Here is a 115343-nt window from a genome sequence, read left to right as displayed (position 1 = left end):
CTTCTATATGATGTTTATGAGAAATATTGCACGTAAAAATCAAAACGGTTTGGTATAAGGACGGAACGTAATGGTTAACGAACATAAAGAACGGGTGAAAACAAAGGAAAACCAGGATTCAAGACGAAATAAAATATAGTACTAAATGAAAACAGTAGTAAACAAACGGAAAGCGAGGAGTTGAATCATGGATGAAAACATAAAACATGAATTTGAGAAATCAAAATCAACTGATAAACAAGAGCAATATGAGGCGTATCAGCATCTTCTAGCAGCAACCGAACAAAAAGTGGATTGGGCTTATGACATTTGGGACCAGCTAATAGAAGATTTATCAGATAAAGATAATCATCAGCGGGCAAGAGCTGCTCAATACCTGGCGAATTTAGCTAAAAGTGACCCGGAAAATAGAATGTTGCGTGATTTTTCAAAACTATGGAAGGTGACAAAAGATGAAAAATTCGTAACAGCTAGACATAGCCTAAAATCAATTTGGAAGGTAGGATTAGCTGGCCCAGAACAAAAAGAGCTCGTTATGCACTATATGGTCGATCGCTTCCAAACTTGCACCGTTGAAAAAAACTATACCCTCATTCGCTCAGATATAATCCAGAATTTGAAATATTTATATGATTATTTGCAAGAAGAAAGCATTAAAGAAACAGCGCTTATGTTAATTGAGAATGTAGAGGAAACCAAATATCAGAAAAAGTATAGGTCGATATGGAAGTAACCTTAAAGGGGGGAAGAAATGAACGATAAACGAAATGAGCAGTTGATAAAAGAGTATGTAGAAATTGAAGGGCATAGATTTGGTATGTTTATTGAGTCAACGGATGAGGCAAATCCGGTTCTCTTGTTTTTGCATGGTGGGCCTGGTTTTCCGCAGTATGCCATGATTAAGCAGTCAGGCCTTGATTGGGCAGAGGACTTCACCGTTTGTTACTGGGAACAAAGAGGAACGGGGATGTCTTACAATGCAAAGACGCAAGGAGAGCGTTAGTTGCTGACACGGTAGAAATAACCACGTATTTAAATAAATACGGAGGAGGTGTTATGCAGACAGGCTATTCTCAGTGGCAAGGAATGAAGGAGATCTTAACGTGTAAGGCGTATTCAGGGAAAGAACGATTGAACGTGCCAAAGGGGATTTTTGCAACGTATGATGCCTTGAGTGAAACAATGGCAAAAGTGGATGCTGTGCGTTGGGCTCCCCGTTTTGAAATACCTGTCTTCATTATGCAGGGTGTATATGATTATCAAACAAGCTACAACGAAGCAAAGCGCTTTTATGAGAAAATTGAAGCTGTGGAGAAAAGGTTTTATACATTTGATCATTGTGCTCATTCTCCGTTTATAGAAGAGAAAGAGCAATTCATCCATATTTTAAAAAACGAAGTGCTGAGCGTGTAATAACAAATGAAGGAGTGGCTCAAGAGGATTAGGCGGTCCATGTGTTTGGAGGGTGTGCTTTCATCTAGTCTTTGGAAGGTACTATCAGTTGAGCCATTACTTTTATGGAAACAAAGGGGGCTGTCCAAAAAGGGCAGCCCGTTTTTCATGTGCAGGATTGAAAATGGTTTTATGTAGATAATTTACGAAGATTTGACAAACGGAAAGAAAAATCATACATTTTTATCGTTAACCTATTTATTTATTTGGTTTACAATAAAAGAGGCTATAGAAGGGAGCGGGGGGATCGCAGTGCCACTGGAGGAAGATTTCTTGGGTAATGATTGAATGAAAGCAATTTTAAAACAGATGGGGGATATAGGGATATGAACCACTGGATGGAACTTACGAAACGCGTGTTACATAACGAAGAACTAACGAGAGCAGAGGCGCTGTCTATATTGGAATGTCCAGATGACGATGTGTTAATGCTTGTACATGCTGCGTTTCAAATAAGAAAGCAGCACTACGGAAAAAAAGTAAAGCTGAATATGATCATGAATGCGAAGTCTGGCCTATGTCCGGAAAACTGCGGCTATTGTGCTCAGTCTTCGATTGCTGAAGCGCCGATTGATTCTTATAGAATGGTCAACAAAGAGACTCTCCTTGAAGGGGCAAAGCAAGCTAATGATTTAAATATAGGCACATACTGTATTGTTGCTAGCGGCAGGGGCCCTTCAACTAAAGAAGTTGACCAAGTTGTTGAAGCAGTAGAAGAAATCAAAGACACGTATGGGTTGAAAGTTTGTGCCTGTCTTGGTCTGTTAAAGCCTGAGCAGGCGGAACGGCTAAAAGAAGCAGGGGTAGACCGGTACAATCATAATGTTAATACGTCCAGAAGCCACCATTCAAACATTACAACGTCACACACGTATGATGACAGAGTCAACACGATAGGTGCAGCAAAAGAATCAGGCATGTCTCCGTGTTCAGGTGTCATTGTAGGTATGAAAGAAACAAAGCAAGATGTTATTGATATGGCCTACAGTTTGAAAGCCCTGGATGCAGATTCAATCCCAATCAATTTCTTGCATGCCATTGACGGTACACCACTTGAAGGGGTAAACGAGTTGGATCCGCTCTATTGTTTGAAAGTGCTGGCCTTGTTTCGTTACATCAACCCAACCAAAGAAATTCGTATCGCAGGCGGCCGGGAAATGAATCTCGGTTCTTTACAACCATTAGGATTGTATGTAGCCAATTCAATTTTTGTAGGAGATTACTTAACGACAGCCGGACAAGAAGATACAGCAGATCATAGAATGTTAGCCGATTTAGGGTTTGAAGTAGAGACGGTCGAAGAAATGAAGGCAAGTTTAGCAGAAGAAAAATAACTGAAAATCGTTTCGGCTGAGATTGCATTTTAGAAAGCATAGAAGCTGTCTTATCAGAGGTTTGGAATTTGGTAAGACAGCCTTTTACCATGATTGGGAGGGGATAAGATGATAAGAGATGCTCATACAGAAGAACCTTTATTCTAATTAGGAAAGGTCCCTTCTCCTTTGTATGAAAAACTGCGAGCGCACATCCTGTTTCTAAGGCCACATTATTAAAATATCCAGGCTGGTATGTCACCGGATATAACGAAGCACTGGCCATTTAAAAGATACAAAGTTTCAAAATCGCAGCACGCTCCCGCAAGCTACCAAAAGATATCAGACGCTGGGAAACGTCCAAAATGATCTGACATTGTAGGCGTGCCGGAAGAGGATAGGGAGAATGTTCATTTTTGTCTGGGCTCAACCCTGGCTCGAGTAGAAGCGCAAATTGCTATCCAAGTTCTGCTCCAATGAACATCAAACCTTGAGCTTGCTGCAGATGCTCTCAATTGGAAGGATCTCGTTGGTTTCAGGTCCTTACAAGACTTGCCAATCACTTTTACATAATCGGGAAGCGGGGATTTGTTTCCATCACGATGGATAAAAGTTAACTATGTGAGCTGCCCCCGTAACAACTGCCCGTCTTTTGGCAATGCCCCAAAAACCTGCTGCCCGATGGATACAATTAATCAAGGCAGAGGCGTCGTAGCCTCTGCTTTTTATGAGGCTGTCGCTTCACTCTTCACAACAGGTTACTTTGCAAAGAATGGGTTGGTGATCAATTCGAAACACCATTTATTAAATTTGTTTGTATATACTATAAGCAACGATATCGCTTTTATGGCATACTCGACGTAACTAGAGATGTGAGGAGAGAGTAGAGTGGCTAATATTTATTGTCCGTTATGCGGAAATGAAAATAAATGTCAGGCTCGGACTGTAGAGTATGGTCAATGCTGGTGTAACAGAGTAGAGTTTCCACGGGGGATTTTTGAACTCGTTCCTGCAGAGAGTAAAAACAAGCATTGCATTTGTGAAAAGTGCGTGGAGGCTTACAAGAAAAACAACGTCTGAGTTTTACAAGGAAGAGGCGTTCAAGTTGATTGTTAACAAAAAAGCGTCTCAACATGTTAACTGTTTTACATAATATAGAGGGCAGATTTCTCTTGCAGTTGGTATGTCTTGTATAATGTGAATTTCCCTGCAAGCAAAAAGGAGGGAGAAGATGTCTCCAAAAACCTTCCATCCATGAGTAGTGGATAACGAGGTCGTGTACGACTTCCACGATGACAGATGGATAAAAAATATCAAGCAAATTAGACCTGCGCAAAAAGAAGTTATGCTGACGTTTGATGACGGTCCTAGCCGGAAGCTCCATCCGCTATTAGATGTTTTGAAAGAAAAAGAAGTTCCTGCGGTATTCTTCTGGCAGTCAAGGTTGTTATATAAACAAAGGCCTTGGAAACGAGTGATTCAGGAAGGGCATGTGATCGCCTCTCATGCTCATAACCATAAGAATTTAACAACATTACCGAAAAGTGAACAGTATAAGCAGATTAAAACGAGTGTAGATAAAATACGAAAAATTACAGGCGACAATGTTCACTATTTCAGACCGCCTTATGGTCAATATAATGAAGAAACAATGGATATTTTAAAAGAGTTAGGTTTACTCCCTGTGATGTGGCAAATCGCAGCCTGCGACTGGGAAAATAAGCACACCCCTGAGAGGATTGTTGCTAACGTGGTGGGCCATTGCAGACCCGGTTCTATAATCCTCCTCCATGAATTAGAACAAACGTTGACAGTACTTCCACAACTCATTGACACCATTCGAAGAGAAGGCTTTGAATTTGCTTTATTTTAGTATGACCTGTCGCCAAGATATTACGAGCCTGGGGTCAGGACTACATACAATCCGCTTTTAGCAATGAGTGAAGTATATTACTATTTGAATAACTAATTCCCTCTAAAGGTGGCATGTTGAATGAATTCACAACTCCCTATTCATATATCAGGCACAGATGCTTTAAATAGCATCGGAGAAAATATTATTATCGCTGATAACGAATTTAGTGTGATCTGGATGAATGAGAAAGCAATTGAAATAATGAACGCTATTGCCCCGTTGTATGGTCTCACCCAGGCGGAGGATATGATTGGTTTAAATATGGATGACTTCCATACAAAGCCTGAGCGCCAGCGCCAGTTGATGGGCAATCTAGAAGACGGCCATCGAGCGAGAATTAATATTCGAGGCCAATTTTATGCTGATATTGTAATCACTCCTATAAAAAATGCGAATCAGGACGAGCAATTTGAAGGATATATGGTTATGCTGATGGATGTCACCTCGCAGGCAGAAGAAGAACAGAAACGGGAGAAATTAATCGAAGAATTGTCGGTGCCAATACTAAAAATCTGGGAGAAAACGATAGCTTTACCATTAATCGGTGAATTAGATGCGGCCAGGGGAGAAACCGTTATAGCAACCGTGCTGGAGGAATGTGCGTCAAACGGCATCGAATATGCCATCATCAGCTTAAACGGTATAGATCGTTTCGACGAGAGTGTTCGCTATAACCTTCAAAAGTTGTATGATTGTCTGCAATTAATAGGGGTTGAGTGCATTATAGTAGGTATCAAACCACAGCTTGCCCTGACCATACAGGAGTTAAAAAATACTCTTACATTCAGCGACTCCCATGCTGGTCTAAGATATATAATAGAACAACAAGAAAAGAAACAGTCAACATTCATATAAGAGCCAGTGCTATTTGCTAAAATACATGGGTGCTAGGCCATGCCCTTTGTGTTTAAAGGACGCACTATTTCTATTCGTTCACGGTGGAATTACGTATAAAAGTAGAAAAAGCCGATTGTTTTCATTAAACAATTGGCTTTTAATCGTGGGAGGATTCCTTTTTCATTGCTAATGTATTCATACACTAACTAAGCCTTGTTCAGTTAAAGAAGGTTCAACTCCAACAGTTATATAACGTAACTAATACGTTAATCATATATTGAAAAACAAGGAGTGACCGGTATGTTGAGAAGACATGAATTGGGCGCGCTGATTTTACGACTTGTGCTAGGTTTTACCTTTTTCCTTCATGGATTAGATAAATTCACAGGAGGAATTGACCAGACCGTTGCTCATTTTGATAGTTTAGGCATCCCTGGTTTCTTAGGGTACGTGGTAGCGCTTATTGAGTTAATTGGTGGAATAGCGATGATCGCAGGAATTGGGACACGTGCCGTAGCTGTTTTATTTGCTTTTATAATGGTGGGGGCTATACTCATTGCAAAGCTTCCTGAAGGTTTCTTAGGTGGGTATGAATTAGATGTAGTCTTATTGGCAATGTCTGTTTATTTTATTATTGCTAATCGCTCCATACTTGCGATCGATAATATATTCTTCGATAAGTAGAAACATAAGGGCTGGTCGCGCAGAACCGTGGTAGAGAATATAAAAAGCAGGAGCTATGCAAACGCTCCTGCTTTTTTATTAAATAGACATTCGGTTAATTTTGCCGATTATTGCGTTCCAACACTTTTAAACCAGTTCCCATATCTGAGGCAAGAATGTAGTTGCGGTCAACAAACACACCCCAAATATCTGATTCTTCTGGTACATATTGTCCGACTTGTTCAGGAGAAGCTGGGTTAGTGATGTCTACGGCGCGAACCCCGCCAGCATAGTGAGAAAGATAAAGGGTGTTGCCGCGGACTTTAGGATCGTGAACTGTATTGGCGAAGGTGGTTCCATCTTCAATATTGTCAACCAATTCTGTTTTAAATTCGCTTAACAGAGCTGGGCTGGAAGGGTCTTTAATATCAAAAATGCGTGTGTAGCCGTAGCCTTCCTCATATCCATCCACGGTGGGGTTACTAACCTCTCGTGTTTCAATTAAGACATTGCCTCCCCGCGCTAGAGCGGCAGAGTGAGCGGCTCCTTGCTGGTCAGATGCAAAGTCAGTGCGCCCCAAATACTCAGGGTTGTCTGGGTTGGAAATATCAAGAATGACTGTACCTAAATCCCAAAATGAGAGAAATGCTTTAGTGCCGTTTTGATTCGTAATGGCACTATGAGCAAAAACCGGACGTTCATTACCATCAGGAGCATTCCAATTATAACCGTTAAATTCTTCTTCAACTTCATCTAATTCACGAGGATCAAATTCATAGATCGTTTCAGGATTGCTAGGATCAGAGACATCCACCAATTGGAAATCCTTAGATTCCCCTTCTGTAAAGAAATCAGCATAAGGGTTAGCAGTGAGCACTAAGGGGCGATTCCCCTGGGTTGTTAAATACAATTCATGGGTGCCGTTCGTCCGTTTATCCACTTCCCAAAAGCCTAACCGTTCTGGGTCTTCTGGTGTAGTCACATCATAGAGCAAGAACCCTCCTTTACTATCAGGGTTATCCCGATCTGTTTGCTGAACGCTTACGACCGCTAAGTCCCCTCTAAAGTCAGGAGTGTTTACCGTTTTGACAATAACTTTTTCCTGCCATGTGCCGGGAATTTCGTCAGCAAATTGAGCAACTTTTTCTGGATTGGATGGATCTTGTAAATCAAACACATGGACCCCGCCATTTGCATTGTTACCTGCAGAAACATGGGTGCCGGTGTATGCATAACCTTGATGAGCGTAAACATCTGCCATGGTTATGTCATAGCCATCTTCATGAGGCTCAAGCTCCTTTGCAGCCGCTTCGTGGAGGAATTTCATATTTTTGTCGCCTTCTATTACTTCACCTTGAAAATCAATATCTCCATAGTCGTCTTCCCACTTGTCCAAATCGCCGCCCAGCCAATCGTGGGCCTCGCTCGTGGAGGCAAAACTAGAAAGCATTAAACCAACTGTTAATCCTCCAGCGACCGCACTAGTGACAATAGTCTTTTTCTTCATCTACTCACCCTTTCATATATTTGGATCTATAGTAAACGTAACAAAAACGAGGAAAGAGAAGGATTGGCCAATCTACCTAAAATTTCGCCCCTCTAAATAGGTGTAAGGGAGAAAGTAGTAATGGCAGGGGGCAGAAGAAAAAGCGGAATAAACAAAGAAAAGCGATTGTTTCTGTTTAAAGAGGAGTGAAAAACATAATAAAATACAGCCGTTTGCAATGGGATAATCGATGTAGCTCCACCTGCATGAGTATTAAAGGTAGACAATCTTTGACAAATGTTCTCATGATTTACTTTGTATTAAAAAGTGATTTGCTTTCTAATACACATTCTAATAATAGAAGAAACCGATATATACTCACTCTAAAGGCCCATCATAGATGCTCTTAAACTACAATGGTGTGACTCTTAGCCCGGGCCTTAACTCTATTGAGGTCAACCATAACAAAGGCTCAGCATCCAAATTAACGTTTGAGAATCTATTGAGTTGGCAATTACAACAAATAGCACCATAAGACTCTCTTAAGAAAGGTGGTTCAACTGTGAGTGTAGTAAAAGAGTATATGACACCTAAAGTAAGAGAAGCTAGTTCGTCTGATGATTTGGCAACGTTGGCCAAGCACATGAGAGATGAAGATGTAGGTTTTGTCCCGGTGGCAGAAGATGATAAATATGTAGGCGTGGTAACCGATCGCGATATTGTGGTAAAAGGCTTGGCAAAAGGGAGTTCTGACCAAGTGAAAGCTTCTGACATTATGACGAGGAAGGTCATCACTGGAACGACAAACATGGAAGTCGAAGAAGCAGCCCGCCTGATGCAGGAGCATCAGATCAAACGACTCTTAGTAGTAGAAAATAGTACGGTAGAAGGCGTTGTTACACTCGGTGACTTAGGGTATGAAGGTGCCACCGAAGTAGCAGCAAATGTTGTGCGCGAAGTATCAAAAGGTGCTGCAAATAACTAAATGCAAACTGAAATGAAGAATAAAAAAGGTGCGCTCGTTGAAAACGTTCAACAGCGTACCTTATTTTAAATTATCAACATTCGCCTTTACCAGATTCATTTTTTAGCAAGAAGAGCAGGTGCTGTATTTAAGAGGCATGTTCGGGTGGTTTTTCGATCGGGACATATTTACGCCGCAGTTCTGCCTCTATCCCTTTTTTCTTAGCTTTCTTCACCAGTATGTTGAAAAGAAAATTTTGCAGCAGGAGAGGCATTTTCGTGAGTTTAGTATCTTGCATGTCTAGAATTAAAGCAGATTTCAAAAGGCTTTTTGGCGCCCCTTTTTTGTTTGATTCACCATCTGCAATAATTCCGTATAGCATGCGCATAGAATCTTCGAATTCGTGGGGAGGGGTAATCTTCACATGAAAGCTAACTGGCTGATTGACGGAAGCGTTCTTAAACTGGTGATGCACCGTTTTTGGTACGGTCCTTGTTCCGCCTGCCTCTAAAATGATTAATTCATCTCCTACGATTAACTCAAGTTCTCCTTCGATCACTTCAAATGCTTCTTCGAACGCTAAATGGTAATGCTTGAGAGGTCCATCACCTCCAGGTGGCAGGTCTACTTTAATCAATAAGTATTCACCATTTGTCTCTGCTGTAGTTTCTAAAAAGGTAATCACTTCACCAGTTAAAGCGTGGGTAATTGAACGATCCATTCATTTTCCTCCCTATACAAAGTTAGCGATACTATACTGAATTTTCAGAAAAAAACAGTGCGCTTGCAATGTATATATGTATTAGTATATATGCCAAAAAAACTGAGAAGAAAACTTAAACTTTTTCTACCTCTTCGCCTATTAAAGGATGAGATATTAGGGGAGGATCATTCTCGCTATAAAACGGGAGATACAATAATGAACTGAAATGTTTGGGTTCCCGTTCATTGCTGTCTTGTTTCGGGGTATGTTACGCTTTGTCTTTACTGCTAAACCATGTTAAGGAGAACAATGGATGAAATTACTTACGTCTTTGCTGACAGCTGTATACTTTGTTTGTTTCAGCGCTTACTTTTTACTTAATATGTATGAACGGTTTGCTCCATTTGGTTCGGATCCTGCAGCTGGTCTGGTTGGAAGCTTTATGGTCGGTGGCTTTTTCGTCCTACTACCAGTTGCTTCGCTGGTGTTCTTGTTTGTTTTCTTGAGGAATTTCAAGCGTTGGCACGTCCAAAAACTGTTGGTATCGGGACTCATTTCGTGGTTTATCTTCTATGGACTTCATTTTTTAGGAGTTCCTGTTACGGATTTTATGGGAATTCAGCTACTTGTAACTATACTTACTTTTATTCTGTTACTTCGCCATAAAGGGAATGATTATGGTAAGGGTGTTGTGCTCGGGTTTACTTTAGGGTATAGCGTGACGGTGTTACTTCCTTTTGCACTTGGAAGTACTCACTGGTATGAAACGGTTTTGTATGCTGGAATTATTGGTCTACCTTTAGGTGAGTCTATACCATCTCTTCTTTTTCTAATCACTGCAAGTGCAGTTGGTGGCGTAGTGGAGAAAAAAGTATCCGATAGAGAAGAGAAGCACATACGATAAGCTTTGCCACAGTTGTCGAACGTGGTTCCGGAAAACTATAAGTGGGAGATTGAAAACAGCCATCTCTTGTTGGTACATGGCTGTTTTTTTATGAAATTAATCCTCTATCTGAAGGAACCGGCGGGACTGGTCGTTCAACTTGATAGGACTTACAAGAGGAATGATCGAAGGGAAGGTTACTGTGAGAGTATTACTCGCTTTATGTACAACGCTAATAATAGGGTGGTGTGGTTTTTTCGCGACCATATCAATTTTTGATCGAATTTTCTTTCAAGAACCTGGCCAAGTTAATGGGCTTATTCATTTACTAGGTATCCTGGCGTTGTCGCCAGTCATTTTTATCGTCTTATTTGTTACTTTTTATTTAAAATGGAACGATTGGAACATTAAAGCACTATTATTCGTTACTATCGGGGTAATTTGGTTTAGTAATTTGATAGATTTACTAATAGACGGAGCACTTAATAAGCACGAAATCCAAATATTATTGATCATTGCCGGCTGCATTTTACTAAAATTCACTCCTGCGCCCCCGTATAAAAATGGCGCTGTAGCAGGTGCTATTACTGGTTTCTTTCTATTTTACAGTTTTGTCTTTTTAAATAGTTATTTTAATAATCTGCTCACCAACAGGTTGGCGCCAATTACGGTTTTGACTGATTTAGACGAGTCCATGCGATGGGTGTTTTTACTCGTTGTAGCTTTAATGTCATGTATGGGCGTACTAGTACAAAGACAGCGCCTAAAAAAATAGATGATGATTCTCATAATTAGCTGAATAACTCTTTAAAGTTATTCTCTATATCAAACACGCTAGAATCCACTTATTGGGTATCTTTTGTATGCAGCTCCCCCCTCAGAGCTTGGAAAAGGAAATTGCATCGTTCTTCTCTCTTCCTCATCTTCAGGCTACCAAATTCCGGGAATGAATGCTCCCTCGTCATTGACCCGTTTGACGTGTTCCTTGTAGGAGGCTTGGTTTTCTATGTTCATGAAGGGTATGTCTTTCGCTTCTGATCCAACGAATAAAACAGGAAGTGTGCAGTAGAACAGGATATCGTTAAAAGGAAAGTAGATACTGAAAATAAAAGCCTCTGCTTTTTTACTGCGTGAGCCTATGAAAAGATGTGCCGGCATAGGTGAATTGAAAGTCTCAGCATAGCAGTATAAAATGAAGGGAGCGCTTTGATTTGAGGAAAGAAAACCTCTTACATACAGAAGTGAAATCGAATAGGAAAGGTTGTTGCTAAGCATGGTTTATGGAGCAATTGAAGCAGGTGGTACAAAGTTTGTATGTAGTGTCGCCAATCCTGATACGTTTGACATAATGGATAGCGTTACAATCCCGACAACAACACCACCTGAAACAATGAAAGAAGTATTTGCGTTTTTTGATCAGTTTTCACTGCGATCCATTGGAATTGGCTCGTTTGGTCCAATAGACGTGAATACATCTTCCGATACGTATGGTTACATTACCTCGACCCCAAAACCGAATTGGGGGAATTATCCGCTGCGCCAGGATGTGGCAGAACGTTATAACGTGCCGGTGGCCTGGACGACTGATGTAAACGCTGCTGCTTATGGTGAGTATCATAAAGGAAGCGGCAAAGGTCTGAACAGCTGCCTGTATTTAACGGTAGGTACAGGTGTTGGCGGCGGAGCGATTATTGACGGCCGCATATTAGAAGGGCATGGTCATCCTGAGATGGGTCATATTATGGTACAGAAACATCCAGATGATAAGTACGAAGGGGCGTGCCCTTATCACAGCAACTGTTTAGAAGGGTTGGCAGCGGGGCCGGCAATCGAAGCGAGATACGGAGCTAAAGCTCAAACATTGGCTGACAAGGAAGAGGTATGGCGTTTAGAAGCCCATTATTTAGCCCAGGCCCTCGTAAGCTATACACTGGTTTTACGACCAGAACGGATTATTTTAGGGGGAGGCGTGATGCAGCAACCTCATCTTCTGCCTCTAATTCATGAAGAATTCAAAACCTTCATGGGAGGCTATGTTCCGACTGATGATTTAGAATCATATATTGTAACACCTGGATTAGAAGGACGTTCTGGCATTGTAGGCTGTTTATTGCTTGCGAAAGAGGCCGAGGCCGAATCACACTAAAAAATATACAAAACTAAGCATGGCAAACAAACTCATTAGTGCTCTAAAAAACAGCTTCGGTATTTTATCCGGAGCTGTTTTTTAAATGGGGGGCTGTAAATATCTAAGGACACATTGGTTAGAAAAATAAGAAACGAGGAGGTCATATAACGTTTCTCATAAAGATTTTATCAAGTGATATAATGGAAGCAACTATCGTCCAAGGGAAAGAAGTGGCTCTCATTTCTGTTGGCTAAATGTATACTTTCGCAATCAAAAGCACGTGCAGCCAAGAATAAGCTCGGAAACAAAGGGGAGAAGGTAAAATGAGTCAGCCGATGGATCGATTATCGTTTGCAAATGCCCATAGCAGCGAAGTAGGTTATGAAGTGAAACATTGGATGGAGACGCCTTATATTTTAATGGTCGACAATCGGCAGCTGAGCCATGTGCTGGAAATGTTAACTCTCAGCAAGGGACAAGATCTGATTGTTATTTCTCGTGATCATGAAGTGGAAGGGCTTATCACCCAAGAAAAAGTTAATGAACTGTTGCAAAGTGGCTTCGCGTTGGATCAAAAGGTTGAAGATCGTTGGATCGAAGCGACAACCGTTAGTTTTCCAGATGACTCTGTACTAGATTTACCTACTCAGCAAAAGACACTCCCTGTGGTTAATTATGATCATAAGCTGGTTGGCACCGTAAACTCCGCACAAATTCTGGACGCTTATAAAGCATTCAGTTCATCTAGCAAGCATAATGCAGAAATATTGAGTGTGGTGCTTGAAACTGCTTATGAAGGCGTGGCAGTTGTGGATGCAGACGCTAACATTCAAAAGATGAATGAAGCTTATCGAAATTTTTTAGGGATAAAGCCAGATGAAGATGTAAATGGAAGAAGCGTTACTGAAGTAATCGAAAACACCCAACTACATAAAACCGTCGAAACTGGTATTCCTGAACGGGGAAAAACGCAGATTATCCAAGGCCAAAAGATGATTGTCCACCGCATTCCAATCTGGAAAGATAATCACGTCATAGGTGCCATTGGGATGCTCATTTTCGAAGGTGTAACTGATCTATACCGCATTTTAGAAAACGCGACACAAATTCAAACAGCTGCATCTCCCGCCAAAGAAATAGTAGCAAGCGGTCAAAACCGAAAGAAATATACCTTTGAAAATATGATCGGTGAAAGCAGTGCGTTGCAGGTAAGTAAAAGTAAAGCGAGGAAAGCTGCACAAACAAAAGCAACTGTATTGATTACGGGGGAAAGTGGCACAGGTAAAGAAATGTTTGCTCAATCCATTCACAACATGAGTAAAAGAGAAGAAGCGTCTTTTGTAAGCATCAATTGCGCTGCAATTCCAGAACAGTTATTGGAAGCGGAATTATTTGGATATGAAGAAGGTGCCTTTACAGGAGCCAAAAAAGGCGGTCAGCCGGGAAAGTTTGAAATCGCAAACGGCGGTACACTCTTTTTAGATGAGATTGGCGATATGCCTTTGCAAATGCAAACGAAGATGTTAAGGGTGTTAGAAGAAGAAGAGGTTGTACGAGTGGGAGGCAGCCACTTTATTCCCCTTGATGTGCGTATTATTGCTGCTACTAATCAAGATTTAGCAGAAAAAATTAAGAGTGGCGAGTTTAGGGAGGACCTTTATTATAGGTTGCATGTCATCCGTATTCAAATTCCCCCACTGCGAAATCGAAAAGCAGATATTCCAGATTTAATTGAATACCATGTGCAGACGGCCGCGAAAAAGCACCAGGTAAGCCCGAAACTATTGGAAAAGAAGGCAATGTCTGCTCTTATGAGCTATGAGTGGCCTGGTAATATTCGCGAATTGGTAAATGTAGTCGAACAATTACTCACGCTAGTAGACACAGACAAAATCAGACACCAAGATTTGCCGGATTATTTGCAAGCGCATGAAAACAGCATAGAGGCCGGCACAAATCTCCCTCCGATAAAAAAAGAACGAGGAGAACATGAAAAAGCAGTAATTGAAGCAGCTTTAGCAGAAGCTGAGGGGAATAAAACGAAAGCAGCCAAACAATTAGGGATTCACCGCACCACCTTATATAAGAAAATAAAAGAATACCAGCTTCAGCTATACTGTATATAAAAATCTACATATGTTGCACGCATGTGTAGATTTTTATATACACTCTTTTTGGGCAATAGCTTCAGCGGCAACAAACAAGAGATTACTAATATAAATTTTTACACGTATGCTCATCACCTCTACGTTGCTTCGGTTCAGTGGTTTGCGGGGGCATCGAACAGAGGATTAAAAACTAAATACGTGGCTATTGCTCCTTTTGTAGAATTGGCACACTATTTGCAATCATATAGTGTGACGAAGAAAAAGGAGGTTTTATATGTGCCCTGCTCACAAGTCAATTTGCCTAGGAGTATTAATTATGGACAAGGTAGTTTTAAAACAGTAGGCGAAGAAGTAAAGAAAGTAGGAAATAAAGCACTCATCATAAGTGACCAAGTCATGTACGATTTAGGATTGGTTAAAGAGTGCCATAGTTACCTTGAGGAAAAGGGAGTCACGTATTTTGATTATTTAGGGGTTCGTTCAGAACCAACTGACCATTATGTACATGAAGCGTTAGAACTCATACAAACAAATAAGTGTGACGTTATTATAGCTTTAGGCGGTGGAAGTTGTATTGATACGGCAAAAGCTGTCGCTGTATTAGCTACAAATGGTGGAGAAATTAGTGATTATGTTCAAGACAAGACAACAGCTACAGACAATCCACTTCCGCTGGTAGCCATTCCTACGACAGCAGGGACAGGATCTGAGGCTACAGATGTAACCGTTATCACCAATACAAAAACAGACGTTAAAATGATGATTAAACAGCAGGCTTTTATGCCGGAGATAGCCATTGTTGACCCGTATTTAACGATTACTTCTCCGAAAAGCACAACTGCTGCTACAGGGGTAGATGCGCTGACTCATGCGTTAGAAGCTTACATTTCAAAGAAAGCGCATGCATTTACGGATGACCTTGCTTTATCAGCGATTAAACGAATTACCGAACATATTTTAGAAGCGTACCAAAACGGTGAAAATGTAGAAGCTCGCGATGAAATGATTTATGCTTCAATGCAGGCGGGCATGGCCTTTTCTAACTCTTCTGTTTGTTTGGTGCACGGTATGTCTCGTCCGATTGGAGCTTTATTTCATGTTCCGCATGGAATTTCAAATGCGATGCTGCTTCCGGCTGTATTGGAATATTCCAAGGTGGAGTGCCGGGAGCGTTTAGCCGAAATAGGGTTGTATTTATTCCCTGAATTGAAAAGGCTTACAGAACTAGAACTCTCAGAAAAGGTAGTCCATACCGTTCTCTCTCTGTGCAAACAATTAGATATCCCTAATTTAAAAGACTGGGGAGTAGGTGAAGAAGAGTTTAACACTGCTTTAGATAAAATGGCAGATGATGCACTTGAAAGCGGAAGCCCTGCAAATAACCCGAAAGTACCCACTAAAGAAGAAATTATATCTCTCTATGAAACAGCTTTTGGTTACGAATATGCACACGTGTAATAAGGTGACGAAATGCTAAAGAATGGAGAGGTACCATGTTAAGTTTTATCGGGTTATTTGCTTCATTGGCCTTGCTAATTATACTTGTTATGAGAGGCATTAATATCATCATAGCCGCATTACTCTCTTCTATCCTTCTGGCCTTCACCGGTGAAATTCATTTAAACACTGCTTTATCTGTTTATTATATGGAAGGGTTTACAGGCTATTTTGCTGAATGGTTTTTGATCTTTTTACTAGGAGCTATTTTCGGTAAGGTCATGCAGGATACGAACTCAGCTGAATCTATCGCTGAAACAGTACGGCGGACGATGGGCCCGCAATGGGCAGTGTTTGCTGTAGTTGGTGCCTGTGCGATTATGACGTATGGTGGAGTTAGTCTATTTGTAGTCGGGTTTACAGTATATCCGATAGCCGTGTCGTTGTTCCGGATTGCTAACTACCCGCATCGTTTTATTCCGGCAGCTTTAGTATTTGGGTCGATTTCATTTACGATGACCTCGCCAGGTTCACCAGAAATTCAAAACTTGATACCTGCTGAGCATTTTCAAACCACACCGACAGCAGGCGGGTTTGTAGGAGTATTTACTGGCTTATTCATTATGACGGTTGGCGGTCTTTGGTTAAGACACCTAGTGCGAAAAGCAGTCGCACAAGGAGAGACGTTTGAAGTGCCACCTTCTAGTCCATTTTATACCCAAGAAAAATCAGTTGAAATTGCAGCAGCTGCTGATGGCTATGCTGATAAAAAGTTGCCCAAACCTATATTTGCGATCCTTCCTCTAGTTATTGTCATCGGGGTATTAAATGTTCTTTCATTCTATATGCCTACAAAAACAGCAGCATTAGTCGCATTAGTGATGGGAATTGTAGCTACATGGGTATTTAACCTAAAGTTTGTTACTGAATACTGGAATTCACTAGCTGCCGGTGCGCAAAACTCTCTCGTAGCGATTGCCAACACATGTGCTGTAGTAGGGTTTGGTAGTGTAGCGGCCCAGGTATCCTCTTTTCAAACATTCATTGATGTACTGGTCAACTTGGATGGTCCTCCTTTATTAGGGTTAGCTATTGCTGTTACAGTAATTTGTGGGTTAACAGGATCAGCTTCAGGTGGACTAGGTATTGCTTTACCGATCTTAGCTCCTATTTATTTAGCAAAAGGCCTTGATCCTGGTGCGATGCATCGGATTTCAGCCTTAGCTTCTGGCGGCTTGGATTCACTGCCTCACAATGGCTATGTAGTGACAACGGTGAGAGCGATTTGTGGGGAAACTCATAGAAATGCATATAAGCCTATCTTTCTTGTAAGCGTTATCGTGCCAATGGTTGCTATGTTGATAGCTGTAATTCTTTACTCACTCTTATAACGAGTTGATAAGAATCTTTCTCCACGGATTTTTGGTTTATAATTGAAAGTAGAAAATAATCTGAAAGGGAGTATGATTTATGACAGTAGCACGAAAAGAAACGAATCTGAAAAATTTCATTAATGGAGAATGGGTAGAATCAAAAGCAGAAAACTATCAAAGTGTGCCAAACCCAGCGACAGGTGAAGAAATCGCTAGAGTGCCGATTTCTACAAAAGAAGACGTGGACCAGGCCGTAAACACGGCAAGACAAGCCTATCAATCTTGGAAAAAGACGCCTGTACCGAAGCGTGCTCGTATTTTGTTCAAGTACCACCAGCTATTGATGGATCACTACGAAGAATTGGCTGAATTGATTACCCTTGAAAATGGCAAGACTTATGACGATGCGTATGGCGAAGTACAGCGGGGCATTGAATGTGTAGAATTCGCTTCTGGAGCGCCAAATTTAATGAAAGGCGAAATACTCCCTGACATTGCCACAAACATTGAATCAGGCATGTATCGTTATCCAGTAGGGGTAGTTGGAGGAATTACGCCGTTTAACTTCCCAATGATGGTGCCATGCTGGATGTTCCCGCTCGCTATTGCTTGTGGAAACACCTTCGTGTTAAAACCATCAGAACAAACACCGCTACTCGCGGAAAAACTTGTCGAGCTCTTTATGGAAGCCGGCTTACCGGAAGGTGTGCTTAACATTGTCCACGGAGCTCACGATGTCGTAAACGGCTTACTTGAGCACGAAGAAGTGGATGCAATTTCTTTTGTCGGCTCGCAGCCAGTAGCTGAGCATGTTTATAAGACGGGTGCCGACCATGGGAAGCGTGTTCAAGCGTTAGCCGGGGCTAAAAATCACTCCATCGTTCTTGGCGATTGCGATATGGATAAAACAATTGATGGAATTATCGGTGGAGCCTTCGGCAGCGCCGGTCAACGTTGCATGGCGACTTCTGTAGTCGTTGTTACTGAAGATATTGCTGATGAAGTGATTGAGAATTTGAAGCAGGCAGCAGATAAGCTGACCCTGGGTGAAGGGATTAATTCGAACGTAACGCTTGGTCCTGTCATCCGTGACACTCACTTACAAAAAGTTCACAAAGCCATTGATGAAGCAGAACAAGAAGGAGCTAAGCTAGTGCGCGACGGGCGCCTGGATGTTCAAGAAAACCTCCCGCCAGGATTCTACCTCGGTGCAACGATCTTTGATGAAGTGACAACAGATATGAATGTATGGGAAAAAGAAATCTTTGCGCCTGTCCTTTCAATTGTGAGAGTGAAAGATTTAACCGAAGCCATTGAAGTGACCAACCAATCTGAATTTGGTAATGGCTCTGTTCTTTATACTTCTAGCGGTAACGCAGTCCGCCAGTTCCGTGAAGATATTGAAGTTGGCATGCTAGGTGTAAACGTTAATGTGCCAGCCCCAATGGCCTTCTTCCCATTCTCCGGCTGGAAAAAGTCATTCTACGGTGACCTTCACGCCAACGGCCAGGATGGGGTTAATTTCTATACCCGCCGCAAAATGGTTACTTCACGCTGGTCGTAAAAAATGAAGTATTTCACCCCTGGTGTTTTCTAGCACCAGGGGTAACTTATGCAGCTAGGATTTTTCATTTCTTCCTTGCAGTAGAGCGCACGAATTGTCGGGGAAGGTGGAGCTCTGCTTGCTATAATCTTAAGTGAAAGGAGGTTAGGTGATGGATGTGTTAAAACGGATGAATGAGGCCCTCCGCTATATTGAGGAGCACATAACCGCAGAGATTGATTATAAGGAAGCTGCCAGGCAAGCGTACTGTTCAGAGTATCACTTCAAGCGACTTTTTTCCCTGCTGGCTGGTATTCCGCTGTCAGAATACGTACGGCGCAGACGGTTGACACTGGCAGCCTTTGATTTACAAGAACAAAATGTAAGAGTAATTGATGTGGCCATGAAGTATGGGTATCATTCACCGGATGCATTTACACGGGCTTTTCAAAACATGCACGGAGTAACGCCAACCGAAGGGCGGAATGAAGAAGGTACCTTAAAAGCATATCCACGCCTTACCTTCCAATTGACCATTAAGGGAGGAACAGAAATGAATTATCGTATTGTGCAGAAGGAAGCGTTTCACGTTGCAGGTGTAAAGCATCAATTAAAGATGATAAATGGTGAGCTGTCTCCGAGTTATGATGAAATTGTAAACGCCATTGCAGATGAGACATATGCTGAAATGGAACAGTTGTCATCTGGAGAACCCGCAGGCATTGTTCATGTCACGGCTGATTATTCGGAACAAAAGGATGGCAATGCTACCTTGGAGCAGTATATTGGAGCGGTGACCACTGCTCAGCAGGCAGAAGGCTACTCAGTTCTTCATGTTCCTGCTTTTACTTGGGCTGTTTTTACAGTGGAAGGATCTTGGGAAGTGGTGGAATCGAATTGGGAAAGAATTTATAGCGAGTGGCTGCCAACAGCAACATATGAGTTGGCAGAAGGACCAGAACTATTAGCGAGTGTGGATAACGCCAGCGAGATTTGGATCCCGGTAGTTAAAAAATAAAATCGGGGCAATATGTGGGGCTGTCCCAAAAGGGCAGCCCCCTATTCTAGACCTCATATGAAAACTGGGTGATTCGGTTGCGCTACTCCTGTATCGCAAATACAGGAGGGAAAACGCGTGACACCGCACTACGTCCTCGTCACTGCACAAGCGGAAGGCAAGACTGCGCAATTGAAGCACCTCGCTGTCCCCAGTGCTATACTGTAGTGGGGGGGGAGGTACTTATTAGTTGACTTTTTTTCTATTTCTTTTTATACTTAGCAACTGATAGTATGTATAGCAACTAAATGTGGAGGATTTTAATGGATTTGCGGCTAGAAGATTACATTAGTATTTTTCTGCACGAAACAGATTTAATGCTCACGAGTTTTATTAAAGAAAAGCTCGCTCCGTATAACCTGGCGCCTGAACAAAATTTAATTATGATGATTCTTTGGGAACAGGATGGCTATACGCAAAATGAAATTGCTGCACGCTTAAAGAAAGACAAAACAAACATTGCCCGAATGGCAGCGAGTTTAGCTGACAAAGGGTTTCTTGAGCGTGTACCAGATGACTTAGATCGTCGTTCACTCCGTCTTTATTTAACAGAAGAAGGAAGTGAATTAGGTGAAAAAGTTACTCCTATAGCCGAGGAATTTCATCATGCTGTCGTACAAGGCATCAGTGAAGAAGAGCTGCAAATGGTCAGGACTGTATTGAAAAAAATGCAGCAAAATGTTTCTAAGTAGATGCTAGGAACCTATTTAGTTCCAATAGTTGCTATAACAACTAAATGTATAAAATTACCAGGAGGTATATATTTATGGCAAAAGTATTATTTATCAAAGCAAACTCTCGACCGGATGATCAGGCAGTAAGCTTGCAAATGTATAATTCGTTTAAGGCGGAGTATGAAAAAACGCATCCGAACGATGAGATTGAAGAATTAGATCTTTTTGAAGAAAATTTGCCTTATTACAGCGTGGATAAAATTAATGGCATGTTTAAAAAAGCCAAAGACCTTGAGTTAACAAGCGAAGAGCAGGAAGCAGCTGATTTGGTGACAGGTTATTTGAATCAATTCTTAGAAGCCGATAAAGTCGTTCTTGCTTTCCCACTTTGGAACTTTAGCGTTCCAGCCGTGCTTCACACGTATTTTGATTACTTGTGCCAAGCTGGTACTACGTTCCGTTATACCGAAGAAGGACCAGTTGGACTGCTTAACGACAAGAAGGTTGTCCTTCTCAATGCCCGCGGCGGGATTTACTCAGAAGGAGCAGCAGCATCAATGGAAATGGCAGTTAATTACGTGGAAACAATCCTCGGATTCTTGGGGATCGAAGAGCGTTCCAGCGTTATCATCGAAGGCCATAACCAGTTCCCAGGAAAAGCTGAAGAAATTGTTCAAGATGGATTGCAAGAAGCAACCAAAGTAGCTGCTAACTTCTAACGACATCATATGAACTAGAACCTGTCCTCTCTATTGAAACTGGTGGAGGACAGGTTTTTTTATTTAAACAAGAATGTATAAATAGTTGAAGGAAACGGTTTACGTGCAACGAAGGCTCAGCCTATGCCGTAGGCTTGGCTTTACCACGTTTTCTTTATGTTATGCTCTGTTATAGAGATGGTTGATGTATAATGCGCTTTCCGCCTATGCTGGCCACTTATATGCCTCCTGACTTAGCTGTAGGGTGGGCGGTCCACCTACTTCCGCCGAAGTCGAGTAGCTGCTTGCGCTACGTTTTTTACCTTTCCACAATAAACTGTAACTGAGCGATGTTATAAAATAATTTAATTCCACCTATTATGAATTTTGATGGCGCCTGTGTGCATAGTTATATACTTTCGCCATGTAGGTTTCTATAATTAAAGTACTAGTATTATAATAAGAGGCGTATGTACTCGTTAACAGAAAGGGGAGGTGAAGAAAAAGCATGAGAAATAAAACAGCAGCTATGTTAAATCTTCCCCATAATTATAAGTGGCTCCACTTAAAAAAAGACCTTAATGCAGGTTTAATCATATTTATTATGCTTGTACCTCAAGGTATGGCTTATGCGATGCTGGCGGGTCTTCCTCCTGTGATGGGTCTGTATGCTTCCACCATCCCTCTTATCATCTATGCTTTATTTGCGTCTTCTAGGCACCTTGCTGTCGGGCCGGTGGCAATGGCTTCCATTTTAATCTATTCCGGAGTGTCCGTTTACGCTGAGCCCACGACCTCGGAATATATCACCCTGGTCTTGCTTCTCACGCTTATGGTGGGGATGATCCAGTTGCTTTTGGGTCTTATGAATGCAGGGGTCTTTATAAAATTTATTTCTCAAAATGTCATTCACGGTTTTACGTCTGCTGTAGCGATTATTATTGGCCTAAGCCAGCTAGGTAATTTACTCGGCATTGAACTAACGAGTCAAACCTATATTCACCAAATCATGATTGACCTTGTTCAAAATCTCTCAGCCATAAATGGGCCTACCCTCCTTATCGGTCTGGCAAGCCTTGCGTTATTAATCGGGATAAAAAAGCTTGATAGTCGTTTACCAGCTCCTTTACTCGTTGTGGCGGGAAGCATACTTGTCGTCTTTCTTTTTCAGTTGGACCAAGTTGGTGTAAATATTGTCGGAGAGGTTCCGCTGGGCCTTCCAGCATTTTCGCTCCCATCTATTGATGTAGCCACCGTGCAAATGTTAATTCCAACCGCCGTAACCATTGCCTTAATTGCAATGATGGAGGCAACAGCGATTACAAGGACACTGGCCGGTCAAAATAATGAGGCAATCGATGCGAATAAAGAGTTAAGGGCGTTAGGTTTTTCGAATATTGTAGGTTCTATGTTTTCTGCTTACGCAGTGACGGGCAGTTTTTCACGGAGTGCGGTGAACTATCAGGCCGGAGCGGTTTCACAAATCTCCATGCTTGTGGCAGGAAGCTCAGTTATTCTTACCTTGCTCTTTTTCACTTCCTTTTTTTATTACTTGCCGCAAGCTGCGTTGGCTGCCATTATAATGACCGCTGTATACGGACTCATTAATGTTTCGTCATTAACTTATGCCTTTAAAGTGAAGCCAATGGACGGCTGGGTCTGGCTGATTACCTTTTCTGCCACTTTAATCATAGGGATTCAATGGGGACTGTTAATTGGAATTGCTGTGTCGATGCTTTTGTTATTAAAACGAAGCGCCAAACCAAATATTGTGAAATTGGGGTACGATCCGAACAGTAAAAGTTATCGGGATCTCAAGCGAGTTCCTCAAGCAGAAGCGGTACCAGGGACCGTAATTATACGAATTGATGCAAGTATTCATTTTTCCAATGTAAACTACTGCGAAAAAATCGTAGCGGAAAAAATTAATGAAGAGTTATCTCGAGAAGATAAGCCACGTTTAATTATATTGGATATGACTGGCGTTAATGATATTGATACGATGGGAATAGAAGCTCTTGAACGTCTAGTGTTAAACTATGAAGTAGATGACAATTATGCAATTTGGCTGGTGAATATCAAAGGACCGGTTCGAGATATGCTGCTGCAAGCTGGCTGGGGTCAAAAATATCCTCATGTCGGCCGTTATCTTACACTTGATCAATTAGTAAGAAGTGAAAGGCCTCAACACCATCGTGCTGATAAACAAGAACTGATCCAAAATAAGGGAGAGTATATGATTTAAGGGGTTCCGATAAAAGAAGAAAGCTAGGAATGGAGAACGGCAGGTGGGTAACCAACTCCTCAAACGAAGCGAGCTGTGATGGTTTATCTCCCATCACAGCTCGATTGTAAGCATTTGGTAATGAGGTTTAGAAGGATTTAACCCAGTAAGCTGCTTCATTTTCAGAAGGAGAAGGAGGAAACGGGTCGCCTTCATTCAAGTTTATAGTCGTGTTGTCGTTGCTGGAATTGCCGTTGACCAGCTTATCTACTTTATACGTTCCTTTTGTGGAGCTTTTTCACCTGTTTTATCTTGGTTGTTTGCCCCCGTAACAAACCTCTATTACAATAAGAAGTAGTAGTTTTTTTATAAAAGGGTCTTAGTTTATAAGACTCTTTTATTTTTTTGTCTAAAACGATTACCGGTTGTTGTTTGAAGAATTTCGTCCGCCTTTTTCCCCGATTTTTTCATAATGTTCCTCTCCATATTTCTCACTAGTGGTGTTGCCGCCTTTTTGACCGATGTCTTGGAAGTGCTTTTGGCTGTACTCATTACTAGTAGTTTCGCCACCCTTTTGACCGATGTTCTCAAAGTGTTCCTGGTTATACTTCCGACTAGTCTTCTCTCCACCTTTTTGTCCTGCTTCTTCTCTTGTCATGGTTCTGTTCTGCCTGTTGGTAGCCATTCATAATACCTCCTTTTTATTGTGTTACATAAAAACCATTCCACCAGTTGGAAAAGAGTTAAACACTTAAGATTTTTTGTAATTTAGACGTAAATTATATTCTCCAACTAAATACGGGAGCGGTTATTTAGAAAATGTACTGGTAAGACCCGATTTCTATTAACTGGCTGTCCGAAGAACCTTTGTGAAATGATATATCACGAGAAGATCCTCTATCTATTACGCACTATTTATACTAAAAATAAACCAAATTTCCTGCTCTATTTTTCTTATTTTAAAAAACATGGATTAAGCAAAAGGCGTGAGGGAATTAAGAATACTGATTCTATCAACAACAGAAAATAGAAGGAGGCTTCATTATGAATATATTATTAACGTCTGGCGCCAGGAGAATAGATTTTGTTCAATTCTTTCAAGAAGCCTTAAATACAGTCGGCACCGAAGGGAAAGTGATTGTTGCTGACCCAGACCATAACGCTCCTTCCCTTCAGGTTGGGGATGTGAACTATGTCATTCCCCATCAAACAGATGAACGTTATATGGATGCTATATATGAAATTTGTAAAAAAGAGAGGGTCAATTGCCTCGTTCCATTAAACGATTGGGAAGTTCCAACGATTTCTGATCATAAAACAAAGCTGGAAGCGTTGGGGATCACAGTCTTCGCTCCTGACCCGGAGGTGGTTCACAATGTAAGAGACAAAGGGATGTACCATGACTTGTTAGGCTCCTTTGATGTTATTGCTCCGCACTCCTACTTGACGGTGAAAGATGCAGCTTATGCTATAGAGATAGGAGAAGTGGAGTTCCCGTTAATCGTCAAACCCCGCAATGGCTCTGCCTCCATAGGCATTGAGATTGTATATAGCGTGGACGCTATGGAATTTGCTTTTAACCAAGCTGTGCAGACTATTCAAGAAACACCACTATCAAATGCAACTCACAAGAAACCGGAAGAGAACGTTATTATTCAAGAAGTAGTAGAAGGTGAAAAATTCAGCCTCGATATATTTAATGACTTAGATGGTCGTTTTCTCGCTTCCTTTAGCCGAAAACAACTGGATATGAGAGGAGGAGATGTGGATCGCTGCCTTACTGTCCACCATCCAGAGTTAATGGATATCGGTCGGAAAATAGGAGAAAACCTGGGGCATATAGGCTATATCAATACGGACGTGTTTTATGATGGCAAGACGTACTATGTAATTGATATTAACCCACGCTTTGGCGGAGGCTATTCTTTTTCTCATAAAGCTGGAGCGAACGTCCCTGCTGCCATCATTGCCATGGCACTTGGCCGTGAATTAAAAGACGAATGGTTTACGACAAACGCTGAGACAGAACTCGCTCGTTATGATGAAGTAATCAGTATTGATGAAACGAAAGAAAAGTACGCGTTTGCGCAAAAGGAAGGATAACGTAGGATCAAGCGTTAAATGATATTTTAGGAGGGTAAGAATGCGTAATCCTATCCCTTTGTTAGAAGAATTAATCAAGATTGATAGCTCAACAAAAGAAGGTGCGAATGAAGCAATTGCTTATTGTGAAGAGTGGCTAGAAGAACAAGGACTTACTACAAAAAAGTTAGAAAACAACGGCTATCACATGCTTGTCAGTGAACTGGGCAAAGGGGAGCCTACGGTCATATTAAATGGGCATGTTGATGTGATTGAAGCGGAAGAAAAACAATTTGAACCTTCGACGAAAGAAGGAAAGATGTATGGGCGCGGCTCGATTGATATGAAGGCAGGCGTCGCCTCGATGATGGAGACGATGGTTGAATTAAAAGACAGCGACCTCGATTTCACCGTCATGCTTCAATTGGTGCCTGATGAAGAAACAGGCGGCAATAACGGCACTAAATATTTAACGGAACAAGGGTATTTAGGCGACTTTATTATTTGCGGCGAACCGACAAACTTCGGGATCGCGATCCAATCGAAAGGTGTATTGCAGCTGGACTTTGAGATGGAGGGAAAACCTGCCCACGGCAGCCGTCCATGGGAAGGGCAGAATGCGATCAAAAAGGCATATGATCTGTATGATAGTATTCTTAAGCTTCCGTTTGCCCAGGAAAAAGCACCGCCAATGTATGATAAACCGTCTATTAATCTAGCAAAAATTAAAGGTGGTACCGTCTATAACAAGGTCCCTGAAACGTGCAAGATGTCTATAGATATCCGTTATCTACCGGAACAATCGCCTGATGATATCTTGGCTCAAATTAAAGAAAGAACAGAAGGCACGGTTCATGTTCATAATGTAAGTGATCCCGTCACGACGGACGCAGACAATCCGTTTGTTAAAATCCTGGAAGAGGCTCTATTAAATAAAACGGACCTGGAAAAAGCCAATATTTACGGACAGCACGGGTCGAACGATGGCAAATACTTTGGTGAATATGGAGGTGCTGCGATTGAGTTTGGCCCGGTAGGCGTAGATTGGCATGGCCATAACGAATTGGTCTATGTGGAATCGGTGAAAGAATACCAGGCAGTGCTAGTCGATTTCTTATATTCATGTGCTGAAAAGAAAGGCCGGATATTAGTATAAGTGCCTGTCCCCCGCTGCGGTGAAGTGACAAAGCAGCGGGAGCAGGCTTTTTTTATCCAGGTTTAGCCATACATAAGAAAGGAAAAAGAAAGGTAGGTAGCTACTGTCTGTTCAATTAACTACTATATACAACAATATAAAATGGGAATAGCAGGGGATATAGGTTCATAGAAAACTGCTATAAAATAAAGAAAAGCATAGAATGAGCAGGAATTCGGCGTTGATCCGCAAGAATCCGCGAGGGAGGGGGAAGAACATGACAAGGAAAGAAACATTGCCGTTGCAGATGGAGTGTACGTTCCTTTTTCAATCAAACCCGGATATGGCAGAGAACATTGAAGGCCTGGAAGCATTGCTTGGCCGAACAAAAGAAGAAATTCTGCCTGTGTTGGAAGCATTGGTACAGCAGGACATTATTCAAAAAACAAAAGAGGAAGCTTCGACACTATTTCGTTACAAAGAGCCAGTGATCACCAAAACTCTCGATATTACAAGCGAGGTTGATTAGCTATGAGTCACTTTAGCGAGCAAACCGTTAACGTAGTGAAAGCCTATGCTTCATTTCTCAAGCTGAGCCTGGTCGTGACGGACAGAAACGGCAGGTGGCTCCTCACAGAAAAGGGAGACAGCCCGCTCAGCCATATTTTATTTGAAAAGCAGCAGACGGATATCCAAAAAAATATGGAAGAAATTCTGCAAGGGAAATGGAAAAGCAAGCAGCCCATATATTACGATATCAAACCAGGCATCCAAGTGCTCATCGCCCCTGTTCTCGTAAAGGGAGAAGCTGAGTTGTTTATTTGGGCCGGCGTAATGACAGATCAGGAAAACAGATCCTTAGTAGAAGAACAGCTGATGTTTTCTTACGGGTATGATATCAACTGGAAAGAACTGCTTCAGCAAACGTTAGACACGGACAGCGCGCGCGAGCAGGGGATGAAGGAGAGCCTTGCTAACCTGGCCCATTTCATAACTTTAGACCTATCGGAAGAAGAAACCAACACCGCTGTGAAAAAACAAGCTCATTTGCTAGGAGAGGCTTCACAAATAAAAAAAAACTAGATGAAGGCACGCTTCAGGGGTTTATGGACCATCTGCCCGAATTTGATTTTTTTGGGATGGCGGAAACGAAAAATGAAGATGAATTAGAAATCACGCATTTTATAAGCAAAGAGGATTGTGACCTTCAAGGCCTGACATTCAGCCCGGGGGAAGGCCTGCTTGGGCGCGTTTTTTTAAGCGGGGAAGCTGAACGATGGGAGCAGCTGGATAAAGATCCCCGCGCTTCTTTTTTTAAGCGCTGTGCTATATATCCTAAAACGCTCTTCTGTTTTCCTGTCCAAATCCACGGAGAAGTCACATCACTACTGTTTGGCGGGAGTTTCACCCATGAAGAGATGTCCGAGGAAATTATAGAAACAGGAAGGGCTCTTACTGCTATTCTTGAAAATAATTTCTGGGCTCAAGCCTTAGAGAAAAAAAACAACCAACAAGTACAGCGCCTCACTTCGTTGGTGGAGGTCTCCAAGTTTATGGTGAACGCTCCTGATAGGAAGAGGCTGCTGTATATATTAGTGGATATTAGCTTGAATGTCCTAGAGGGGCGATTTTCTTGTGTTTTATATAAAAATAAGACTGATAATATAGCCCAGCTCCTATCGCGGGGAGAGATGAACGGAAAAGGTGAAGAATACGCCAAAGAAGTAGTCGAGCGTCATTTTTCTACCTTGTCAGAAGAAGAGGACTTCACATTACGAGAGCCCCGCCTGACCCAAACAACTTGGGGCGCTTCTGTATTAGAATGCCCGTTGTTCTGCCGTGAAGAATTATTTGGGGTGCTTTGTGTTGGTGCTGATTCCCTGAACAGTGACCAATTAAAAGAGCATAAAGCTTTTTTCCATACACTCTCCATTCTTGGCGGTGTTGTGCTTAACTTAAATGAGGAAGATCAAGGAAGTCACGAAGAAGCACAGGTGGAAGGGCTGCACTTAGCCATGAGAGAATTTGATCCGGATTTATTTTTACAAGCCAAGCATGCTGCCGAACTGGCGAAAAAATTCACCACAAAACAAGACTTGCCGCAAAAACAGGCACAAACGGTGGCCGATGCAAGTTCGCTATTTGGCTATTCGGCAGAATTCTTATCTGAAACCCTTTTAAGCAGCCGGGTTCCTGCTGTTCTTAAAGAAGCTAATGAATTAATGAAAGGGCGGCAAGCTTTAAATAAATATACAGAAGCAGATATAGTTGCACTTATTGTTACGTATATAAAGCAAGAAGAAGACCTTACGTCTCTTCAATCGTTACAGGCTGTAGACGAAGAAGTATACAAACAATTTGTCACATTTATTAAAGAAGCTAACACGGTCGAACAGAAGTTTAGCTTTGCTGCAGAAAGCAGAGCAGACCAAGAAGCTCGGCCCGCTGTACAGACGGTTAAAGAAAAAATCAAACTTTCTCCGCGCGAGGAAGAAGTGCTTGAATTAGTTATTCGGGGATTAAACAACCGCGATATCGCCCAGGAATTATATATTAGTGACCATACCGTCAAAAATCACGTCACGAAAATCTATCAAAAACTAGGCGTTTCTGATCGGGCGAATGCCATCTCTAAGGTGTATCAATTAAAATATGAAACTATTCAATCGTAAGAACTCCTTGCCAATTGTGCAGGGAGTTTTTTTTGATGCTTTCAGCCCTTTTCGAATCTCCTTTTATATACCAATAGACAAAATTATACATGAAAGGTTTTTAATTCAAAAATTGTAGGCTGTTCTTTATATGATGGGTAGTAGAACAGTCACCTTTTAGGGCAAACTGATTAAATTTGGCGTGTAAGGGGAAACACCCATACTACCTCACCTTCTGTTATAAGCAGGAGGGAATAGGAACGCGTTCCTATAGGAGTGAAAAAGTAAATAATAGGAGCGCTGAGGGATATTCACTTTCTGCCGCACCGCTTATACTAAGCATTGTAAGTTAGCTCGCAAAGAGAACACGCCAAACACACAAGGCTGGGAGGTGCTTAGAAATTCATTTAATCAACCTTGATACGAGACAAGTGGTCGCCTGGAAGGTAGAAGAAGCTTACACGTTTAGAAAGAGACTAAAAGGCTTAATGTTTACGAAACAATTGCCAGAACGTTCCGCACTTCATATATCTCCTTGTCCCTCTATTCACACGTTCTTTATGAATTATGCTATCGATGTATTATATCTTAATGACCAGAACGAAATTGTAGGTGCGGAGGAACACTTGCGCCCGGGCAAGATTGGTCAAAGAGTTTCAGGTGCCCGCTCTGTCATCGAATTACCTGCTGGTACAATTAACAGCTTAAGCTTGGAAACCGGACAGTCCTTAGCCTTTGTCAGTGAGATAAATCAGTCAAGCGAGATTCAAAATAAAACTAGTATTTCTTAAAGGAGAGAATGATATGTTAGATAAATTTAAAGGATTGTTGTTAGAAGAAGAAGGACAAGGGATGACCGAGTACGGTTTGATTCTTGGGTTGATTGCAGTTGGAGTTATTGCTGTACTGGTTACTTTAGGAGATGAAATTGTAGAAGTTTTCAATGACCTCCTAGGGACAATGGAAGAAGATATGCCTGGTGGAGAAGGCTAAATCAACTAAACAATAACTTTTAAGGACCCTATTCTATATAGGGTCTTTTTCAAAACTCCAGGTGTGTACAAGTTAAAGGAAAGGAATGGCCCGCTGTGTTTATTGATATCGTATTACTACTGCTTTTGGCTATTTGTGTAGTTACAGACGTTAGAAACCGCAAAATATACAATAAAGTCGTCTATCCCGGCCTTCTCTTCGCTTTTATTTTTCATACTATACAGGCCGGTTGGGAAGGCATTTCTCATTCGTTCCTTGGCTTTTTATTAGGTTTCGGCCTGCTCTTGATTCCTTACTTAATGGGAGGGATGGGAGCCGGCGATGTGAAGCTGTTGGCAATGGTAGGAGCCTTTAAAGGCGCGGCTTTTGTTTTTTACACCTTTATTTATATGGCGATTATCGGCGCGGTGATCGCACTCGCTATTATTCTATTCCGCCGCGGCTTTTTAAAATCTCTTATTTATAAGTTTTCAAGCATGAAATCCGGCGTAAAGTATTCAGCCGGACTTTCAAAACAATCGCTCTCTGCTACGTATCCGTACGGGGTAGCGATTGCCGGAGGCGCGATGATTAGTTTGTTTGCTGAAGGGGTATGGTTTCTATGATAAAAAAAGAAGACGGCCAATCACTCGTGGAATTTGCCCTTGTGTTGCCATTAATCCTCATTATGCTCGTGGGGGTTGTGGATTTTGGCCGGGTTCTCTACGCTCATTTGCAATTAGAGCTTATTACCCAGGAAGCCGTAAGAATGGGAAGTTTCGGTCATGATGACGCTTCCATTCAAGATTTTATGATGGAAGAATTTCATGCAGGTGAATCTTCCAGTCTATCAGTCAGCATCAGTCCGGAAAATCGGAGGCCCGGCGATTACATGACTGTAGAAGTAGCCTATCCTGCCAGCCTGTTTTCAGTTTTTGGCGATTATTCAATTGATTATACCGTCCAGACAAGTTCAACGATTCGGGTGGAGTGAAACGATGAAAATAAGAAAAATAAATAAAGGTCAAAACGGCAACGCCATCATTATGATGGCTTTCGGGCTAGCTGTGGCTGTAGCTTTTTTTGGTTTGGTTGTCGATGGGGGACATTTGTATATGACACAAAGCCATCTGCAAAAAACGGCCAATGCTTCCGCGCTTTCAGGCGCCCAGGAACTGATGCATTCAGAGGAAGCGGTTCATGAAATTGTTGATGACGTGTTAGAAGCACACAATGAACGGGAAAGCCTGCGCGGAACCGTCTTGGAACAGGAAGAATCGTTGACGGTAGATCTTGCCCGTCCCGTGCCGGTCTTCTTTGCTTCATTGTTTGGCATAGAAACGGTAACCTTAAGCGCGGATGCAACAGTAGAGTTAAGCGCGATTGGAGAAGCAACAGGGGCTGTGCCTTTTGGCATCGATGAATCGACTACCCTAACCTTTGGCGAAACTTATGACTTGAAGGTAGATTCGGGAGATGCGGAAGGAGGGAACTTTGGAATTCTCGCGCTGGACGGTCCTGGCGCAAGAACCTATGAAGAAACATTAAGGTACGGGTTCGAGGAGTCCTTGCAGGTAGGTGATGTGGTTCCTACCCAGACAGGTAACATTGTCGGACCAACAGAAAGAGGGGTAGACCATCGAATTGATGCTTGTCCGGATGGCACGATTTATGACAGGGACTGTGAGCGCATCGTGACAGTGCTTGTTTATAGGCCAATCGGAGATGCGAGTAATTTCCGGGAGGTAGAAATCACGGGCTTTGCTTACTTCTATCTCGAGGAACCTTTGGACAGAAGAAATGAAACCGTGCGGGGGACCTTCATTCAACGGGTGGGCTCTGGAACGGCAAGCGATGAAAGTGCTGACCGCGGGGCTTACACGGCGCGACTAACGGAGTAGGGAGAGGGATGGACATGAGACCAAGGAAACTAGTGTTATTTGCTGTCGCAGCAGGACTTATCACAACTGTTATCTTTTTATTGTTTATCAATCAATTGGGACCTGACGAAGAAGTAGATACAGAAATTACCGAAGAAATGGCGGAAGTGCTTATTGCAGCGGCACCGATCAATGAAAATGAAGAGATTACGGAAGAATCGCTTCAAGTAACAGAGGTACCTGAAGACCAGCTTCCTCCCAACGCTGTGCAGCATCAAGACATGGTAAGAGACAGTTTTGCCACAGGACCGATAGAAGAAGGGGAAGTTATAGTAGCTCATCGTATTCAGTCTGACGAAGATCCAGGAGCGGGTGTTACTGAACGACTGGAGCCGGGAATGCGTGCTATGTCCATAGAGGTAGATTACGTAAGCTCGGTTTCCAACTTGATTGAACCAGGAGATTATGTAGATGTAATGGTAAGCAGGCAATCGGAAGCAGACAGCAATGAATTAACGAGTGAGCTGCTCGTACAGGAAGTTCGGGTATTGTCGGTTGGGCAGCGGACGGCCGCACAAGTAGAGGAGGCCCAGGTGGAGAACGGAGGAGAAGAAGGGGGTGAAACGCCAACTGAAGACTACCAGGCGGTAACACTGGAATTGAGTGTAGAGGATACGGTGGCTGTCGTAAATGGCAGTGAAACAGGAACACTTCAGCTCTCTTTACATAGTACAAGAACGCCCGAGGAGGATGAAGATACCGCCGCAGATCCAGAACAAGCGGAAGGTCTGGCTGAAGAACCAATCCAGGAAAGTGCAGTGATGACCCCGGAAGCGCCAGGCACAGAGGAAGAAGACATCGAGGTCATTGGAGAGGAAGCTGACAATGAAGACGGTACGGCTGAACCTGCCGCGGGCGAAGTAGAAGCGGAACTGGAAGCTGAGTTAGAAGCCGAGATGGAAGCTATGCTGGAAGAATTTGAAGCAGCAATGCAAACAGAAATCGAGCCGTTGTATTTTACGCCTTATACGTATGCAGCTAATATTCGCGAAGCACCTAGTTTAAGTGCCAATGTCCAAGAAGTGGTAGAGGGCGGTAGTAATTTGTTGTATACCGAAGAGGTGGAATGGGATGAGGATGATCGTTCCTGGGTGCGGGTAGAATTTGGCGATGGCCATCGAGGCTGGATCAGCAGCCGTATCCTGCAGATAGGAAGGAATTAGAGAAAGGAGGAGAAATCGTGGCCACTCGTGAAGAAGCAGTTTCTCACACAACTGAAAAGCCTGCGGGGACAACCATTGCAATATGTAGTGCTACCGGAGGGAATGGCCGAACGATGATTACGGTTAATCTATCCTCCTTGTTAGCTGAGAGAGGTTATAAAGTAACTGCTGTAGACGGAGATTTGCAATTTGGCGACATAAGTTTGGCGCTGGACCTGCAGCCGTCTTATACCATTAAAGACGCGGTGAACAACCAAGGAAGCGAGAGCATTCTCAATTTTTGCAGTGAGCATGAGAGCGGTCTTCGCCTTTTAGCCGCTCCAACGCGGCCGGAAGAAGCTGATTTAGTCACAGAAGAGCACTTGGACTCCATCCTATCTTCTCTGCAGTCAGAAAACGACTACGTTGTTATAGATACAACGGCCGGCTTAAATGACCGAAGCCTGCCCGTTCTTGAAAAAGCCGATTACATTCTAGTGGTAACTACTGGCAGCATGGCCGCTTTGAAAAATGCTAATTTAATGTTGCAAATTTTAGATACGTTGGAGCTGAAAAGCAGAGCCAGTGTCATTGTTAATCGCTCCACTGCCGAAGGAAACCTGAGTGCGGAAGACTTGATAGATCTTTTAAAGATTGAGCGGCTGTATTATCTGCCCGAGGATCGCAAAAATGTCTCTTACGCGTTTAATACGGGCAGAGTGCTGACGACCATTTTGCCAAATCTGGAAGTATCCAAAGCGATCATAGCAATGGTCGATCAGTTATTTCTAGAACGTCAAGAGGGTCATCAACGTGAGTCTAACCGGTTCTTGCAAAATGTGATGAGCCGCATGAAAAACGTAAGGAGGTCATCGTCTTGAGTTTATTAGATAGAATGCAGGCCAAGAATCGTCCTCCCGAAAAAAGCCGCCCCCCGGCTGACAACAAGGGAAGCGAAAGCGCCCAGGAAGAAAAACCGAAGGAGGAACGCGCCTACACTCCTCCCAAGACTAGAAAAAAACGGACGGAGAGAATGGAAGTCGCCAAACCATCACAAGAGCATGCGGAATTAAAAAATTTGGTCTTTAAACATATTTTAAAAGAAAGAAAAGACGATGATATTGACGATATTATTCCGGAACTAAACGATATCGTTTCTGAAGTCATTGCTGAAAATGAAGACTTGCCTCCTTTGCGTAACCGCGATGTGTTAATTGAAGAAATTTCCAATGACTTAACAGGCTATGGGCCGATTAATCCGCTGCTTATGGATGAGGAAGTGTCCGAAGTAATGGTAAACGGTCCGAACCAAGTGTACGCGGAACGAAAAGGGAAACTCATGCTGACGGACGTGACGTTCCGCGACAATGAACATGTGATGCAAGTGCTAGAGAAGATCGTGGCGCCTCTCGGCCGCCGAATTGACGAAAGCAATCCAATGGTTGACGCGCGTTTAAGTGACGGCTCGCGGGTGAACGCGATTATTCCACCGTTAGCGCTCGGCGGACCCACCATTACCATTCGGAAATTTTCGAAAGATCCGTTTACAATAAACGATTTAATCCGGTTCGGCACGCTCACAAATGAAATGGCGGCCTTTATTGAAGCATGCGTCCAGGCAAAGCTTAATGTTTTCGTGAGCGGTGGGACCGGATCGGGGAAAACGACTACGCTGAACGTATTGTCTTCGTTTATTTCCAATGAAGACCGAATTGTTACGATTGAAGACGCTGCTGAACTGCAGATGGGGCAAGAACATGTGGTTTCCTTGGAAACACGTCCTCCAAACATTGAAGGAAAGGGAGCCATCACCATCCGGGACCTTGTCCGGAATTCGCTGCGGATGCGCCCTGACCGCATTGTTATCGGCGAGGTCCGGAGCGGGGAAGCGCTGGATATGCTCCAGGCTATGAATACAGGGCATGACGGCTCGCTAGCGACGGGGCACGCCAACAGCCCGCGCGATATGCTGTCCCGGCTGGAAACGATGGTGTTAATGGCGGGCATGGAATTGCCAATCAGAGCGATTCGCGAGCAAATTGCCGGGGCTTTGGATGTTATTATTCAGCAATCAAGGCTGAGGGACGGTTCGCGCCGGATCACTAACATTACAGAGGTGCAGGGATTGGAAGGAGACGTTATTGTCTTGCAGGATATCTTTACGTTCCAGCAGTTTGACGTAGACAGTGATGGAACCATTATCGGGAAATTAGTGCCGACCGGGGTGCGGCCCAAGTTTTATGAACGGATGGAAAACGAAGGCATTACGCTCTCTCCTTCTATTTTCACTGAACAGGAGTTCGATGAATAATGACCGTGTTGCTGGTTGTGTCGATATTCGTCACTTGTTTTTTCGTTCTTCTAGCCATTAGTGCCGTCACAAGCTCAAACCGTAGGCCGGAAGAGGAACAAGGCATTGAAGAAGAAGAGATAAACGAAAAAGCCAAAGAGAGACAGCCTCTTAAGCTCGGAATTAAAGACCGCTTAAAAGACGCCAATGAAAAGTTAAAGCTGCTTTTGGTGCGAAAAGGCAAAGCCAATGAAAAGAATTTGCGCTTAGAAAGAAGCTTAAGCCTGGCGGGACTTCCTTTAAAAGCGGAAGAATTCAAGGTGTTTCAAGTCTTTGCATTTCTTATTATTGGGGGGATTGTTTATCTCATATTGGATATGGTGGCTATTGCTCTTATTGCCGGCCTGGCCGGATACATGGCGCCGAGAGTTTGGCTTAAACAAAAGCAGGCTAAACGGTTAAAAGAGTTCAACGAAATGCTTCCGGATATGCTTGTCACCATCTCGGGTTCTTTGCGCGCCGGCTTCAGTTTCCCCCAGTCCTTGCAGATGGTCGCTGAAGAATCATACTCTCCCGTTAAAGAAGAAGTCGCGCAAGTATTAAAAGAGATGCAGTATGGAAGCAGCTTGGAAGAAGCATTAAACGCCTGGAAAGAGCGGCTGCCAAGCGGGGATTTGGAGTTGTTGGTAGAAGCTCTCCTTATTCAACGGCAAGTAGGCGGAAACCTTGCATTTTTACTTGATAAAATTGTGGAGACGACAAGAGAGCGTGAAAAGATCGACAATCAAGTAAAAACCTTAACCGCCCAGGGGAGGCTGTCAGGTATAATTATCAGCCTGCTTCCATTCGGCTTGGGCATTATCATCTACATGATTAACCCAGAGTATATGATGACGTTATTTACGCATCCTATTGGTCAATTTATGCTCGGGATGGCGCTTGTGAGCGGGGTCATAGGGATGGTGCTCGTGCGGAAAATTACGCAGATTGAGGTGTGACTATGGTTGTTTTGTCGGTAAGTTTCTTTATTTTTATGACGCTTCTCTTTTACGCCTTATTTGTCTACCGCTTCGAACGTTCCTATATCATTCAAAGAAGGCTGAAAACTTATTTTTTGCAGCCCAGCCCTGTCACAGAAGAGTTACCTGAAGAAAATGTTCCCTTTTTTCAGCGGGTCATCCTGCCGTATTGGACCAATCTCAAAAGGAAATACCAGCGCCAGTTAAACCGGGGCAGAACGTCTGAGCTTGAAATGAAGTTACTGCAGGCCGGCCAGCCATTTGGATGGGGACCGGTGGAGTTCCGTATTTTTCAATCGGTTCTGCTCGTTACTCTCCCTGTAGGAACGGCCGGTTTTCTTCTCCTCCTCGGCGTGGCGGTGACCCAAGTGGTGTTCTTCACTTTGGGCGCTGTGGTGGCCGCTGTTTTTTTCCCGCGCTATTATTTGAAAATGAAATCAAAAAAGAGAAACGAGCAAGCGCTGAAAGAACTGCCGGACACACTGGATTTATTAACGATTAGCTTGGAAGCGGGCCTTGGCTTTGATGCCGCCTTGAATAAAGTGGTCTCCAGCAAACAGGGCGTCCTTTCCGATGAATTCCGTCTGTGCTTAGAAGAACTGCGCTTGGGACGAACGAGAAAAGAGGCGCTTAACGGATTGAAAGAGCGGCTCACTTTCAATGAACTGCACGCTTTTGTATACAACGTCATTCAAGCAGAAAAGCTAGGGATTGGGATGGTAAGCGTCCTCAAAATACAATCCGAAGACGTTCGAGAGAATCGAAGACAACGAGCAGAGGAAGCTGCAATGAAAGCACCGATCAAAATGTTATTCCCGCTCATCCTTTTTATTTTTCCAACCTTATTTATTATTGTGCTGGGCCCCGCCCTGTTGCAATTCATGGAAGCTTTTTAAAGGGAGCTGTAGAAGTGCGGACATGTATGCGTGTACCTGTTACTGGGACACGTTTTTTGTAATGGGGAGCAAAGCTTGTACTTCCAGCTTAAAACGAAAAATTTAGGCGAGTATTTTACAGCGCTAACACACACATTAAAGAGTAAAAGGAATGTAAATGGTCATTATCTTTTGTAGCACGCTATGAAGGAGTAAACAATATGGCAAGCGGTATGAAGAAGAAATACTTCCCCCGAAATATCTTCTTTTCACTTTTGATCATTGCAAATGGCTTAACTGTGCTCTTTGGCGTGATATATGTGTTAACTAATGCTTCGCAAGGGCTCTGGAATGTTTATGGAGCGCTTCTCTTATTAACCTTAGTTGGGAATATAATCGCCACCTTATGGCGAAGTCCATGGAGAAGCCTAGATTATACATATCTACTCTTCATTAGCATAGCTTTGATTGCTGTGCCACTTTTAAATAGAGCAGCAGCTGCAGACGTAGCAAATGTTGCTTCACGCAGCAACATTTCAATCCTCTTGCTGTTCTTCCTGTTTGTTTTTGGCGGAGTGCTTGCAGGATTAAAACGGCGGGGGTTTTCCTTAAGCACAGCTGGAAACTCTTTCAATAAAAAAGTACAAAGCCGGAGTAGGAGAAAGTTTAAATTAGTACTGACCGTTTTTCTCACGCTGGTTTTATTGATCGGAGTGTATTTAGGCCTTCACTTGTTGATCGGAAGAAGCCGCAGCTTTGTGGAGTTGTTCCTCCCTCCTTATGCTTTGTTTTTTAGTATGCTATTTTTAGTTATTACCGTGCTTATTTTAAATATCTATGCCCACTTGAAAACATCTGTATTTAATGTCGTTGTGGCTACGATTGGGCTTATTACAGCACTCATGTTATCTATTCCCTTGCTTAGTACGCCATTTATAGTCCAGTCTGCTGAAGCTAAATACCAAGAGGCATTTCAAGAAGAAGCCGGGCAGATCATACCTTCCGAGCAGCAACAGTACGTTTCCAACACCCCGTTTTTATTTCCGGACTACTTTTTTGGTATAAACTCAGGTGAATATCAGCTGGTAGAGGATGTTTTGTATTATGAAGGGGAGAATGGGGTGGACCAAGGGATTAAACTTCATTTTGATGCATATTTGCCGCCGGCTGGCCAAGAAGATCTGCCTGGAGACCGCTCTGTATTAATTCGCATTCACGGTGGGGGCTGGACCACTGGTGATAAAGGCTCTATGAATAACGCTCAAATGAACAAATATTTCGCCAGCCAGGGGTATGTTGTTTTTGACGTCCAATACGGATTGAGTAATGAAAAAAAGTTGATTGAGTACACGAAAGTGCCTGAAAACATAGTGGGCGGTTTTACAATTGATGATATGGTTCGCCACATCGGTCTTTTTACAGATTATTTAGCGGAACATAACAGCGACTATGGAGCAAATTTAGATTCTGTATTTATTTCTGGAGGATCTGCGGGCGGTCAATTAACAAATGCTGTAGGTTTAGGATTAGCCTCCAAAGATTTTGATGAATTTAACACGAACCTCAACGTAAAAGGGATTATTCCTTTGTATCCAGCAAATGGGTTAGGAGACATCGTAGAAATCGAAGGGAAGAAGGAATTATTGGACCCGGATTTTTTAGTGACAGAAGATAGTCCGCCTGCGTTAATATTTCAAGGTACTCATGATGGCATTGTGCCGAGAAGTGTTGCAGCAGCCTTTGATCAAGCCTATAAGGAAAAAGACAACACGAACTCAGCTTTATTAATGATGCCCTTTGCCGGCCATAGCAGCAACTCTTATTTCCCCGGCTATTACAGCCAAGTGTTTGTGTATTACATGGAACGCTTTATGTACCAATTTAAGTAGCGAGCAGCGTAGGGGCAGAGCAATAAAGAAGGCTGTTCTTTATTGCTTTGTTCTGTTTTGAATAGATTAAATGGTGCTAGTTCTCATGTGAACAACTCCTATGACACCTTACCTGGAAAAACTTTTGCATAAAGAAGACAAGGTAGTATAATATTCAATATAAGAGAGGTCGGACCATCAGCTCCCATTAAAATTCTGAATTTTTAAAATGGTTAAGTGGATTGCTTCTTGGTAAAAGCAGCAAAATGCTAGTTGTGGGAGGGGAAAGCACGTATGAAACAGCAAAAGGCAGAGGTCGGTTTGCAGGGAGTAACGTTGTATGAAGCAAAACATCCTGAACATCATGTTATTGATAACCATCACCATTCAACTCATCAAATTATATACGTTCTTGAAGGCAATGGTTCCTGTACATTAGATGGTATTCCTTATGATATGAAGCAGGACAACATTGTGTTAATTGCCCCTTATTCTAATCATTCTATTACTTCCTTTTCAAAAATGACGAATCTTGTGCTCGAATTTAATGAACAAACGGTAGAACAGACTGTGCAAGAACAGTTGTTAAAAGTAGTTTTTCAACAATCGAAAGTGGCCAGTCTAAGTTTAGTTGACAGTAAAGAATTGCGTCAGCTATTACGAAAGATGCTTTATGAACAGGCATATGGAGATGCGGTTAAAGATTTGGCTTTGAACTTGTTTCTTGCCCAAATCTTATTTGTGCTCTATCGGTGCAGACAAACGGTGCAAGTTACTGATACAAATACACTTCGTGTAAGTTGGCTGCGAAATTATATTGATACTCATTATTATGAAATTGAAACGTCAACGGACCTCGCTAATAAAATTGGCATGAGCACCAGGTACATTCACAGTATTTTTAAAGAGTATTATGAAGTGACGCCTATGCAGTATTTAACTGAAGTTCGTTTGAATCTTGTGAAAAGAATGCTGCTTGAAAGTAATAAAGATGTTGCTTCTATTTGTTTTGAAGTGGGATTTGAATCGGTCTCTACCTTTTATCGCGTGTTCAAAAAGCATGTCGGCATGCCGCCTAGTCATTATCGTTCTCTTTATAAACAGGACCAATTAGAGCATTTCACAGAAACATAATCAAAATCAAAATTTATCCTGAGGCCAGTTTTCAAGAGTCCGGTTTTCTCCTTTATGCATATGGGGGAGCCGGGCTCATTTTTTTAGGGCAGCTGAAAACACCGCGGCGATGAGATAGATAAAAAAGGATTTCAGAAGAATCCGAATTTTTATTCCGATATTGAGATTACCATGCATGATTTAATAAGACGGCTCACTCTTTTTTTTCTATGATATAAGTGAAACAACAGACGAGAAAGGGGATTCATTTATGGCAGAGCACAAGATAGGCATTATCATGAACGGTGTCACTGGGCGAATGGGGAGTAATCAACATCTAGCCAGGTCGATTGCAGCCATCAGAGAACAAGGTGGTGTGGACCTGGGTAATGGCGAGTTCATCATGCCAGATCCGATATTGGTGGGGCGTAACGAAGAAAAATTAAAAAAACTGGCAGAAGATCATCGGATCGAACGGTGGAGCACCGATTTGGAAAGCTGTTTGGCAGATTCTTATAATCAAATCTATTTTGACTCGCAGACAACAGTCCGTCGTGCTGAAAGTATTCAGCAGGCCATTCAAGCAGGAAAGCATATTTATTGCGAAAAGCCGACAGCCACTACGATGGAAGAATCGCTTGAATTGGCAAACCAAGCAAAGGATGCAGGCATCAAAAACGGAGTCGTTCAGGACAAATTGTTCCTTCCTGGCTTGTTAAAATTAAAACGTGTCATTGATTCCGGGTTTTTAGGCGAGATTTTATCGGTGCGGATGGAATTTGGCTACTGGGTATTTGAAGGAGATTGGCAAGAGGGACAGCGCCCATCTTGGAATTACCGTAAAGAAGATGGGGGAGGCATCATTGTCGATATGTTCCCGCATTGGCGCTATGTCTTGGATAATTTGTTTGGCGAAGTACAATCAGTGTCTTGTCTTGGCGTGACGCACATAGAAGAGCGTGTTGATGAAAATGGAAGAGCTTATAAATGTACAGCCGATGATGCGGCATACGCTACTTTTGAACTTGACGGTGGTATTATCGTTCAGGCTAATTCCTCATGGGCAGTGCGAGTAAATCGGGATGATCTATTGACCATTCAAGTAGATGGGAAAGAAGGAAGTGCAGTGGCGGGCTTAAGAGATTGTAAAGTGCAGCACCGGGTGAACACACCAAAACCTGTCTGGAATCCAGATATTGAGAATCCTTTCAATTTTGAAGAACAGTGGGATGAGGTCCCAGCTAACCAATTGTTTGATAACGCTTTCAAGATCCAATGGGAAATGTTCTTAAAGCATATCCATCAAGATGATGAGTTTCCATGGGACCTGCTAGAAGGAGCAAAAGGAACTCAGTTGTCCGACCTTGGATTAAAGTCGTGGGAAGAACGATGCGCAGTCGAAGTGCCAAAACTTCATACTTAAGGAGGGATTCACAGATGGCTCAAATGATAACGCTGCCGCTCGAAGGCGGGAAGCTTGAAACGTATACCCTAAACGATACTGCCCCTATTAAGGCTCAAAAAACTTCAGGATTTCAACGCCGCACGGCTTTTTCAGCAGCGCATGTCGTCGCTGACCCTTTTGTAAATTCAGACCCATTAAGCAATGCCCAGATTGATTGGGATCAAACACTGGCTTACCGCCACCATTTATGGTCACTTGGCCTTGGTGTTGCTGAAGCCATGGACACTGCCCAACGCGGCATGGGGCTCAGCTGGGATCAAGCGCAGGAGTTAATTACCCGTTCGGTTGCAGAAGCGAACTCGGTAGGCGGCCGAATAGCCTGCGGCACTGGCACTGATCAGTTGCTGCCGGGACCAGAAGTTACCGTGGACGATGTGATCGCTGCTTATGAAGAGCAGTGTGAAAAGGTGGAACAAGCAGGAGGACAGATTATTATTATGGCGAGCCGCGCCCTGGCAGCCTGCGCCAAAACACCGGAAGATTACGAATATGTATATGGCCGGATTCTTAAACAAGTAAAGAAACCTGTTATCCTTCATTGGCTGGGAGAAATGTTCGATCCCGCTTTAAAAGGCTATTGGGGACAGGAAGATCTGGACAAAGCGATGAATGTATGTTTGCGCATTATCCGCGAACATTCCCACAAAGTCGACGGCATCAAAATCTCATTATTGGATAAAGACAAAGAAATTCAGATGCGGCGGTTATTGCCTTCTAATGTGAGCATGTACACAGGAGACGATTTCAATTATCCAGAATTAATACGAGGGGACCAGAACGGGTACAGCGACGCTCTTTTAGGCATTTTTGATGCGATTGCTCCTGCTGCTTCTGCTGCTCATCAGGCTTTTGACGAGGGTGATGAAGAAACGTATCACAAGTTGCTGGACCCTACAGTGCCGTTAGCACGCCATATTTTTCAAAAACCTACGTTCTCTTACAAGACGGGAGTGGTGTTTATGGCGTATTTAAATGGCCATCAGACTCACTTTCGAATGATTGGCGGGGCGGAAAGCTCACGTTCCATTATCCATCTGGCTGAATTGTTTAAATTGGCGGACCAGGCCGGTTTATTGACTGATCAACAGCGTGCAGTAAAACGAATGGAAACAGTGCTGGCACAAGCCGGTGTTACGCAGGGGGTGCAGCTATGAAGCACGAACCTTCCCTGGAGCGAATCAGCTTAAATCAAATCACTACTGAAAAGTGGGATTTAAAAGAAGCCATAAATGGCTGTGTGCGCCATGACGTTCCATGGATTTCAGTATGGCGCCACAAACTAAATGAATATGGCTTGCAAGAAAGCAAAAAGATGATTCAAGAGTCCGGGCTGCAAGTTTCTAGCTTGTGCCGGGGCGGGATGTTTCCGGCCTCTTCACTTCCTGAAAGAAAAAAGCGGATAGAAGATAACAAGCGGGCCGTGGACGAAGCGGCTGAACTAGGAACGGATGTTTTAGTATTAGTTTGCGGCCCGGCTCCTGATAAAGATATTGATACAGCACGAAAATGGGTACAAGAAGGGATTGAAGAAGTGCTGCCATATGCAGAACAGCATGGGGTTAAACTCGGAATTGAACCGTTGCACCCGATGTATGCCGCTGACCGTTCGGTTATTGTAACGATGGAAGAGGCCAATGAGTTAACTGAACAATTTGCTTCTCCTTATATTGGCGTTGTTGTTGATGTCTTTCATGTATGGTGGGACCCAAATTTGTATTACCATATTGATCGGGCCCGGGAAAGTATTCTTGGTTTTCATGTCTCAGATTGGCCTGTGCCTCCCCCGGATTTATTTAAAGGCAGAGGCATGATGGGAGATGGGGCAATTGAGCTGCGGCGAATCCGCCAAGCTGTAGAAGCAGCAGGGTATCATGGGCCGATTGAAGTAGAGATTATTAATCAAGCGATCTGGGATACTCCAGGGGATGAAGTGCTGAACACAATGAAAAAGCGTTTTGTTGAGCATTGTTAGTTTAAATAGAAATAAGTCATTCACTTCGTAAAAAGAAGAGCTAGCACCATTATTATAAGAAAATTTTATATTTTAAAAATTTATTTGTTCCGTTTTTGAGAGCTGCATGCAATAAATGATAAGACTATTGTAAGCGTTTTAAATAAAATGAAGATGTACCTAGTTGATGTTCCCTGGAAGATGAATATATTTGGACTAAAAGACCTATTAAAATAACAAACTTATACAGTTTTGTTTCCTGAATATTTTACTAAGCACTAAGCGTAGCCGCTAGGTTAAAACGTTTCATTCATAAGCCGTTCATCGCTTGAAAGCATCGGAAACTTTTAATCCAAATGATATTGGGGGGATTTTAATGCGTAAGTGGTCAACGTTCCTATCAATTGTAAGTTTATCATTCATTATTGTTGGTTGTGGTGAATCAGACGAGACGGCTGGGCCTGAAGAAAGTGAAAATGGGGATGATAATGGGAGCGAAGAAGTAGAAGAAACAACCGCTGATGATAATGATGCAGCAGCTGGGGAAGGAGAGGACGGAGAATATACGATCACCTTTGCTCATGTGGTAAACCCATCTACTGCAAAAGGTGAAGCAGCAGAATATTTTGGGGAGCTCATGGAAGAACGAAGCGATGGCAGGGTAGAGGTGGATATACACCCTGACTCCCAATTAGGGAGTGACAGAGAAATAACCGAACAAATGCAGTCAGGAACCATTCAAATGAATGCTCCATTTACAGGAGTTTTACCTCAATTTGTGCCGCAGTTCCAAGTGTTTGACCTGCCGTATTTATTCGATGACAAAGATAGCGCTTATGATTCCATGCATGGGGAGATGGGTGAAGCCTTAAATGAGTATTTAAGCAATGAAGGATTAAGAGCTTTAGGTTATTGGGACGGTGGCTTTAAACATTTTACCAATTCTGAACGTGCTATTGAAGAACCAGAAGATATGGACGGTTTGAGAATGCGTGCTTCGCAAAGCCCGTTGCTGTCTGCTCAATTTGATGCTTTAAATGCTGGTGGTGTTTCTATTGATTTTGCGGAATTATATACCGCATTGCAACAGGGAACAGTAGATGGCCAGGAAAACCCTCTCTCCAACATTGTTACGCAGAACTTTTATGAAGTACAGGATTATATGACCTACAGTGAGCATGGATATATGGGATATGTCTTATTGATCAGTGAAGAATTTTATCAAGAACTGCCAGATGACTTGCAGCAGATGGTAGAAGAAGTTGCAGAAGAAACTGGTGAATGGCAATGGGAGCAAGCTCAAGCAGCTGAGGAAGAATATGAACAAGTGCTGGAAGAAGAAGATGTTGAAACACATGAATTAACTGAAGACCAAAGAGAACAGTTTATTGAAGCGACAGAAGGAGTATATGATATTTTCTTGGAAGACGTAGAAGATGCTGAAGAAATATTAGATTTAGTGGAGTAAGCAAAACAATTTGCTGAGGGGGCTATGGGGAAGTAGCCCCTTATTTCATACATATAAAAGGGGGGGAGAAAGTTGGGGAAATTGAACAAATACCTTAATCATTTAGAAGAGTATTTTGGCGTTTTATCATTGATCATAGCTACAGTTCTTATCTTTGTCCAAGTCGTTTTAAGATATGTTTTTAATTATTCAATTATATGGTCGGAAGAAATGGCCAGGTACTTGATTATCTGGTTTATATTTATTGGAAGCAGCATAGCAGTGCGTGAACGAGCACATGCCAAAGTTGATGTCCTGGTTGCATATGTCCCTCCTCTCTACAAAAGAATTTTATCTATTTTGGCCTCTGCTATGGCAATTGTATTCTGTATATTAATCATAGTTGCTGGCTGGCAGGCAATTGAAACTGTTACTCAATACTCAAACTTTACGCCAGCTTTAGGAATACCAATGTATATCCCCTACTTGGCTTTGCCAGTCGGTGCTGCTCTTATGATCATCAGGTTTTCACAGTTGATTTGGGAAGACATTCAAGGCTTTCGTGATGAACCAGGTGGTAATCATGAGCAAGGGGGTGAGAAGCTTTGATCGCAGTTATTATATTTATCGTTTTGTTGCTTATTAGTACGCCAATTGCAGCAGCTCTAGGTCTTACTAGTATTTATGCAGTCGTACAATCAGGAGATTCACTAGATAACGTGGCACGGACGATGTTCTCAGGGATTGACTCTTTCTCATTAATGGCTATTCCATTTTTCATTTTTGCAGGGGATTTAATGTTAGCAGGCGGGACCTCAAAGCGATTAATTGATATGGCTAAGAAATTAGTTGGCTGGACAACAGGTGGACTTCCGATCGCTGGTGTGTTATCTTCTATGTTTTTTGCAGCTCTTTCCGGTTCAAGCCCTGCTACGGTTGCAGCTATTGGAGGTATTATGATCCCATCTTTGCGGGAAGCGCATTACTCTCCTAAGTTTTCAGCTGGTTTAATGTGTGCAGCAGGGTCTTTAGGGATTATTATTCCGCCAAGTATTACATTGCTCGTATACGGAGTAATCGCAGAAGTATCAATTAGTGAATTGTTTATGGCAGGAATTATCCCTGGGGTTGTTATTGGGATTTCCCTCATTGTTGTAAGTTATATTATTGCGAAATCTCAAGGCCATCAGCCCGAAGCTAAAGCCAGTTTAAACGAAGTCCTAACATCCTCGAAGGAAGCTGTATGGGGAATTATGATGCCTGTTATTGTGTTGGGCGGTATTTATTTTGGGGTGTTTACTCCGACAGAAGCAGCAGCCGTAGCGATTGTATACAGCTGGTTTGTCGGTTTTTTCATATATAAAGAGCTCTCCATAAAAAAGCTATTTGAAGTAACGAAACGTTCGGTCGTCATCGCTTCGATGGTAATGTTAGTTATCTCCAGTGCTCAAGTGTTCAGTTGGTATTTAACCCGGCAGCAAATTCCAAACCAGCTGGCTGAGCAAATCTTGGCCTTTGCTGAAAGCCCCATCGTCATTATGCTTTTAATTACTCTAGTTCTGTTAATTGTTGGTATGTTTATGGACCCAAGTGCAGCAGTACTTGTGATGGCTCCTCTATTTTTACCAATTGTGATCGATTTAGGAATCAGCCCTATTCATTTCGGTATTATTATGATTGTGAACTTAGCGATCGGCATGCTCACACCTCCATTTGGTTTGAATCTATTTGTAGCTTCAGGGATCAGTAAGTTACCGCTGACGTCTGTAATTAACGGCACGCTTCCGTTTGTGGTTGTGTTGATTGTGATGCTGTTACTTATCACCTTTGTGCCGCAATTATCGCTGTTCATACCAGAAATCTTGTATAATTAAATGAAAAAGAGCAAGTTGAAGCAGAACCCGACTAGGGAGGGGGCTATATCCTAAATGCTTCAATGGAGAGTGAGGCATTAAGACTTTGGGATACCGTCTTCTGTTAAGGACTAGAATTGGACGTTTCTGCAAAAAAAGTGGACGATTTTGCCTTCAATTTGGACGTTTCGACAAGATTCTCGGACACTTCGACAATTTTCTCATACCTTTCCCTCTAAACTTGCACGTGTTCAAAAGCTGCTTCCTTCTGTGGAGCAGCTTTTGAATACGTTTAATCCCTCCTGCCCTTTGAAATAAGCATCAAAAAAGCTGTCCCAGCGACAGCTTTTTTATGTGTCTAACTATCTAGCCTCACTTTGACTAGAGAAGCTTTTTTCAAAAACATACTGGTTCTTGCTAGCTTTCCACCCGAAAGCAAAAATGAAAAAGGTGACAATGAATAAGCAGTACAAAAAAGGTTGCCACGTGGAAAATACATCATAGAGGGTCCCCATGAATACTGGACCAATTGATGCTACTAAGTACCCTAGCGATTGAGCCATTCCAGAAAGCCTGGAAGCATCTTGAGGGGTGGACGCTCGTAAACCTAGCAAAGTAAGGGCAAGGCTAAATGCCATTCCTTGAGCAAATCCCATCAATAGCACACTGATTATAATAACGGGCAGGTTGGGCAAAACAATAAGCCCGCTCAAACTAATGATATAAAAGCTGCAAATTACCACAACAATTGGCTTCTGGTCCTGACTTTTGGCAGCTATCAAAGGAACGGCAAAATTCCCTGGAATAGAGATGATTTGCAGAAGAAATAACATCCAGCCTGCTAAGACGAGACTGAGGCCGAGCGATTGCAAAACATCAGGCAGCCAGGCAATTGTGTTGTAAAAAAGAAAAGACTGAAAGCCCATAAACAATGTTACATACCAGGCGACAGGTTCTTTCCAAATAGCTCCAGTTAATTTTTGAGGGGCCGGACTTGCCTCGGAATTGGATTTTTGCCGAATTTGCGGAAACCAAATGATAAGTGCAACCAAGACAAGAACGCCCCAAATGGCGAGAGCGTTTGACCATCCTAGTCCGGCGTTGTCAGCAAGGGGCACGCTCACCCCTGAGGCAAGACTGGCAAATAACCCCATTCCAGCTGTATACAAACTTGTCATCAGTCCGACTTTATACGGAAAACTTAGCTTAATGATGCTAGGTAGCAACACGTTGCAAATGGCGATCCCGGTGCCAATTAAAATCGTGCCAATTAATAAGGTTGGCACGAAAGCTGTAGCCCGCAGCAGCATACCAGCGAAAAGCGTAAGCAGTGCTCCAAAAATGGCGACATGGGACCCAAAGCGGATCCCAAGTCTTGGAGCGATAAGTGAGAAGACAGCAAAGGAAAGCAAGGGGATCGTCGTTAGCATGCCTGCAACGCTATTCGATATCCCTGTATCTTCACGAATAAGTGGGACGAGCGGACCGACAGCCATAATCGCCGGACGCAGGTTAAAAGCAACAAGCAGGATGCCTAGAATAAGCCATAATTGTGTAGACGTAAAAGAACGAGACTTCATAATGGCTGTTCTCCTTTCTAGCCGACTTGTTAAACCAGTTCGCTCATGGTAGAAGAAGAGGAAGACACTGGCCGTCCGACTCCGCTCTCTACGGCTGCTTGCGAAACGGCAGCTGCTACTACTTCGCCTACTCTAGCGTCAAAAGGAGGGGGGATAATATAGTCAGAAGTACGTTCCTCTTCCCCAATTAAATCAGCAATTGCCTCTGCGGCAGCAATTTTCATTTTTTCATTGATTGTTGTTGCTCTGCTATCAAGCGCTCCGCGGAAAACCCCAGGAAAGGCTAATACATTATTTACTTGGTTCATTTGATCGCTTCTGCCCGTCCCAATCACAGTAGCTCCTGCTCGTTTGGCATCTTCCGGCCAGATTTCAGGATCAGGGTTGGCCATGGCAAAAATGATCGGATTCTGGTTCATCTTTTGGATCATCTCTTCTGTAAAGGCCCCGCCTTGAGAGACACCAATTAATACATCAGCATTTGGTACGGCATCTTGCAGGCTACCTTCAATATTTTGCTTATTTGTTTTCTCGGCCATGATCTTTTTTGTTTTCGTCATGCGACTATGGCGGGTTGTTGAGAGAATGCCGGTTGAATCACACATTATAATGTCGGCAACACCCACAGAAAGAAGGAGATTGGCTACAGCGACGCCGGCTGATCCTGCGCCGTTAATGACGACATTCAATGTTTCAATCGGCTTATCAACCAATTTGGCGGCATTTAATACACCTGCCAACGTAACAATAGCAGTACCGTGCTGATCATCGTGAAAAACAGGTATATTCATACTTTGTTTAAGGGCTTCTTCAATCTCGAAACAATCAGGCGCGCCGATGTCCTCTAAATTAATTCCTCCAAAACTAGGCTCTACCGCTTGGATCGTTTGAATGATGTCTTCTGGGGAATCAAGGTTTAAACAAAGCGGCACAGCATCTATGTTGGCAAACCGCTTAAATAAAATAGATTTGCCTTCCATCACTGGCAGAGAGGCTTCCGGACCAATATCTCCCAATCCTAATACTGCACTTCCATTACTGACTACAGCCACCATATTTCCTTTATTTGTGTAGGTGTAGACATCTTCGGGCTGTTGATGTATGTGCTTGCAAGGTTCAGCCACTCCAGGGGAATAAGCAAGGCTTAAATCTTTTTGCGTTTCCACCGGAACTTTAGCATTCATTTCTAATTTGCCTTCATAGTTGCGATGTAGGTCTAAGGCTTCTTTTTTGATTGACATTATTTCACTCCTTCGAGATATAACTACACTTCGGCAGTCTTCCGATAAAAGAGAGGAAGTTATGAGTAAGCATAGTTATTGTTTTCTGAATTATTGATATTTTAATACAGTTGTGAGGAGATTTCTTATCAAAAGGGGAATAGATATCTCACAAAAAGAATTCAATTCTAACTCTTGAATATATGTAATACATAAAGTGAGCGGTCGTTCGTTTTTAGCTGGGTCCTTAATTTCGGGAACTCTTACCGTTTGTAAGTTTTCGGAAGGAGGCGTATAATTTTTAGGTACACAAATAAAAAAAGAGAGTTATAGATAGAGAGAGGTTAAACTATGGGAGAAGGAGAGAATTACAGCAAAGTATTGATCGCGGCGTTACTAATAGCAGGTTCGTTTATTGCTGTGTTGAATCAGACGTTGATGATTACGGCAATTCCCCCGTTGATGGATGAAATGAATATTACCGCGAATACAGCTCAATGGCTTACTACCGTTTTCATGCTAGTTAATGGTATTATGATCCCCGTTTCAGCGTTTTTAATTGAAAAGTTTACAACACGCCAGCTGTTCATGACGGCAATGGGCATATTTACGTTAGGCACGTTAATCGGGGGAGTGGCTTCCAATTTCCCGCAATTAATCACAGGGCGGATTATCCAATCAGCTGGGGCAGGTGTGATGCTGCCACTCATGCAGACGGTCTTTTTGTTAATTTTTCCTGTTGAACGCAGAGGAGCAGCGATGGGGTATATTGGACTTGTCATTTCATTCGCCCCAGCGATTGGCCCTACGATCTCCGGCTATGTAACTTCAAATTATGATTGGCGCTTCTTGTTTTGGGGCATTTTGCCACTGGCCCTTATTATGATGGTCATTGCTTATTTTGTTATGAGAAATGTTACGAACCAAAAAGATCGAAAAGTTGATCCTATTTCCATTACGTTATCTTCGCTTGGATTTGGCGGCCTTCTTTATGGATTTACAAGCGCAGGAAACATAGGCTGGACCAGTCCAATTACCCTCCTTGTCCTCGGTTTAAGTACAATTATCATTATTATTTTCATTATGCGCCAGCTCCACATGACACAGCCTATGCTCGACTTTCGTGTCTTCAGACAGCGAATCTTTACCTTGTCTACGATTATTTGTAGTGTCGGGTTCATGGGATTGATCGGCTTAGAAACGCTCATCCCTTTATATTTACAGGATATGCGTGGATTTACGGCGATGGAAGCAGGGCTTGTCTTACTCCCAGGAGCTTTGATTGCAGGTTTAATGGCGCCAATTACCGGACGAATTTTTGATAAAATCGGTGCGCGGGCGTTGGCTATTCCTGGGTTGATCTTGATGGCTATTTCCACGTTTGCCTTTTTGTTTATTGATACAGAAACATCCCTGGTTTATTTAGCAGTAATGTTTGCGATCCGCATGTTTGGCTTTTCCATGGTGATGATGCCAGTGAATACAGCCGGACTGAACCAAATACCGCCAAAGCTGATTCCACACGGGGCAGCTGTCACAAACACGATTCGCCAGCTGTCCGCTTCGATTGGAACAGCTGTGCTCGTGACGACAATGACGACAACAACTCAGGCAGCCAGCGGACATGCGGAGATTGGCAATCCGGATATCTTAGGGGCTATTGTTTCATTTGGACTTATTGGGATGTTGACTGTCATTGCCCTTTTACTGTCATTTCAGCTTAAAAGAACGTACCCGCCTACTGATGAAGAGTGGGATGCCATGGAACAAAAGAGCAGTTAAGAGTGAGGAAAGGGAATGGAAAAGGTTAAAATTAAATACACAAACGGCTTCCTAAAACAATCAGTATAGGAAGCTTTTATCATAATTCAAACAACCTAGAGGAAAGAACTTCAACCCAGCTTCAGTTTATGTTATGGTATGTATCGATACCTGTGCTTTTTTCTATACTAACAGAAAACAAGCACTCGAAAGAAGTTGAGAGGTGAACGAAGATGTCTGATAACAACAACTATCAGGTGCTTTTATATTATAAATATACCGCGATTGACGACCCGGAAGAATTTGCAGCTGAGCATTTAGAATTCTGTAAGGAAGTTGGCTTACGCGGCCGCATTCTTGTAGCAGAAGAAGGCATAAATGGCACGGTTTCCGGTACGGTTGAACAGACGGAACAATATATGGAGCACATGCAAGAAGATCCGCGTTTTTCTGACATGGTGTTTAAAATTGATGACGCTGAAGAGCATGCGTTTAAGAAAATGCATGTGCGCCCCCGGGAAGAGCTGGTTACGCTGCGGTTAGATGAAGAGGATGTTGACCCGCGCGAGCATACAAGCAAAGCGCTGCCTCCGAAAGAATTTTACGAAGCTATGCTTGAGGAAGATACGGTTATTCTTGATGCCCGCAATACGTACGAGTATGATGTAGGGCACTTCCGCGGGGCCATCCGCCCGGACATTGAAGCTTTCCGAGAATTGCCGCAATGGATCAAAGAAAACAAAGAAATGCTCGAAGGGAAAAAGGTGCTTACTTATTGTACCGGCGGCATTCGTTGTGAAAAGTTTTCGGGCTGGCTTGAAAATGAAGGAATCGAGGATGTTGCCCAGCTTAAAGGCGGCATTGTCACCTACGGGAAAGACCCGGAAGTCCAAGGCAAGCTCTGGGACGGGCAGTGCTACGTGTTTGACGAGCGTATTACGGTTCCGGTGAATCAGACGGAGCATGTAGTTGTCGGAAAGGACCATTTCGATGGTGAACCTTGTGAACGCTATGTTAATTGTGCCAATCCGGACTGCAATGACCAAATTCTATGCTCGGAAGAAAATGAGCACAAATATATGCGCGGCTGCTGTCATGAATGCCGCGTGCACCCACGCAACCGTTATGTTGAAGAACATGGGCTCAGCGAAGAAGAAGTTGAAGCGCGGATCAACCAAATTGAAATGGAAGATACGATACGGACAAAGGTATAGGAAAGTTGAGGCTTGACTAAGCGTTAACCTCCTTCTTCTCCCACCTTAATCAAACAAGCCCCAGCCGTCATCCAAAGCGGCTGGGGATTGTTATTTCAAATTGGTCACTAACACTGGTTTACTAGAGTTGCCACCCGTCCCCCAGGTTCTTGAACCATCATGTGAATATCCGAAATTATGCTACATCTTATCAGTAATGTACGATCAGGCCCTGGAATCATTCCCCGGGAAATGAACGTACGAACTAGTCTATAACAACAATTGGTGTAATTCGGCATCGAAGCATTTGCAGCGGCAGAGCACAGAGGGAAAATTTGATTCCGGCTATTATATTATTCAGGCAAGTTGCTGCCGCAACACTCATGAGGAAAACAAGCCTTACTCACTAATTCCAATCCCCTCAAAATACAAACTTTTCGCTTTTCTTCTACAAGAAGCGAGCAGAAGACACAAGAAATGATTGACAACTTGTGGGTATATTTATACTATAGACTTAAATACTATAAAATATTTTAATAATATCATTTTACCGATAAGATGGGCAAATCATTCGAAAGGGTGAGACGCAAAGCTGAGGGCCTAATGTGCGTAGCACGAAGGCAGCCTGGCCGCCGGGAATAAGATCGAGACACCTGTTCTGGACTCAAAAGATCAATTATACAACAGGGCCTACTAGAATAGACGCTACGATCCTTTCCCCTCCCTTTTTTACACATTACTTTTACGTTCTTAATGTAAATGATGAGGGGATTTTTTATGAGCAAATTTAAGGAATTCACAGCTGAAACCGTCGAGTTAGCAGTACAACAAGCGGAGACATTTTATAATGTTGGAGAACAAGAATTAGAAATAGATGTTCTTCAACATGAAAAAAAGAACTGGTTAAACCAGTTGAAACAATCTGCTGTCATTAAGGTAGCATTAAAAGACGAAGTCGAAAGCAAAAATGAAGCTTCTATCGAGCAATTATTAGGCACCTTAACCACTAATTCTTCTGTGCTTGAATGGGAAAGAGAACTAGTTGATGCAGACAAGCGAGGCAAAGCCTGGATCAAGGATGGCACGTTGTTTACTGAAGATGGGAAGGAGTCCTTTCCAATCGTCTATCCAGGGGACGGGGTACGTTTACTAGTTAATGAAGAGGAAGTTAAAGAGAAATGTCCAGTTAAAGAAAGTGACGATGTTACCTTAGAAGTTGAAAATGAACGAGTTGAAACGAAGTGGAAGGTGGAGGTTAACGGAGAAGGGGATTCGATCACATTGAAAGTGACGCCTGGCTATTTCCTGATTCGAAAATTAATTAATAAACCACCTTCTAATCAACTTGTGTTGGAAACCACCGATAAATACCAAGCCAATAATGAACTCCAAATCGCTGATGTCATTAATCAATTGGAAAAGCAGCGTATTCAATATGGAATAAACTATGAAAGTATCAAAGAAGCAACGCTGGTGGAGAAGGAAGGAGAATTTGTAATCGCCGAGGGCAGGCCTGCGGTTGACGGCAAAAACGGAGAAGCTGATTTCACTGTTGATGTGAATAAAAAGCGAGTTCAACCGGAAGAACAAGTTGATGGCAGTGTTGATTATCGAGAAATTAATTTTATCCCAAATATTGAAGAGGGGCATGTACTTGCAAACATACAACCACCTGAACCAGGAAAAGATGGAATGAATGTGTACGGGAATGTGGTAAAGGCAAGAGACGGAGCTCCAGTCGTAGTGAAGGCAGGCCGAGGTGTAGCTTATATTGAAGAAGAACAGCGTGTTGTGGCGACAGAAGATGGGCGCCCGTATGTAGACAATCGTGGGCAGATGGTACAGGTCAGCGTCATGCACCGACTCGTTCACTCGCAGAACGTTAATATCGAAACAGGAAATTTAAGCTTTATCGGAGACATTGATATTTATGGATCTGTCGAAGAAAATATGCGAGTGAAAGCAGATGGTGAATTATTTATAAAGGGCTATGCCGAGCAAAGTGTCCTTCACTCCGGTCACTCGTTAACGGTATCTAAAAATGTGATACGTTCCACTGTCGTTGCTGGTAACCAACAACTGATCTACGCAAAAATTGGGGAAGCACTGAGTCCGGTTAAAGAGCAGATAAAACATATTATATCTGCCCTAAAGCAACTGCACAATTCTAAAAGTTTTCATGAGTCAAATTATGCGAATCTAGATGTTAAAGCGCTTTTGAACTTATTAATTAAAGAAAAATTTAATTCCCTGCCTGAAGATATCAATACACTAAACCAATTAATTAATGAAAATGAGAAGACGTTGGAGCGGGAGTGGCACTCCTTGCGTGATTATTTGCATCATCAATTCATCCTCCACTCAGGGAAAACAAGCAATACCGTTGATGAATTGATGGAGTGGTACAAAAAAATTATTCATTTGCTAGAAATGACGGCGGCCCCGGTTGAAGCCAATGTTGAAGTGAAGATCGGCTATGCAACTAACAGCCATGTCTTTAGTTGTGGAGACATTCACATTTTTGGACATGGGTCTGTGAATTCAACGCTGCAAGCTGCAGGTGTCGTTCGAGTAGAGAAACAGCTCATTGGCGGCCAGCTTCTTGCTGGAAAAGATGCCCACATTGGCGTTTCAGGCTCTCCAGCAGGTGCTAAAACAGAAATTGTTGTGCCTGAAAATCATAAGGTGACCATCGGGTATGCGTATGTTGACACGGTTGTCTTTATTGGGAGTCGAAAGTATTTCTTCCATTACGATCAAAAAAATGTGGTTCTTTATATAGAAAATGATGAAGTGGTGGCAAGACCTGCTGGCAATTAAGCTCACCTTTTAGACAAGGCACAAATTCATAGGCATGGGTAAAAAACCAGGGCACTAATTTAGTGATCCCTGGTTTTTTAGGCTGTTTTCTAAAATTCAAAAGGGGCGGGAACTAAAAAAAGGTGCGGCATATAATGGAAAATAAAAGAACATTGGCTTATTGAGCTTATGCAAAGGCCAGCTTGAGGCTAAGCTTAGGGACGGTTTCAAGCATTTCATCATGAAAGGAAGTAGGGAAATGTTTGAATTATTTGTTATGTATTCCTTTAACTTGGTATGGTTAGCCATGTTTTATGGAGTGTTGTGCCTTACTCATAAATTGTTACCAAAAGGCTTTTATATTGCTCAAATTTTATTTTTATATTTTTGGATGTTATCTCCGCACTTGGATGTCAGCTATTTTGGTTATTTTTCATATGAAGCTCTTCCCATCTTCTGGTTTGTAGCTTCCTTAATGTTCGTCTATTCGAAATAACAGGTAATTTATGGATGGAGCAAAGGGAAGAAAATCCAGGTTTGCGGCAGCTGGATCCCTCTCAAGTGTACTTTCTTCACCTAACCACCAACCAGATGATAGAGCGGAAGGGCCAAGCGATTTTGGGTTCCGCGGCCCCACGTACGCTTTTAAAGGTGAAGAACGGTCTGGTTCAATCAGTTTCAAACGAAACGTGTCATTTCCGTTAATCCGTAATCCACTTTTTGACAGAATTCCAAACTTGGCGCCGTTGACCAAACGCCCTCCTCTTTTCTTCCCTACTTTTCTCTGTTGTTCGCTCTATCGGCCAAGGCCAGGATAGTCATATCATCCATTGGTGGATTATGAAGCCCAGCACGGACATCACGGTAATAACGCTGCAATGGACTGTTTTCTGATAAACTGCTTGCTCCAACTACACGCATAGCTTTGTCCACTACATGAATAGCATGATTTACTACCGTTAACTTCACGGCACCCAGCTCTGCTTTCATGCTCTGTCGTACTTCTTCTGTGCTTTGATCCCATTTTTGAGCTGTTGCATATAATAAAGTTTGACTTTGCCAAATGTTAAGTTCGATTTCGCCAAGGCGTTGCTTCACAGCTGGTATGTCAGCGATAACCCCTTCAATGCTAGAAGGAGAATGTTTGTGGGCGAATTGAATTGCTTCGCTTTGAGCAGCCCGGGCAATACCAAGGTAGCAGGCAGGAACATGCAACAACCAGCCTGCCGCTCCTTTATTGCCTGGAGATAAATATTGAACGAGTCCCTTTTCGCTAACGTTTACATCTGTAAGGACGAGGTCGTGGCTCCCTGTTCCTTGCATGGCAACAGAATCCCAGGTTTCTTCAATTGTTAGTCCTTTCGATTCTCGCCGGACGAGGAAGTTTGCCACTTCTTCTGTATTTGAAACCGTAGCACTCACAACAAAATAATCGAGAATTGGCGCCATGGTGGTGAAGTTTTTCCTCCCATTTAATATCCAACTGGAACCATCCCAATGTGCAGTAGTAGCAGGCAGTGCGCCGCGTGAAGGGCTCCCAGTCCCGGCTTCAGAAGCAGCATTATTCAAGAGAGAACCACGGTGCAAGACGTCATTGGCAAATTGTTGATAGGTGTGCTCTTCCCAAATATTGTGGTCGCCCAAGTGCTTGGTAATACCCATGTGCCAGCCAATTGATAAAGCTGTGGATCCATCGGCTTTGCCGAGCGTTTCTTGAAGTTGTACCATTTCAAGCAAAGAAATACCAGCTCCTCCAAACTTCTTAGGGACCGTAAGTGCTGGATAGCCAAGGTCTTTTAACTCCTTAAAGTTCTCATAAGGAAACGCTTTTTCCTCTGCAGCAGCGCGTTCAGTAAAACGAGCTGTCACCTTTTCTAGTTCCTTGATGCGTTCTTCTACTGTACTTAATTGTAAAAGTTTCATGTCTTGGTCCTCCTGCTCATCGTGTTCTTTTATCGTAAAGGATGGACGGAAGTGAAGACAACGCAAAGGGAGGCTGCTTAAGGAAGAACCAGCTTGAAGTAAGCGACATGCCTGAATTTCAATATAAAAAGACGCCTGTGAAAAGAGGCGTCTTTACTAATAGCAGTCATTTTACAGGGGGATGAAAGACTTCTTTACGTCAGCAATAATTTCTTAATCTCTTCTACTGCTTCTTTGGAATCCTCACCAACAGCACGAAGGATTACTGATCTGGATGGTGTCATAAACGATGACAGGCCTAAAATACTCTTACCATTTACCGTTTGGCCATTTGATTCGAATAAAATATAACTGTCAAATTGATTCGTTTGTTTAGCGATCTTGGTAAGGTTTTCACTAAACGTTCTTTCATCAACTTGAAGCGTGATAGAGGCTTCCGACGTTCGTTTCATTTTACCCATCCTTTCATTGAATCAAATCAAACAAAGCGGGGAGAGCCATATCGTATTCAGGAAGTGGCGGAAGGGTATAGGTAGGAAACTCCATTCAGTATAGTGTATGAAAGGAAGAGTGCCACTCCCCACTATTTCTTTAGCCTAAATTGAGTATATAAAAGTACCACTTGTCTTAACTACATTTTTGATATAAAACATCACAAAGAAATTTTCCTTTCTCTTAAAAGAACGTTAGATAATATCCAACAAAAGGGTAAGATAAAAATGGCAGCCATTAGTCATGAAAAGAATGGAACCGGGCAACCTACTGGGAAAAGAGGAGGTATAAGTTCATGGCAGATTCATTTGACCCATCGGTTTCAATGCCGAAAACACCCGAATCCTACTGGCGGAAGGCAGATGAAACCCCTGATTTCCCACCGCTTAAAGAAGATGTTCAAACAAGTGCGGTCATAGTCGGTGGCGGGATTACTGGATTGACCACTGCATATTTATTAGCAAAAGAAGGAATGGACGTAACCGTCTTAGAAGCAGATAAGCTATTTAATGGAACAACTGGATATACTACTGCTAAAATAACGGCCCAACATGGTCTTATTTATGATGAATTAATTAAACACTTTGGAGAAGAAAAAGCAAAGCTTTATTATGAAGCGAACCATGAAGGATTAATTTTTATCCGTGATTTAGTCGAAGAAAAAGGCATTAATTGTGATTTTAGCGAAGAGGACGCTTACGTCTATACGACAGATGAAAATATGGTGCCTTCTTTAAAAAAGGAGCTGGAAGCATATGAGAAGCTCGGTATAAAGGGAGAGTTTCAAGAGGAGTCACCTCTTCCTTTTCCAGTTAAAGGTGCATTAAAAATGGAAAAGCAAGCTCAATTTCACCCGCTTCGTTATTTGAACTACCTCGTCGATCAAATTGTTGAGATGGGCGGAAAAATTTATGAAGAGACGACGGCTAAAGATATTGAATCAGGTGATTCCCCAAGTGTTGTAACCGAAGACAATAATCAAGTTACCGGCGAATATGTGATCGTTGCATCGCATTTTCCTTTTGAAGATGAGAGAGGTTTTTATTTTGCCCGCATGAAACCAGAGCAATCGTATGTTTTAGCCATTCAAGCTGAAGAGAAGTTTCCGCCGGGCATGTACATTAGTGCGGAGGATCCGAAACGTTCCCTGCGTGCTACTCCTTCAGAAGATGGAGAGCTCATTCTGGTTGGAGGAGAGAGTCATAAAACCGGCCAAGGGGTGGAAATGTCTAAGCATTATGAAGCATTAAAGTCATATGGCCATGAAAACTTTACGGTAACTTCTATGCCTTATAAGTGGGCTACTCATGACTTAGTTACATTGGACAAAGTTCCGTACATTGGAGAATTATCCCCAAACCAAGAGAACCTCTTTGTAGCAACTGGGTTTAAAAAATGGGGAATGACCCATGGGACTACGGCAGCTCTGCTTTTACTTGATCTTGTATTGGAGCGGGACAATGAGTATGCCGATCTCTTTAACCCTGAACGTTTTCAGGCAGATCCAAGCTTGAAAGAGTTGGTGAAAGAGAACTCAAATGTTGCGAAGGAATTCGTAAAAGGGAAAATGGAAAAGGTTCAAACTAAACCAGAAGATTTAGCAAAAGGAGAAGGTGGCATTGTCACTTATGATGGTGAACGTGCCGGAGGGTACCGCGATGAAAATGATACCCTTTATATAGTGGATACGACATGTACCCATATGGGTTGCGAAGTCGAATGGAATGATGGAGACGGAACCTGGGATTGTCCGTGTCACGGTTCCCGTTTTTATAAGGATGGCGGAGTAATAAATGGTCCGGCAACTGAACCGCTTAAACCATTAAACAAACCATAAAGCAGAAGCGAGCTTAAGAGATGTTCTTTTATTAATATTGCAAATGTATTTACAAGCAGGAGCGCTCGGAAAAGAAAAGCTCCTGCTTTTATTTGTTCAGCGGTTTCATTTCCTCCTTTTGCGCGGAGGGAGTGGTCTGCTCTTTAGACTATTTCGGTGATAATAGGAATGAAGGAGAACACAAAATAAGCCCTGCCATTATGATGCAGGGGACTAACTTCTCTCCCCATAAGGAGGATGCATAATCGCCATTAACATATCAATCAAACGCCGCTAAGCAAAAATCGAACCTTTTCTTTATAGACAGGGAAAAAGAAATTCACTATATTGAATGGCTGCAAACGAGTTAAGAGCCTCACTTTTGAACGCTCATGACGTATTCTGCTTTATTTTTCGCATGGATAGCCATTTTATTTTGAGAGATAATGAGGTTCTTGGTTTCCGAACACGTTTGATTTTGCTAAAATTTTATACGAACAATGGATTTTACTTTAGTATATATAAGGAGTTACTCATGAGTAAAAAAATCGGTCGACTCTTTCCGACGATGCGTTTAAATATATTATTTGTCCTTGTGTTTTTGATATTTGCTATCTTGATATTAAGGCTTGGTTATTTACAAATTGTAGAAGGCGAAGAGTATCAAGAAATGTTAAATGAAAGTCAGGAAACTACTGCGGAAATGGATGCACCGCGGGGACTAATGTATGACCGGCACGGAAATATTGTGGTTTCCAATGAACTGGTCATGTCTGTTACTTATACCAATACCCCAGATAACGAAGAAGAACGCATTGAAGTGAGTCACCGTTTGGCTGAATTTATTGAAGTCGGAGATGATGACAGCGGAGTAGAGGATTTATCAGTAGATGACATAACAGAGCGGGAGATAAAAGATTATTGGCTTCAAACAAGAGAAGATGAGGCAGAAGACCTTCTAACTGATGAAGAGGTGGAAACAGCTGGCAATGAAGGTGACGAATTGTATGATTTACAGCTGGAACGGATAGGTGAAGACGAATTAAACGATATAGACGATGAAGAACTGGAAAGTGTCGCTATCTGGGCTGAAATGCTTGGCGGATATAATTATTCCCCCCATCGTATTACGAGCATAGATGAAGAGACAGCTCATGAATTAAGTGAGAATCTTGAGTATATGGACAATGTCGACTTATTCCGTGATTCAGAGCGCGCGTATCCATTCGGTGATACTTTCCCATCGTTCTTTGGTGGGACAGGCTCTATTCCAAGTGAAAACATAGATGAATATGTAGCCAAAGGATATGAGCGCTCGGACCGTGTTGGTACTACTTTTTTAGAATATCAGTATGAAGATTACCTGCGCGGAGAAAAAGGCATGATCGAGACTATCCAAGAGGACGGGGAAGAGTCGATTGAGGAAACAGAGGGAAGTCGCGGCCACGACCTAGTCTTAAGCATTGACATGGCCTTGCAGCAAGAGATTGAGAACATTATTCAGCAAGAAGTCAATGCCGCTTCAGGTACCTATATCAATGAAGAAGAAGCTTATGTTGTATTAATGGACCCTCAAACAGGGGACCTGCTCAGTATGGCAGGTTATGATGACCATCTCGGGACGGTATCAAGTGCTTATGAGATGGGCTCTTCTGTTAAGGGCGCGACTATATTAGCTGGGCTTAATGAGGGAGTAATTGAACCTGGCTCCGCTATTAATGACCAGCCGATTGATTTACCGGAGACTCCGGAAATTAGTTCTTGGCGTAATTTCGGCATGATTAATGATCTTACGGCACTAGAAGTATCTTCAAACGTGTATATGGCTGAAATAGCCATGCGGATAGCTGGATTTGAGGAAGGTTCACTTGGATTTGCAGAAACTAACCATGGCTTTCAAACGTTGCGTAATTATTATTCCCAGCTCGGTTTAGGTGCAGATACGGGTGTTGACCTTCCAGAAGAAATGGATGGAATTGAAGGAGAAATTCAAAATCCAGGTGAACTTCTTTTTCTTAGCTTTGGTCAGTTTGATACGTATACCCCTCTGCAGCTGACTCAACATATTGCAACCATTGCTAATGATGGCTACCGTATGAAGCCGAGGCTTGTCCAGGAAGTGCGAGAACCAAGTAACAATACAGATGATATTGGACCGGTAGTAAAACAGCATTCTCCGGAAGTGATGAATCGGATTGATGCAACAGAAGGAGAAATTAACCGCGTGCAGGAAGGGCTGCGCCTTGTTGTGGAAGGTTCAGAGGGGACGGCTGCCAGTGATTTTGATGATATTGATTACACAATGGCTGCCAAAACAGGCACAGCTGAAATTACCGCAGAAGACCCTGCAGGTAATGTACAAGATGGAAATAACCAAACACTCGTAGGCTATGCGCCTTATGACGATCCGGAAGTCGCTTTTGCTGTCGTCGTGCCCGGAGCTCATGGAGAAGATGATGGGGGCCGTGATGGTTTAGCAAATACAATTGCCAGGCAGGTGCTCGATGCTTATTTTGAAGTAGAAGAAGATCGTCCTGACCCGGATGAAGCAGACGATGGAACGAGTGAAGGAGAATATCAAGAAGGTGTCGACCCCGAAGACGTTGAGGAAGAAGACCTTTCTCAAGACGAAGCATTAGATGAAGAGTACTAGCTTGCTGTATATAAGTTATGAGCATGATGTAATGTTTGTTCTATGATAAAAAAGGGGCTGTCTCAAAAGGGCAGCCCCTTTTGTTAGTCGTCTCATATGAAAACTGGGTGATTCCGTTTGCGCTGCTGCGATATCGCAAATACAGGAGAGGGAACGCGTGACGCCGCGCTCAATGCTCATGACACCGCACTCGAATAAAGTCACGTTGCACTAATATCGCCTCACGCCGCACTAATGAGCCGTGACACCGCACTCCGTCTTCGTCACTGCGCAAAGGAAGGGTATGACTGCGCAGCCGCTCCATTGATTAATGCTTTACAAAGGCTTTTGAGATCGCCCCTTTTTTAGGTGCGCTGTGTGCTTGCTTGGGTCTTTTGTGAGAGTCCCTAATTATGCAGTGTACAGTCCACTAGCTGTGCTCATATTTTTGTATCCAGTATATTAAAACTCATGTCCCGCTCCCTCCATACATAGAGTGAATTGACAAGCTATGGTAAAGGAACGTGAAGACATGGATGGTGTAGTGGAATGGCAGTGGGAACTCTTTATCTTCTCAGAAATTTTAGGCTGGGTGGCGATGTCTTTATTTTTGTTCGTGCGGTATGGTTTGGGAAAATGGAGAAGCAGTTTCTTCTTTTTGGCTGCCTTTGTAGTGCTTACTTTGTTTCAATCCTGGTTGGGGTGGGTGGTGTATGAAGCAACTGGAGCCATTTCTTCGTTTCAAATTGTGGTATTTATCTTTTTAGTATATGCCTTTACCTTTGGTCTTTCAGATTTTAGGAATGTAGACAGCTACTTAAAAAAATGGACCGTGAAAGGAGAAAAAGGCCTTACCAAACCACCGAAGAGAAACATGGACCGATCCCATGATCCAATAGAAGTTGCCCGTAAAAATAGAAAAAGCTGGTACATTCACAGTATAGTTTTTGGGGGAGCTCAGATTGTTTTTTGGACCATGTTTGGCCGCTATGATGCCCCTTGGTTCCATTACCTTACTGATTTGTCTTGGCTGCAAAGAAATTCATTTCAAATGAGTCCATACACTGAGCCAATGATCTATCAAATCACAATTGCCTGGGGATTAATATTTCTGTTAGATACAGTGGTTAGCTGGTCCTACACTTTGTTCCCTGAAGAAAAAAAGTAATAAAAGGTCTGAAAAAACATTGGGTTGTATTCGTTGATGGTCTTCCGGAACGGCCAACCTGCCGTTGAAAGGGAGACTATGAAAGACAATCCTTGCTAGTAAAAAATTCTATGTAGTGTTCGACCGTGTCACAATTGATAGGAGTAGAAGTATAAAAACAGCCACTCACATGTTAACGAGTTTGGCTGTTTTTGTTATTGGAATTAAAATGTCCAATTTAATATGAAATTGTGTTTTTACATTCTCTTTCAGGGATGAGCGTGATACATTTATATCTGTCTTCAATAATTTTTGGACGTATAGTTGCTAGGCGTGAGTTGCAAAGAAAATGTTCTACTTAAGCGTAGAAAAACATGATACAATTCACTTTGATTTATGCTTCGCCTTTACATAGCAGGTTAGAAAAAGGAGGCGTTTGTGTGGGAGCCAAAATCAGTAATGACTCAGTTAATGAAATATTTATAGTTCGTGCTTTGGCAATCTTAGGGGTAATTATGGTACATGCTACCTCTAATCCAGCGGCAATGATAGAGGGGCCGTCGAATTCTTTGGCTGTTTATAACTTTTTAAATATGTTTTTTAAATTTGGAACGCCGACATTTATTTTATTGACTAGTTTTGTTTTATTTTATAATTACTTTAACCGCTCAATAGAAAAAAATTTGATTCAACGGTTTTATAAACGCAGGCTGTTATATATTTTACTACCTTATTTTTTATTTTCTTTACTTTATTTTGAAATGAATCAAGCCGTTTTCCGGCATGGTACAGAAAGCTGGTATCAATCGCTTCAAGCGTTTGGAATGGATTTATTAACTGGAAGTGCCCATCCGCATTTGTACTTTGTATTTATTAGTGTGCAATTTTATATTATTTTTCCACTTCTTCTTCTATGGTTTAAAAAGAGCCGCTTTACTGTAGTTAATGCACTTTGGCTTGGCTTGCTGATTCAGTGGGCGTTTGTTATCTATAACAATATGTATTTGCAGTATACACAGACAGGAAGTTTAGCAATCTGGTATACAAGCTATTATTTTGCCGGAGCCTTTTTAGGGATTTATTATCATAAAGCCTCTGAATGGCTGCGTGTAACGAAGCAAGCTTGGTTTTCTAAGAAAGTGTTTCTATGGGCTGGGATCTGGCTTGTTTGGCTGGTTGGAGTAACAGGACATATTTATATTTATTATGAGACTCGTGCTACTGGAGAATGGTTTGATTCTCGGCTCTACACGTTATTTTGGAATATGCATACACTTCCGACGGCTATTATCCTCCTACAGATTTCCTATTGGATTTATAGTTCCTGGCCTCGGAAGATTGTGAATACGCTTGTTCATTTAGGAATTGTTTCATTTGGCATTTATTTGTTTCACCCGCTGATTTTGCATATATATCGTTTAACCGGGGCATTCAATGATCCGTCCTCGTTAGCGTTTAATCTATGGATTGCGGGAGGGTTTCTCGCAGCACTCTTTATCAGTTGGTTCTTTGTGACGCTAGTCTTAAAGTATATGAAAGGTGGCTGGATTTTATTTGGTGCTTGGCCCAAGCAAAATCCTTTTATTCCAAAAAAGAAAAACAATAAGTAGAGGTCCATATGTGATAGATTGCGGTTGAAAGAAGTCTATCCAGAGATGGGGAAATACGATAGATACAAGCGATTTTACGTTAATACACTTCAATTTTCTCAGTAAGGAAGCCTTCATTCAGAAATTATGTTCTGTTTGAAGGCTTTTTTGTCAGGGACTGATAATGGGAGGGCCAAGTGTAGCGAAAAGTGCGAGGTTCCTGTGGTAAAAGCAAGCAGCCTAAAGCAACAGCACTAACGTTTAACATTCACTTTTGTATAAATGCCTCTAATTTACTGCCATTCATAATACAGAAACTAGCTGATTAACTAAATCTAACCACCAATGTAAAAGAAGCTAACAAAAAAATTTAAATACTTTCAAAGCTTTCATAGATTTTGGTCTATATATATGATAGTTTTTCAATAACGGAATATATAAAGACAATGTCCGAAAAAAAGGAGTGTAAAAAAATGAAGAATAATTCCGGATCAGGAGAAAATAAAGGATTGTTTATGAGGTTTTTGGATGTGGTAGAACGAGCAGGGAACAAACTCCCTCATCCGTTTATGCTTTTTGTTTATTTAGCGTTAGGTATTATTGGTTTATCCTTTATCTTTAATCAATTAGGATTGTCGTATGTTGACCCGGAGACGGAAGAAACCGTCCTAGTCGAAAATATGATCTCGGCCGATGGGATCGAATATATTGTGACTTCGATGCTTGATAATTTCACTGGCTTCGCGCCTTTAGGTCTGGTACTTGTCATGATGTTTGGTATTGGTCTGGCGCAAAAAGTCGGCTTAATTGAAACGTTTATGAAACAAACCATCCTAAAAGCACCGACGAGGTTTGTAACGTTCGCTATTATCGGTACAGGCGTAATTGGGAACCTGGCTTCAGATGCAGCCTTTGTTATTGTGCCGCCGCTTGCGGCAATGGTCTTCTATGCATTGGGAAGGCACCCTCTTGCCGGAATGGCTGCCGGTTTTGCCGGCGTTGGGGCAGGATTTACCGCTAACGCTCTCATTACAGGAACCGATGCCTTACTATCCGGAATTTCTTCAGAAGTCATTGCTCCGATTGATGAAGCAGCTACAGTTACACCAGTAGATAACTATTTCTTCATGTTATTTTCTGTTTTGATGTTGATGTTCGTCGGGACATGGATTACAGAGCGCGTGGTTGAGCCTCGTCTTGGTACCTATGACCCGAAGCTCGGAGACGAAGATGTTCAAAATCAAACGATAGAGGAAGTTACACCTGAGAAAAATCGTGGTCTGCGTAACGCAGCGATTGCCGGAGTCATATATGTAGCTCTTGCCAGTTTACTGATTGTTCCTGGTTGGGCACCTCTGCGCGGTGATGAAGGGGAAATTATAGATTCTCCATTTTTCAGTAATATTGTGCCGGTGATTTTGTTCTTCTTTATCCTGCTGGCTGTCGTTTACGGTGTCACTGTAAAAACGATTACTTCCACGCGTGATGTGCCTGAATATATGGCCAGCGCGATGAAAGACATGTCCGGCTATATTGTGTTGATATTTGCTGCTTCCCAGTTCATTGCTTATTTTGATTGGACAAACATTGGTGGATTGATTGCAGTGGGCGGGGCTGATATCCTCACGAACTTAGATATGACCGGGTTGCCGGTAGTGGTTGGGTTTATTGTATTGGCCGCTATATTGAACATGTTTATTTTCAGCGGATCGGCCCAATGGGCGCTGATGGCTCCGATTTTCATTCCGCTGTTTTATTACTTGAATTACGACCCAGCCTTTATTCAGTTGGCTTACCGGATTGCTGATTCGTCGACCAATATCATTACACCGCTTAACCCATATGTGCCAATGGTGCTTGCGTTTATGAAACGGTATGATAATCAGGCCGGCTTTGGTTCATTGTTTGCCTTGATGCTTCCGTACGCTATGGTCTTTCTCACCTTGTGGATTGTCATCTTTATTGTATGGAGCTTGCTTGGACTACCAATCGGCCCTGGTGTAGATATGCACCTATAAATTAGAAGGAAAGACGGAGCACCGGTTGATGTAGTTAACCGGTGCTTTACGTACATGGAAGACTCTGGAGCCTTTAACAACTGATCGCTGCTTTTTTGAGAATAGTTTATTTTGGGGAGAATGATTCGTATTTCAGTGAGAATGGTGTGTATTTTAGGCAGAATGATCCATAAATTTGCGCGAATGATTAGTAATAGTTTGAATGCTCGTTAAAAAGCCTTACCGATAAAAAAGTAGACGGTAGGGGCATCTTTCTAGGCGGTGGAGAGGAAATCTGCGTCAATGAACAGGCGCCTTCTGTTTCTCTGTCCAGCTGCGCGTGCTAGCGGCCCGAAATCGCTTCTAGACTAGACTGCGGTGGCCCAGCCTCCTCAGTTGGCTCTAAGTGTTCGTTGCTGCTGACTGAGCACGCTCCGCTTTTCTATCAATTAAGGAGATGATTGTATGGATTGGATGAAACGGTATCCCGTTTCTGAACACATCATGGAAGCCGTTCGAGAAGCGCGGCGTACGCTGCACAAGCATCCTGAGTTAAGCCATGAAGAGGAGAAAACTGCCGCATATGTGACAGATTTCTTGAAACAACTAGGTCTAGAAGTTCATACCGGACTTGCTGGCTGTGGCGTTCTTGGCGTTCTTCACGGGAAGGGAAGCGGCCCGACGATTGCGTTGCGTGCAGATATGGATGCTTTACCAATTCAGGAAGAAAATGAAGTTTCGTACAAATCGAAAAAAGCTGGTGTCATGCATGCATGTGGTCATGATGCGCATACGGCGATGTTACTTGGGACAGCGTCTTATTTGGCTGAAATCCATGAACAATGGCAAGGTACAGTTTTATTTGTCTTTCAACCGGCTGAAGAAGATGCACCAATTGGTGGAGCACAAACGATGATGGAAGAAGGTGTGTTTAAAGAGTACCAGCCTGATACAATCTTTGCTCAACATGTTTGGCCAGATTTGCCAGTTGGAACCTTTGGAGTGAAAGCTGGAGCTATGATGGCCAATTCAGACCGTTTTCAACTAATTATAAAAGGAGCAGGCGGTCACGCAAGTATGCCTCATCAAGGAGTGGATACAATTGTAGCTGCTAACCAAATGATCTCTGCCCTGCAAACGATCATAAGCCGGAATACGGACCCCTTGGATTCAGCCGTCATTACAGTGGGAACAATGCAAGCTGGAGAACGGTACAATGTCATTCCTCGTGAGGCTGTACTAGAAGGAACAGTACGAACGTTGACGTATCAAACAAAAGAGCAGGTGAAAGAACGCTTTTATCAAATCGTTGAACAAACCGCATCAGCCATGGGGGTAGAAGCAGAAGTCTATTATTACGATGGGTACCCTGCTACGATAAATGATGAAGAATTAAGCTCGTTTGTAAAAGACACATTAGCTAAGAACTATGGAGAAGAGACAGTGCCGCAAGTCGTGCCAAGCCTTGGCGGTGAAGATTTTGGAAGGTTTTTACTTCACTATCCTGGTGTCTACTACTGGCTGGGAACTGCCATCAAAGAAAGGGAGGTGCAAAAGCCGTTGCATGACCCCATGTTTGATATAGATGAAGGAGCTCTTCGCTACGGAGTGGAGGCTATGAGCCTATTAACCTTGGAAGCTCTGGGAGGAAAAGACAAGGAGGATGATGGGAATGGGAATACTGGCGAGCAACACGATCGATGATTTTGTAGAAAAAGCTTATCCGGACATGATAGCCTGGCGCCGCAAGCTTCACCAAATGCCGGAGACAGGCTGGACGGAATACGTTACTACATGGTATGTATATAACTTTCTTGCTGAGCTGGGGTACACGTGCTTTGCTGGCAAGGAAGCAGTGAACTCAAATGAGCGCATGGGCGTACCCGCGGCAGAGTTCTTGGAAGAAGCAGCCGAGCGCGCAACTGAATACGGCGTTCCAGAGGATATGCTTGAAAAAATGGATGGCGGTCATACCGGGGTGGTAGCACAACTTACTACCGGGAGACCAGGACCTCATATAGCTCTTCGTTTTGATATTGATGGTCTGCCGATTACAGAAAGTGAAGAAGCTGGACACAAACCATATGATAAAGGCTTTTTATCAACGAGGGAAGGGTTTATGCATGCATGTGGTCATGATGCCCATACAGCAATAGGCCTTACAGTAGCACGTTTTTTAGCAGAACATAAAGACGAACTTGCTGGTTCATTCACCCTTTTGTTTCAACCTGCAGAAGAAGGGAGCCGAGGTGCAAAAGCAATGGTAGAAAATGGTTGGCTGAGAGAGGTTGATGCCTTTCTTTCCGGGCACATTGGCATCCGAAATGAAAAAGCTGGTGTTATGGCAGCACGAGGGGTGGAGTTTTTAGCCACGACTAAATTTGATCTGAGGCTTCACGGAGTTTCAGCTCATGCTGCTGCTAAGCCTAACGAAGGAAGAGATGCCTTATTGGCCGCAGCCGCTTGTGCTCAAACTGTGGCGCAAATTCCTCCTCATCCGGACGGAGCAATACGTGCTCATATTGGCACCCTGCAAACTGGCAGTGGCCGCAACGTTGTAGCAGATACAGCCTTTTTAGAAGGTGAAACCAGAGGAGAAACCTCTGAGGTGAATAAGTATGTGTGGAAAGAAGTGGAGCGCCGTATACATGGAGCTGCAGAAATGCACGGTGTTGGGGCTGAGTTAAAGGTAGTAGGAGAGGGAGTAGAAGCATACTGTGACACTGATTTTGAGACTTGGCTCGAAACTGGGAGCTCTGCTAGCCGCTGGATTGAGCGAGTGGATAGTGAATGGCCCGTTCAAGCGTCAGAAGATGCTGCAATTATGATCAATTCGGTCCAACAGCAAGGCGGAATTGCCACTTATATGCTTTATGGCACGGCGTTAGCAGATGGCCATCACAAACCGACCTTTGATTACGAAGAAGAGACTTTACCGGTTGCTGCAGCAGCATTACTTCATACGATATCTGAATACTTACATGAGAAAGTATAGGTGAAAAACATGCAGGAATGGCTATACCGAACGCTGCTAGATTTAAATGTCACAGAGCAAATGCAAAGACGAGAAGGTTTTACTCGTTTAAGCTATACTGCCGAAGAAGCAGAAGCGATGCAGGTATTTATAGAGAAAGCAGAAGAATTAGGGCTTGCTGTAAATAAAGATTCCGCTGGCAACTTGATTGCTCGATGGGAAGTAGAAGGAACAGCTGATGAGCCATCTGCTGTCTCAACAGGATCTCACCTTGATACGGTGGAAAATGGCGGGGGGTATGACGGAGCAGCCGGAGTTTTATGCGGTCTTGCAGCTATTAAACAATTAAAAGATGAAGGGTGGTCTCCTGCTCGCCCGTTAGAAGTCATTTGTTTTGCCTCTGAAGAATCTGCTCGTTTTGGAGTTTCAACGATTGGAAGCAAGGCCATGTCAGGCTTGCTTGAACCAGAAGCAGTTGAGAATGTCACAGATAAGCATGGTGTTTCTATACGGGAAGCAGTAGAAAGTCAAGGGCTATCATGGAACGAGATAACCCAAGCAGAGCGCAGAGCTCATGAGCTTCATTCTTTTGTTGAGCTTCATATTGAACAAGGCACTCGCATTGAACAAGCTAAAGCAGATATCGGCGTAGTCTCTGCGATTGCCTGTCCTATTCGATTGCAGGTTAAAATTGAAGGACAAGCCAACCATACAGGAACAACACCAATGGGGCAGCGGTCTGATGCACTACTTGCTGCCGTGCCAATTATTGAAAAAGTAGAAGAAGCAGCAAAGAAGCTGTCAGATCAACCCGGCCCTCCTCTAGTAGCTACTGCAAGTACGATCAATGCTTCTCCTAACGTAATGAATGTTATACCAGGCTTCGTTGAAGTAGGTATTGATATTCGCAGTGTCTCTGACCAAAAAAAGAAAGACGCGGCGAAGCAGATTAAAGAGACGTGTGAACAAGTTGCTGCAGAAAAAAGTGTGGATATTACCGTGGAAACGTTAGTAAATAATCCTTCAATTGCACTAGATGAATCCCTTGAGAGCGTATTACAATCAGTAATAGAAAAAGTTGGTTACACCGCTTATCCAATGGAGAGTGGTGCAGGCCATGATGTCATGAATATGTCACAACGCTGGAACGCGGGGCTGCTCTTCGTTCCATGTCAAGATGGACTGAGTCATCACCCGAAAGAACATGCCGAACTTGAAGATTTGGAGAAAGGGGCTCTCGTTCTAGCAGAGTACATGCGCACTGTCACAGAAAAGAGATGATGGAATGTATATTCGATTAGGTATATGTGGTCCTGAAGATTCGGTAAGGGTCGTTTTACAACAAGCTAATGCAATGGAAGGCATTAAGCCTTTAACGTTTACGTATGAAGATACAGAACGTGTCGCAGACATTGTTCAAGCACATGACAACCAGGTGGACCATTGGTTATTCACAGGTCCCGCCCCCTATGATTATGTTCTTACTCATAAAGTAGTGGCTAAAGAACGAGCTAGTTTTCCTGCTTTGTATGGAGCAAACTTGTTAGGTAAGCTGCATGAAGCGCAGTATCATAAACAACACCTTCTCAGCCATGTTTCGCTTGATACGATTCAAGAAGATCGAATTCAAGAAGTTCTTTCACAGTTTCAACTACAAGAACAGCTATATGTAAAAACTCTTTCCTTTGAAGGTTATAAAAATCCAGACGAATTAGTGGCCTTTCATAAAGAACAATATGAAAAAGGAGCAATCGAGGCTGCTTTTACTTGCGTTCGTAATGTCTACAATCGCCTTTACGCCTTAGGAGTACCAGTTTACCGGGTGTATCCGAGTGTAGATTCAGTGGCTCTTACATTAAAGTATATACGAGAGCATTTTTCATTAACGTCGTTTAAAAAATCGCAAGTGGCTATAATCGGCCTTGAGGTCAGAGCAGAACCACGATTCAATGAAGATCCTAATTCATATGCGAAGTATTATCGAGAATTGGACTTAAAGAAACTGCTTCTTAATATGGCCGAACAGGTACATGGTTCATATGTACAGATGGGTGACGGGTTGTTTTTTATCTATACCACCCGAGGAATGGTAGAAGAAGCAGAGCAAGATTTATTTCGCCTTGTTCATGACATTCGGGCCCAGACCCAGCTAAAGGTTCAAATTGGGTTGGGGTACGGGCGCACAGCCGGGGAAGCTGAGCTCCATATGCGCAAGGCTTTGCAAGAAAGCAGAGAATTAGAAGATTCGGTTATCCGTACAATTGATGAAGATAAGACTGTCAAAGAAAATTACGAAGACCAAGCCGCTTTATTTTACGGACAGAGAAAATGGGGGGGGATTTGGAAAGAGCAAGACACTACTCCCATAAGTCCAGGTATGGCGGAAAAAATCGAATCCTTAGCCAATTATTACAACCAACGGATCGTCTCTCCCCATGAGCTCGCTAGTTGGCTGCACAGCTCGGATCGGAACGCGAGACGTGTGTTAACAAGCCTTGAAAAAATGGGACTTGCTCGTGTTTCTGGTGAAGAGCAATCCGGCTCGAGGGGGAGACCTAGAAAAATTTATGAATTGTTGTTTTAATTTGTCATTAAAAGGAGATATCATAGTTAGTGATGTCTTCTTTTTTATATTGAAGGGGTAAGGTAAGACAATTCACTAGCGTTGCAAATGTATCCACAAGCAGAAGTGCTGAGAATGATGCGCTCATGGTTTTGTTTAGCGGCTTCATCAAGCGAGGTCAAGGAAGGATTATCTGCGTTTCTTGTTAACAGAGTTTTATGAAATTACTACATTGATTGCTTAACTAATGAGTGAGGATCCAGTTTTGCAACACTAGTACAACTATCTACCTTCCTTTCAATACATAAGAAAAGGCATGTAACACCTCAGCAACTTACTTTATTGTTCTGGCAAAGGGAGGAGGCACATTCGCGTATGGCGAATGAGACAAAAGACGATCCGACAAAATACCATTATACTACGAAAAATCCTAGTATCGTCTTCTTTATTACCGCACCACTTGTTGCAGCTTTTGTGTTATGGGGATTTATTGCCCCGGATTCATTAGAGCAGGTATCTGAGACAGCTCTTGGTATAACCCTGGATAACTTTGGCTGGTTTTATATGCTGTGTACAGCTTTTTTCATTGTATTTGTATTATTTCTAGCTGTCAGCCCTTTTGGACGGCTCCGTTTAGGTAAGGCAGATGATCGGCCTGAGTATAAATTTTATACATGGATTGGTATGCTTTTTTCGGCAGGAATAGGTGTTGGATTTGTATTTTGGGGCGTCGCTGAACCAGCGTTATATTACTTAGATCCACATCCTGATTATATGAATGCTACGCCAGAAGAGCAGGCAGATGCTGGCATTCGTTATGGTGTCTTTCACTGGGCACTTCACCCATGGGCCATTTTTTCATTAGTAGCGCTAACATTAGGGTATGTCCAATTCCGTAAAGACCAGCCGGCTTTAATTAGTTCTGCTTTCCAACCGCTGCTCGGCGATCGAATCCGAGGCGGATTTGGGAAAAGCATTGATACGCTGGCGGTACTTGCAACTTCTACTGGGGTAGCTACTACTTTTGGGCTTAGTGCTTTGCAGATTTCCGGTGGTTTATCCTTTTTAACAGACGGAGCCATTCCAAATGTAGGTTTGACCCAATTTGTGATTATTCTAATTGTTACGTTTTTATTTATTTTTTCAGCAGCTACGGGAGTAAATAAAGGTATTCGGTATTTAAGTGTAATCAACTTGACCATTGCGGGAATTTTATTAGCGTTTATGATCATAGCAGGACCAACCCTATTTATTGCTGAAAGTATTGTCACCACTATTGGTGGGTATCTGGCTAATGTCACCCAAATGAGTCTTGACCTGGATCCGTTCGGTGATGGCGAATGGCTCGGTGTTTATACGATTTTCTTCTGGGCTTGGCACATTTCCTGGGCGCCGTTCATGGGCATCTTTATTGCCCGGATCTCACGAGGACGGACGATTCGCGAATTTGTGGCTGGCGTCTTGCTTGTGCCTGCCTTGCTTGCAACTGTCTGGTTTACCGCATTTGGCGGTACCGCAGTTGATCTTATTATGGCAGGCAATGATCATATCGGGGATCTAGTCCTTGAAAGCGAAGAGATCGCTCTGTTTGCCACCCTCGGTGAGTTTCAGCTGATGGGGATGATTATGAGTGTGCTCGCTCTACTCTTAATTTTGATTTTCTTTATTACCTCTGCAGACTCGGCGTCTTATGTATTAGGCGCTATGACAAGTGATGGAAGCTTAAACCCGAAACTTAGTGTAAAAGTAGCTTGGGGTTTTCTTATTGCAGGTACAGCCAGTGTCCTCTTAATAAGCGGTGGTTTAGAAGGGTTGCAAACCGCTTCAATTGTAGCGGCATTGCCGTTTGCCATTATCATGGTTTTTATGGTGATTTCACTGCTAATCATGATGTCGCGCGATTTGAAGAAGGACCAGCGCCGGTCGAGATGGCGTCTGCGTAAACGGGTGAAAGAATCGCTTTATAAGGATATGAAAGATGATGTATATGACCAAGTGAAAGAAGATTTGTATGAAGATATGAAAGAAGAAGTATACACGCAGGTAAAAGAAGAAATGTATGACGAAATGAAAGCCGATGTCTACGAAGAATTTAAAGAAAAAGTCTATGATGATTTGCGTGATGATTTGGAAGATCAACTAGACGGAGAACTAGAGGCTCCTCAAGATTCAGAGTCATATAAAGATGAAGGGGCAGACAACGAAAATAAAAAATAATCTCTGTACTCATATAGAAAGGTAGCTGCTTGCACGGGAGAAGATCTCCAGGGCAAGCAGCTTTCAATTTCAGGTCGTTTTCTTATTCCCGCAAGTCTTTTACCGGAGATTCAAGTTCAAAGTTTTGTTTCCAAGCTACAAAGCCGCCGTCCATATTGCGGACATTCATAAAGCCGTGATTACGTAGGATGCTTGCTCCGATGGCAGAACGTTTTCCTGTTCTGCAATAGAGCACGAGTTTATCCTCTTTGTTATAATCATCGATCCAGTCTTCAATGTCTCCAAGAAATTTCTGTTCAGCATGAGGGACAATACCATCTTCCCATTCTGCTGGGCGCCTGACATCAATCGGTTGGAGCTTAGCCGCCTTGATTTGACTAGCTACCTCATTGGGATATACCGTTGGATACGTTTTTAAATCATTTCCGCGTTTTTTAAAATCTTCGATCACTTCCTCGGTAAAACATGCAGCGATTTGATCAATGCCAATAGCGTTTAATTCTTTTATCACCTCTGCTTGGACATCTTCACTGGCGATAATATAAATGGGGTGGTCATAATCTAGCATCCAGCCGGCCCACTCCGTAAATGTTTTTACAAACGGCAGGTTTAGACTCTGGTCAATAAAACCATTGGAGAAGGTCTCCGGCATTCTCACATCAATTACATGTACATCCCGAGGGTGAAGATGTTCTAACAGTGAACTGTCTTCTCCGCCCTCAGCTGGATTTGAATGTGAGGAAAGAAGCTCTGGGCCCTTCCGATTTACAATTTTCATCACTTTAAAGTAAGGAGGAGGTTCAGGCTGGCTGTCTAAAATAAAATCGATAAACTCTGATTCCTCCGTGTAGGTGAAGGCAGGGTTTGCCTGTTTTTCAAAACCAAGTGTAGACATTGGCACGGCTTCCATCGCTTTTCCACAAGGGCTTCCCGCTCCATGTCCTGGCCAGATCTGCAGGTGGCCGGGTTCGTTGTGAAGACGCTGCAATGAATGAAAAAGCTCTTTAGCGCTGGCTTTTGCTGTTTCGCTGACACCAACGGATTTTTCTAAAAGGTCAGGGCGGCCAGCATCACCGACGAACAAAAAGTCACCAGTAAATAGACCCATAGGTTCTTTACTTCGGCTCGTATCGGTTAGTTTATACGTCAAATGTTCGGGCGTATGCCCCGGGGTATGCAGTGCTTCAATTAGCAAATGGCCCAGCCTTACACGGTCGCCTTCTTTTAATAAGGTAACTCCGTCCGAATACGTATAAGTTGAAACGACATCGTTACCCTCTGCTGACAGATAAATCTCTGCTCCAGTCTTTTCCTGCAGCTCTCTTGAGCCAGAAACGAAGTCAGCATGAATATGCGTTTCCATGGCTCCAACCACCTGAAGTCCTTCAGCTTTGGCGGTTTCTAGATAAGGTTCTACATGCCGGGCTGGGTCAATCACTACGGCTTCGCCTGTTGAGTGGCATCCTACTAAATAGGAAGCCTGAGCGAGGCGGTCGTGATAAAAACGTTCAAGAAACATGAAATTCATCCTTTCTGCAAAGAAACATGGTAATTATCATTTACCCTAAGGGGTATAAAACGAAACTAAAAAAGGCTGGCCATTTTAACCTGGCCTAGCCTTCTCTTTTGGGTGTATTAAAAGGGGCTACAAACCTACTATACTAGCTCTCCTCTTCTTGCTCCTTCTTTTCATAATGAAAGGTGTTGATAGCTGCATCCATTTCTTCAGCAAGCTGATTCATGCGTTCTATTTCTTCTGCGATTCGTGTCATTGATTTAGATTGTTCTTCTACTGAAGCGGCAGCTTCTTCGGTACCTGAAGCATTTTCCTCTGAAATAGCTGAGAGATTTTCCATCACCTGGACCATTTCATCTTTTTTGCCGCTCATTGTTTCACCTGAAGCATTAATGGACTCAATAACCTTCTCCATTTCTGTAATAGCTTTAGATATGCCTGCAAATTTTTCACTAGTCGCTGTTACGTGCTCTGATTGTGAAGTTGATAGTTGTTCTACAGTTTCCATGGTGTCTACAGCATATGTCGTTTTCTCTGTTAGGTCAGTAATAATACCAGCAATTTCTTCAGTGAAGCGATTGGATTGTTCAGCTAACTTGCGAATCTCTTCTGCTACCACGGCAAACCCTTTTCCAGCTTCTCCTGCTCGTGCAGCTTCAATGGAGGCATTTAAAGCGAGAAGGTTGGTTTGTTCGGCAATCCCTTTGATTTGATCACTAGCATGCTCAATTTTGCCTGCACTATCGTTTGTGTTATGAATGAGTGAGCGAATTTCTTGTGTTGAACTATGACTCTCTTTTGTTTTTTCAATTAATTCTGTGACAATCTCATCACCTTCTGCTTTTAATTCGCTGACTCGACTGGTTGCCACGTTTAGCTCTTGTACATGAGCTTGATTATCTTCTAGCATGTTGCCAAGCCGTTGAATGTGCATGGCACCCTGCTCGGTATTCTCGGCTTGTTCAACAGCCCCTGTTGCCATTTCTCCAATAGCTGTATTTACTTCATTTGAGGCAGCCCCTGCCCTATCACTTGTTTGCTTGAGTTCCTGAGAAGTAGAAGCTAAATGTTCAGCTTTTTCGTTGGTACTCTTAATTAATAGAATGAAGTTGCGTTTCATATTCTCAAGAGCTGTCAGAAGCTGGCCAATTTCGTCTTTGCGGTTTTTATCAGTTTGGTCAACTTCTTCTGTTAAATCACCTTCGCCGAGTTTATTAAATACAGATATAGTCGAGCGAAGCGGCTTAAACATGCGATTTAATAGCAGCGTCATTAAAAGCCCAAACATAATCACACTGCCAATAATAATTAGAGCTTGATTGAGAACGAGCGAACTGGTCATATCACTAACATGGTCTTCGAATAAGCCAATATCCATGGCACCAAACAATTCACCATCTATGTAGATTGGAACCATAATATCGTAAGCCCAGCTATCCTGCAGATCTGCAAAAAAGCGGGAAGTCATTATTTCTCCTTCTTGAGCTCCATCTACCGTATATTCATCATCAGCATAGCTGCGTCCAATTCTTTCCTCATCGCTGTGGGCAATGGCTGAAACATTCTCTTCATCGATGATAACAGCATAAGCAATTTCCTCTTGTTCTGCTTTTTCATTTACAAAATTTTGCATCGTTTCTAGATCTTCAGGATCGTCTGCTAAGATTAATTCTGCTTGTGTAGCAATTTCTTCTGTTTGATTGACCCCTTGTTCAATCCCGGCTTCGATCGCATTGTTTTCTAGTACAGTCACATTAATATAGGTACCTATTCCCATAACGACTAAAAAAAGCAACACCATAACACTAATAATTCGATTCTTTAAACTAGTAAAAAGCCCAATTTGGTTGTTTTTCTCTTCCATTTATCCAATTTCCTTTCTTCATGCTTCGAATGTTTTGGTAATAAATGATCATAATGACCTGAACGGAAAAGGTGATCAAGTTTTGCACTACTATAATACTACAATTTTAGTCACGGTTCTATAATATTTTACAGATCCAAGAAGTTAGTCCTTGTCTTATAACTTTGGAGAAGACATTTTTCTGTTCTACGTTTAAGATGGAGAAAGGAGGGATGAAAATAATGATTGAACACGTAGTGATATTAAAATTTAAAGAGGAAACGACAGAAGCACAGCGAGATGAGGCTGCAAAAAAGCTGCAGAGCTTAGAGAACGAAATCCCTGGCATTATTGATTTAAAAGCAGGGCGTAACTTTTCAGAAAGAGGTCAAGGATTTGATGTCGGTCTGACCGTTCGTTTTGAAGATAAAGCTGCTCTAGAAGCTTATGGCCCGCACCCGAAGCATAAAGAAGTAACTTCTTACTTAAAAGAAATCGGCATGGTCGATATCATTGTGATGGATTTTGAACTTTAATGGTGCTTCGATGTTAAGAAGGATCAGCAGGGTCTGAATCCTTCTTCTAGGCTAATGTTTTCCTGGGAATAATGTGACATATCTTATGTTATGATAGAGGGCATGACAAGTAAGCGAGGAGACAAGTGCATGGTAAGAGATCAAAAGTCCGTTACTATTCAGTCAAGATTTGCAACTAAGTTTAAGAGCGGTTATCCGTTTATATTTGACGAGGCGTTAGTAGAACATAAAACAGAGCTTCCGGAAGAAGGGGCACTCTTGCACCTTTACAATGCAGAGGACGGCAATTTCATCGGCACTGGCTACCACGGCAGACAGACCCGGGGGCTGGGCTGGGTATTAACACGCCGTCAGGATGAAGCAATTGATGATGCGTTTTTTGAGCGAAAACTTAAACTTGCTTTTAAGCGCAGGTCTGCTTTTTTTAAGTCGGATGAGACAACCGCTTTTCGGGTGTTTAATGGAGAAGGCGATGGATTTGGCGGCCTGACCATTGACTATTTTGACGGTTACTATTTGCTAAATTGGTTTAGTGCTGGTGCTTACAGCTTTAAGTCAGCGGTTTTAAATGCCTTGAAGCAGCACGGAGCTAAAGGGGTTTATGAAAAGAAAAGGTATCAGACCGGTGAAATTGTAGAAGAAGATGATGATTTTGTTGAAGGTGAGCGGGGAAGTTTTCCGCTTGTTGTGAAAGAAAATGGTATTCATTATGCCATTCATTTAAATGATGGACCGATGGTAGGTGTGTTTTTAGACCAGCGTGATGTGAGAAAAAGGCTTCGTTTAACGGAAGCAAAAGATAAAACCGTATTGAACACATTTTCGTATACTGGGGCTTTTTCCGTAGCAGCCGCTTTAGGCGGGGCGGCTCATACGACCAGTGTAGATTTGGCCAATCGCAGTTACAGCAAGACGATTGAACAATTCAGCATGAATGGGCTTGATTATGAAGCGCACGATATTATCGTTCAAGATGTATTTGATTACTTTACCTATGCAAAGAAAAAAGGACTCTTGTTTGATCTTGTAGTTTTAGACCCTCCTGCCTTTGCCCGCTCAAAAAAACGAACGTTCAGTGCCAAAAATGATTATACGTTCCTTCTTAAAGAAGCGATTGCTCTAACTGATAAAAAAGGAAGCATTATTGCGTCTACCAATGTAAGTACGTTGAGCATGGAACAGTTTAAGAAATTTGTAAAAAAAGCGTTTCAAGAAAGTGGCCATAGCTATCAGATAAAAGAAGAGTTCACTTTGCCGGCGGATTTTCGGGTTACGAACGCCTATCCGGAAGGTGACTATTTAAAAGTGCTCCTGATTGAAAAAACAACATAAACATCGAGCGTGGCTTTAAGCTTCTGTAGCTCTGACAAAGAGAAGGAGGCAGCCGTGATTAAACAATGGGTCGTCTTGGCTGGATTATTTATTAGTGTGGTTGGAGTGTATATTGTATTGGCCGGTGGCTGGATTAATTTAAATGAAACATCCGAAGAAGATGCAATAGAACCCGAAGACCAGGAGGAGAGCACGGCTGTATTGAATTATATGAGCACTGGGGAAATAGAAGAACTAGTAGAAAAAGAGCCGGACCATTTGAACGCCCGTCTGCATTTAGGGTTTCATTATATTGAACAGGGTATGGAGGCAGAAGCATTAGGCCAATACGAACAAGCTGTTCAAGTAGATGGTCAAAACCGAAATGCCTGGCTGGGCCTCGGAAGAGCACAGCTAAAGATGGAAAATTTCGCAGAGGCGCTTGAGGCGAGGGAACAAGCCGTGCAGGTGGCCCCCGATTACCAGGCTCACGTTCAATACGCTGAAATCTTACTGCTTGAAGACTTGGAAAAGGCGAAAGCTCAAGCAGTAAAAGCAAAAGAGCATGTTAAACGTTCGAACCCTGAAGCATTTATCGTTCCTTTTATTGAAGGCATCGAGGTTTTAAAAGAAGATGTGGAGAAGGACCCGTTTTATGCTAGTAAAGAATTTTTAAGTAGTCAGTTCTTTTCAAGTCGTAGCTTGGAAACAGAATTTATTGAGCGGGTGAGCGAGCAGCACCAATTGTCTGAAGCAGAAAGCGAAGCGTTGCATCAGCTTCGCTGAATTCTATGAACTGGAAACATTACGGCTTAGAAGGAAAAGGAGGGGCTGTTTCCTACGTCAGTCCAAACCTCAGCAAATCAGCCAGAATAAGCTCGGTTTCACCCCAGGCTCACAAGTGAACTCAGCTCTTTACCTGAAGCAGGAGCCTATCCTCTTCCGGTTGCTAAGTCCATTTCATACCTTAATCATTTGGTCCTCCTTTACATTTCAGCTCACAGTTCTGAAACGAATAAGCCTTATAGCTCGTACATAAAAGAAATACACCTATAAAAAAAGAAAGGAGGGGGTGTGATGCCAGCAACAGGAAAAGGGAAGGCCGTCGCCGCTTGTGGGTATCTTATTCCGATGGTGTTCCATCTCCCCATTATTAGTTTAGTCGGCTTATTCTTCTATAAATCTATTTTTAAAGGAAAGTCGATGTTTCAAGAGCATCACCTTAATGAAAATATCAATGTGCAATTGTCTGTTCATATTTATGGACTGGCTCTAGCAATTTTCTTGCTTTTTTTAGCGAAAAGTCCAGGTATGATTCTTCCGGGCTCATCAGCAACTTTGCATGGTGTAGCTGCATTTGTATTATTAGGGATGGTGCTTGTTATATATGTAGCCTGGTGGATTGGCATGGTAATTGCTATTATCGCTGCGCTCTGCGGCTATCATTTTAAATTTCCGCTCACTCTCCGTATTTTTAGGTGAAAGCTTATTTAATTGGTTTGTTCCGGTAAAGGTGAGGAACTCGGCTGGAGAAGACAGGTACATTTTTTCGTACTGCCTTGACATTTTCAAGGTTTATATCTGCATGTAATACTTCTTCTTGATCAGCTGTTCCTGTCGTAATCATATTTCCCCACGGATCGACTACCATCGATCTCCCCGCAAATTTTATTCCATCATAACTTCCGATGCGATTTACCGAGACAACATACATTTGATTCTCAATCGCTCGCGCCTGCTGAAGAATCTCCCAATGGCTTGCTCGCGCGTCCGGCCACTCAGCTGGGATGAATAAGACTTCGACTCCTTGCAGGGCAAGTTCGCGTACAATTTCCGGGAATCTTAAATCGTAACAAATAATGATGCCGCAGGTTATGCCGTCAAGTGTGAAGCTCTGAACAGGAGAGCTCCCCCCTATTAAATAATCCGGTTCGTTTAACATAGGAACAAGGTGAAGCTTATCATAGCTATACACCAATTCGCCGCTACGATTAATAATCAAGGCACGATTAACAATTCCAGCGGATGTATTTATTGCAATTGAACCAGCTACAAGGTGAACATCATACTGCTTAGCAAGTTGTTTCATCAGTTCCAAGGTTGTGTCATCTTCAGATTCAGCTAGCTGATGTAGCTCTGGCAATGTATAAGCAGTGGTCCACATTTCAGGCAAGACCACCACATCCGTGGTAACGGAAGCAAGCTCTTGTGCAAACCAACGTTTTATCACTTCTCGATTTGCTGCTGGGTCGCCAGGGATAATGTCCATCTGAAATAGCGTCATTTGCATGTCTTTCCACCTCTTCTTTATATGTGGCACCGTTGTCATTATGGCCGGTGCTGATTCTAGTAACGACGTTTTGTAACCCGCAATCTGTACGTTTGAAATATGTTCATCCGTTAGGTTTCAAAAGAATTTTTCCTTTTTTTCCTCTGGAGCGAAATGCTTCATGAGCCTCCCGGAAGTCTGCAAGTGAATAAATGCTAGAAATAGTTGGCTGTAATTTTCCTTCTTCAAACCAGGTGATAATTTGCTGCAGGTCTTCTTTTAGTCTATCATGTCTTTTTTTCCGCTCCATAGCAATAAAGTAAACGCGTACAGCTTTTTTCTGCTGGCAAATTTTCAAGCGTAAACCTTGTAAGCCTGCAGCGAAATAATTCCCTTCTATGAGGCCATATATGGCTAATGTTCCATTTGTAGATAAATGGTCAAAGCCTCTTTTCCAACTTAACGGACCAACAGGGTCAAAAACGGCTTGCACTTCATGTATGCCATGTTGCTTTAATGCATCACCAAGATGGTCGTTATAATCAATGAAGGAGCTCCCGAAGGATTCAATATATGAACGACTGGCTGTAGAACCGGTAGCAATGGCCTTGACCCCGTGCAAACGGCATAAGTCCATTAAAGCGCTTCCGACGCCTCCACTTCCCCCCTGTATAAGCACCAGATCGCCACTTTGCACGTGTGCTGTGCGAAATAGGAGCTGATAAGCCGTTGTATAGTTTAAAGGGAGACATGCCAGCTGGGCCAGTGAAGCTGCTGTTTCACACGGAATGGTCTCTTCAACAGGAAGTGCTGTGTATTGAGTATAGGCACCTGTTTCTGTTAACGCCGCTACATATTCACCTTTAAGAGTACTGCTGACATTTCGGCCGACGCCAACAACCTCTCCAACGAGGTCATAACCCGGTGTAAATGGAGGTTTTGGCTGTCCGAGATAGCTTCCGTTTATCATCATTAAATCAGCGTTCGCTACTCCACAATAGTGAACCCGGACAATTACTTCATCAGCTTTTGGAGCAGGGATACTTTCTTCGATCATGGTTACATGAGGGTGTTTTCCTGTCCTTTCAATCAGCACACTGCGGTTCATAAGCACCTCCAAGTAAACTAGAACAAAAATAACTGCCTTCCAACATGTATTGTTATGAATAGTATGACATGAAACTGCTTCTTCTGCGTACTGATTCCTTACGTTCAGGTGACTTCCTATTCGTTAACAAAGCCAACGTTAAAGTAACAGCCTTCTCTTAATGTTTTCTTTTTCCTTAATGCCTCTTTGTTAAAAGGTGAAATTAAGAATTACTTCGGTTAATTTTATCCTTTGCTGGAAAGGATACTTAAATGAGCGAAATGAGAAGTACATAAACGCGTGGGAGGTAGGGATTTGTGAGTGCACATGCTGAAGAAATTTCACTGAAATCTGTACTGTGGGACTGGCTTAGAACAGTTGATCATAAGAAAGTTGCCGTTCTTTATTTACTTGGTGGTACCTTCTTTTTTCTAAAAGCGGGAGTTATGGCGCTGTTGATGAGAATTCAACTTATGTATCCGGAATTAACTCTATTAACAGGGCAAACGTATAAGGAAATTATGACGATGCACGGAGTAGTCATGCTTTTTTTGGCAGCTACCCCGTTATTGTTTGCGTTTATGAATTTCGTTGTTCCTCTTCAAATAGGAGCCCGTGATGTTGCTTTTCCTTTTTTAAATGCGTTAGGATTTTGGATTTTCTTCTTTGGCGGCCTTTTGCTAAGCTTGAGCTGGTTTTTTGGGGGAGCTCCAGATGCAGGTTGGACAGGGTATGTTCCCTTATCAAGCAGGGGGTACGGCCATACAGGTTTAGATTTTTATGTGCTTGGTTTGCAAGTAAGTGGTATCGGCACATTGATATCTGCAATTAACTTCCTGGTTACGATTATTAACATGCGGGCACCTGGTATGACGATGATGCGTCTCCCTCTATTTGTATGGACCACACTGGTTTCTTCTCTCCTTATTTTATTTGCGTTTACGCCCTTAGCTGCCGGCCTGCTGCTATTAATGATGGATCGAATTTTTGGCGGCCAATTTTTCATTCCAGAAGCCGGGGGCAATGTCTTGATTTGGCAACATATCTTCTGGATTTTCGGACATCCTGAAGTATACCTCCTCGTTTTGCCGGCCTTTGGCATGATTTCAGAAGTGATTCCGGCTTTCTCGGGAAAGCGGCTGTTTGGTTATACAGCTATGGTGTTTGCCACTCTTGTTATTGCGTTCTTAGGATTTATGGTTTGGATGCATCACATGTTTACGGTTGGGGTGGGCCCTATATCGAATTCCGTATTTGCTATTGGAACAATGGCCATTGCAGTTCCTACCGGTATTAAAATTTTTAACTGGATCTTTACGATGTGGGGCGGGAAAATTGTGTTTTCTACTGCCATGCTTTGTGCCTCCTCTTTTATCCCGACATTTGTACTAGGAGGGGTAACAGGGGTAATGACAGCCATGGCACCTGTAGATCAGCTCTATCATGACACGTATTTTGTGGTTGCTCATTTCCATTATGTTTTAATTGGCGGAGTCGTCTTAGGTTTATTCGGTGGCTTGTATTATTGGTATCCAAAGATGTTTGGCCATAAGTTAAATGAAATGCTTGGAAAGGCGATGTTTTGGTTATTTTTCACCGGCTTTCACTTAACCTTTTTTATTCAGCACTTCTTAGGGTTGATGGGTATGACGCGCAGAATTCACACCTATTTGGCAGAGTATGGGTTTTCGTATCTGAATTTCCTCTCCACTGTTGGTACGTTTTTGATGGCAATTGCTGTCATCATTTTGATTATTAATGTTATTTATTCAGCGTATAAAGGAGAACGTGAAAATATGGACGATCCATGGAATGCCAGAACGCTTGAATGGTCAACCTCGACACCGGTACCTGAATACAATTTTGCTCAGACTCCGCAAGTGCGGTCGTTAGACCCTTGGTTTTATGAAAAAGTGCATGGAGACAGTAAAATGCTTCCTGCTGAACCTTTAAAAGATATTCATATGCCAAATCCTACGATTTTACCGTTTTTGATTAGTGTCGGGCTATTTTTAATCGGTTTTGGGTTTATCTCTTATAACTTACCGCAAGTCGTTATCATGCCCGAAATAATTATCGGCGCCGGCGCATTGCTTACGTTCGGTTCTATGTTAGTCCGGTCTGTAAAAGAAGATCATGGCTACTATATACCTGTTGAAGAAGTAAATGAGCGAGAGAAAAAATACTACTCATAGGAAGTGAACTTACTTGTGCTCGAAATATGCTTGTTTAAATATCTTCTGCCTTGGGGAGCAGGTCTTATCACTATGGCAGTAATGATCATTTTACACCGGACAGTCGAACGAGAATTTCATCGGGGGCAGTCTGTCCCCGTCCTTCATTTAATTAATATTTTAGTGACTTTGCTCGTGTACGGGACTTGGATCATCGCTCTGTATGGCGTACTGGCAGGTTTCGCACGTGAAGCAGGATGGTTTCAAGTTTTTCTGCTCGCTACGCTAAAACCTTTGCCTTTTGTCCTTTTCGTTTATTGGTTTTTCAACCGTTGGCTTCGTCGCTATATGTGTCCTTACATTGTGGAACCAGACAGTAATGTCATTTATTTAAAAGAACGAATTTACCGAGAAGCAATAAAGCATAATCCTGTTCAATAAGACGTTATTACAGTGAGAGAGGGGAGGGTCTTAATGGAAGAATGGTTAATACGAGTTTTTGTCCCTACCGTGATCGCCATCACGACTATGACCATAATGCTTGTTAGAATACGAAAGGCGGATAAAGCATTGAACTGGCGTAAATTAAACAGTTCGGTTCATATATTAAATGTAAGTCTTGCCTTATTTGCTTATTCTCTTACATTTACTGCCCTTTATGTTATTCTCTTTGGCTATGCTCAAGGCATAGGCTCGTTTGAACTGATGAGAATGGCGTTTTTTCAACCTTTAGTCTTCGTAGTCATCTCTTATTGGGGCCTTAACCGTTTTATGCGTTGGATGCTGCGCCCTTATGTACGTATGAAAGGAAGCAATGTCCTTTATTTAAAAAAGAGCATTTATCAAGGAAGATAGAAAAACGGGGTGATTTCCACCCGGTGTAGTGAGATAGCCCAAATTCTGAGGTCGTCTGTGTGTCTACTTGCAATAATAGGAAGAACCCGTAGCCGACAGTGAAAATAAAAGACAACGTTAACCAGTACAAAAAGAATAGACCACCCTCCTATGAAGGGTTGATCTATTCTTTTTCGTAATTGATTCAATTACAAGGGTTCAAGTGACAGTTTCCTCTGTGTTCAGGTGCAGGATCATGTTCTCAACCTCTTGTAAAGCCTGGTCTTTAGCTTCGTTTAAGGCTGAGCTTTTGTCTTCTTCAGATTTATTTTTCTCTTGCAGCTGGTGAAGAAAACGTTCAGAGACTTCTTTCATGTTTCGTAAATGTTCATGGTTGTAGTCTAATTGCGTAAAAAAGCTTTGCAGATCATTAATTAGTTTCTCTTTTAATGAATTAATAAAGGTGTCACTTGCTTCCACTTCTCGTACGACTTGTCCGGAAATTTGGTCAATTTCATCACCGAAATTTTGCATTTCCCGATCTAACCTTGAGATTTCGATTCGACTCATCACATTCAAGCGTTTTAAATAATCCATTTTTCCTTTGATGGCAGAGAATTGGGTCTCAACTCCACTCATTTCCTCTTCAAAAACCGCTTGCTCCTCACGAAAAGCTGCAATCTCTTGCTCAAAGATAGCCAGTTCATCAACAAATTGAGAAATCTCCACTTGCAGCTTATTAATCTTTTCATCAAACGCACTTTGCGGAACAGAAAGAGGTTGTTTTTGCTCTGCCTCTTGAAGAAGCTGGGCGATGGTGTTCAGCGTTTGTACTCGTGCGTCTGCGTCACTTTCAGACTCAAGTAAGTCCATGGCGTTCTTGAGTTCACTCATTTGTTCAGTTATTATTGCTTGGTTATCTGTACTTGGTTGTCCGTTTTTTGTTTGAACTGCTTCTTGAATTAACTGTTTAAAAAATGACAACCGCATCGATCTTAATTCGTTGCTGTAATTCATCAGTCCGTTTATTTTTTCAATGAATGTTTCATTCCACTTATTGAGCTGGTTTACATGTTCATAGGCACTATTGTATTGATTTTTCATTTCGTTAGAAAATTCTTTAATATTTTGCGAAATGACGCCAAAAGCTTTGCCATTGCCACCGAGCCTGCGTGAATGAATCATGGCATTTATGGAAACCATTTCAATATCAATGATATATTTGCGAATGGTTTCAATTAATTTTTTCATTGCATTAATACTTTGCTCTTCGCTCGTTTCCTCAGATAAGAAGCGCTCAAGGTAAGCTTTTAATTCATCTTCATCTATGAAATGATCAATCGAATTTGCATAGGTTTGTTCAATTTCTAGCAAAAGGTCGATCACCGTTTCTTGAGTGGATGCAGTTGTAGGTTGGATGTGTTCTATGTATGAATCAATTGAATGTCTAACTTGAGCAAGAAGCTGGGGACTGGTGGAACGTGTCATTTCTTTTGTATCCTTAGTCATAGATACCACCTCGAAAATGTCAGTTTAAGCGAGCCTTATGAACGAAGGAGCAGGATTGGATAACGGCTCAAATGAATCATTATACCTATCATAGCATGGATTTTTTTGTACGAGTATACTTTTTTCACCGGCAGGTAAAATGGTCGGATAGGGGGACAACTTGACTAATGCGTTATTTTCATCGATTTGCAACAACTTTTACAGCCAAGTGATTGTATATAAAACCTTCACTCTTTAAGATAGAATTAATACATAATTTGGAGGGAAATGGCCACTATGAATAAAATAATTATTGCGACAGGGCTGTTTTTCATGCTTACGGCATGCGGTACACAGGAAGAAGATGAATCAAGCGGTGAAAATGGGCTTGACCCAGTAGAACCGATCGATGTTGAAGTTACAATGGATGAAGAAATCGAGCCGGGAGACCATATGTTAGAAACGAAAGTGACCCAAGCAGATGAACCAGTCACTGATGCAGATGAAGTTGTGTTTGAAGTCTGGGAACACGGTCAAAAGCATCACAGTGACATGGTAGAAAAAGAAGAGCAGGAAGAAGGAGTATACAGAGCTGAGTACTCCTTTGCAGAAGATGGAATCTACCATGTTCAGCCCCATGTAACGGCAAGAGACATGCATTCCATGCCGGTGCACGATGTAATTGTTGGTGATGTAGACCAAGAAGACATTGATGCTTTAGAGGAAGAAGAGGAAGAAGAAGAAAGCGAGTATATGGAAGAACATGGAGGGCACGATGAATCTGATGAACATTCCGACAGCCATGAACATGAACACGAACATGAAGACCATCATAGTGATGTGCTAGAGACATTTTTCTCAAAAAGTGAGGTCGATGGGGAATATCAATTAAACGTTCAAATTAATAAAGAAGGCATTGAGTTTCAAGAAGGTGACGTTCGCTTTGAGATATGGAAGGATGGAGAAGAAGATCGTATTTGGCTAGATGCTTCTGAAGAAGAACCGGGCAGCTATACCGCTGAAACTGAACTTGAAGAGGATAGCTATCAAGTTATGATTCATGTGGAAAAGGATGACTTGCATGAGCACGAACAAGAAACGTTAGAGATTGACTGACTATAAGATTAATGATGGAAAAAATAATAGAAACGACGTAGAATAAAAGAGGTGATCCTGTTCTGAACGGGATGACCTCTTTTTATAATTGCTCTGGTAGAGTTTGTTTTGAAATGTGAAATCGTAGCGCAGGCAGCGAATCCTGCGGGCGTAGGTGGTTCGAATACCCTACAGGAAGTAAGGCGGATGCGGGGCACATTCGCGGAAAGTACTGATAACTCGGTCCTTTACCGTTGGGAGAAGCCCTTCATCGCTTGAAGAGGGTGTTTTCTCGCCTATTTTAGATAAATTAACTGAGAGGTATGTAACAGAGGTACTGAAAAAGGGGGGAGCATAATGGATTTGACAGACCGGAGAATGAAAGTAGCTCACCGGGAAGCAAAAATTGGTGTAGGATTAGCTCTCATTCATTTTATACTTTGGTTTGCGCTTGCTTATGGTCTCGGTTCAGGTGATGTTGCGGATTATACGTATGTTTTTGGAATGCCTGCTTGGTTTTTCTACAGTTGTATCGTTTTGTCCGGCTTTATGATTATAGTAGTTACTTTTGTAGTGAAGCTATTTTTTAAAGAAGTCCCTTTCGAGGATCAAGAGGAAGAGAGGGAGACAAAATGAACTGGTCAATAATTATTCCTCTTATTGCGTTTTTAGTGTTGATTTTTGCTACAGGTTTTTGGGCTTCTGGCTACATACGCAACAAAGCTAATTTTCTGCAGGAATATTTTCTAGGCAGCCGTGAACTAGGCGGATTAGTCTTAGCTATGACGATGGTAGCTACGTTTGGGAGTGCCAGCAGTTTTGTGGGCGGTCCGGGAGCTGCTTATACTGAAGGGTTGGGCTGGGTTTTGCTTGCCATGACCCAAGTAGTGACGGGCTACTTTGTGCTAATGATATTAGGGAAAAAATTTGCAGTTGTTGCAAGAAAGTATGACGCTGTCACCCTTGTCGATTATTTGCGGAAAAGATATAACAGCAGAGCGGTCGCTTTGGTCGGAGCTCTTAGCATCATGATCTTTTTGTTTGCTGCGATGACTGCTCAGTGGGTAGGTGGTACTCGTCTAATTGAAGCGGTGACTGGTCTTACATATACGCAAGCGTTAGTACTTTTTGCTTTTGTAGTGCTTATTTATGTGTTGCTCGGGGGTTTCCGGGCTGTGGCTGTTACCGATACGATTCAAGGTTTGATCATGTTCGTTGGAACGATTGTCATTTTAGCCGGCGCTATTATAGCTGGGGGTGGCCTCCCGCAGATAATGGCTGATTTGGCAAATGAAAACGCAAATCTCGTAAGCCCTTATGGTCATGATGGTAGCCTCACGCCTTTATACCTGTCATCTTTTTGGATATTAGTCGGAGTTGGCGTGATTGGGCTACCGCAAGTAGCTGTCAGAGCGATGTCGTACCGAAATGCACGAGCGATGCATCGGGCCATAATTGTCGGTACAATTGTCATAACGGTGATGATTTTTTGTATTCATTTTGCTGGGGTGCTTGCCCGCCCAATAATGCCCGGAGTTTCAGATCCGGATTCGGTCATGCCTTTATTGGCGATGGAAGTTTTACCAGCTTGGGTTGCTGGGATTGTATTAGCGGCTCCGTTGGCAGCGATTATGTCTACCGTCGATTCTCTTCTTTTGCTGGTGAGTTCAGCTGTGGTAAGAGATGTATATTTACATGAATTTAAAAAAGATGCCACTGAAAGACATGTGCGTCGTGTGAGCCTGGGCGTAACTGGAGTACTGGGCATCGTTGTGTTTGCACTTGCTTTGACCCCACCTGAATTATTAATTTGGATGAATTTATTTGCTTTTGGCGGTTTACAGGCTGCTTTCATCTGGCCGCTCGTTTTGGGGTTATATTGGAACAAAGCAGAAAAGCATGGAGCGCTTGCTGCTATGGTTACCGGGGTGGTGATGTATGTATTTTTACATATCTTCATTCCAGAACCCCTCGGCATGCATACGGTCGTCTTGCCAGTGGTTGCATCCTTGCTTTTGTTCGTGTTGACTAGCAAACTTTTTCCTACCCAGGATAAACAGTCGGAGTTGAGTTCTGTCTCAATGTCATAAGGCGTGATGTCCAAGTTAGGACAGCAGGGGGGGACTCTTCATTTATTTTTAGCAGATGCAGGCTGACGAAGGCCAAAACCGCCCTGCTAGTTGTAGATTAAACGTATGAATAGATTAATTTATGAAAGGCAAAAAAGCCGTTCCACTTTGGGAGCGGCTTTTTTTCATAGGAGCTAGCTACGTCGATGATAGTTAGGAGCTGGAAGGTTCTTCTGTCGATACAGGGGGCTCTGTCGGCGTTTGCCGCCGATACTCGCTGGGCGTCACCCCGACATGTTCTTTAAACACTCGAGTGAAATGAGCTTGATTATAAAACGCAAAATAAAGGGCGATATCAAGTACTGAATAATTTGTGTGCAGCAAAAAGCGCCTGGCTTCATCGATCTTTTTTTGCATGACGTATTTTTTCATTGTCATACCCATTTCTTTTTTAAATAAGGTCGATAAATAGCTTTGGCTTACGCCAGCTGTCTCAGAAATATGTTTTAAACTCACCCGGTCAGAAATGGATTGGTGAATAGTTTGGATACATTGCTGAATGAGGGGAGAAACGCCGGGTGTTCGGTTTTCCTCCATCATGTTATGAAAGGCAATAAAATGATCACGTTCTAATTGTAATAATTCATTCCTTGTCTCGAGCTGTTCGACTCGATTAATGACATAGTCAGAATATGTTAAGGCGTCTTCTGGATTAACGCCTGTTTCAATTACCACTCTAGCCATTACAGTCGCCGAACAGATCATTCTATTTTTGAATGAACGAATAGGATCACCATTTCCTAAGTGAATACCTGTATATTCATCAAATTCTTGTAAAAGGTCATAAACCGAGTGGTCTTGGGATTTAAATCGATTTATGAATTCTTTTTCAAGCTCATAAGGGTGTTTGGCTACACGGCGGTCCCGGTATAATAGCAAGTCCCGAAATAGTACGTCAGGCCATAGTGTTTTATCTTGATCTACTTGGCGTGGAGAGAACTCAAAGACGCGCTTTCTGTCATTTTCGTTATGATTACTAAGGTGGAAAAGCGTAGTGGCACTATATTCCAAGCGGGTTGAGGAACATACATTTAGTTGACTATAATAGTGGAAAAGTTCTGATTCTTCTTGTAAATTCGCATTAAATGTCAACGCCACTTCGTGAATAGCCTGTTCGGTTAGTTTCTCTGTCAGTACCGGGCCTGCCAGGAAATAGCTTTCCTCTTCATCTTCTATTGGGCTGAGAATAAAGGTTAAATGACAATCATTTGCGTGGAATTCATAGGGGTTTACTACGGTTTGTGCTGAGATAGGTTCAATATCTTTACTAAGAGGAAAATCTAATAAGTCCTTTGGAAGAGAGCGGCTAGCCACACCATTGATTATGTAACGAATTGGTATAGCAGTACTATAATAGAAAGTATTCATGACGTGCGTTATTTTTTCATCAAGTAAGCGCTCTGTTCCTTCCATTCCACCTACTCCCCCTAATCATATAAAGACCTATCTCTAATGTAGCATAAAATACATAGGAGGTCATACAGTTTTGCCTTGCTTTATTTACAAATTAGTAACGAATTATGGTAATTTACATAGGTCTTTAGGTTCACTAAATATATTACTTTTGCTGTGAGAGGAGCTGTAATTTAATCTTCTCCCCTTGAAAGGAAGGGTGAACTGTAGCTCATAAAAAGTTATGATTAGAGAGGCATTTGTAAAAAGGAGGGTATCAATATGCAAAAAACGAATGAAGCACTTTGTTGGACGGACGCGGAAGTGATTGAAATACAATCCGTCGGAGAAGGGATGAGAGCATGTGTGGATGTGGCTGATGCTCTTGAACCAAATGAAGGGTTTTTTGTCGGCTCCACAGGTTCAGGTGGATTGCTTGTTTGTTCAGAAAATCGTGTGACCCCAGGGTATCCTCCACGTATTTTTCGAGTGAATGCGGGAGCCGTTCATCAGTACATATGGCGGGAGAAGCAAACAAAGTATTTGGCCGAATTAAGCGGAGGAGCTCTCTTAACTGCAGCTAACAGCACAAAAGAATATCGTGATATTGTTATTGGACGAGTGAAAATGGAAAGGCGTCCCTTACGGAAGTTGACGTGTAAAACGAGCGAAGGCGTTATAATTTCAGTCATGCTGCAGGAGTCAGAGAGTGTATATATCGCCGCTCATAATGGAGAGCCGCTATCATTTTTAGAAGTAAAAGAAGGAGATCGTTTGTTAGCTATCATTGATGAACCTGGTCGCCACTTAGGTGAGAAAATTGAAGAAGAGATTGTCGAGCGTAGTTAAAGTAGAATATGCCTACAATTATAACTTGACAGAATTTGTTCAAATATAGTTGCTTATCACGGAAAATGATGGAGCTTGTCCTGAGAGGGAGAACGCACCCCTTTTTGTTTCCTTTTATACTTAAAAAAACGATTAAGGGGTGCTGTGAAATGAAAACATTTATTGTAACTGCTTGTCTTGTAGTAGGACTTAGTGTCGTTTCATTTACAGGAGTAGCTGGAGCCGAATCGGATGAAAACATATATCCAAACGGCATGCCTCATCAACATTAAATTCATTTATTTCACTTTAGGGTTTGGATGAAAAGAGGAGCGTAAGGTACAAGGTTGAAGGGAGCCGAATGCTTAGGTTTGGGCAGACCCTTCCACTTGTACTCGCTCCTTTTCTAACAGTTCACGCTGCATACGAGCCAAATGCTCTTTTCGTTGTGCGGTTAGGATGTGAATTCCCTGTTCTATTGTTGCAATGCCTGCTTTTTGTTGTTCGAGCAGCTGACAGCTCCCCACTTGATAATGTAACTCCCCTAACAGATATAATTGTTCCTCACGAATACATAAACGAATGGCTTCCTCGGCTGTTTTTTTACTTCCTTCAATATCCCCAATATATTTTTTAACTTTTGAAAGGTTATATAAGACACGAATTTTAACGCGGACATCAATATTAGGGACATATTTCCAACTATTTATAGCTTTTTCATATGTTTTCTCCGCTTTTTCATACTCTTCATTTAAATCATAGGCGATTCCGATGCTGTTCAAAATCTCAATTTCTTGCTCTGAAATCAAGTCCGCATCTGTATATGTAAGATTCAAAGCCTCTTCAAGTACCTTCAACGCGTAAGGGTAGTTTTCTTGGACATGGATAATGCAGATCCCTTTATGCCATAAAACGAACTGTTTGGTATAATCATTCTCATGGAACAATTGTTCATTTTCTTTATCGATAAGTTGTAAAAGCTCTTCATAGGCTCGGTCTCTTATTAATCGTCTAATTTCACTCATCAGCACACTAATATAATCAGTGGTTTCGTATAAGCTTTTATCAAAGAAATAATTAACATCCAGGCAGAGTCGCTGCGCAATTTCAAATATAGTGGAGGAAAGCGGGATAACTTCTCCTTTTTCGATTTTAGAAATTTGAGCTTGAGTGCAAATACCATTAGCCAACTCTTTTTGGGTTAACCCCCGTAACTTTCGGTAATAACGAATGTTAAAGCCGATCCATTGATAATTCATAGTTTTTCCCTTCTTTCTTTTAATAAAGTTGAGGAATCTTCTTTTTTAAAAGAGTTTGGAATAAATCTGCATTGGGAACCTTGCAAGTCGTATTTTCGGCTTGAGAGTCTGTTTTCCTGAACTGTGCGGTGGCCACAGCCTCCTCGGTGGGAGAGAAGGGCTCTGCGTCGTTAATCAAGCTCGCTCCGCTTTTCTGTCTAGCTGCGGCGCCTAGAGGCTCGAGGATTTTTCTGCCCCAGACTCCGAGGAGCAAGCTCCTCTGCGCAGGTGCTGAAAAACTTGTCGCCTCTGAGCAAAGCGCCTCCGCTTTTCTGTCTAGCTGCAAGCAGCAGGGGCTCGAGGTCATAAGCCGTTCGCCTTCAAAGTCAAAGAGCGACTTTGGCGCCGCCCGTCTTATGCTTGACGCCCCTGAACGCTGCTTTCCGCTTTTCTATTAATATTATCATAGGTTTGTGAGAGAATGAGGTAAGTTCTTTATATACAAGCAGATTTGTTTTACTTAACTTTTAAAGGTTGAAGGATGGTTGAGATGAGTATATTAGTTGCCGATGAATTATATAAAACGATAGGTGAGAAGACGCTGTTTGACGGGATCTCGTTTACCATTGAGCCAAGGCAAAGAATTGGGTTAATTGGTGTAAATGGTACTGGGAAGTCTTCTTTGTTAAAAGGTTTAGCTGGGGTGGAAGGGTTTGAAAAAGGAAAAATTACCCACGCAAAAGATATGAAAATTGAATATTTGCCACAGGAACCAGATTTGGATGAAGATAAAACAGTACTTGATCAAATCTTTACCGGCGATGCCCCTGTGATTCGAACTCTGCGGGAATATGAGCGTGCTCAAAGAGCTTTAGAACTCAACCCTTCCGATCCGAAAGCTCAAGAGAACCTGCTAGCTAGACAACAGCAGATGGATGAACAGAATGCGTGGGAGGCAGGGACGCTTGCACGAACAGTCTTAAGCCAATTAGGTGTGCAATTTTATGATCAAAAAGTTGCTGCTTTGTCTGGTGGGCAGAAGAAGCGAGTTGCCATTGCCCGGGCTTTAATACAGCCTGCTGATTTATTAATACTGGATGAACCAACTAACCATTTGGACCAGGCTGTTATTGAATGGCTGGAAGAGTATCTGGCTACTTATCCTGGGGCTATTATTTTAGTCACGCATGATCGGTATGTCTTAAATCGAGTATGTAATTTAATTTTTGAGCTGGATAAAGGGAAGCTCTTTACATATGAAGGCAATTATGAAACGTTTCTTGCCAAAAAAGCTGAACGTGAAGAATTAGAAGCAAAAAATGAGACGAAGCGCCAAAATACGTTGCGGCGTGAACTGGCTTGGCTAAAAAGAGGGCCAAAAGCGCGGGGAACAAAGCAAAAAGCCAGAACAGAAAGAGCGCACGCGTTAAAAGAACAAGAAGGACCGGCTAAAAAGCAAGAGGTTGAATTTGCAGTTGGTTCAAAGCGTCTTGGTAAAAAGGTGATTGAAGCAGAAGAGACTTCATTAGCCTTTTCAGGAGATCCAATCATTAAGGATTTTTCTTATTTGGTTGTGCCTGATGAACGTTTAGGCATTATTGGTCCTAATGGAGCTGGCAAAACAACCTTACTTGATTTATTAAGTCGACGCCTTAGCCCTGATGAAGGTACAGTTACACATGGAGAAACGGTACACCTTGGCTACTACTCGCAAGAACAAGAAGATTTAGATCAAAATAAGCGGGTGCTTGAGTACATTCGCGAGATTAAAGAGGTCGTACAAACAGCAGACGGTAGAGAAATTACCGCAGAACAGATGCTTGAACGTTTTTTGTTTGGCCGGGACGTGCAGTGGAGTTATATTAAGCGTTTATCCGGTGGAGAACGGCGTCGATTATATTTGCTTAGTGTATTGATGCAGGAACCGAACGTTTTGTTTTTAGATGAACCAACCAATGACCTGGATACGGAAACGCTTAGTGTATTAGAAGACTATCTTGAGCAATTCCCCGGTGTTGTGATTACAGTTTCGCATGACCGTTACTTTCTCGACCGAACTGTCGATCATTTGCTGGTTTTGGATCGGTCCGGCCAGGTGAAACGTTTTACCGGGAATTATACAGATTACTTGGAAAGTCAAAAAACCGAAGCTCCTCCCTCTGTACAGAAACAAGCTTCAGACAATACGGGGAATCACTCCCGGCAAAAAAGAAAAAAGAAATTATCTTACAAGGAACAGCAAGAATATAACGGCATTGAAGACAGAATTGATGAATTAGAGCAGACGATAGAGAAAATTGATAAGCAAATCGCAGAAGCAGGCAGCGATTTTGAAACGATTCAGTCACTGCAGACAGAAAAAGAAGAGTTGGAAGCTACACTTGAGCGAACGATGGAACGCTGGGAAGAACTTGAGGCAAAACTAACAGGGGAAGAGTAAACAGGGTCATGTTCTACGAGAGCGGGAAGGACCACCCATCTTCGTCCTTACTCAACTTATGAAAGGAGTGCTAGTTCCTTGAAGGACATTCGGAACCGTCAACCTTTAATTCATTGTATGACAAATATGGTAGTAACAGAATGGACAGCGAACGGTTTATTAGCAATTGGAGCCTCACCGGTGATGGCATATGCTGAGGAGGAAGTTGAAGATATGGCCCGGGCGGCGAATGGTCTGTTACTGAATATCGGAACCCTTGATCAACCACAAATTGAAGCAATGGTTCGAGCAGGCCAGACAGCAAACCAGGCAGGTATACCTGTTGTTCTAGATCCAGTTGGCGCAGGAGCCACGCCCTTTCGTACAAAAATGGCCAGACGCCTTCTGCGGGAAGTAGAGATTACCCTCCTGCGTGGAAATAGCGGAGAAATAGCTGTTCTTTTAGGAGAAGAGGCCACAGTCAGCGGAGTCGAAGGTAAAAGTACCGGTGATCATGAGACACTAGCACAAGAAGCAGCCGCTACTTTCAACACCATGGTCTGTGTCACCGGTGAAGTGGATGCCGTTCATAATGGAGAAAAAGGTTACCTTGTCTTTAATGGGCATCCATGGTTAAGTAAGCTTGTAGGGACAGGGTGTATGCTCGGTGCAGTGCTTACAGCAGCACTTGCCGTTTCAGATGATCCGTTAAAGGCTTCCTGTGATGCACTGGCTTATTACGGCGTAGCCGCAGAACAAGCATATCAGCAATCAAAAGATCAAGGCATTGGCACTTTTAAAGAACAGTTTTTAAATCAGATCCATACTTTATCAACTGAGACTATTCTAAGAGAACAAAAGATACAGCATGTGTAATTGGTGAGTAGCCCTTTACCTGAAGGGGGGGTTCCTTTTCAAGATCGGGCAATTCACGTAGTCTAACGAAGGTATACTTCTCAAGGTGGAAGGTTTAATAAAGTTTGTTTCTAAAGTAAAGTGAAGGGCGCTTCTACAAGCATGATCTCGCCTTGGGTATTAATGTTTCTGTTTTAAGTTTAAATTCAAAAGGGGTGACTCTCTCATGTCTTGCATCTATATTTTGCATGAAAATGACGAGTGGACGGTACATTTAACTGATCGACTTGAAGAATTAGGGCTTCCTTATGAAACGTGGCACTTGCGAGCTGGATCCATTGATCTAAGTGAAACGCCGCCGGAAGGAATCTTTTATAATCGCATGAGTGCTTCCTCTCATACACGAGACCATCGCTTTGCACCGGAATATACAAGTGCGGTGCTTGCCTGGTTGGAAAGGCACGGAAGAGTAGTAGTGAATGGAAGCCGGGCGCTTGCGTTAGAAATCAATAAAGCAGCGCAATATATGGCATTGGAGACTGAAGGTATTGAAACGCCGAAAACAATCGTAGCTTCGGGTAATGAAGAATTAATCGAAGCTGCAGATAGATTCACAAATGAACCGTTTATTACAAAGCATAACCGTGCTGGAAAAGGGCTGGGTGTGCAGCTTTTTAAAAGCAAAGAAGCACTGGCAACACATGCGAAGAGTGCTTCATTTGAACCCTCTATTGATGGGTTAACGCTGTTGCAGGCGTATATTGAATCACCGGAAAGTTATATTACCCGCTGTGAATTTATTGGCGGCAAATTTTTATATGCTGTGCGGGTAGACACTTCAGAGGGGTTCGAATTATGCCCGGCTGAAGCATGTCGGATTGATGATTTGGCCTGTCCAGCTCCAGAAGCTGAAGAAACGGCTGCTCCTTTAGATCAACCCCCAATGTTTCAAATGACAGAAAACGTTGATCCTGAGCTGATTGAGAAGTATGAACGTTTGCTGAGAAGCAATGACATACAAGTGGCTGGAATTGAATTCATACGTAATGCTGCTGGTGAAGTTTTCACTTATGATATAAATACGAATACAAATTACAACCCGGAAGCGGAAGCAAAAGCAGGCACATACGGCATGCTAGAGTTAGCACAATATTTAGGCCGTTTATTAGCAGAACATACACAAGTTCAAGCATAAGAGATCGGATGAACATCCAAAGGTCAGTTCCACTAAATGGGACTGATCTTTTTACTTGGCTCAATTGAAAGACTGCATAGCTAGGAGCTGATCATATTGCTAATTATAGGAACTGATGCTATAATAACCATTATTGACTGACAGTCAGTCAATAAATTTAACCATTTAATAAGTGTAAAATGGGGGATAAGTATGAGGACCTCGACCGATAAGCGACAGCGGCTCATTGAAGCTGGGCTGCAAGAATTTGCCGATAAAGGACTTGAGCATACAAAAGTATCTAATATTGTGAAGCGGGCAGGTGTAGCTCAAGGAACTTTTTATTTATATTTTCAATCAAAAACGTCCCTTATACCAGCAATTGCAGACGATATGCTGCAAAAACTGCTGACTGAACAACGACGGCGGGTCGAACCGCTATCGACTCTGGCTGAACAATTAGAAGAGTTGGTGGATGTTACGTTTCAAGTGACAAATGAATATAAAGATGTTCTTGCCCTTTGTTATTCTGGTCTTGCCATTGAAGGGGAAATGAACCAGTGGGAAACGATCTATGAGCCGTACTATCACTGGATGACTGAGTTATTAAAGAAGGCACGCGAAGACGGAGAATTGAACCCTAATGTAAAAGAAGAGGTTAGAGCCAAAATGGTCATCAGCTTAATGGAGGAAAGTGCCGAACGTCTGTATTTATTTTCGAATCAGGATGAGGAAGCTAGTGAAGTAAGAGCTGAATTGCTGCATATGTTGCGAGCTTCATTACTACACGAAATGTAAGAGTTACAGCATTGAAGACGTTACAAAATACTAGTGAATATATACTGATTATAAGTCATTACATGGCAGGAGGTGAGTAGTTTATGAAGAAAGAATCTGTACTACTTCGTTATTCTGTCATTGGAGCATTGTTTTTTGCAGTTTTAGGGGTAGTTTGGGGGTTGCTGATTCAATCGCAAATGCTTCTTTTTGATGGAGTGTATTCCTTTCTCAGTGTGGGTCTATCACTTCTCTCTGTTGTAACAGCAAGGTTCATCAGGGCAGAAGATGAAGTGCGTTTTCCGTTTGGCAAAAGTAGTATTGAACCTCTTGTGATTACATTTAAGTATTTTGCCATACTACTCATGTGTTTTTATGCATTTTTTGTGGCTGCGGGTGACTTACTAAGCGGGGGACGAGAGGTTAATCCAGGACATGCTACTCTTTATGCTTTTATTGCTCTGACCGGGTGTTATATTGTCCAAAAGTATTTAAGGACACGGAATAAGAATTTGAAGTCTAAGTTAGTTGAAGCTGAAGCGAATCAATGGTTAATGGATACAGTTCTTAGTGTGGGAGTATTAGCAGGGTTTGGGGTAGCGTTAGGGATGGCTTACACCCCTTTCGCTCCTTATATACGCTATGTGGACCCGTTGATGGTTCTACTCGTTTCAGGTTATTTCATGAAAGTACCTCTTCAAGGGATGATAGAAAACGGCAAAGAATTGCTAGGTTTCACCGTACAAGATACGATTCGTTTAGATATAGAAGAGGTTGTGAAAGATATCCAAAAGTCATTTGGCTTTGAAGAGACATTCGTGCGAGTTACAAAGCTGGGGAGACGCTTGTTTATTGAAATTGATTTTGTTACTGGAAGAGAAACGACCATTTCAACCATTGTTGAAAGTGATAAAGTTAGAAATGAAGTATTTGAAAAGATCGAGCATGTAGATGAGGAAGCCTGGCTGACTATTTCCTTTACAGCTGACCGCAAGTGGGCACTTTAATCTGCATTTGAAAGACGAACTGTTCTCTTCTATACTAGGAGAGGATAAAAAGACAGAAGCAATTGATATATTGACCGATAGAAGGGGACAACGAATGACGAACTTAAAAGAAGAGATTGAAGCACGGAAAACCTTTGCTATTATATCTCATCCTGATGCCGGTAAAACAACGCTAACCGAGAAATTACTATATTTTGGGGGAATGCTCCGAGAAGCGGGCAGTGTTAAAGGAAAGAAAAACCAAAAGCATGCCACAAGTGACTGGATGGAAGTCGAACAACAGCGTGGAATTTCTGTAACGAGTTCGGTCATGGAATTTACGTATCAAGACCAGCAAATAAACATTCTTGATACGCCCGGACACGAAGATTTCAGTGAAGATACGTACCGCACCTTGACGGCGGCAGATTCAGCCACAATGCTGATCGATGTAGCCAAAGGGGTCGAAGCCCAGACGAAAAAGCTCTTTAAAGTGTGTAGCATGCGGGGGATTCCGATCTTCACTTTCATTAATAAGCTGGACCGGCAAGGGCGGGATCCGTTTGAGCTGATGGAAGAGCTTGAAGAGGTGCTTGGCATTCGTTCGCACCCCATGAATTGGCCAATCGGCATGGGCCAGGATTTTCAAGGTGTATATGACCGCAAACAAAATAAGCTTGAACTCTTCGACTCGGAAGCAGGACATATTGAAACGCTTGATGTTACTGGGCCGGACGATCCTGTCTTTGATGAAAATATTGAAGCTGCTTTGCTTGAACAGTTCCGCGAAGAAGTTGAGCTTCTTGATATTGCTGGCGATCCTTTTGATGAAGAGAAGGTTGCTACTGGAGAACTCACGCCTATTTTCTTTGGGAGCGCAGTGGCCAACTTTGGCGTACAAAATTTTCTCGAGCATTTTCTCAAGATGGCGCCATCCCCTGCTCCACGCGTGAGCGACCAGGGAGTCGTGGACCCGGTGGAAAGTCCGTTCTCTGGTTTTATTTTCAAAATCCAAGCGAACATGAATCCGAAGCATCGTGACCGCATCGCTTTTATGCGCATTACGTCTGGTAAATATGAGCAGGGGATGACAGTCAATCATCCGCGGCTTGGGAAACCAATGCGGCTTGCCCAACCAACGCAGTTTTTGGCGCAGGACCGTAGTATTGTAAAAGAAGCGTATGCAGGAGATATTATTGGTCTGTTTGACCCAGGCACCTTCCGAATTGGTGACACGCTGGCAGAGAAGGGTGACTTTCATTTTGAAGAAATGCCTCATTTCTCGCCGGAGCATTTTGCGGCGATTGCGCCAAAAGATGTTATGAAGCACAAATCGTTCGATAAAGGGATTGAACAGTTAACGGAAGAAGGAGCTGTGCAGTTGTTTCGAACGCTCAATCGTACGATAGAACAACAGATTATCGGCGTAGTGGGTGTGCTTCAGTTTGAAGTGCTTGAACAACGACTGCAGACTGAGTATAATGTCAATTTGACGATGGACCGCCTGACTCATTCGGTCGCACGCTGGGTAAGCGGTAGCGAGGATGCAATAAAAGAGTTAAAACGGCGTCATCCATTTTTGGTAACGGATCGCCATGGCCGAATTGTGGCTTTGTTTGAAAGTGAATTCCAGTTTAAAATGGCTCAGGATAAATATCCGGATATTAGCTTTTATGAGAATTCCTATCATAAAGAAGATTAAAAGGCTGAACCACAATGCACGGAGTTTGGAGGGAAACTTCGAGGTGCAAGGTGGTTCTCTTTTCAACACATCACTTTAGCACGTCGACGTATTTATGTGTGAAATTAGGGGGAAGAGAGTCATGGGAGATAATAAAGAGAAAGAAGTGCCCTTGTCTGTTTCAAATGGAGAAGCAGTGGCGGTCATTCTCGGAATATTAACGGTCATTGGGGTAGGTTTAATTGCGTATGAAGCGCCGCCGCATGTGCCGATCTTTTTCGTTGTTATGCTGCTTGTTGTCTATAGTTTTGTTCGTCGGGTTCCTTGGCGTGAAACTGAAGCCGGAATGATTCAAGGAATACAAGCTGGCATAGTACCAATTGTCATCTTTATTTTAATAGGTGTACTAATTAGTGTCTGGATGAGTGCCGGCACAATTCCTACGTTTATATATTACAGTTTTCAAGTCATAGATCCTTCAATTTTTGTAGCTAGTGTTTTTGTAGTAACTGCGGTGGTTGGTGTTTCAATCGGCAGCTCATTTACAACAGCTTCAACAATCGGAGTATCATTTATGACACTTGCTGCCATGATGGATATGAATTTGGCACTTGTGGCTGGAGCGGTCGTTTCAGGAGCACTAGTAGGCGATAAAATGTCTCCGCTTTCCGATACGACAAATCTAGCTTCTTCTGTGGGCCGTGTCGACTTGTTTGAGCATATTCGCCATATGATGTGGACGACACTGCCAGCGTTTGTAATTACATTGCTGCTTTATTTAATCATTGGCAGCGGGGGAACGAATGTAGATATGTCAGCGCTGCAAGTCTTGATGGGAGAAATGCATGAGGCTCAAATCATTCATCCGCTTTCGTTGCTGCCGGCAGTAGTTATTGTGATTTTGGCTGTACGCCGGACACCAGCTATTCCGACTATGCTCGCGGGAATCGGTACTGGGTTATTGGTTACTATATTTATGAACCCAGGATATTCGGTCAGTGAATTTCTCCTGTTTATTCAAGAGGGATATGCCCCTGCTACAGAAAACGAAGAATTAAATGAAATGCTTGCTCAGGGCGGAATTGAAGGAATGATGTGGCCAGTTTCCCTTCTTATTTTGACACTAAGCATGGGCGGAATGCTGCAATCATTTGGGCTGATTCAACAATTGATGACAATGGTGCAATCGTTTGTGAAATCGAGTGGCCGCTTAATTACCTCTACTGTAGGAACAGCGCTAGGTATTAACTTAACCTTAGGGGAACAATACATGTCGGTTATTTTAACCGGTAAAGCCTATGAGGAACGTTATCAAGACCTAGGACTTGCTCGGAAAAATATGACACGGGCGATTGAAAATGGTGGTACATTAATTAATGCAATTATTCCCTATGGAGTAAGCGGTGTGTTTATGGCCTCGGTGTTAGAAGTGGATGTCCTAGCCTTTGCCCCATTTGCCTTTTTCTGTTTGCTCGGGCCAATTCTGGCGCTTCTGTATGGATGGACTGGAAAAAGTATGCCGAAAGAAGAAGGCAGAGTGTAAGGGCACTGTCGCGTACCATACTTTTCTTTCTTCAATCCGTTTAAAAGAATTTAGTTGTATTGCACACATGAACCCCGGTCCTGTTCGGATTGGGGTTTTTATATGATCAGCCCCCCTCCTTTTAAAAACACCGGCAGCTGAAACAAGGGGATATTCATTTAGTGAAAAAGGATTAACCTACTGTTAAAGATCAGAACACGTATATATAAGCATAAGAATGAATAGTGAAGTTGGATGCTAACCAGTGGATTCACTTGAAAAAGGTTCTAAGCCAGGTTGTTTAGCGATAAGGATTTAGGGAAAATAATATTAAGTGAATGCGCACGTTATGCTTCATTCTTTCCTCTGATTTGAAACACGTCGAAGAAAGTATTCCTTTCTCTGTCTACTAATCCCTAAGTTCTTGTTTAAGTATGTGCATCCCCTCTCAGCTAGTCACGTTTAACCATCTTGAGTGTAATGGAGGGATTTGAATGTTGGTAAACATGGATGATGAGATTATATATATTTTTTTACAAGAGCGAACTTCCAACGCTCTGCCGATTGGTTCCTATCCAGATGTAGAAGGGTCGCTTTTATATGATAAAGAAGGAAACTGGCTGGGTATCCGCGTGCGCAGGGAGCAGGGGCATGCAAAATCACCTCTCGCTATTCCAAAGATAAAACAGATTGATTATCCAATTATGCCAGGTAGTATTGAGGACTCTAATCATTTTATTGAGATTAAATTTAAAGATGATGTTGAAGTTAATTTTGAAGAGAAGCAGTCTTATATTTTAGATTTAAATGAGAATGGTATCTTCGGGATTGAATTAATTATTGAGAATGGTACGTATCCTCATACGTACTTGTTAGTAGAATCATTCATAGATAAAAACGAATAATTCATTAAGAGCCTGAGAATCAAGCAGGCTCTTTTATTATAAAATCGGTCAAGGGTGAAAGGTTACGTCGGCTCTTTGTTTTTTGTAATAAAGAATTTCAACGGAAGAAGCCATTTCAGCGATGAGTATGATACGCTACAGCTATCGTAAGAGTTAGCCGAATAGGGGGGCTATTTATGGCTATTGGTTTTCGAAAAAGTAAACGCTTAGGAAAAGGAATGAGAGTGAATTTCAGTAAGCGGGGAGCAGGTGTTTCCTTTGGAGGCCGAGGCTTGCGGGCAGGGGTTGGACCTGGTGGTATGCGTGGGCGGGCAACACTGCCTGGGTCGGGTTTATTTTACGAAAAACGGATTGGTAAAGGACGGGCACGCACGAATCAAGGGAAGCCGCAGCAGAAAACAGCCGGGCAGCCTCATGCTGCAGGCTCTGGTCATGATGACAAAGAACAGAAAAAACAGGCAGAAGCTGAAGTGCGAAAGGTTCAAGAGTATCTTCAGCAATTGCGCACTTTTCACCAAGCTGAAGTGGACTATATCGATTGGCGTGAAGAAAGAGACGCTGCTCCGCCATTTGCCCCAAATGAAAAAGGGCCAAATGAAGAACAGGCAGAAAGGAAGCTTGAACGTTACACCCCTTCTTTTTGGGATAAACTTTTTCGCTTAACGGAGAAAAAGAAAGCGAAGCTGCAGAAGGAGAGGGAAGCGGCTAAAAACGAAGACCGGGAACTTATCATGAACTGGGAGGCAGATCGGGCGTATGCGGCAAAAATTGTAGATGGGGATACAGAGGCGATGAAAGAAGAACTGGAATCAGCCGGTACGGCAGACTTGCTTAACAAAATGAACGCTCGGTTTTATGTCCAGCATATTACTGCGGAGGAAGTCGTGGTCCGTGTGCAATTGCCAGCTATTGAAGAGGTTATTCCGACAAAAGCATATCATGTAACGAAGACAGGCAAGTTATCAGAACGAGATATGCCAAAGAAGGAATTTTATACATTGTGGCGTGACATGGTTCTGTCTCTTGCTCTTTTGACGTTGCGAGAAGCTCATGCCCACTTGCATGTATATAAGGCCATGATTCATATTCAGGGGCCTGATGCTGATGGGTCAGAAAGTACGATTTTCACAATGACAGCTAATGAAGAACAACTTTTGCATTTAAAGGATCTTTATCTGCCTTTAAACGAATTGATTGAACTGTTTCCACACCGCCTTGATTTTTTAGTTACGAAAGGGTTACGGGCCGTACGCCCATTTCACCATTCTTCCATTCGTGAAGAGGACGGATGAAGAAATGTGTTTAAGGAATGAAGCGAAAAGGGAAGAATGAGAAAGCAAGCAGGTATGTGAAATGGAACGACGTGAAGATTTTCTTTTAGTTTCACTCAATTAAGTCTATGGCATAGAGGCCAGCTTTTGTATAATAGTTTTCGGAGAACGTGTCCAAACATGTAATTATCATCATTGCTTATTTATAAATGGATGAGGGTTTTGCGAAGCTTAACTTGTACACGTTCACTAACGCAGGAGCTAGAAAAGATACAAATGAATAGCGGGGTGAACACATGTCTGCACGCGATAATGAACGCGAAGACCAGGAGGTATATGAGGAATACAAAGAGCATATTAGCGAGTTGCGATCTATTGTAACGAATGCAATAGCAGAAACCATGGACTTATACGGAGCGCCGCCTTCCGTCGGTAGAATATATGGATCGATGTATTTTCATGAAAATCCTTCAACCTTAGATGATTTGCGCGAAGAACTGGATATGAGCAAGGCAGCAATGAGTACTGGGGTAAAACGGCTTCTTGAAAGTAAAATGGTGAAAAGAGTTTATCGAAAGAAGCAACGAAAGGATTTGTACAAGGCTGAGACAGACTTTTTTAAAACTTTCATTTCCTTTTTCACAAAGCGGTGGGAATATGAGTTAGATATAAATCTCGATGCCATTAAAGATGCTGAACCTTATTTTCACAAACTGTTAGAAGATCCGAACTTGCCTGAAGATCTACGTCCGGCTGTCGAAGATGATCTGGAGAAACTACAGCATGCCAGAGAATATTACCATTTCTTGCAAGAACTGATTACTGTTTTCCGTACAGAAGAGATCTTTGATATGATGGAGGAATTTAGAAGAGAGCGGCGCTTTGGGAGAAACGCGAATCGTTCTAACGAAAAAACGAATCAACAAGAAGAAGAATAACGTGGACCAGTTAGCGAGAACAACTGGATGGAAGTAGTTGATGAAATCACGCCGAATAATAGGCCGGAGAGCTGATTTCATCTTGATATTCAACTATAATAAAAGCCTAAGTATGAGGCATGAACCAAAGCAACACTTGCATAGCCAAAACTTCTTACATATAAAACCTGATCATGGCTCTAAAGCACATGATCAGGTTTTTATTGTTTACGGATAAATGGCTTATAAGCTATTCCTGATTATCAATTCAATCTGTCAATCTGGCGGTTAGGAGTTTTCTAACTCTGCCAGTTCCTTTTCTGTGAAGACACGGGACCGAGTAAGAAATCGTACGCCTTCTGGACCTTCTAATGAAAACATACCTCCACGACCTTCTACGACATCAATGATAAGTTGGGTATGTTTCCAGTATTCATATTGGTCTTTTGAGATATAGAAGGGGGCCCCTCCAAGATCACCGAGGTAGACATCACTATCACCGGTACGTAATTCTCCTTCTGGATAGCACATCGGGGAGCTGCCGTCACAACAGCCGCCAGATTGGTGAAACATTAATGGACCGTGACGTTTCGTTAATTTTTCTATAAGAGCGAGAGCATCATCTGTCGCCGTTACCCGTTCAGTCACTTGAAGCCCTCCTTTTAATCATCGCTGGAACGACTGTCGATCGTTCCCTCCTTGTTTACCAGCGCCTTTAAAATAAGCCTAGTTTTTGTTCCCCGTAGCTGACGAGGAGGTTTTTGGTTTGTTGATAGTGTCCGAGCATCATGAGATGGTTTTCCCGACCAATGCCAGATTTTTTGTAGCCGCCAAATGCTGCATGGGCCGGATAGTCATGATAACAATTCGTCCACACTCTGCCAGCTTGAATGGCTCGACCGAAACGGTAGGCTGTGTTAATGTTTCTTGACCATACTCCTGCACCTAGTCCATATAGAGTATCATTGGCAATTTGAAGTGCTTCCTCTTTATCTTTAAAGGTAGTTACTGAAACGACAGGCCCGAAAATTTCTTCCTGGAAGATACGCATATCGTTATGCCCTTTAAACACAGTCGGTTCGACATAATAACCGCCTCCAAGTGCGCCCTCTAGTTTCATTTGATTTCCGCCTGCTAATACTTCTGCTCCTTCCTGCTTACCAATATCAAGGTACGAAACAATTTTATCAAGCTGTTCTTTTGAGGCTTGCGCTCCCATCATTGTTTCTGTATCAAGTGGGTCTCCAACTTTAATCTGCTTTACTCGTTCGAGTGCTTTTTCCATAAATTGATCATAAATCGATTCTTGAATAAGGGCACGTGATGGGCAGGTACATACTTCACCTTGATTCAAGGCGAACATGACAAATCCTTCGATTGCTTTATCGAGAAAGTCATCATCAGCATCCATAACATCTTCAAAAAAGAGATTCGGAGATTTTCCTCCCAGCTCCAGTGTAACTGGAATAATGTTCTCCGATGCATATTGCATAATCAAACGCCCGGTGGTTGTTTCACCAGTGAAAGCTACTTTATCGACGTTGGAACTAGAGGCTAACGGTTTGCCTGCTTCCACTCCAAAACCACTTACAATATTTAAGACACCAGCGGGAAGTAAATCTTCGATTAGCTCAAGTAAAATAAAGATCGAAGAGGGGGTTTGTTCGGCCGGCTTTAATACGATTGTATTACCAGCTGCGAGAGCAGGAGCTATTTTCCAACAAGCCATCAACAATGGGAAATTCCACGGGATAATTTGACCAACCACGCCTAATGGTTCATGAAAATGATAAGCAACCGTATCTTCATTAATTTGACTTAGTCCGCCTTCTTGACTGCGAATCGCTGCTGCAAAATATCTAAAATGATCAATGGCCAATGGAATATCTGCAGCAAGCGTTTCACGCACAGGTTTACCATTTTCCCATGTTTCAGCAACTGCCAATTTTTCGGTGTTTTCTTCCATTCGATCTGCTATTTTGTTTAATATATTGGCTCGTTCAGCGACAGAAGTTTGTTGCCATGCGCTTTTTGCTTGGTGTGCAGCTTCAAGTGCATTTTCAACATCAACAGAGGTAGAGCGGGCTAGTTCACAAATTGCTTCTCCGGTTACGGATGTTGTATTAGTGAAATATTCACCGCTAGCTGGGGCCACCCATTCTCCGTTTATGTAGTTATCATAACGGTTTTTAAAATGAACTAAACTTTCGGATGTGTTGGGTGCAGCATATTTCATAACAATTCCTCCTATTGATTTAGCTCTGCTTATAAAGTAGAGCTACATAATTTAGTAACCGCTTACAATATACCATATAATTCATTATTTTCAATAAATTCCATAGTTGCAATTTCGAACAAGAATGTTGAAAGTTACATTCAATCAAATAAGTGATCATAGAACAAAAGTACTATACAAATGAAAAAATGAAGTTAAATTTAAATTACAGAATGAATTTCGTAATTCAAAATAAGTTTTAAAATCCGACTAATGAATGTGACCTTCACTTCAGACGGACCTTTCCCGGGGGCTTGTCTTCAGCTACCTTTTTCGAAAGTAAAACCATCGAAAAAGTGGATCTTCAGACTGCGCTTTATCCTCTGTGAGTCGCCGTCTTACGTTTCAGTCACTTTTGAAATTCCGTATATTAAATAAAAAATAAATAGATATCATTCGTTTATTGCTCCTAAAACACCATTATGAAATTGATTCACAACATAAAAATATAAGGAAAAATTTAAAAAATCCGGCCGGAAATTTGAATTATGAAACAGTTGGTTTCACGGCATTTTTTGGAAGAGAGTTAGAAAATATGTCAAAGAAATATAAAAAAGTTTAAAAATTAGTATTGCGAAAGAGTTTGAAGTTTACTACACTGTGTTCAAATATTTTAAAAATTTTCTCAGGAAAAAGTAGGAATTATTACGAATCTTATTATGCATTTTGAAAAAAACTGCGTCATTCGTAGAACGAATGGATGCTCGCAGGAGGATGAATGAAATCGATAGATCAAATTGACTTTTTAATCCTCGGGCATTTGCAAAAGCAAAGAAAACGATCCTATAGTGACATTGCAAGATGCCTGGATGTTAGTGAAGGTATGGTTCGAAGCCGTGTGAATCGCATGTTAGACGAAGGTGTATTTGAATATATGGTTCATACTAACCCTAATAAAATTGGACTTGAGGTGCAAGTGATTATTGGGCTTTCAATAGCTCTCGGTGAACAGGATAGCGTAGCTGCAAAACTAGCTAAATATTCTGAAATCCGATTTATTGGTGCTTTTTCGGGCCAATATGACTTGATGCTGCAAGCGTATTTTCAAAATTATGATAAATTAATACTTTTTGTAAATGAAGACCTTGCAAAAATAAAGAGCATACAGCATGTTGACCTAAATGTAGAACTTAAGCAATACAAAGATTCGTTTAGTTAATTAGTAGAATAAGAGGGCAAAAATGAAGTATCAACTTGAGAGCAAAGAGGTGATGTCTATGACTGAAAATGCATTGTTATCTGCGACAAATGTAAAAACTTCCTTTCGAATCGGTGATGACTATTATGCAGCTGTTGACGGGGTAACGCTCACAGTGAACAACAATGAAGTAGTGGCTATTGTAGGGGAATCTGGTTCTGGGAAAAGTGCTCTCGCCTTTTCTATTTTAGGCCTCCATGACAGGTTTAAAACGAATCTTGAAGGCGAGATTTATTTAAATGGCACTGATTTAACAAGCGTATCCACTGGAAAGTTAAATCAAATTCGTGGAAAAGATATCGGTATGATTTTTCAGGATCCATTGACGGCATTAAATCCTCTTAAAACGATTGGGGATCAAATTGTAGAAACACTAAACTTACATACGAAGCTGACTGCGAAAGAAAAATACGAGCGATCGATTCATCTCTTGAAGGAAGTAGGAATCCCGCGGGCAGAAAATGTTCACCAGCAATTTCCGCATGAACTTTCGGGCGGGATGCGACAGCGCGTAGTAATTGCCATTGCAATCGCTTGTGATCCGGCGCTGCTTATTGCTGATGAGCCAACGACGGCTTTGGATGCTACGATACAGTCGCAAATTCTGGATCTATTAAATGAACTGAAAGAAGAAAAAGATGCTGGCATTATATTAATTACGCACGACCTTGGGGTAGTAGCTGAAATGGCTGACCGGGTGGCTGTCATGTACGCAGGTCAGATCGTAGAATTAGCAGATGTTTTTTCATTATTCAGAAATCCGCTTCATCCCTATACGAGATCACTGCTTAGCTCGGTGCCTTCTGTAAAAGATGAAAAAGAGATGCTCCATGTGATCGAAGGGGTTGTCCCCTCTTTACCAAAAATGCCGCGACAAGGCTGCAGGTTTAAAGATCGTATTCCTTGGATGGAAGATAATGTCCATGAAGAACACCCAGAGCTTCGTGAAGTGGAAAACGGCCACTATGTACGCTGTACATGTTATAAGCACTTTTATTTTCCAGAAGAAGAGGAGGAGCTCGCCCATGTCGATACTAACTATTAATAATTTAAAAGTTCATTATCCGATACGCGGTGGCCTGTTTCGGCGAAAAATTGATGTGGTTCGGGCTGTAGATGGTCTTTCTCTGGAATTACAACGAGGTGAGACATATGGGTTAGTAGGAGAATCCGGGTCGGGCAAATCGACAACCGGCCGCTCTATTATTGGTCTTGAAGAAATCACAGAAGGTGAAATTACCTTTGAAGGTCAGAACTTAAGTGAACTTCGGTACCGGGACCGGAAGGAATATTATAAAGATATTCAAATGGTTTTCCAGGACCCTTATTCATCGCTCAACCCTAAAAAGAGAGTGAAAGATTTAATTGCTGAACCGATTCGAAACTTTGAAAATCGGTCGAAAGAGGAAGAATTGAAAAGAGTGCAAGAGCTATTAGAAATTGTAGGACTCAGTCCAGAAGTGACCTATAAATATCCACACGAATTTTCAGGTGGGCAAAAGCAGCGGCTTGGCGTTGCTCGGGCTCTCGCCCTTAACCCTAAACTTATCATTGCAGATGAACCAGTCTCTGCGCTCGATGTTTCTGTACAAGCTCAGGTGCTTAATTTTATGAAAAAAATCCAAAAAGATTTGAACCTCACTTTTATTTTTATCAGTCACGACCTCGGAGTAGTTCGCCACATGTGTGACCGTATTGGGATTATGTATAATGGTCGGTTTGTGGAAGAAGGCACAGCTGAAGATGTGTATGAAAATCCACAGCATATATACACGAAACGATTAGTAGCAGCCATTCCCGATATCGATCCTGAAAACCGGAAAGAACAGGCTGCTTTTCGCCGGCAAGTGAAAGAAGAATACAAAGAGACAGAGCATAACTATTTTGATGAAAATGGTAGCGTATTTGACTTGAAGCCAGTCACTGACACGCACTACGTAGCTTTACCCTAGAGAGGCAGGTGAATGTGAAATGTGGAAATTTATTATCAGACGTATCATTATCATGTTTCCCCAACTCGTATTGCTCAGCGTAATTGTCTTTATATTAGCACAAATGATGCCGGGGGATGCATTAACAGGTATGGCGTTAGACCCGGATATGGATCCTGCCCAGTTAGAAGCCATGCGTGAAGATCTTGGATTAAATGACCCTTGGTACATACAGTATTTCTCTTGGCTTGGTGGCGTTTTGCAAGGTGATTTTGGCCAATCAGTCGCGCACGCTTTGCCAGTATCTGACCTTATTTGGGTGAGGCTTGTAAACACCTTTTGGTTGTCACTGATGTCATTATTTTTCGTTTACATACTAGCTTTGCCGCTTGGACTAATTAGCGGTCGCTGGAATGATACGATTGCTGACCGTATTATCACTGGTTATACCTATATCGGCTTTGCCGCTCCCTTATTTATTTTTGCGCTAATTATGCTGTTTGTATTTGGTTTCCAACTTGGTTGGTTCCCAACGGGGGGGAGTGTCGAAGCCAATACAGGAGGCGGCTTGGCTTATTTTTGGAGTAAGGTCTATCACTTAATTCTTCCATCTCTTTCGCTTGCATTAATTGGGACAGTAACTACGGTTCAATATTTGCGCAGTGAAGTAATTGAGACGAAGCAAAAAGAATTTATCTTAACAGCACGGGCAAAAGGCGTGCCGGAACAAAAAGTGTATACGGGTCACGTTTTTCGAAATTCTCTCTTGCCGATTGCAGCCGTGTTTGGCTATGAGATTGCGGCCCTGATTAGTGGGTCTGTCTTTGTAGAAAGGATATTCAGTTACCCAGGCATGGGCCAACTGTTCTTGGAATCGATTCAAATACGAGATTTTAGTGTCGTAACGGCGTTAGTCTTGCTATTTGGCGTAGCAGCAATTATTGGAGCTCTGCTCTCAGACATTATTTTAAGCATTGTCGACCCAAGGATCCGTATTAAATAAACAGCGAAGGGGGTGATCATGTGGAGGGATCACAGCAAGCAGAAACATTGGCCGAAAAGGTGGACATGGAGAAAAGCCCACCAGGTTGGAAGATTTTGTTAACAGAAATTCTCCGTGATAAAATCGCGCTCATATCACTCATCCTTGTTGTTTCGATTATGGCATTTGTATACGGAGTTTCGTTGTTTTTAAGCCAGGATGAAATTGTAACCGTTGATTTGTTTGCGATTCATGAGGCTCCATCATCTGATTTTTGGTTAGGGACTGACTATGGGGGGCGGGATATATTTGGCCAGCTTATTATCGGTACGCGAAACTCATTGACGGTAGGGATTGCTGTTACGGCAATCAGTGGATTTATCGGTATTACTCTTGGGGTGATTGCAGGATACTTTGGTGGAACGATCGATAATATTCTGATGCGTGTCGTAGACTTTTTCTTCGTGCTGCCGAATTTACTTATTATTATCGTTTTCATTGTGATTGTTCCGCAGTACACCATTTTTTCTTTTGTGTTGATTATGTCGATCTTTGCCTGGATGGGGATCGCGAGGATTGTCCGCTCGAAAGCCTTGAAAGAACGGGAATTAGATTATATTAAAGCATCACGTACTTTGGGTTCATCACACACTAAAATTATATTTAAAGAATTAATCCCAAATTTAAGTTCTATCATTATTGTTACCATGACATTGAACTTAGCTGCAAATATTGGAATTGAATCAGGTCTCTCATTTTTAGGATTCGGTTTTCCAGAGAGTACACCGAGTTTAGGCACATTAATCAGTTATGCAACCAACCCAACGACCTTAGAACAACGTTGGTGGATATGGGTACCCGCATCAATACTGATTCTTGTATTGATGTTGTGTATAAATAATGTCGGTCAAGCGCTGCGGCGCGCGACGGACGCAAAACAAAGAAGAGGTTAAGGAGGAAAAGGGATGAAAAAGTTTGTACGACGGTCTGTCGTTACAGCCAGCATGGTTTCTATGCTTGCACTTGCTGCATGTGCAGATGAAGCTACAGAATCCGAAGATGAAGGCGATGACGGGGGAGAAGAAACAGCTGAAGAAGGTGACGATGAGGACGATGACAGCGAAGAAGCAGATGATGAAGACGATATTGAGGTAGATGAAGATGTCCAGAGTGATGAAGTCGTCGACTTAGAAGATTTTGATCAGATTAAAGATGAAGGTGGAGATGAAATTCTAGATGATGGCTCGATGAATGTGGCCATTGTGAGTGATTCTCCTTTTGAAGGTATTTTGAATTGGAACTTCTATTTTGGCACGCATGATTCTCAAATTCTAAGCTGGTTTGACGAACCATTGCTCCAGTGGGATGAAGATTTTGTCTACAACCAGGAAGGCGCAGCTACGTATGAAGTTTCAGAAGATAATTTAACCTATACATTTGAAATTAACGAAGACGTAAATTGGCATGATGGTGAACCGGTTACTGCGGAAGACTGGCAGTTTGCATATGAAGTCATTGCTGACCCTGACTATACCGGCATGCGATA

Annotated in this window: 102 protein-coding genes and 1 riboswitch (1 of these 103 cut by a window edge); of the genes, 85 read left to right on the top strand and 17 right to left on the bottom strand. The window is 42.5% G+C overall.

The window, feature by feature from the left end; translation table 11 throughout:
* Positions 1-187: 187 nt before the first annotated feature.
* The 8 genes from D469_RS0111515 to D469_RS0111485 all read left to right on the top strand — a co-directional run bounded on the left by D469_RS0111515 (position 188) and on the right by D469_RS0111485 (position 6201).
* Positions 188-733 (top strand): hypothetical protein, encoded by a 546-nt coding sequence (locus D469_RS0111515; RefSeq protein ID WP_018923548.1) that lies wholly within the window; start codon positions 188-190, stop codon positions 731-733.
* Positions 734-751: 18 nt separating this feature from the next.
* Positions 752-1003 (top strand): alpha/beta fold hydrolase, encoded by a 252-nt coding sequence (locus D469_RS22575; protein WP_051081192.1) that lies wholly within the window; start codon positions 752-754, stop codon positions 1001-1003.
* A gap of 53 nt (positions 1004-1056) precedes the next feature.
* Positions 1057-1413, top strand: coding sequence for an alpha/beta fold hydrolase (locus D469_RS22570; RefSeq protein ID WP_051081191.1), 357 nt, complete (start codon positions 1057-1059; stop codon positions 1411-1413).
* 365 nt (positions 1414-1778) lie between these two features.
* Positions 1779-2786, top strand: a complete 1008-nt coding sequence (gene bioB / locus D469_RS0111505) for a biotin synthase BioB (RefSeq protein ID WP_018923547.1) — start codon at positions 1779-1781, stop codon at positions 2784-2786.
* An 867-nt stretch (positions 2787-3653) separates the two neighbouring features.
* Positions 3654-3845 (top strand): cysteine-rich CWC family protein, encoded by a 192-nt coding sequence (locus D469_RS0111500; protein WP_018923546.1) that lies wholly within the window; start codon positions 3654-3656, stop codon positions 3843-3845.
* A gap of 181 nt (positions 3846-4026) precedes the next feature.
* The gene (locus D469_RS0111495; protein ID WP_018923545.1) at positions 4027-4638 is read left to right on the top strand and encodes a polysaccharide deacetylase family protein; all 612 of its coding nucleotides are present in this window, start codon (positions 4027-4029) and stop codon (positions 4636-4638) included.
* Between the two features lie 120 nt (positions 4639-4758).
* Positions 4759-5535 (top strand): STAS domain-containing protein, encoded by a 777-nt coding sequence (locus tag D469_RS0111490; protein ID WP_018923544.1) that lies wholly within the window; start codon positions 4759-4761, stop codon positions 5533-5535.
* Positions 5536-5817: 282 nt separating this feature from the next.
* The gene (locus tag D469_RS0111485) at positions 5818-6201 is read left to right on the top strand and encodes a DoxX family protein (protein ID WP_018923543.1); all 384 of its coding nucleotides are present in this window, start codon (positions 5818-5820) and stop codon (positions 6199-6201) included.
* 94 nt (positions 6202-6295) lie between these two features.
* Here the strand turns inward: D469_RS0111485 and D469_RS0111480 are convergent, their stop codons facing one another.
* The gene (locus tag D469_RS0111480) at positions 6296-7687 is read right to left on the bottom strand and encodes an LVIVD repeat-containing protein (protein ID WP_018923542.1); all 1392 of its coding nucleotides are present in this window, start codon (positions 7685-7687) and stop codon (positions 6296-6298) included.
* A 541-nt stretch (positions 7688-8228) separates the two neighbouring features.
* Between D469_RS0111480 and D469_RS0111475 the strand changes: the two genes are divergently transcribed.
* Positions 8229-8651 carry a CBS domain-containing protein gene (locus tag D469_RS0111475; protein WP_018923541.1) on the top strand — a complete coding sequence of 141 codons (423 nt, stop codon included), beginning with the start codon at positions 8229-8231 and terminating at the stop codon, positions 8649-8651.
* 127 nt (positions 8652-8778) lie between these two features.
* Here D469_RS0111475 and D469_RS0111470 read toward each other — a convergent pair whose 3' ends face one another.
* Positions 8779-9351: a cupin domain-containing protein gene (locus D469_RS0111470; RefSeq protein WP_018923540.1), complete on the bottom strand. Its 573-nt coding sequence runs from the start codon at positions 9349-9351 to the stop codon at positions 8779-8781.
* Between the two features lie 295 nt (positions 9352-9646).
* Here D469_RS0111470 and D469_RS0111465 point away from each other — a divergent pair, with 295 nt between their 5' ends.
* The 11 genes from D469_RS0111465 (at position 9647) to D469_RS0111405 (ending at position 23479) form a co-directional block, all read left to right on the top strand.
* On the top strand, positions 9647-10237 hold the full coding sequence (locus D469_RS0111465) for a hypothetical protein (RefSeq protein ID WP_018923539.1): 591 nt from the start codon (positions 9647-9649) through the stop codon (positions 10235-10237).
* Between the two features lie 181 nt (positions 10238-10418).
* The gene (locus tag D469_RS0111460; protein ID WP_156816976.1) at positions 10419-10991 is read left to right on the top strand and encodes a hypothetical protein; all 573 of its coding nucleotides are present in this window, start codon (positions 10419-10421) and stop codon (positions 10989-10991) included.
* A 498-nt stretch (positions 10992-11489) separates the two neighbouring features.
* A complete protein-coding gene (locus tag D469_RS0111455) occupies positions 11490-12362 on the top strand; it encodes an ROK family protein (RefSeq protein ID WP_018923537.1) in 873 nt (290 codons plus the stop codon).
* A gap of 305 nt (positions 12363-12667) precedes the next feature.
* Entirely contained in the window at positions 12668-14470 is a 1803-nt protein-coding gene (locus D469_RS0111450) for a sigma 54-interacting transcriptional regulator (protein ID WP_018923536.1), read from the top strand.
* Positions 14471-14728: 258 nt separating this feature from the next.
* On the top strand, positions 14729-15910 hold the full coding sequence (locus tag D469_RS0111445) for an iron-containing alcohol dehydrogenase (protein ID WP_018923535.1): 1182 nt from the start codon (positions 14729-14731) through the stop codon (positions 15908-15910).
* 35 nt (positions 15911-15945) lie between these two features.
* Positions 15946-17280 (top strand): GntP family permease, encoded by a 1335-nt coding sequence (locus D469_RS0111440; RefSeq protein ID WP_018923534.1) that lies wholly within the window; start codon positions 15946-15948, stop codon positions 17278-17280.
* Between the two features lie 79 nt (positions 17281-17359).
* Positions 17360-18826, top strand: coding sequence for a CoA-acylating methylmalonate-semialdehyde dehydrogenase (locus D469_RS0111435; RefSeq protein ID WP_018923533.1), 1467 nt, complete (start codon positions 17360-17362; stop codon positions 18824-18826).
* Between the two features lie 151 nt (positions 18827-18977).
* Entirely contained in the window at positions 18978-19823 is an 846-nt protein-coding gene (locus D469_RS0111425; RefSeq protein WP_018923532.1) for an AraC family transcriptional regulator, read from the top strand.
* Between the two features lie 302 nt (positions 19824-20125).
* Positions 20126-20554, top strand: a complete 429-nt coding sequence (locus D469_RS0111415; RefSeq protein ID WP_018923530.1) for a MarR family winged helix-turn-helix transcriptional regulator — start codon at positions 20126-20128, stop codon at positions 20552-20554.
* Between the two features lie 74 nt (positions 20555-20628).
* Positions 20629-21255 carry an FMN-dependent NADH-azoreductase gene (locus D469_RS0111410; protein WP_018923529.1) on the top strand — a complete coding sequence of 209 codons (627 nt, stop codon included), beginning with the start codon at positions 20629-20631 and terminating at the stop codon, positions 21253-21255.
* 487 nt (positions 21256-21742) lie between these two features.
* Positions 21743-23479 carry a SulP family inorganic anion transporter gene (locus D469_RS0111405; RefSeq protein WP_018923528.1) on the top strand — a complete coding sequence of 579 codons (1737 nt, stop codon included), beginning with the start codon at positions 21743-21745 and terminating at the stop codon, positions 23477-23479.
* Positions 23480-23606: 127 nt separating this feature from the next.
* Here the strand turns inward: D469_RS0111405 and D469_RS21660 are convergent, their stop codons facing one another.
* Together D469_RS21660 and D469_RS0111400 are read right to left on the bottom strand one after the other, a co-directional pair.
* Positions 23607-23720, bottom strand: a complete 114-nt coding sequence (locus D469_RS21660) for a YjzC family protein (RefSeq protein WP_156816984.1) — start codon at positions 23718-23720, stop codon at positions 23607-23609.
* 156 nt (positions 23721-23876) lie between these two features.
* Entirely contained in the window at positions 23877-24143 is a 267-nt protein-coding gene (locus D469_RS0111400) for a hypothetical protein (RefSeq protein WP_018923527.1), read from the bottom strand.
* A 359-nt stretch (positions 24144-24502) separates the two neighbouring features.
* Between D469_RS0111400 and D469_RS0111395 the strand changes: the two genes are divergently transcribed.
* From D469_RS0111395 to D469_RS0111285, 23 genes are all read left to right on the top strand, one after another.
* Positions 24503-25561 (top strand): ATP-grasp domain-containing protein, encoded by a 1059-nt coding sequence (locus D469_RS0111395; RefSeq protein ID WP_018923526.1) that lies wholly within the window; start codon positions 24503-24505, stop codon positions 25559-25561.
* A gap of 40 nt (positions 25562-25601) precedes the next feature.
* Positions 25602-26696 carry a M20 family metallopeptidase gene (locus tag D469_RS0111390; protein ID WP_018923525.1) on the top strand — a complete coding sequence of 365 codons (1095 nt, stop codon included), beginning with the start codon at positions 25602-25604 and terminating at the stop codon, positions 26694-26696.
* Positions 26697-26952: 256 nt separating this feature from the next.
* On the top strand, positions 26953-27204 hold the full coding sequence (locus tag D469_RS0111385; protein ID WP_018923524.1) for a hypothetical protein: 252 nt from the start codon (positions 26953-26955) through the stop codon (positions 27202-27204).
* Between the two features lie 2 nt (positions 27205-27206).
* Positions 27207-27758, top strand: a complete 552-nt coding sequence (locus D469_RS0111380; protein ID WP_018923523.1) for a hypothetical protein — start codon at positions 27207-27209, stop codon at positions 27756-27758.
* A gap of 23 nt (positions 27759-27781) precedes the next feature.
* Complete coding sequence (locus tag D469_RS22460; protein ID WP_018923522.1) at positions 27782-29347, top strand: LuxR C-terminal-related transcriptional regulator; 1566 nt, start codon at positions 27782-27784, stop codon at positions 29345-29347.
* 410 nt (positions 29348-29757) lie between these two features.
* Entirely contained in the window at positions 29758-30117 is a 360-nt protein-coding gene (locus tag D469_RS20215; RefSeq protein WP_240473332.1) for a DUF192 domain-containing protein, read from the top strand.
* A 13-nt stretch (positions 30118-30130) separates the two neighbouring features.
* On the top strand, positions 30131-30319 hold the full coding sequence (locus D469_RS0111365) for a Flp family type IVb pilin (RefSeq protein ID WP_018923520.1): 189 nt from the start codon (positions 30131-30133) through the stop codon (positions 30317-30319).
* A 95-nt stretch (positions 30320-30414) separates the two neighbouring features.
* The gene (locus tag D469_RS0111360; protein WP_018923519.1) at positions 30415-30924 is read left to right on the top strand and encodes an A24 family peptidase; all 510 of its coding nucleotides are present in this window, start codon (positions 30415-30417) and stop codon (positions 30922-30924) included.
* A complete protein-coding gene (locus tag D469_RS0111355; RefSeq protein ID WP_018923518.1) occupies positions 30921-31292 on the top strand; it encodes a TadE/TadG family type IV pilus assembly protein in 372 nt (123 codons plus the stop codon). The genes D469_RS0111360 and D469_RS0111355 overlap by 4 nt, the downstream gene beginning before the upstream one ends.
* Positions 31293-31296: 4 nt before the next feature.
* On the top strand, positions 31297-32199 hold the full coding sequence (locus tag D469_RS0111350; protein ID WP_018923517.1) for a pilus assembly protein TadG-related protein: 903 nt from the start codon (positions 31297-31299) through the stop codon (positions 32197-32199).
* 14 nt (positions 32200-32213) lie between these two features.
* Positions 32214-33401: a Flp pilus assembly protein CpaB gene (gene cpaB, locus D469_RS0111345; protein WP_018923516.1), complete on the top strand. Its 1188-nt coding sequence runs from the start codon at positions 32214-32216 to the stop codon at positions 33399-33401.
* A 17-nt stretch (positions 33402-33418) separates the two neighbouring features.
* Positions 33419-34261 (top strand): CpaE/TadZ family protein, encoded by an 843-nt coding sequence (locus D469_RS20210; RefSeq protein WP_018923515.1) that lies wholly within the window; start codon positions 33419-33421, stop codon positions 34259-34261.
* Positions 34258-35691 carry a TadA family conjugal transfer-associated ATPase gene (locus D469_RS0111335; protein ID WP_018923514.1) on the top strand — a complete coding sequence of 478 codons (1434 nt, stop codon included), beginning with the start codon at positions 34258-34260 and terminating at the stop codon, positions 35689-35691. Before D469_RS20210 ends, D469_RS0111335 begins: the two co-directional genes overlap by 4 nt.
* On the top strand, positions 35691-36668 hold the full coding sequence (locus tag D469_RS22565) for a type II secretion system F family protein (protein ID WP_018923513.1): 978 nt from the start codon (positions 35691-35693) through the stop codon (positions 36666-36668). The genes D469_RS0111335 and D469_RS22565 overlap by 1 nt, the downstream gene beginning before the upstream one ends.
* Positions 36669-36670: 2 nt before the next feature.
* Complete coding sequence (locus tag D469_RS0111325) at positions 36671-37585, top strand: type II secretion system F family protein (protein ID WP_018923512.1); 915 nt, start codon at positions 36671-36673, stop codon at positions 37583-37585.
* A 200-nt stretch (positions 37586-37785) separates the two neighbouring features.
* A complete protein-coding gene (locus D469_RS0111320; RefSeq protein ID WP_018923511.1) occupies positions 37786-39453 on the top strand; it encodes an alpha/beta hydrolase in 1668 nt (555 codons plus the stop codon).
* Positions 39454-39726: 273 nt separating this feature from the next.
* The gene (locus D469_RS0111315) at positions 39727-40566 is read left to right on the top strand and encodes an AraC family transcriptional regulator (RefSeq protein WP_018923510.1); all 840 of its coding nucleotides are present in this window, start codon (positions 39727-39729) and stop codon (positions 40564-40566) included.
* Positions 40567-40816: 250 nt separating this feature from the next.
* Positions 40817-41968 (top strand): Gfo/Idh/MocA family protein, encoded by a 1152-nt coding sequence (locus D469_RS0111310; protein WP_018923509.1) that lies wholly within the window; start codon positions 40817-40819, stop codon positions 41966-41968.
* Between the two features lie 14 nt (positions 41969-41982).
* The gene (locus tag D469_RS0111305; protein WP_018923508.1) at positions 41983-43164 is read left to right on the top strand and encodes a dihydrodipicolinate synthase family protein; all 1182 of its coding nucleotides are present in this window, start codon (positions 41983-41985) and stop codon (positions 43162-43164) included.
* Positions 43161-43982, top strand: a complete 822-nt coding sequence (locus D469_RS0111300) for a sugar phosphate isomerase/epimerase family protein (protein ID WP_018923507.1) — start codon at positions 43161-43163, stop codon at positions 43980-43982. Before D469_RS0111305 ends, D469_RS0111300 begins: the two co-directional genes overlap by 4 nt.
* Positions 43983-44337: 355 nt before the next feature.
* A complete protein-coding gene (locus D469_RS0111295; protein WP_018923506.1) occupies positions 44338-45429 on the top strand; it encodes a TRAP transporter substrate-binding protein in 1092 nt (363 codons plus the stop codon).
* 72 nt (positions 45430-45501) lie between these two features.
* Entirely contained in the window at positions 45502-46017 is a 516-nt protein-coding gene (locus tag D469_RS0111290) for a TRAP transporter small permease (protein ID WP_018923505.1), read from the top strand.
* The gene (locus D469_RS0111285; protein ID WP_018923504.1) at positions 46014-47282 is read left to right on the top strand and encodes a TRAP transporter large permease; all 1269 of its coding nucleotides are present in this window, start codon (positions 46014-46016) and stop codon (positions 47280-47282) included. The genes D469_RS0111290 and D469_RS0111285 overlap by 4 nt, the downstream gene beginning before the upstream one ends.
* Before the next feature lie 341 nt (positions 47283-47623).
* Here D469_RS0111285 and D469_RS0111280 read toward each other — a convergent pair whose 3' ends face one another.
* The gene (locus D469_RS0111280) at positions 47624-48841 is read right to left on the bottom strand and encodes a CynX/NimT family MFS transporter (RefSeq protein ID WP_018923503.1); all 1218 of its coding nucleotides are present in this window, start codon (positions 48839-48841) and stop codon (positions 47624-47626) included.
* A gap of 29 nt (positions 48842-48870) precedes the next feature.
* The gene (locus tag D469_RS0111275) at positions 48871-50082 is read right to left on the bottom strand and encodes an NAD(P)-dependent malic enzyme (protein WP_018923502.1); all 1212 of its coding nucleotides are present in this window, start codon (positions 50080-50082) and stop codon (positions 48871-48873) included.
* A gap of 330 nt (positions 50083-50412) precedes the next feature.
* On the opposite strand from D469_RS0111275, the gene D469_RS0111270 reads away from it, so the two are divergent.
* From D469_RS0111270 to D469_RS0111255, 4 genes are all read left to right on the top strand, one after another.
* Positions 50413-51843, top strand: coding sequence for an MDR family MFS transporter (locus D469_RS0111270; RefSeq protein WP_018923501.1), 1431 nt, complete (start codon positions 50413-50415; stop codon positions 51841-51843).
* Positions 51844-52055: 212 nt separating this feature from the next.
* On the top strand, positions 52056-53036 hold the full coding sequence (gene trhO / locus D469_RS0111265) for an oxygen-dependent tRNA uridine(34) hydroxylase TrhO (RefSeq protein ID WP_018923500.1): 981 nt from the start codon (positions 52056-52058) through the stop codon (positions 53034-53036).
* Between the two features lie 530 nt (positions 53037-53566).
* A riboswitch (cyclic di-GMP riboswitch) is annotated at positions 53567-53652 on the top strand.
* A 140-nt stretch (positions 53653-53792) separates the two neighbouring features.
* Positions 53793-55835, top strand: coding sequence for a flagellar assembly protein A (locus D469_RS0111260; protein ID WP_018923499.1), 2043 nt, complete (start codon positions 53793-53795; stop codon positions 55833-55835).
* A 238-nt stretch (positions 55836-56073) separates the two neighbouring features.
* Positions 56074-56310 (top strand): hypothetical protein, encoded by a 237-nt coding sequence (locus tag D469_RS0111255; RefSeq protein ID WP_018923498.1) that lies wholly within the window; start codon positions 56074-56076, stop codon positions 56308-56310.
* Positions 56311-56588: 278 nt separating this feature from the next.
* On the opposite strand, the gene D469_RS0111245 is transcribed toward D469_RS0111255, so the two are convergent.
* Complete coding sequence (locus tag D469_RS0111245; protein ID WP_018923496.1) at positions 56589-57737, bottom strand: acyl-CoA dehydrogenase family protein; 1149 nt, start codon at positions 57735-57737, stop codon at positions 56589-56591.
* A 194-nt stretch (positions 57738-57931) separates the two neighbouring features.
* Positions 57932-58189: an HPr family phosphocarrier protein gene (locus D469_RS20205; RefSeq protein ID WP_018923495.1), complete on the bottom strand. Its 258-nt coding sequence runs from the start codon at positions 58187-58189 to the stop codon at positions 57932-57934.
* A gap of 335 nt (positions 58190-58524) precedes the next feature.
* Between D469_RS20205 and D469_RS0111235 the strand changes: the two genes are divergently transcribed.
* The 10 genes from D469_RS0111235 (at position 58525) to D469_RS0111190 (ending at position 75164) form a co-directional block, all read left to right on the top strand.
* On the top strand, positions 58525-60066 hold the full coding sequence (locus tag D469_RS0111235) for an FAD-dependent oxidoreductase (RefSeq protein WP_018923494.1): 1542 nt from the start codon (positions 58525-58527) through the stop codon (positions 60064-60066).
* A 514-nt stretch (positions 60067-60580) separates the two neighbouring features.
* Positions 60581-62698, top strand: coding sequence for a peptidoglycan D,D-transpeptidase FtsI family protein (locus D469_RS20200; RefSeq protein ID WP_018923493.1), 2118 nt, complete (start codon positions 60581-60583; stop codon positions 62696-62698).
* Positions 62699-63209: 511 nt separating this feature from the next.
* Positions 63210-63845 (top strand): hypothetical protein, encoded by a 636-nt coding sequence (locus tag D469_RS0111225; RefSeq protein WP_018923492.1) that lies wholly within the window; start codon positions 63210-63212, stop codon positions 63843-63845.
* A 419-nt stretch (positions 63846-64264) separates the two neighbouring features.
* Positions 64265-65434: an acyltransferase gene (locus D469_RS0111220; RefSeq protein WP_018923491.1), complete on the top strand. Its 1170-nt coding sequence runs from the start codon at positions 64265-64267 to the stop codon at positions 65432-65434.
* Positions 65435-65886: 452 nt separating this feature from the next.
* Positions 65887-67431, top strand: coding sequence for an AbgT family transporter (locus D469_RS0111215; protein ID WP_018923490.1), 1545 nt, complete (start codon positions 65887-65889; stop codon positions 67429-67431).
* Between the two features lie 444 nt (positions 67432-67875).
* Entirely contained in the window at positions 67876-69114 is a 1239-nt protein-coding gene (locus D469_RS0111210; protein WP_018923489.1) for a M20 metallopeptidase family protein, read from the top strand.
* Positions 69083-70405 carry an amidohydrolase gene (locus tag D469_RS0111205; RefSeq protein ID WP_018923488.1) on the top strand — a complete coding sequence of 441 codons (1323 nt, stop codon included), beginning with the start codon at positions 69083-69085 and terminating at the stop codon, positions 70403-70405. Before D469_RS0111210 ends, D469_RS0111205 begins: the two co-directional genes overlap by 32 nt.
* A 9-nt stretch (positions 70406-70414) precedes the next feature.
* Positions 70415-71665: a M20 family metallo-hydrolase gene (locus D469_RS0111200; RefSeq protein WP_018923487.1), complete on the top strand. Its 1251-nt coding sequence runs from the start codon at positions 70415-70417 to the stop codon at positions 71663-71665.
* Between the two features lie 4 nt (positions 71666-71669).
* Complete coding sequence (locus D469_RS0111195; protein WP_018923486.1) at positions 71670-72968, top strand: hypothetical protein; 1299 nt, start codon at positions 71670-71672, stop codon at positions 72966-72968.
* 354 nt (positions 72969-73322) lie between these two features.
* Positions 73323-75164: a BCCT family transporter gene (locus D469_RS0111190; RefSeq protein ID WP_018923485.1), complete on the top strand. Its 1842-nt coding sequence runs from the start codon at positions 73323-73325 to the stop codon at positions 75162-75164.
* Positions 75165-75246: 82 nt separating this feature from the next.
* Here D469_RS0111190 and D469_RS0111185 read toward each other — a convergent pair whose 3' ends face one another.
* Positions 75247-76683 (bottom strand): MBL fold metallo-hydrolase, encoded by a 1437-nt coding sequence (locus tag D469_RS0111185; RefSeq protein ID WP_018923484.1) that lies wholly within the window; start codon positions 76681-76683, stop codon positions 75247-75249.
* Positions 76684-76825: 142 nt separating this feature from the next.
* Positions 76826-78544: a methyl-accepting chemotaxis protein gene (locus D469_RS20195; RefSeq protein WP_018923483.1), complete on the bottom strand. Its 1719-nt coding sequence runs from the start codon at positions 78542-78544 to the stop codon at positions 76826-76828.
* A gap of 221 nt (positions 78545-78765) precedes the next feature.
* Here D469_RS20195 and D469_RS0111175 point away from each other — a divergent pair, with 221 nt between their 5' ends.
* The 4 genes from D469_RS0111175 to D469_RS0111160 all read left to right on the top strand — a co-directional run bounded on the left by D469_RS0111175 (position 78766) and on the right by D469_RS0111160 (position 81852).
* Positions 78766-79059 carry a Dabb family protein gene (locus D469_RS0111175; RefSeq protein WP_018923482.1) on the top strand — a complete coding sequence of 98 codons (294 nt, stop codon included), beginning with the start codon at positions 78766-78768 and terminating at the stop codon, positions 79057-79059.
* Between the two features lie 129 nt (positions 79060-79188).
* Positions 79189-80391, top strand: coding sequence for a class I SAM-dependent rRNA methyltransferase (locus tag D469_RS0111170; RefSeq protein ID WP_018923481.1), 1203 nt, complete (start codon positions 79189-79191; stop codon positions 80389-80391).
* 54 nt (positions 80392-80445) lie between these two features.
* Positions 80446-81156 carry a tetratricopeptide repeat protein gene (locus tag D469_RS0111165; protein ID WP_018923480.1) on the top strand — a complete coding sequence of 237 codons (711 nt, stop codon included), beginning with the start codon at positions 80446-80448 and terminating at the stop codon, positions 81154-81156.
* Positions 81157-81447: 291 nt separating this feature from the next.
* A complete protein-coding gene (locus D469_RS0111160) occupies positions 81448-81852 on the top strand; it encodes a magnetosome magnetite crystal formation protein family (protein WP_018923479.1) in 405 nt (134 codons plus the stop codon).
* 4 nt (positions 81853-81856) lie between these two features.
* Here the strand turns inward: D469_RS0111160 and D469_RS0111155 are convergent, their stop codons facing one another.
* Positions 81857-82660, bottom strand: coding sequence for a carbon-nitrogen family hydrolase (locus D469_RS0111155; protein WP_018923478.1), 804 nt, complete (start codon positions 82658-82660; stop codon positions 81857-81859).
* A gap of 103 nt (positions 82661-82763) precedes the next feature.
* Positions 82764-83747: a zinc-binding dehydrogenase gene (locus D469_RS21180; protein ID WP_018923477.1), complete on the bottom strand. Its 984-nt coding sequence runs from the start codon at positions 83745-83747 to the stop codon at positions 82764-82766.
* A gap of 296 nt (positions 83748-84043) precedes the next feature.
* Here D469_RS21180 and D469_RS0111145 point away from each other — a divergent pair, with 296 nt between their 5' ends.
* The 3 genes from D469_RS0111145 to D469_RS0111135 all read left to right on the top strand — a co-directional run bounded on the left by D469_RS0111145 (position 84044) and on the right by D469_RS0111135 (position 86755).
* A complete protein-coding gene (locus D469_RS0111145) occupies positions 84044-85921 on the top strand; it encodes a cytochrome c oxidase subunit I (protein ID WP_018923476.1) in 1878 nt (625 codons plus the stop codon).
* 72 nt (positions 85922-85993) lie between these two features.
* Positions 85994-86341, top strand: coding sequence for a hypothetical protein (locus tag D469_RS0111140; RefSeq protein ID WP_018923475.1), 348 nt, complete (start codon positions 85994-85996; stop codon positions 86339-86341).
* Positions 86342-86374: 33 nt separating this feature from the next.
* A complete protein-coding gene (locus D469_RS0111135; protein ID WP_018923474.1) occupies positions 86375-86755 on the top strand; it encodes a hypothetical protein in 381 nt (126 codons plus the stop codon).
* Between the two features lie 198 nt (positions 86756-86953).
* Here the strand turns inward: D469_RS0111135 and D469_RS0111130 are convergent, their stop codons facing one another.
* Complete coding sequence (locus D469_RS0111130; protein ID WP_018923473.1) at positions 86954-88243, bottom strand: coiled-coil domain-containing protein; 1290 nt, start codon at positions 88241-88243, stop codon at positions 86954-86956.
* A 276-nt stretch (positions 88244-88519) separates the two neighbouring features.
* Here D469_RS0111130 and D469_RS0111125 point away from each other — a divergent pair, with 276 nt between their 5' ends.
* The 3 genes from D469_RS0111125 (at position 88520) to panF (ending at position 91407) form a co-directional block, all read left to right on the top strand.
* Positions 88520-89338: a FixH family protein gene (locus D469_RS0111125; RefSeq protein ID WP_018923472.1), complete on the top strand. Its 819-nt coding sequence runs from the start codon at positions 88520-88522 to the stop codon at positions 89336-89338.
* A 336-nt stretch (positions 89339-89674) separates the two neighbouring features.
* Positions 89675-89953 carry a YhdT family protein gene (locus tag D469_RS0111120; protein ID WP_018923471.1) on the top strand — a complete coding sequence of 93 codons (279 nt, stop codon included), beginning with the start codon at positions 89675-89677 and terminating at the stop codon, positions 89951-89953.
* Positions 89950-91407: a sodium/pantothenate symporter gene (panF, locus tag D469_RS0111115; protein WP_018923470.1), complete on the top strand. Its 1458-nt coding sequence runs from the start codon at positions 89950-89952 to the stop codon at positions 91405-91407. Before D469_RS0111120 ends, panF begins: the two co-directional genes overlap by 4 nt.
* Before the next feature lie 192 nt (positions 91408-91599).
* Here the strand turns inward: panF and D469_RS0111110 are convergent, their stop codons facing one another.
* Entirely contained in the window at positions 91600-92859 is a 1260-nt protein-coding gene (locus D469_RS0111110) for an AraC family transcriptional regulator (RefSeq protein WP_018923469.1), read from the bottom strand.
* 261 nt (positions 92860-93120) lie between these two features.
* Between D469_RS0111110 and D469_RS0111105 the strand changes: the two genes are divergently transcribed.
* On the top strand, positions 93121-93687 hold the full coding sequence (locus D469_RS0111105) for a 3-dehydroquinate synthase II domain-containing protein (RefSeq protein ID WP_018923468.1): 567 nt from the start codon (positions 93121-93123) through the stop codon (positions 93685-93687).
* 149 nt (positions 93688-93836) lie between these two features.
* The gene (locus tag D469_RS22690; protein WP_018923467.1) at positions 93837-93959 is read left to right on the top strand and encodes a hypothetical protein; all 123 of its coding nucleotides are present in this window, start codon (positions 93837-93839) and stop codon (positions 93957-93959) included.
* 72 nt (positions 93960-94031) lie between these two features.
* Here the strand turns inward: D469_RS22690 and D469_RS0111095 are convergent, their stop codons facing one another.
* Positions 94032-94925 carry a helix-turn-helix domain-containing protein gene (locus D469_RS0111095; protein WP_018923466.1) on the bottom strand — a complete coding sequence of 298 codons (894 nt, stop codon included), beginning with the start codon at positions 94923-94925 and terminating at the stop codon, positions 94032-94034.
* A 529-nt stretch (positions 94926-95454) separates the two neighbouring features.
* Between D469_RS0111095 and D469_RS0111085 the strand changes: the two genes are divergently transcribed.
* From D469_RS0111085 to cudC, 10 genes are all read left to right on the top strand, one after another.
* Positions 95455-97344 (top strand): ABC-F family ATP-binding cassette domain-containing protein, encoded by a 1890-nt coding sequence (locus D469_RS0111085; protein WP_018923464.1) that lies wholly within the window; start codon positions 95455-95457, stop codon positions 97342-97344.
* A gap of 78 nt (positions 97345-97422) precedes the next feature.
* Positions 97423-98199, top strand: a complete 777-nt coding sequence (gene thiM, locus D469_RS0111080) for a hydroxyethylthiazole kinase (RefSeq protein WP_018923463.1) — start codon at positions 97423-97425, stop codon at positions 98197-98199.
* Positions 98200-98404: 205 nt separating this feature from the next.
* Positions 98405-99373, top strand: coding sequence for an ATP-grasp domain-containing protein (locus D469_RS0111075; RefSeq protein ID WP_018923462.1), 969 nt, complete (start codon positions 98405-98407; stop codon positions 99371-99373).
* A gap of 192 nt (positions 99374-99565) precedes the next feature.
* Entirely contained in the window at positions 99566-100150 is a 585-nt protein-coding gene (locus D469_RS0111070; protein WP_018923461.1) for a TetR/AcrR family transcriptional regulator, read from the top strand.
* 83 nt (positions 100151-100233) lie between these two features.
* The gene (locus D469_RS0111065; protein WP_018923460.1) at positions 100234-101136 is read left to right on the top strand and encodes a cation diffusion facilitator family transporter; all 903 of its coding nucleotides are present in this window, start codon (positions 100234-100236) and stop codon (positions 101134-101136) included.
* A 94-nt stretch (positions 101137-101230) separates the two neighbouring features.
* Positions 101231-102817, top strand: a complete 1587-nt coding sequence (locus D469_RS0111060; RefSeq protein WP_018923459.1) for a peptide chain release factor 3 — start codon at positions 101231-101233, stop codon at positions 102815-102817.
* Between the two features lie 121 nt (positions 102818-102938).
* Positions 102939-104339, top strand: a complete 1401-nt coding sequence (gene nhaC, locus D469_RS0111055; protein ID WP_018923458.1) for a Na+/H+ antiporter NhaC — start codon at positions 102939-102941, stop codon at positions 104337-104339.
* A 473-nt stretch (positions 104340-104812) separates the two neighbouring features.
* The gene (locus D469_RS0111050) at positions 104813-105223 is read left to right on the top strand and encodes a hypothetical protein (RefSeq protein ID WP_018923457.1); all 411 of its coding nucleotides are present in this window, start codon (positions 104813-104815) and stop codon (positions 105221-105223) included.
* Between the two features lie 176 nt (positions 105224-105399).
* Entirely contained in the window at positions 105400-106515 is a 1116-nt protein-coding gene (locus D469_RS0111045; RefSeq protein WP_018923456.1) for a DUF4236 domain-containing protein, read from the top strand.
* 275 nt (positions 106516-106790) lie between these two features.
* The gene (cudC, locus tag D469_RS20185; RefSeq protein ID WP_018923455.1) at positions 106791-107432 is read left to right on the top strand and encodes a choline uptake/conversion transcriptional regulator CudC; all 642 of its coding nucleotides are present in this window, start codon (positions 106791-106793) and stop codon (positions 107430-107432) included.
* Between the two features lie 267 nt (positions 107433-107699).
* Here cudC and D469_RS0111035 read toward each other — a convergent pair whose 3' ends face one another.
* Both D469_RS0111035 and adh read right to left on the bottom strand, forming a co-directional pair.
* Positions 107700-108059: a DUF779 domain-containing protein gene (locus D469_RS0111035; RefSeq protein ID WP_018923454.1), complete on the bottom strand. Its 360-nt coding sequence runs from the start codon at positions 108057-108059 to the stop codon at positions 107700-107702.
* 67 nt (positions 108060-108126) lie between these two features.
* Complete coding sequence (gene adh, locus D469_RS0111030) at positions 108127-109647, bottom strand: aldehyde dehydrogenase (RefSeq protein ID WP_018923453.1); 1521 nt, start codon at positions 109645-109647, stop codon at positions 108127-108129.
* Between the two features lie 757 nt (positions 109648-110404).
* Between adh and D469_RS0111025 the strand changes: the two genes are divergently transcribed.
* The 6 genes in view from D469_RS0111025 to opp4A are tightly spaced (at most 58 nt apart) and all read left to right on the top strand, a layout consistent with a single transcriptional unit that may run on beyond the window.
* The gene (locus D469_RS0111025) at positions 110405-110845 is read left to right on the top strand and encodes an Lrp/AsnC family transcriptional regulator (protein WP_018923452.1); all 441 of its coding nucleotides are present in this window, start codon (positions 110405-110407) and stop codon (positions 110843-110845) included.
* A gap of 58 nt (positions 110846-110903) precedes the next feature.
* Positions 110904-111929, top strand: coding sequence for an ABC transporter ATP-binding protein (locus tag D469_RS0111020; RefSeq protein ID WP_026286208.1), 1026 nt, complete (start codon positions 110904-110906; stop codon positions 111927-111929).
* Positions 111910-112836 carry an ABC transporter ATP-binding protein gene (locus D469_RS0111015; RefSeq protein ID WP_018923450.1) on the top strand — a complete coding sequence of 309 codons (927 nt, stop codon included), beginning with the start codon at positions 111910-111912 and terminating at the stop codon, positions 112834-112836. The genes D469_RS0111020 and D469_RS0111015 overlap by 20 nt, the downstream gene beginning before the upstream one ends.
* A gap of 19 nt (positions 112837-112855) precedes the next feature.
* Complete coding sequence (opp4B, locus tag D469_RS0111010; protein ID WP_018923449.1) at positions 112856-113818, top strand: oligopeptide ABC transporter permease; 963 nt, start codon at positions 112856-112858, stop codon at positions 113816-113818.
* Between the two features lie 20 nt (positions 113819-113838).
* Positions 113839-114750: an ABC transporter permease gene (locus D469_RS0111005; RefSeq protein WP_018923448.1), complete on the top strand. Its 912-nt coding sequence runs from the start codon at positions 113839-113841 to the stop codon at positions 114748-114750.
* A 12-nt stretch (positions 114751-114762) separates the two neighbouring features.
* Positions 114763-115343, top strand: the beginning of a protein-coding gene (gene opp4A / locus D469_RS0111000; RefSeq protein WP_018923447.1) for an oligopeptide ABC transporter substrate-binding protein. Its footprint extends 1306 nt past the window's final position; 581 of the gene's 1887 nt are visible here — the first part of the coding sequence; it begins with the start codon at positions 114763-114765; the stop codon falls past the right edge of the window.

The sequence above is a fragment of the Salsuginibacillus kocurii DSM 18087 genome (assembly GCF_000377705.1).
GTDB classification, from domain to species: Bacteria; Bacillota; Bacilli; order Bacillales; family Marinococcaceae; genus Salsuginibacillus; species Salsuginibacillus kocurii.
The sequence above is the reverse complement of the archived record's forward strand: the minus strand, read 5'-3'. Positions and strand labels throughout refer to the sequence as shown.

What these genes read in the sequence shown, in the direction of transcription:
- D469_RS0111515 (WP_018923548.1), top strand. Translation starts at nt 188, where the DNA reads ATGGATGAAAACATAAAACATGAATTTGAGAAATCAAAATCAACTGAT.
- D469_RS22575 (WP_051081192.1), top strand. Translation starts at nt 752, where the DNA reads ATGAACGATAAACGAAATGAGCAGTTGATAAAAGAGTATGTAGAAATT.
- D469_RS22570 (WP_051081191.1), top strand. Translation starts at nt 1,057, where the DNA reads ATGCAGACAGGCTATTCTCAGTGGCAAGGAATGAAGGAGATCTTAACG.
- bioB (WP_018923547.1), top strand. Translation starts at nt 1,779, where the DNA reads ATGAACCACTGGATGGAACTTACGAAACGCGTGTTACATAACGAAGAA.
- D469_RS0111490 (WP_018923544.1), top strand. Translation starts at nt 4,759, where the DNA reads ATGAATTCACAACTCCCTATTCATATATCAGGCACAGATGCTTTAAAT.
- D469_RS0111485 (WP_018923543.1), top strand. Translation starts at nt 5,818, where the DNA reads ATGTTGAGAAGACATGAATTGGGCGCGCTGATTTTACGACTTGTGCTA.
- D469_RS0111480 (WP_018923542.1), bottom strand. Translation starts at nt 7,687, where the DNA reads ATGAAGAAAAAGACTATTGTCACTAGTGCGGTCGCTGGAGGATTAACA.
- D469_RS0111470 (WP_018923540.1), bottom strand. Translation starts at nt 9,351, where the DNA reads ATGGATCGTTCAATTACCCACGCTTTAACTGGTGAAGTGATTACCTTT.
- D469_RS0111465 (WP_018923539.1), top strand. Translation starts at nt 9,647, where the DNA reads ATGAAATTACTTACGTCTTTGCTGACAGCTGTATACTTTGTTTGTTTC.
- D469_RS0111455 (WP_018923537.1), top strand. Translation starts at nt 11,490, where the DNA reads ATGGTTTATGGAGCAATTGAAGCAGGTGGTACAAAGTTTGTATGTAGT.
- D469_RS0111450 (WP_018923536.1), top strand. Translation starts at nt 12,668, where the DNA reads ATGAGTCAGCCGATGGATCGATTATCGTTTGCAAATGCCCATAGCAGC.
- D469_RS0111440 (WP_018923534.1), top strand. Translation starts at nt 15,946, where the DNA reads ATGTTAAGTTTTATCGGGTTATTTGCTTCATTGGCCTTGCTAATTATA.
- D469_RS0111435 (WP_018923533.1), top strand. Translation starts at nt 17,360, where the DNA reads ATGACAGTAGCACGAAAAGAAACGAATCTGAAAAATTTCATTAATGGA.
- D469_RS0111425 (WP_018923532.1), top strand. Translation starts at nt 18,978, where the DNA reads ATGGATGTGTTAAAACGGATGAATGAGGCCCTCCGCTATATTGAGGAG.
- D469_RS0111415 (WP_018923530.1), top strand. Translation starts at nt 20,126, where the DNA reads ATGGATTTGCGGCTAGAAGATTACATTAGTATTTTTCTGCACGAAACA.
- D469_RS0111410 (WP_018923529.1), top strand. Translation starts at nt 20,629, where the DNA reads ATGGCAAAAGTATTATTTATCAAAGCAAACTCTCGACCGGATGATCAG.
- D469_RS0111405 (WP_018923528.1), top strand. Translation starts at nt 21,743, where the DNA reads ATGAGAAATAAAACAGCAGCTATGTTAAATCTTCCCCATAATTATAAG.
- D469_RS0111400 (WP_018923527.1), bottom strand. Translation starts at nt 24,143, where the DNA reads ATGGCTACCAACAGGCAGAACAGAACCATGACAAGAGAAGAAGCAGGA.
- D469_RS0111395 (WP_018923526.1), top strand. Translation starts at nt 24,503, where the DNA reads ATGAATATATTATTAACGTCTGGCGCCAGGAGAATAGATTTTGTTCAA.
- D469_RS0111390 (WP_018923525.1), top strand. Translation starts at nt 25,602, where the DNA reads ATGCGTAATCCTATCCCTTTGTTAGAAGAATTAATCAAGATTGATAGC.
- D469_RS0111385 (WP_018923524.1), top strand. Translation starts at nt 26,953, where the DNA reads ATGACAAGGAAAGAAACATTGCCGTTGCAGATGGAGTGTACGTTCCTT.
- D469_RS0111380 (WP_018923523.1), top strand. Translation starts at nt 27,207, where the DNA reads ATGAGTCACTTTAGCGAGCAAACCGTTAACGTAGTGAAAGCCTATGCT.
- D469_RS22460 (WP_018923522.1), top strand. Translation starts at nt 27,782, where the DNA reads ATGGACCATCTGCCCGAATTTGATTTTTTTGGGATGGCGGAAACGAAA.
- D469_RS0111365 (WP_018923520.1), top strand. Translation starts at nt 30,131, where the DNA reads ATGTTAGATAAATTTAAAGGATTGTTGTTAGAAGAAGAAGGACAAGGG.
- D469_RS0111355 (WP_018923518.1), top strand. Translation starts at nt 30,921, where the DNA reads ATGATAAAAAAAGAAGACGGCCAATCACTCGTGGAATTTGCCCTTGTG.
- D469_RS0111350 (WP_018923517.1), top strand. Translation starts at nt 31,297, where the DNA reads ATGAAAATAAGAAAAATAAATAAAGGTCAAAACGGCAACGCCATCATT.
- cpaB (WP_018923516.1), top strand. Translation starts at nt 32,214, where the DNA reads ATGAGACCAAGGAAACTAGTGTTATTTGCTGTCGCAGCAGGACTTATC.
- D469_RS22565 (WP_018923513.1), top strand. Translation starts at nt 35,691, where the DNA reads ATGACCGTGTTGCTGGTTGTGTCGATATTCGTCACTTGTTTTTTCGTT.
- D469_RS0111325 (WP_018923512.1), top strand. Translation starts at nt 36,671, where the DNA reads ATGGTTGTTTTGTCGGTAAGTTTCTTTATTTTTATGACGCTTCTCTTT.
- D469_RS0111320 (WP_018923511.1), top strand. Translation starts at nt 37,786, where the DNA reads ATGGCAAGCGGTATGAAGAAGAAATACTTCCCCCGAAATATCTTCTTT.
- D469_RS0111315 (WP_018923510.1), top strand. Translation starts at nt 39,727, where the DNA reads ATGAAACAGCAAAAGGCAGAGGTCGGTTTGCAGGGAGTAACGTTGTAT.
- D469_RS0111310 (WP_018923509.1), top strand. Translation starts at nt 40,817, where the DNA reads ATGGCAGAGCACAAGATAGGCATTATCATGAACGGTGTCACTGGGCGA.
- D469_RS0111305 (WP_018923508.1), top strand. Translation starts at nt 41,983, where the DNA reads ATGGCTCAAATGATAACGCTGCCGCTCGAAGGCGGGAAGCTTGAAACG.
- D469_RS0111300 (WP_018923507.1), top strand. Translation starts at nt 43,161, where the DNA reads ATGAAGCACGAACCTTCCCTGGAGCGAATCAGCTTAAATCAAATCACT.
- D469_RS0111295 (WP_018923506.1), top strand. Translation starts at nt 44,338, where the DNA reads ATGCGTAAGTGGTCAACGTTCCTATCAATTGTAAGTTTATCATTCATT.
- D469_RS0111280 (WP_018923503.1), bottom strand. Translation starts at nt 48,841, where the DNA reads ATGAAGTCTCGTTCTTTTACGTCTACACAATTATGGCTTATTCTAGGC.
- D469_RS0111275 (WP_018923502.1), bottom strand. Translation starts at nt 50,082, where the DNA reads ATGTCAATCAAAAAAGAAGCCTTAGACCTACATCGCAACTATGAAGGC.
- D469_RS0111270 (WP_018923501.1), top strand. Translation starts at nt 50,413, where the DNA reads ATGGGAGAAGGAGAGAATTACAGCAAAGTATTGATCGCGGCGTTACTA.
- trhO (WP_018923500.1), top strand. Translation starts at nt 52,056, where the DNA reads ATGTCTGATAACAACAACTATCAGGTGCTTTTATATTATAAATATACC.
- D469_RS0111260 (WP_018923499.1), top strand. Translation starts at nt 53,793, where the DNA reads ATGAGCAAATTTAAGGAATTCACAGCTGAAACCGTCGAGTTAGCAGTA.
- D469_RS0111255 (WP_018923498.1), top strand. Translation starts at nt 56,074, where the DNA reads ATGTTTGAATTATTTGTTATGTATTCCTTTAACTTGGTATGGTTAGCC.
- D469_RS0111245 (WP_018923496.1), bottom strand. Translation starts at nt 57,737, where the DNA reads ATGAAACTTTTACAATTAAGTACAGTAGAAGAACGCATCAAGGAACTA.
- D469_RS20205 (WP_018923495.1), bottom strand. Translation starts at nt 58,189, where the DNA reads ATGAAACGAACGTCGGAAGCCTCTATCACGCTTCAAGTTGATGAAAGA.
- D469_RS0111235 (WP_018923494.1), top strand. Translation starts at nt 58,525, where the DNA reads ATGGCAGATTCATTTGACCCATCGGTTTCAATGCCGAAAACACCCGAA.
- D469_RS20200 (WP_018923493.1), top strand. Translation starts at nt 60,581, where the DNA reads ATGAGTAAAAAAATCGGTCGACTCTTTCCGACGATGCGTTTAAATATA.
- D469_RS0111225 (WP_018923492.1), top strand. Translation starts at nt 63,210, where the DNA reads ATGGATGGTGTAGTGGAATGGCAGTGGGAACTCTTTATCTTCTCAGAA.
- D469_RS0111215 (WP_018923490.1), top strand. Translation starts at nt 65,887, where the DNA reads ATGAAGAATAATTCCGGATCAGGAGAAAATAAAGGATTGTTTATGAGG.
- D469_RS0111210 (WP_018923489.1), top strand. Translation starts at nt 67,876, where the DNA reads ATGGATTGGATGAAACGGTATCCCGTTTCTGAACACATCATGGAAGCC.
- D469_RS0111205 (WP_018923488.1), top strand. Translation starts at nt 69,083, where the DNA reads ATGGGAATACTGGCGAGCAACACGATCGATGATTTTGTAGAAAAAGCT.
- D469_RS0111200 (WP_018923487.1), top strand. Translation starts at nt 70,415, where the DNA reads ATGCAGGAATGGCTATACCGAACGCTGCTAGATTTAAATGTCACAGAG.
- D469_RS0111195 (WP_018923486.1), top strand. Translation starts at nt 71,670, where the DNA reads ATGTATATTCGATTAGGTATATGTGGTCCTGAAGATTCGGTAAGGGTC.
- D469_RS0111190 (WP_018923485.1), top strand. Translation starts at nt 73,323, where the DNA reads ATGGCGAATGAGACAAAAGACGATCCGACAAAATACCATTATACTACG.
- D469_RS0111185 (WP_018923484.1), bottom strand. Translation starts at nt 76,683, where the DNA reads ATGTTTCTTGAACGTTTTTATCACGACCGCCTCGCTCAGGCTTCCTAT.
- D469_RS20195 (WP_018923483.1), bottom strand. Translation starts at nt 78,544, where the DNA reads ATGGAAGAGAAAAACAACCAAATTGGGCTTTTTACTAGTTTAAAGAAT.
- D469_RS0111175 (WP_018923482.1), top strand. Translation starts at nt 78,766, where the DNA reads ATGATTGAACACGTAGTGATATTAAAATTTAAAGAGGAAACGACAGAA.
- D469_RS0111170 (WP_018923481.1), top strand. Translation starts at nt 79,189, where the DNA reads ATGGTAAGAGATCAAAAGTCCGTTACTATTCAGTCAAGATTTGCAACT.
- D469_RS0111160 (WP_018923479.1), top strand. Translation starts at nt 81,448, where the DNA reads ATGCCAGCAACAGGAAAAGGGAAGGCCGTCGCCGCTTGTGGGTATCTT.
- D469_RS0111155 (WP_018923478.1), bottom strand. Translation starts at nt 82,660, where the DNA reads ATGCAAATGACGCTATTTCAGATGGACATTATCCCTGGCGACCCAGCA.
- D469_RS21180 (WP_018923477.1), bottom strand. Translation starts at nt 83,747, where the DNA reads ATGAACCGCAGTGTGCTGATTGAAAGGACAGGAAAACACCCTCATGTA.
- D469_RS0111140 (WP_018923475.1), top strand. Translation starts at nt 85,994, where the DNA reads ATGGCAGTAATGATCATTTTACACCGGACAGTCGAACGAGAATTTCAT.
- D469_RS0111135 (WP_018923474.1), top strand. Translation starts at nt 86,375, where the DNA reads ATGGAAGAATGGTTAATACGAGTTTTTGTCCCTACCGTGATCGCCATC.
- D469_RS0111130 (WP_018923473.1), bottom strand. Translation starts at nt 88,243, where the DNA reads ATGACTAAGGATACAAAAGAAATGACACGTTCCACCAGTCCCCAGCTT.
- D469_RS0111125 (WP_018923472.1), top strand. Translation starts at nt 88,520, where the DNA reads ATGAATAAAATAATTATTGCGACAGGGCTGTTTTTCATGCTTACGGCA.
- D469_RS0111120 (WP_018923471.1), top strand. Translation starts at nt 89,675, where the DNA reads ATGGATTTGACAGACCGGAGAATGAAAGTAGCTCACCGGGAAGCAAAA.
- panF (WP_018923470.1), top strand. Translation starts at nt 89,950, where the DNA reads ATGAACTGGTCAATAATTATTCCTCTTATTGCGTTTTTAGTGTTGATT.
- D469_RS0111110 (WP_018923469.1), bottom strand. Translation starts at nt 92,859, where the DNA reads ATGGAAGGAACAGAGCGCTTACTTGATGAAAAAATAACGCACGTCATG.
- D469_RS0111105 (WP_018923468.1), top strand. Translation starts at nt 93,121, where the DNA reads ATGCAAAAAACGAATGAAGCACTTTGTTGGACGGACGCGGAAGTGATT.
- D469_RS22690 (WP_018923467.1), top strand. Translation starts at nt 93,837, where the DNA reads ATGAAAACATTTATTGTAACTGCTTGTCTTGTAGTAGGACTTAGTGTC.
- D469_RS0111095 (WP_018923466.1), bottom strand. Translation starts at nt 94,925, where the DNA reads ATGAATTATCAATGGATCGGCTTTAACATTCGTTATTACCGAAAGTTA.
- D469_RS0111085 (WP_018923464.1), top strand. Translation starts at nt 95,455, where the DNA reads ATGAGTATATTAGTTGCCGATGAATTATATAAAACGATAGGTGAGAAG.
- D469_RS0111075 (WP_018923462.1), top strand. Translation starts at nt 98,405, where the DNA reads ATGTCTTGCATCTATATTTTGCATGAAAATGACGAGTGGACGGTACAT.
- D469_RS0111070 (WP_018923461.1), top strand. Translation starts at nt 99,566, where the DNA reads ATGAGGACCTCGACCGATAAGCGACAGCGGCTCATTGAAGCTGGGCTG.
- D469_RS0111065 (WP_018923460.1), top strand. Translation starts at nt 100,234, where the DNA reads ATGAAGAAAGAATCTGTACTACTTCGTTATTCTGTCATTGGAGCATTG.
- D469_RS0111060 (WP_018923459.1), top strand. Translation starts at nt 101,231, where the DNA reads ATGACGAACTTAAAAGAAGAGATTGAAGCACGGAAAACCTTTGCTATT.
- nhaC (WP_018923458.1), top strand. Translation starts at nt 102,939, where the DNA reads ATGGGAGATAATAAAGAGAAAGAAGTGCCCTTGTCTGTTTCAAATGGA.
- D469_RS0111050 (WP_018923457.1), top strand. Translation starts at nt 104,813, where the DNA reads ATGTTGGTAAACATGGATGATGAGATTATATATATTTTTTTACAAGAG.
- D469_RS0111045 (WP_018923456.1), top strand. Translation starts at nt 105,400, where the DNA reads ATGGCTATTGGTTTTCGAAAAAGTAAACGCTTAGGAAAAGGAATGAGA.
- cudC (WP_018923455.1), top strand. Translation starts at nt 106,791, where the DNA reads ATGTCTGCACGCGATAATGAACGCGAAGACCAGGAGGTATATGAGGAA.
- adh (WP_018923453.1), bottom strand. Translation starts at nt 109,647, where the DNA reads ATGAAATATGCTGCACCCAACACATCCGAAAGTTTAGTTCATTTTAAA.
- D469_RS0111025 (WP_018923452.1), top strand. Translation starts at nt 110,405, where the DNA reads ATGAAATCGATAGATCAAATTGACTTTTTAATCCTCGGGCATTTGCAA.
- D469_RS0111020 (WP_026286208.1), top strand. Translation starts at nt 110,904, where the DNA reads ATGACTGAAAATGCATTGTTATCTGCGACAAATGTAAAAACTTCCTTT.
- D469_RS0111015 (WP_018923450.1), top strand. Translation starts at nt 111,910, where the DNA reads ATGTCGATACTAACTATTAATAATTTAAAAGTTCATTATCCGATACGC.
- opp4B (WP_018923449.1), top strand. Translation starts at nt 112,856, where the DNA reads ATGTGGAAATTTATTATCAGACGTATCATTATCATGTTTCCCCAACTC.